We start from the raw sequence: 114,108 nt of genomic DNA, 5'->3' as shown, positions 1-114,108 counted from the left end.
AGGTCTGCGCCACCCAGGGCGCAGTAGTCACTGTTTCAAGTCGAACGTGACCTTCTCGGTCCCACCCGTGAACTTGAATGGCAGCTGAGCCACGTACTCGCCGATATCCATGCCTTCGCCCACCGACCACGACTTGTTGAGTACGCGTGGTGCAGCGTCGTTCGGTACCGCAAGCTGGCCTGGGTAGTACGTGAGTTGACTGCGCTTTCCGCCCAGCTCGGGACGTCCCATGTTTTCCGCATTCAGTCGCTCGACTGCCCGCCAGTCGAGCGGCAGCACGTGATGATTCGCAGCCTCTGCCCACCACATATCCTGCAGCTCGCGCAGCTTCTGAGGATTCTGGGGTTCGACTACTTCTATGGATTCAACGCGGGCGACATGAATCAGTGGAACCCGATCGTGTATGAGAACCGCAACTTGGTCCCGCCCTCCACCGATCGGCCATTGGCCCAGCGATCGAACGGCCCGGCGATGCTGGCTTCCCACGGCGGCGTGTTGTGGTCTTGCCGATCCACGCCGTCATGTAGCCGTTCTGTCGCAACACTTCGGCGACGGTGCCGGCGCTGCGCGGAATGATGCTGGTGTAGCCGTCGTAGCCGGTGGCGGTTTCGGAGATCACGCCGGTGGCGACGGAATGGTGATTGCGGCCAGTAAGCAATGCCGCGCGCGTGGGACTGCACAGGGCCGTGGTGTGAAAGCGATTGAAGCGTATGCCCTCAGCGGCCGGACGATCCATCGTCGGCGACGGTGTGCCGCCGCCGAAGGTGCTGTACTGGCCGAAGCCGGTATCGTCGATCAGGATCAGAACGACGTTCGGCGCACCTTTGGGTGCGTGCACCGGCTGAGGAAATTGCGGCGGATCAGAATCCAGATAAGTCCGTCCGACATTGCCGGGGAAATGGAAATCCGGCCGCGGCAGAACGATCGGAGTTCCTGCCGATTGCTTGTCCCCGGCGGCTGTTGGCGACTGGGCGCCGACGACTGGCACGAACCAAACCAGCGCCAGCAACAACGCTGAGAAAAGCCTTCGTCCACTCGATGCCCGCATACCGCACCCCATCGACACTCAGCTCGAGTGCCGCGAGTGTCCTACCCGCCGGATCGGATGAGCATTCGTAGTGGGGGCAGTCGTGGGGCGGGACATGACCGCGATGCCAAGTGGCGGCTTTGCTGTCTTCTGATCGGGTTTGGCGGGGATGGCTTCTACTCATTGCGACATGCGAAAGCGTCCGCCCCTGAGGGCCGGCGTTCCTCAAGAAATCGCGTCAGATCACTGATTCGAATTCCGTAGCGAGGCCGGATACTGCTTCTGCCGGCTATAAAAAAATCCGCATGGCTTGCAAGCGGTTTTTCGTCGAATTCATCGGTTGGCTCAGCGAAGCGATTGCGGGGTGATCGAAAGGCCATTTCCGTCTTCATGGCGTTCGTGCCACACGGTAACCACCAGACCTCATCGGGATAAGCGGGAAAGGCCAGTTCCCCGCGCGCATCCTCGCCGACTTCCACCCGATGGTACCTGGGCATGACAATCACGGTGCCATCCCAAAGGAGATGGATCAGATGCAGGGCGTCTTGCGAGGCGCGGGGGATCCCGTAATGACTGGTGCTCGCAACGGCGATGCTGGCAGGCAGTGGCGGGCCAAACAACTGCTGGACAACTTCTGCCTGCAGTTTGAATGGAGGCGGATCCATACAGATGACATCCGCTTCTTCACACTTAGGGAACTGCTGCAAATAGGCGCCCGATTTGAGCCGCACCACGACCACCACGTCCCTTGCCTTTGATTCGTCGAGTCTTGGATAGGGCTCCGGCAGTGATGCGCATGAAGCGATGAGTACGCATGCGACAACGTACAGGAGAGGGTGCGCTCTCATTCCTTTAGGCCCAACGCCATTGCTCACGCGCGTGCGTCTTCGCACGTCGCGTGCATGGACTTGATGGACCTTCTACGGTGCTGGGCCAACATCCATTCCGTCATATGAATTCAAACCCATCTTTGAGGCCAAGGCGTACAGCTCTTGATTCCTGACGTGAAGCGATTCGACGGTGTGAGTCTCAATCTTCTCAACATGTAGCCGCCATCGAGCAGAAGCCGCCGCATCCGATCTCTCGGAGATATCCACCACTCTGTACCCAATCGCCTCCAGCTGCTCACCAGCTTTGCGAAGGGGCTCTGGTGTCTGATTTATAAAGAAGTAACCCCATAACAGCGGCCCATCGATGTTCCACGGCGCATCTCGTCGCATGGAGTCAAACATGGATTGAAGCTGCGATTTGCTGATGGGCGGGGCTGCCAGAGCCGCGGATGTCGCGGCTACCAATACGAGGCTAACAAGTAGCGAAGCAGTCTTTGTCATGTCTTCTCTTCTGCGGTCCAACGTGCAGTAACCCCGTTGCCGCGTCTTCGCGGCGATCTCGCAGAACGGGTTGTTGGGCAGTTCCGCGCTATTGCGGCGTCAGGGATCGACCCTCGAATCCGGTCACTACGGAGCGACCAAAAACAAAGTGCGGCCCAAAGTAGGACGTGAGTCCAGTTGCAGAGACGTACGTGAAATCCTCGCCAGCAAGCATCCACATATGTCGACTGTGTTCGATACGCTCGACACGCTCTCTCGATAACCTAACAACCATCAGTCCGGGTCCAATTGGAGGATGGCGCCCACTAAGCCATCGCAAAGACATCACGAGGCTGTGCACGATCGTCAGAGCAGTGGAATGCCGATGATTAACGCACTTTTGCACTAATCGGAGCACGGTGCTCTTCTCTGCTGAAGACGGAACAACGCCAACACTGTTCAGAACGCATCCCCCGGGAAATTTCTCTGGAAATTGAGTCTTAACTTGAAATTCACGTAATGGCTCGGCGAGCCAGTTTCCGTTCTCGTGGTCTATGGCATTGTCAATAGTGACGATGCCTGGAGATAGGTCAGTTTCACCTCTCAAACGAAACATTCCCACTCCCTGAAATGCATGGCGCTTATAGCGTGGCTGGATTCGTAGACGACGGAAATCTGCCGTAGCTCTTTCCCGAATGCGCTCCGCCACCTGCGCCATATCTTCGTTCGGACCTTCGGCGATTACGCGAGCTAGCCAGTCGTCAGTTCGCGTCGTCCCGAGACTAGCAAGCCCCGTGTATGCAAATGACACGCGCCCATTCACGACTACGGCCTTATTTCTCTCGTCCTCAATGATTGCGTGCGGTGCTGCAAAGCTTGTTAGACGGCGGTCTGAGATCTGGAAGACTGTATCCTTCGTCAAGCATGCCAATACAAGCGTCATTATTCTGATGCCCAACGCTACTGTTCAGCCGGAGCCGCGTCTTCGCGGCGATCGGTTGCAACAGATTGTTGGGCCGGATCGAAGAGATTTGGGTTGCGGAACGCCTTGCATATGACGCCTTGGATCTCACTCTTTGCGCCCCACAACTCATTAATCTGAAACTTGCGATCGAAGATTGCCAGCGAGAGCGGCGCATCGATGCTCTCGTGCATATTTTCTGGCGCCGCCATCACCGCGACACATAGTCCGGTGATGTAAGAAGAAGGAAGATTCCACACTGAACCGATCTGAAGCGATCTGGAATCGTTGAACTGCAGGCGTGGATCAAGCTCCCCCTCATGAGAGATCGCCGTTCGACCGAACTTGTAGATGGCCTCAGGAAAGGAGACATCGTTCACGCGAATGTTTTGGAAGATGTTCCTTGTCGCAACCGCCGTGATCATCGCTTCTTCGTCTGCAACGAAGTTCCTAATCCGGTCGCCGACGCCTTGCTTGGGCCGCCTTCGTTTTGCGGTCTTGTCCAGCGCCGGGAAGAGATGGATAAGCGCCTGCTCGTAGTCACGCATCTGCAGATATGTGATGCATGACTTGAGTCGTCTGCTGACCGAGCTTGGCTTCGCCATTCTTATGCCCAACAGTTAATTAGACGGAATCCGGAATAACGATTTAGGCGGAATCCGTCTAAAAATTCGTGAATTCATTGCCAGAGTATGCCGTAAGTTGCTTATGCAACAAATAAAACGCCGAGACCGCGATCCTGATGGGCGTTGCAGAACGCAGGGCGAATAGGCGTTGTGCTCGCGAGGGTGCCGGTACCGGAGGGGTTCGGCCCTGCGTGTTCTTTCGGCAAGTGAGATCCTGGGGCACCTGGTGACAGCCATTGTCAGCGTCATGAGTGATCGTGTGGCATCTCCAAGGCCTGTTCGGGTCGACTCGAGCTCTCGCGCCAGTAGATTCCTGAGCCTCGATGAGGCTGCGCCCGATCCGGTTCGCTTCCCGCACCCGGATTCCATCGCGTGGCGACCGGCGAATCCGCAGTCGGGGTATCGGCGTATTGGTTTGATGGTTCTTGCGTGATCCAGCGTCTGCGCCGCATGCATCTCCAGAATCCCTGGATGCGAGTCGGCCAACACCCAGGAGGTTCGGGATGGAAACCTTCTTCAGCAATCTGTGGAGCGTGCTGGTCGGTGGATACAATCTGACCGCGAGCCACGGTTATCCAGGATGCGCGGTCGCATTCGGCGTCGGTCTCGCCATGGTGAAATACGCCGCCCGGCTGAATGGAACGCCTGAGCGTCTGCACGGCACGCTTCGCAACGGGACTTTCGATGTTCATTCGCGGACCGACGCAGTACCTGGAACGGGCAAGGGTCTGGGCGATTGGCTGATCGCACTTTTCTGCAATCTGGCAGGCGGTGCATTGCTGATGATCGCCGTTATCGCTGCAGTCAACGTGGCGATGTATGGACCGAATGCCCCGACGCGCGCTTTCGACGGGGCTGCAGGACGTGAGTTCGCCGCGCCTCGGGGAATGCCCATCGAGCCTGAGTGGGTGAAGCCGAGACCAGGCTCCGCAGAATCCGACTGTCGATCGCAGGAATCCTGTCCGGAGAGGGTCAACGCCCGCCCGACACATCGATGAACGTCCCCGTCGCGTACGACGCCTCATCCGACAGTAGCCACAGAATGGCATTCGCCACTTCGTCCGCCGTGCCGCCACGCTGCATCGGCACCGAGCCTTTCAGGCGTTCGATTCTCCCCGGCTCACCGCCGCTGGCGTGCATATCGGTGTCGATCAGGCCGGGACGCACGGCGTTTACGCGGATGCCCGCGTCGCCCACTTCCTTCGACAGCCCGATCGTGAAGGTATCGACAGCGCCTTTCGACGCGGCGTAGTCGACGTATTCATGCGGCGAGCCGAGTCGCGCCGCCATCGAAGACACATTGACGATGGCGCCGCCGCTGCCGCCGCGCTTCGTCGACATGCGCAGAACGGCTTCGCGGGCACACAGCATCGTGCCGAAAACATTGGTGGCGAAGACGCGCTGCAATCGTGCAGCCGACATCGAATCGACATCGGCCTGCGGTTCGAGGATGCCGGCGTTGTTCACGAGGGCACTGAGCGTGCCCAGTTCGTTATCGACGGTGCGGAACAGCCGAATGACGTCGGACTCCAGCGCGACATCCGCGGCCACGGCGATCGCACGTCCGCCTGACTGCTCTATCTCTGCAACCAGCGTGCGGGCCGCTTCCGCGCTGGATCGATAGTTCACACAAACTGCGTAACCGCGCTGTGCGGCCAGCCGAACGGTGGCGGCGCCAATGCCGCGGCTGGCGCCTGTGATGAGAATGACCCTGGTCATCAGAAGGCTCCGTTACAGCGATGAAACGCGATCTGGGGAAGCTCTGATTCATTCGTCATTCCCGCGCAGGCGGGAATTCATGTCTCTGATTCAGATGGATTCCCGCCTGCGCGGGAATGACGCATGCGGGCATTGATCAGACCTTCCCTGACTTGCTGTTTTTACCTGGATCCCGTTCTCCAACGGGACACGGTAAGGACTTGATCAGTCCTTACCTAGGTTTCTCTCGCCCACCCACGCGTGTCCCGCTGCAGCCGTTCCCGCGCAGCGAAGTATTCCGCTTCCAGTCGATCGACCAGTTCGCTCACCGTCGGCACGTCATGGATGGCGGCGACGCTCTGGCCGCTGCCCCAGATATCGCGCCAGGCTTTCGCTTTCTGTGCGCTGCCACTGCCGAAATTCATCGTGCTTTTGTCGGCCTGCGGCAATGCATCGGGATCGAGCCCGGCATTCACGATGCTGGATCGCAGGTAGTTGCCGTGCACGCCGGTGAACAGGTTGGTGTAGACGATCTCTTCGGCCGTGCTGTCGACGATCGCCTGCTTGTAGGCGTCCACGGCATTCGCCTCCTGGCTTGCGATGAAGCGCGTACCCATGTACGCAAAGTCGGCGCCCAATGCCTGCGCCGCCAGAATCCCCGCGCCGTTGGCGATTGCGCCCGACAGAATGATCGTGCCGTCGTAGAACTCGCGGACGGCGGTAAGCAGGGCGAAGGGCGATAGCGCGCCCGCATGTCCGCCGGCTCCGGCGCACACGAGAATCAATCCGTCGACGCCGGCCTGCAGCGCGCGCCTGGCGTGCTTGATGTTGGTGACGTCGTGATAAACGAGTCCACCATAGGAATGCGCGGCTTCGACGACGGCGTCCGGAGCCTGCAGGCTCGTGATCCAGAGGGGCACCTTGTGCCGTACGCACACTTCGATGTCATGAGCGAGCCGGTTGTTCGAGCTGTGAACGATCTGATTGACCGCGAACGGCGCGACCCGCCGGCCCGGGTGTTGCTGCTGGTACGCATCCAGTTCGGTACGGATGCGGGTCAGCCATTCATCCAGCACGGGCTCCGGTCGCGCATTCAAGGCGGGGAATGAGCCGACGATGCCGGCCTTGCATTGCTCGATGACCAGTTCGGGCGAGGACACGATGAACATCGGCGAACCGATGACGGGCAGGCGCAACTTGCTGCGCAGGGAATCGGCAATCGCCATGAAGCTACCTCGGGGTCTGGGACGCGCAAGGATAACGAAGCGCTACCTGTTTGCGCGCAACCTGTGACCACCCGCCAGAATCAGGCCGGCACCCTCAAGGTGTCCGGAGATGATCATCGGCGTGCGACATGCCTTGAAACCGCTGCTATTCCCCACGCTCGGTCACGTGGCGGGGCTTGCCTGCCGACCCATTTAGTGACATTTTGTCTGAGTTATTTAACGGGCTGGATGTCAGGGGCACCCGGCGGGTTCGTGAATCTGCATGGCGGAAAATAATGAAGCGGAAACAGATGCTTGTGGGTGCCATGACGCTTTTGACGCTGCCCTGGCTGGTGGCGCCGGCGTCGGGCGCTGAGGCGAAGCGGATGCAGTTCGGCAAACTCGACGACGGAACCGCGATCGAAGCCGTCGAGCTCTCGAACGGCAAAGTCTCGGCGAAGATCATCACGCTGGGGGCATCGGTCCAGTCGCTGACCGTCCCGGATCGCAACGGCAAGGCGGGAGATGTCGTGCTCGGCTATGCGACGCCGGCGGAGTATCTGGCCAAACCCCAGTACTTCGGCGCGACGGTCGGTCGCTACGCGAACCGGATCCGTGCCGGCAAGTTCTCTCTCGACGGCAAGTCCTACCAGCTCGCCACCAACGACGGACCGAATCATCTGCACGGCGGTGTGCGAGGCTTCGACAAGGTCGTGTGGAAAATCGATTCGGTGAAAAGCGGCTCACCGTCGAGCGTGGTGCTGAGTCACGTGAGTCCGGACGGCGACGGCGGCTATCCCGGCACGCTCAAGGTCACTGCGACCTACTCGTTGAACGACAAGAACGAACTGAGTGTCGAGTACCAGGCGACGACGGACAAACCGACGATCGTCAACATCACCAATCACAGCTATTTCAACCTTGCCGATGGCGGCGATATCCTCGGCCATCGCCTGACATTGCTTGCGGATGCCTACACGCCCGTCGATGCCACGCTGATTCCTACGGGCGAACGTCGCAAAGTCGCCGGTACGCCTTTCGATTTTCGCGAGCCGCATACCATCGGTGCGCGCGTACGCGATGGCAACGACGAGCAGATCCGTTTCGGTCGCGGTTACGACCACAACTACATTCTGCGCGGTGACGCTGGAACGCTGCGCCTTGCCGCGAAAGTGGAGGATCCGGCATCCGGTCGGGTCATGGAGTTGCTCGTCACGGCGCCGGCGGTGCAGTTCTACTCGGGAAATTTTCTCGATGGCACCAGCATCGGCAAGGCGGGTCGCATCTACCGTCAGGGCGATGCGCTGTGTCTCGAGCCGCAGGTATTTCCCGACGCGCCCAATCATCCGGATTTCCCGTCGGCGCGCCTGAATCCCGGTCAGACCTACACCAACACCATGGTGTTTCGTTTTTCTGTCGCAGGGAACTGACCCCCGGCGACCCACCGTTCACGATTCTCCTGAAGCCCGCAATGACAGCATCGAACTCGTCTCCCCCTGCCGGCCGTCGCTTGCGTTCGCGTGCGTGGTTCGACGATCCGTCCAATGCCGACATGACCGCGCTCTACCTGGAGCGCTACATGAATTTCGGCCTGACGTTGCAGGAGCTGCAGTCGGGCAAGCCGATCATCGGTATCGCCCAGACCGGCAGCGATCTGTCGCCGTGCAATCGTCATCACGTCGTGCTGGCCGAGCGCGTGCGCGAAGGCATCCGCGAAACCGGTGGTATCGCCGTCGAATTCCCCGTGCATCCGATCCAGGAAACCGGCAAGCGTCCGACCGCCGGTCTCGATCGCAACCTGGCGTATCTGGGCCTCGTCGAAGTGTTGTTCGGTTATCCACTCGACGGCGTGGTGCTCACCATCGGCTGCGACAAGACCACGCCTGCGTGCCTGATGGCCGCAGCGACGGTGAATATTCCGGCGATCGCGCTGTCGGTCGGACCGATGTTGAATGGCTGGTACAAGGGCGAACGCACCGGTTCGGGCACGATCGTCTGGCGCGCACGTGAGCTGCTCGCTGCGGGCAAGATCGACTACCAGGGCTTCATCAAGCTGGTCGCTTCCTCGGCGCCTTCGACCGGCTACTGCAACACGATGGGTACGGCGACCACGATGAACAGCCTGGCCGAGGCACTCGGCATGTCATTGCCTGGATCGGCAGCGATTCCTGCACCGTATCGCGATCGCCAGGAGTGCGCGTATCTGACCGGCAAACAGATCGTCGAAATGGTCGCGGCGGATCGCAAGCCATCGGACATCCTCACTCGCGACGCCTTCATCAATGCGGTTCGTGTGAACTCGGCCATCGGTGGATCGACCAACGCCCCGATTCATCTGAATGCGCTGGCGCGTCACATCGGCGTGGAGCTGTCGATCGATGACTGGCAGACGTTCGGGCGCGACATCCCGCTGCTGGTGAACCTGCAGCCGGCCGGCGAGTATCTCGGCGAAGACTACTATCGCGCCGGCGGTGTGCCTGCCATCGTGTCCGAACTCATGAAGCAGGGCCTGATCGCAGAGTCGGCGCTGACTGTGAACGGCAAGACCATCGGCGAGAACTGTCGCAACGCCAGCATCGAGGAAGAGGCGGTCATTCGGCCGTTCGACAAGCCGCTGAAGACAAATGCCGGCTTCACGGTGCTGCGCGGCAACCTGTTCGATTCCGCAATCATGAAAACCAGCGTGATCTCGCCGGAATTCCGCCAGCGGTATCTGTCGAATCCGCAGGATCCCGATGCCTTCGAAGGTCCGGCTGTCGTGTTCGATGGTCCGGAGGACTATCACAAGCGAATCGACGATCCCTCGCTCGGGATTACCGATGCAACCTTGCTGTTCATGCGAGGCACGGGCCCGATCGGCTATCCGGGCGCAGCAGAAGTCGTGAACATGCGCCCGCCGGTCTATCTGATCAATGCGGGCGTGCACCATCTGCCCTGCATTGGCGACGGACGTCAGTCCGGTACGTCGGGGTCGCCATCGATCCTCAATGCGTCTCCTGAAGCGGCTGTGGGCGGTGGCCTGGCGCTGTTGAAGACCGGAGATCGCGTGCGCATCGATCTGAAGCGCGGCGAAGCGAACATCCTCATCACCAAGGACGAACTCGACGCTCGTCGCAAGGCGCTCGACGCTGCCGGCGGATATCCGATTCCGCCGAGCCAGACCCCCTGGCAGGAGATTCAGCGCGCAACGATCGGCCAGGCCGAAACGGGCGCAGTGCTCGAGAACGCAACGAAGTACCAGAAAATCGCGCAGACGATCGGGGTGCCGAGGCACAACCACTGATCAATTCACAATTGATAGTTCACAATGAACAATTTGGAAGAGCTGAAGTCCGCGATGCACGGCGGTTTTTAATTGTGAATTGTCAGTTGTTCATTGTGAATTGATGATCATCGCCCCCCACATCCGCTGCCAGCTCGGCGAAGGCCTGTTGTGGTCGGCGCGCGAGAGCGCGGTGTACTGGGTCGATATCATCGGCCAGCGCGTTCATCGCTATTCGCTCGCCGATGGCGCTACGAAGTCATGGACGATGCCGCAGAAGACGGGCTGGCTGGTCGAGCGGCGTGCCAAACCGGGATTCATCGCAGGCATGCAGAGCGGCTTTGTCGAGCTGACGCTCGATCCGCTGATGATCCGTCCCATCGCCGATCCCGAGCCGCATCTGCCGGACAATCGCATGAACGATTGCTGTGTCGATCATCATGGGAATATCTGGGCCGGAACCATGGATGTGCCGATCGAGAAAGCAACCGGATCGCTATATAGGCTCGATTCTGCTCACCAGGTGACGAAGCACGACAGCGACTACCTGGTGACGAACGGCCCTGCGTTCAGTCCGGCGCGCGATTACATGTATCACAACGATACGGGCCGTGGTGTCGTGTATCGGTTCGACGTGGCCGTCGATGGCAGTATCGCCAACAAACGCGAGTTCATTCGCTTTCGCGAGGACTGGGGCGTTCCTGATGGCATGACGGTCGATGCCGAAGGATGCCTCTGGATTGCGCACTGGGGCGGAAGCTGTGTCAGCCGCTTCACACCGGATGGAGAGCGTCAACGCTGGATCACATTGCCGGCTTCGCAGATCACCAACTGCATGTTCGCCGGCGACCAACTCGATCGGCTGTTCGTGACGTCGGCGGCAGACGGCAAGCCGGATGAACCACTCGCAGGTTCACTGTTCGAAGTGGACAGCGGCGGAGTGACAGGGCTGGCGCCGAACCTGTTCGCCGGCTGACCTGTGGGTCCGGCTTGAGCCGGACAATCTTCGATTCTCAGATGTCCGACTACGATCAGAGGAAGTCCCGCGGGAAAGTCGGACCCACGCAAAAACCACTCAGACTGTGCTCGAGTCGGTGCCCACCGAAAGGTTCCCGGGCTCTTCACTCCACCGTCAGCACCACCACCGACTTCGGCGGCAGGGTCGCAACGATCTGATCGCCTTTACGTTGCGCCTTGAACTGCGTCGGCTGCAGCGTGTTCGGTCGATCGAAGGTGTTGTGCGCATCCATCGCTGCGGCCGTCAGCACGCGGCCAGATACGTTGCCCGTTTTTGCGCCTGCGATCTTTGTCGTCAGCGTCGCGCTGCGGTTCGGATCGACGTTGACCAGTGCGATATGCAGCTTGCCGTCCTTGCCCCTGGCTGCGGAGACATCCACTGCGGGAATCGACCAGCTGCCGTGCGCGTAGTCGGGAGTCCTGAATTCGGCAGGCAGGAACGTCGCGTCCTGGAACGGCAAGTACATCTCGAACACGTGATAGGTCGGCGTCAGCACCATCTTCTCTTTGTCGGTGAGAATCACTGCCTGGAGCACGTTCACCATCTGCGCGATCGCCGTCATCTGCACGCGATCCGCATGGCGATGGAAAATGTTCAGGGACAGTGCGGCAACGTGAGCATCGCGCAGCGTGTTCTGCTGCCACAGGAAGTGGGGATTGCGGCCGGGTTCCGGTTCGTACCATGTGCCCCATTCATCGACATACAGGCCGATGCGCTTGCCCGGATCGTATTTGTCCATGATGGCCGAATGCTTTGTCACCAGCTCGTCCATGCGCAGTGCGTTCGTCAGTGTCGATGCCCACTGGTCTTCACGAAAGCCGGTGGATTTGCCTTTGTCTGCCCAGCGGCCGGGGAATGTGTAGTAGTGCAGGGAGTACGCGTCCATGTCCTTGGCCGCCTGGGAGAGCATCACTTCCGTCCAGTGATAGTCAGCGACATTCGCGCCGCCCGCGACCTTGACCGGCTTGTTGTCCTGCGGTGCCCTGATGAAGGTCTGGAACTGGCGATACTGGTCCGCGAAATATTCCGCACGCATGTTGCCGCCACAGCCCCAGTTCTCGTTGCCGACACCGAAGTACGGCAGCCGCCAGGCTTTATCGCGCCCATTCTTGCGACGCAGTTCGGCGAGTGTCGACTTCGTGTCGGACGTGATGTACTCGACCCACTCCGACATTTCCTGCGGTGTGCCGGAGCCCACGTTGCCGGCGACGTATGCATCCGCGCCGATCAGTTCCGCGAAGTCGAGGAATTCGTGCGTCCCGAATGAATTGTCTTCCTCGACCCCGCCCCAGAGCGTATTGATCTTGACTGGTCGCTGGTCGCGCGGGCCGATCCCTTCGCGCCAGTGATACTCGTCGGCAAAACAGCCGCCGGGCCAGCGCACCACCGGCACCTTCAGCTTCTGCAATGCCGCAACAACATCGTTGCGATAACCGCGGGTGTTGGGAATGCTGGAATTCTCACCCACCCACACGCCCTCATAGATGCCGGCACCGAGATGCTCGGCGAACTGGCCGTAGATATTGCGGTTGATCTTCGCACCCGGCTGATCGGCGCGAATCGTCACCGCCACCTCCACTGGCTTCGCGCCCTGCGCCACAGCCTGCGCCCCCGCAAGCGATGCCATCGCCATCGCTGCAACCATCAGCGTTCTCAATTTCTTGTTCTCCAGGCAGAAGAGGTTTCACACGGAAGACACGATCGGCAGAGCAGAATCTCCACGGGGGTCACGGGGAAACACGGAGTAAGAATTCCTTCCGGCCCCGTGACACCCGTGTTCCCCGTGGAGATCCTGGTTCTGCAGTTATCCGCGTGAACCTCGGGATTTTCTTCATTCCACGAAAGGTTCGACGACCACGCGACGGCCGCGCATGAATGCATCGGCGACCAGCCGGAAGGGCGCGACGTCGACGTCGATCCGGCTCGAGTGCACGAGGTCTGCGAAACGCGCGTAGAGATTCGGGTATTCGCGATCGGGCGCTTCGATCAAGGGATCGTCGTTGAGGCGCAGGATCGAGCCGCCTTTCGACAGCGTGAGGCGACCGTCGTCAGTGTCGACGACGATGTCCCAGGTCTGCGGGCCGGTCTGCAGGAAATCGAGATCCATGCGGACATCGGCGCCGAATTCGTTCGTGAGCCGCAGCGTCGCAGCGACGGGCGCTTCGCAGTTGGCAGGGAATGCCAGTTCGGCGTCACGCAGCACCAGGCTGCCTGGCAGGATGCGAGTGATGATGGACATCGCATTGATGCCGGGATCGAACACACCGAGGCCGCCGGCTTTCCAGATCCAGGTCTGACCGGGATGCCACACGCGCACGTCTTCTTTCCATGTCACCTGCACGCTGCGGACGTTGCGGTTTGCAAGCCAACGACGCGCGGGTTCGACACCGGCCGCTTCACGCGAGTGCCAGGTTGCCTGCAGCGCGACGCTCTTGCGCTGCGCGAGATCCACCAACGCGCTGACTTCATTCAGTGTCGCGCCGGGCGGCTTTTCGAGCATGACGTGCTGGCCCTGTTCCAGCGCGAAGCGCGCGATGTCATAGCGGATCTGCGGTGGCGTGCAGATCGCCACGGCGTCCAGATCGGGCACGCCGGCCAGCAGCGCCTGCACGTCCGGGAAATTCTGCACACCGTCGAGTTTGTGATTCGGGCTGGCGGCGGCGACGAGTTCGAATGCCGGATTGCCCGTGATCGCCGGCACGTGCTGATCGCGTGCGATCTTGCCAACCCCGACCAGCGCAATCTTGATCTTGTTCATTGGGCGTCAGGACGGAACGGAAGAGAACCGGAGTCTCCACGGGGAGCACGGGGAACCACGGGGTCGGAGTCCAGAAAACTCAATTTCGGGCTTTGTCTTCACCCCGTGTTTCCCCGTGTCTCCCGTGGAGATCCTTGTCCGGTCTTAAAGCGCAGCCACTGCGACGGAAGGTACGGCGATTCGAGCGAGTGGATTGCGCAGCGCCAGCGCGAAGGGTGGGGCAGAGATTTCGAATACGTCGCCTTCCTCGGTCTTGACGCCATCCGCGAACGACAGGGTGGCGGTGCCGAAGAAATGTACGTGCACGTCGCCGGGGCGACGGAACAGCGCGTACTTGAAGTGATGATGTTCGAGGTTGGCGAGCGTGTGCGACATGTTTGCCTCGCCTGTCAGGAACGGTTTTTCCCAGATGGCCTTGCCGCTGCGCAGCAGGCGGCTGGTGCCGCGCACGTCCTGCGGCAGTTCGCCGGTGAGCAGTTCGGCGCCGAGCGCGGCGTGGCGCAGCTTCGAATGCGCCAGCCACAGATAGTTGCCGCGTTCGGTGACGTGATCGGAGAACTCGTTGGCGAGGCAGTAGCCGAGACGACGCGGATTGCCGCGATCGTCGATGAGATAGATGCCGGCGATCTCGGGTTCTTCGCTGCCGTCGAGTGCGAAAGCGGGCGAGGGCAGTGCGGCGCCGGTGCCGATGAGGTTTTCGCCGTTGCCCTTGTAGAACCATTCGGGTTGCACGCCGACCTGACCAGCGGCGGGTTTGCCGCCTTCCACGCCCATCAGGAACATGCGCATGGAATCCGTGACGTTTCCGGAGGCCGCGGCTTTGTGCATTTTGTCGCGGCCTTCGGCGGAGCCGAGATGCGTGAGGCCGGTGCCGGTCAGATACAGATGCGCGGGGTCGGGATGATCGATCGGCGCCAGCAGCCGGCCTTCGCGGTCGGCGGCGGCGAGATCGATGGTCTCGTCGCTCAGCCGTGCGGCGGCGAGCGCGTTCAGCATCGTCGATTTCCCGATGGCCTGACGGGCGAGGTCATAGATCGATGTGACCCCGTCGATGCGATGCGCGGTGCCGTTGTCGTCCACGGCGGCGACGCAGCGGGTGCCGGCGGCGGTTTTCAGTTGGACGAGTCGTAAGGTCATCGTGATGTCTGTCAGTCGATGGTGTACACGCCATCGATGCGACGCGGGCGCTTCGGTGCATTCGCCTGCAATGCAGCGGGCAGCAGCGCGTCCGGGAAATCCTGGTAACAGACCGGCCTCAGGAACCGTTCGATCGCAAGCGTGCCGACGGAAGTGCTGCGTCCGTCCGCAGTCGAGGGATAAGGACCGCCATGAACCATGGCGTGACAGACTTCCACGCCCGTCGGCCAGCCGTTGACGATGACGCGTCCGGCCTTGCGTTCCAGTGTCGGCAACAGGCGCTGCGCCATGGCGATGTCCTTGTCGGTGAGCAGCAATGTCGCGGTGAGCTGGCCTTCGAGATGGTCGAGCACACGCGCGAGCTGCGCGTCATCGGCACATCGCACGAGCAGGGAGGATGCGCCGAACACTTCGGCCATGACGTCCTCGTGCTTCAGCGCCTCCTCGGCGGCGATGGAGAACAGCGCGCCACGGCCGCGATTGATGCCCGGCTTGTCTTCGCCGCGGGCCAGCACGGTAACGCTGGCATGTTGCTCCAGTTGTTCGACGCCTTTGGCGTAGGCGCTGTGAATCCCGGCGGTCAGCATCACCTGCGGCACCGATCCCTGCAGCGCGGTACTGGCTGATGCGACGAAGCGGTCGAGCGCGGGACCTTCGACCGCAAGCACCAGGCCCGGGTTGGTGCAGAACTGACCTGCGCCCATCGTGAGCGAGCCCACGAATTCCGTGCCGAGCGCTTCAGCGCGCGTGTCCAGCGCATCCGGTAGCAGAACGACGGGATTGATGCTGCTCATTTCCGCGTAGACGGGAATCGGTTCCGGGCGCTCGCTGGCAATCTTCATGAGTGCGAGACCGCCGGCGCGTGAGCCGGTGAAGCCGACCGCCTTCACATGCCTATGCGCCACCAGCGCCGCGCCGAGCGCGCGCGAGTTGCCATTCAGCAGTGAGAATACGCCGGCTGGCAGGTTGCAGGCTTGCACGGCGGCAGTCACTGCGCTCGCGACCAGTTCGCTGGTGCCGGGATGCGCGGAATGACCTTTGACGATGACAGGGCAACCGGCAGCGAGCGCGGCCGCCGTATCGCCGCCGGCCACGGAGAAAGCGAGAGGGAAGTTGCTGGCGCCGAACACCACGACCGGACCGAGCGGAATCTTGCGCATGCGCAGATCGGAACGCGGCAGCGGCTTGCGATCGGGCAGCGCCGGATCGATGCGCAGGCCCATCCAGCCGCCGTAGCGCAGCTCGGCGGCGAACAGCCTGAGTTGATTGCAGGTGCGGGCGCGCTCGCCCGTCAGTCGGGCCAGCGGCAGACCGGATTCGGCATGAGCGCGCTCGAGCAGTTCGTCGCCCAGCGCCATGATCTGGTCCGCGGCAGTCTCGAGAAACTTCGCGCGCAGCTCGGGATCGAGTTCGCGATACACATGAAAGGCCGCCCAGGCCAGTTCGCACGCCTGTTCCACTTCCGTCTGGCCCGCGGCGCTGAACGCCGGCGACAGGGCCTGACCCGTGGCCGGGTTGAAAGCGGAAAAGGTCTCGGCCTTGCGCACGCGCGTGCCGCCGATCAGCAGTTCTCCGGAAATCGCCATCGCCATCCCTCCTGCTTGCGAGCGGCAGTTGCAGGCCGCACCATAACTCAGACAAGATACATGACCGGGCGTTGCCTGGTCGATAGGGGGAATGGGGAGCCGGCTGCGGGGATGCCTACGCGAAGGTCTGCCCGTCGCGAGCCGGCAAATGCGCTGGCCCAATGATTCGACAACAACGACAGGACGGCACATGACCGGTACCGCAGTTACATTCTCAGGCCTCGACTGGGTCGTGGTCGGCCTCTATTTCATCGCCAACACCGCGATCTGCGTGTGGTGTGCGCTGATGAAGGAGAAAAACACCGAGGATTACTTTCTCGCCAGTCGCAGCGCCGGCTGGATACTGATCGGTTCTTCCATCTTCGCGTCCAACATCGGCGCGGAGCATCTGATCGGTCTTGCCGGATCGGGTGCCGATTCAGGCGTGGCGTTCGCGCACTGGGAACTGCATTCGTACCTGGTGCTGGTCCTGGGCTGGGTGTTCGCGCCCTTCTATCTGCGCGCGAGGATCTTCACCACGCCGGAGTTCCTCGAGAAGCGTTACACGCCGGCGACCCGCACGGTGCTGTCGGTCATTTTCCTGGTCAGCTACGTCCTCACCAAGGCGTCGGTGACCATCTTCGCCGGCGCCTTCGCCATCCAGACCATCCTCGGCTACGACCAGGTGCAGGTGCCGCTGCTGGGCGAAGTGGACTTCTTCTGGTTCTCGGCATTCTCGCTGGTCATCATCACCGGCATCTTCGTGGTGCTGGGTGGCATGAAATCGGTGTTGTGGACCGAGGCCATGCACGTGCCGGTGCTGCTCGCGGGTTCGACGGTGCTGCTGTTCGTCGGTCTGAACCAGATCGGCGGCATGGACGCGCTGCGTGCCGCCAACCCGGAGACGATCCATCTGTGGCGGCCGTTGTCGACGACAGCGGAAACCCAGGGATTTCCCGGCTTCCTGTTCGATCCGAGCAGTACGCCGTGGCTGGGGGTGCTGCTGTGCTCGCCCATCATCGGCCTGTGGTACTGGTGCACGGACCAGTACATCGTGCAGCGGGTGCTGACGGGCAAGAGCCTGAAGGAGTCGCGTCGCGGCACCATCTTCGCCGCCTACCTCAAGCTCACACCGCTCTTCATCTTCCTGCTGCCGGGCATGATTGCCGTGGCGCTGTACAAGCAAGGCACGCCGGGATTCGAGTCCATTGGCGACAATCCGCAGGGTGCGTTTCCGGTGCTGGTCTCCAGCCTGTTGCCGGTCGGCCTGCGCGGGCTGGTGCTCGCGGGCATGCTGTCTGCTCTGATGAGCGCGCTCGCCTCGCTGTTCAACTCCACTGCGACACTGTTCACCGTCGACTTCTACAAGCGACTGCGTCCGCAGTCGTCGGAGAGGCATCTGGTGAACGTCGGGCGCCTCGCCACTGTGGGCGTCATCGTTCTGGGCATGCTGTGGATTCCCTTCCTGCAGGATCTGGGCAAGGGCCAGCTCTATACCTATCTGCAACTGGTGCAGTCGCTGCTCGCGCCGTCGATCGCGGCGGTGTTCATGCTCGGCATTTTCTCGAACGGCGTTACGCCGCAGTCCGGTCTGATCGGCATCGTCACGGGCTTCGTGCTGGGCATGCTGCGCCTGATTTTCCAGGCCATGCACGAGATGTACGGCATCGAATGGCCGGGTTTCGTCCAGACCCTCGTCGACATCAACTGGCTGTACTTCAGCTTCATGCTGTTCGTGTTCACCTGCGCGGTGATCTTCGCCGTCAGCAGGGTGACACCGAAGGCGTCGCCCGAGCAGATCGCCGGCATCACCTACAACACGGCGACCGCGCATCAGCTCGCGGAAGAGCGAGACAGCTACGGCTTCTGGGAAATCTTCCACACAGTGGTGATCGTGGGAATCATCGTGGCGATCTATATCTACTTCTGGTGAAGGGACGACGGGCTGCTGGCGACTGGCCAGCAGCCCGTCGCCAGTAACGCTGCGCTACTTCCCTGTCTTCTTCCGCTTGCTCACATTCGTCGTATCGAGGAAGGCGAGGTCGACGAGATTCATCATCGCCTTGTGTGCAGCGGCCGGATCCGATGCCTTGACGGCTTCGTACACTTTCCGATGATCCGGCATGGGATCGCGCGCGAGCGGGTTGTCGCGTTGCTTGAAGATGGTGGTCCAGGACACGGCGGCACCGACGCCGGTAGTGAGCGTCATGAGAAAGGCGTTGTCGCTCGCGCTCAGCAGCGCCGAGTGAAACTCCTGGTCGGCGAGCCGGCCGGCTTCGTCGGCCAGCGTGTATTTCGCCATGCCATCCAGGGCGCGTGACATCATTTCCAGGTGAGCGTTCGTGCGACGCTCCGCCGCGAGCGCTGCCGCCCCCGGCTCGATGATGCGGCGTAGTTCGAACAGGTTGCTCAGGAGCTTCTCGTCTGGCTCGAACTCGAAGATCCACGACAGCACGTCGGGATCGAGCAGGTGCCAGCGCTCGGGCTGACTGACCTTGGTGCCGACTTTCGGCCGCGATTCAACCAATCCCTTGGCGGCGAGGATGCGCATCGCTTCGCGATAGGCGCCGCGCGAGACGTGCAGGCGATCGCTCGCCGCAATCTCGCCATTCAGCAGCTCGCCGGGCTTGTAACGGCCCGACACGATGAGGATGCCCAGGTCGCGTGCGATCGATCCGTGCAGACGCAGCGATCTGCGGCGCACGCGCGCGTTTGATTTCGGCAAGGAGGACCGGATCGAAGGTGCTGCAGGCGCCGAATCGTTGGAGGATTTTTTCTTCCTTGGCATGGCTCGTTAATCTAATCGTGCATCTGATCACCGGCAACAGCGCGCTCCGGCGCTGCGTGCGTCACGGAAAGTCGCGAGAACTCCCGTGCGGCGCACATAATTGTCGGACAATATAACGGAGGATTCCAGCACTACGGTGGCGGGACACGTTCGCCTGATTGCAGTCGAACGACTTGTGGGCGCCTGATGTCGTGCAGCTCGGCGACGCGCGATTCTACATGTATTACGACTCGTGCAAGGGCGGCTCACCGCGCGTGGGATTTTCTACGGTCACCGCGCGGTCACCGTGGGACTTCCGTTGGTCGTTCCCAGACATCAGGATCGAAGATTGTCCGGCTAAAGCCGGGCCCACAGCCGGATGGCTCCGTCGCTCCTGCTCATGCCGTTCTTGTGGTCATGCCGATCTTGCTGTCGTCTGCGGTGCATCGAGCGTCGCTTTGATCGCAGCGCTACCCGCTTCCATCATCTGTCCGATCACGCCGGCAACATCGTCGGGCAGCAGATCGGCGATCCAGATCAGTCGGGAGTTATCCGGGCCTTCGGACAACACCTGAAACGAGCCGTTGTGATGCGTGGGCGATCCGTCGACCACCGAGTACACCAGTCGGCGCCTTTCGTCGTCGATCGTGATGATGCGTTCCTTTGCCACGAAGCCATTGGCGAACGTCACGACCCGCGTGTCGCCTGCAAGGCGACAATCCGTCACGAAGCCACGGGCCAGTCGCGTGTGGACAGCGTCGACCGCACGCAGGGCGGCCCACACGTCTTCCGCACCGCGCTGCAGTGGTATTTCACGGTGGATGGTGGCCATGAGTGCACGCTCCGCAGAGAGTTGGAATGGCAATGATCGCCTGACCGCACTCGCATCACTTGGAGAATCTTGCGCCGCCGCCGGATGCTCGACAAGAATCCCGCAGCACGAACAGCCACTCCGGAGCACCGTTCATGAGTCGTGAAACCGCGGGCACCCTGATGCGTCAGTTCGATCTTGCGTGGAAGCTCACGAGCTACCACCTCAAGACGCTGACGACCGACGAATGCCTGTGGCGCCCGGCCGCTGTCGGACTGCACGTGCATCCTGACGGGAACAGCTGGCGCGCCGATTGGCCGGAGCGCGAGGACTACGACATCGGTCCGGCCAGCATCGGCTGGATCACCTGGCACCTGGGCTTCTGGTGGTCGATGGTGTTGAACCACTCGAATGGCGATGGCTCGCTCACTCGCGAGGCCGTGATCTGGCCCGGCACCGCCGACGGCGTGCGTCAATGGCTGGGTGGATTACACGACGACTGGCAGGAGCTGCTGACGCAGCTTACGGATGAGGATCTGCGCGCGACTCAGCGCACACGCTGGCCCATGCGCGATCGTCCCTTCGGCGACGTCGTTGCGTGGGCCAACATCGAACTCAGCAAGAACGCCGCGGAGATCGGCTACGCGCGTTTTCTCTATGCGGTGCGTTGCACCGCCAATTCACAATGCACAATGGACAATTAACAATTGGATGCGGGAGGCGAGGGATCTTCGTCGCTCTTTGAAATTTGCCAAGAGGGAACGGAAGAGACTGAGCTCTTCCGTTCCGCTCTTCATTGTCAACTATCAATTATCAATTGTTAATTGGGCTTCCGGAACTTGAGCGTCATGCGGTCCGATTCGCCGATCGCATCGTACTTGGTGCGGTCGAAGTTCGGATCGTGTGCGTCAGGACCTTCGCTGTAGGGGCGTGTGCGTGAAACGGGCGGCAGTGTCCACACGCCGAAGGGATGATCGGCGGTGTCGGCCGGATTGGCGTTGATCTCGGATTTTTCCGTGAGCTCGAAGCCGGCGTTCTGCGCCAGCTTGATGACGTGTTCTTCCGTCACGTAGCCGCTGGGGGCTTTCGGATCCTGTTCGCCCGGCTTGGCGCGGTGCTGTTCGACCGCAAGGATGCCGCCCGGCTTCAGTGCGCCGTACAGGTCAGTGAGGTACTTTGCTTCGAGACCGCCGCCCATCCAGCCGTGCACCGAACGTGAAGTAAGAATGAAATCGAACGTGTCCGCGGGCAGGGCTGCCGACTTCGGCCCGAAGTTCACGAGCGTCACGGTTCCATAGACATCGGGTTTGGCGGCATACCGCGCTTCGAAATCCGCGCGCCCCTTGCGTGCACCTTCCGGCAGTTCCGGATTGCCGAGATCGGCCGCGGTTGCGTAGTACTTGCCGCCGGTCGCGTGTGCGTACGGCGCCAGGATCTCCGTCCACCAGCCGCTGCCGGGCTGTACTTCGAGAATGGTCATGCCGGGCTGCAAGCCCCAGAATTCCAGCGATTCCGCCGGATGACGGAAGCGATCGCGTGCCTTGTCTTCGGCGCTGCGCGTCTCCGAGTTGACTGCGACGACGATGGCGCTCTCGGCGCTGGCCGACGGTGCTGCGGCGACGACAGGGGGTTCGGAGTTCGAACAGGCGGCCAATGCGGCCAGGATCGCCAGTGGCGTGATGCGTGTCAGATTCATCTCGATACCTCATCTGCGGAAGGAGCGGAAAGCGACGCGCAGTTAGGCCGACATCGCAGCGCGTGTCAACGGATACGTGCCGTCGATGTACTCACTGCGCACCGTCGTAGTCGCGCATGTCCCACGATTGGATGATCTGGCGCGCCTGCTTTCCCGATGCAGTCAGTGCGGATTCCGGCCAGGGTCCTGTTGCGGGTGCGCCGGGCAGCAGTGCTGAAGCTCCTTCCTGTTTGTCGTTGAGTGCCCAGCAGTGGGACAGTCGATTCAGGCGCAGGAACTCCATCCAGCGCGCGGTTTCCGTTGTGGCGACCCGGCCGTCGCCGCGCGCACTCACGGTTCCCCATTCGGTGACGAAGAGCGCGATGCCGGAGTCGAGCGCGCGCTGTGCCCGTTCGCGCAGGCTGCGGCCATGGCTGCCCGCATAGAAATGCAGCGCGTACGCAATGTTGATGTGGTCGCGGATCGGATCGGCCGCGGCCTTGTCGACATCCTGGGACCAGGTCTGCGTGCCGACGACGATCAGATTATCCGGATCGATCGCACGGATCGCCGCGATCACGCGCAGTGCATAGGGGTTGATCGTGCTCGACCAGTCGGCGTCATCGAGCGGTTCGTTATAGATCTCATAGATTACATTCGGCGTGGCGCCATAGCGCTGCGCCATGCTTTCGAAGAAGCGTACCGCCGCCGCTTCATGGTCGTGGGCAAGGTGCGAATGCCAGTCGACGATGACGTACATGCCGTTCGCAATCGCCGCGTCTGCGACCGCGATGACCTTCGCCGTATTGCCGCCGGGATCGCCGACATAGCCGCCCGGCGCTTCTACACCCATCGCCGCGCGAATCACGGTCGCATTCCAGTCCCGCTGCACGAAGGCCACCGTGCCAGCGTTATAGAAGCGATCACCGCCCAGCCGTTGTTGCTCCAGAACAGGCTGGGACCCGCCAGCGCTACCGGCTGTCCGTCCTGGTTCACGATGCGTTGGCTTTCACCGCGAGCGCGCCGTGAGTGGCGACGGCAGTGGCCGCAACGGCTGCGACCATCGGCGCCTGCAGCAACAGCACGGTCAGGGGTGCGAGCCATCGATCCGCACATGCACGTCGTTGCGACATGGTCTCCCGTGACCTCCCTTAGGTTGCGAGTACCGTAGAGGCGCTGATCAGCGAAGGTCAATCCCAGTGTGCGCTTGCTGGTATTCCCCGATGGCATCCTGCGTACAGGGGTGCATGATCCGCCGTCCGATAATCGTTTCAGCGGAGAATCAGCTCATGGGTTTGCTCGATCAGGTCGTAGGCGCGGCGCTCGGCGGCGCGAAGGGTGGTGGTCTCAATGCGGGGTTGATGCAGCAGTTGCTCGGCATGCTCACCAAGCCTGGCGCGCTCGACAATCTCATGGGCGCGTTTCAGCAGCAGGGGTTGGGCAACGTCCTGCAATCGTGGCTGGGCACCGGCCAGAATCTGCCGATTTCCCCGTCGCAGGTGCAGCAGGTTTTCGGCGCCGACGCGATGACCGAGCTGGCCAAGGGTGCAGGCATCGGCGTACCGGAGACGGCGAGTGCGCTGTCGGCGTTGCTGCCGAAGGTGGTCGACAAGATCACGCCAGATGGCAAGGTCCCCTCTACCAGTGATCTCGGCGGCTTGCTGGCCTCGGTGGGCAAGTTTCTCGGCTGAACCATTCGGCATGCCCGACGGCCCGCAACCGCATGGCGCGGTGGCCGTCAGGTGTCGCCCTTCCTGTGCGGCCGTCAGCGCTGCATGTAGCGACTGATGTCCTGCAATCCGTCGACGTAACCGAACGTGCCGTGGTCACGGATTTCCGTGGCCGCGGCGATCAATCCGCTCATCGCTGCGCGATGTAACGATGTCGCGAGACTGATGCGCTTGACGCCCGCAGCTTCGAGTTCCGCCTTGCTGAAGGATTTGCCGGGGACGCCCACCATGAAATTCACCGGCTGCGACAGCGACACACACACGGTCTTCACTGCCGCAAGATCGGGCAGCAGCGGCGCGAACAGCACATCGGCACCCGCCTTTTCGTAGGCCTGCAAGCGGCGGATCGTATCGTCGAGATCCGGATTGCCGCGCAGAAAATTCTCGCAACGTGCCGTGAGCGTGAACGGGAAGGGCAGTGCGCGTGCCGCCTGGACTGCCGCTGCGACACGCTCTGCTGCAAGTCCGGCGTCGTAGATGGGCTTGTCCTTGCGACCGCTGGCATCTTCGATGGAGCCGCCCACCAATCCCGCTTCCGCGGCCAGCCGGATGGTTTTCGCAGCATCGTCCGGTGCGTCACCGAAACCTTTTTCCAGATCGCCGGACAGCGGCAGATCGGTGCCGGCCACGATCACACGGATCTGCGCGAGCGCTTCGTCACGCGTCACGTTGCCGTCGAGCCTGCCCAGCATGTTGGCGGAAGCGCCGCTCGAGGTCGCGAGCGCTTCGAATCCCAGCCCAGCCATGATGCGGGCCGAGCCGGCATCCCACACATTGGCGATGACGAAGGAGCCGGGGCGCTGATGCAGCGCCTGAAATGCGATTGCGCGTTCGTGCTGCGAAGTCGTCATGGGTCACCTCGGGATGCGTTGCCGTCAGCGAAGTCTGGCGCGAGTCGACGCTTCGATCTCGCCGTTTTCGGATCTCAACACCGGACCTGCGGCGCTGCAATGACGTGAAAGGTTATCGGCGAGGGTACTGACTCAGGCATCGCAGCGGCCCAGGCGAGGAAAACCGGAAGACCTCCACGGGGTGGCACGGGGCAGCAGAAGACTATAAGAATTCAATTCTTCCACCCCGTGTTTCCCCGTGGACAGTCTTTACAGATGCCGGGTTTCCGCCGGCGTCTGTTCCCAGCGGTTGTTGCGCCCGTCGAAATACCGGACGGGCGCGGCCAGCAACTCGTCGATATCCAGGTTGTCGAGTGCGGCAATGTTCACTGAAACATAGTGACCGCCGATCTCTTCGACGTAGCCGCGCCCGAAGGGCCGGATGCCGCAGCGCTTGCAGAACAGGTGGTGCGTCGTGCGTGAAGCGAACTGGTAGTCGCTCAGATCGGCCTCGCCCTCCAGCAGCCGGAAGGCATCCGGTTTGACGATGGCGCCCCAGTTGCGTGTCTTGGTGCAGATCGAGCAATTACACTTGCCCGTGCCGTTGTTCAGATCGATATCGGCCTCGAAGCGAACCTTGCCGCAGTGGCAGCTGCCCGTGTAGGTCTTGATCATGCGAATTCTCCCCGAACTTCATCCATTGCCGTGACGACGTTGTACTGGTCAACGCTGCCAATTCTTGTCTGGTTTGAACCGCGTGCGACCGGAACGCTGTCATGCCGCTGACCGCGGTGCTGGCGGTGCTGCTCGCCGCCGCAACCCATGCGACATGGAATCTGTACGCCAAGCGTGCGGCGGGATCGCGCCACTTCGTGTGGCTGTATTCAATGGGGTCAGTCCTTATCTATACGCCGATCGTGCTGTCGATCGTTCTTCTGGATCGGCCGCAGTTCGGACTGCGGCACTGGCTGGCATTGAGCGCTACCGCCGTGCTGCACCTGTGCTACTCGCTGATGCTGCAGGCGGGTTATCGCGCCTCGGATCTGTCGCTCGTCTATCCGCTCGCTCGTGGCTCCGGTCCGCTGCTGTCGTTCTTCGCCGCGGTGATCCTCCTGGGCGAGCACATCACGACGCTCTCGGTGCTGGGTGTGGTGCTGGTCGTGTCCGGCATCCTGCTGGTGTCCGGACTGCTGCTCGAACCGCACAAGGCGCCGCGAGCCGGCATTCTCTACGGACTGGGCACCGGTGCATTCATCGCGGCCTACACGATCAATGATGGCTGGGCGGTGAAGGTGCTGATGATCTCGCCCTTCATCGTCGATTACGTGGGCAATCTGTTTCGCGTCATGGTGCTGGCGCCGCGGGCCTGGACGGATCGCTCGCGGCTGCGGGAGGAAGTGCGTCTGTATCTAAAACCAGCGCTGGTCGTGAGCGTCCTCGGTCCACTCGGCTACATCCTGGTGCTCTATGCGATGCGCGTCGCGCCGATCAGCCACGTGGCGCCGATGCGGGAACTCGCCACGCTCATCGGTACGTGGTTCGGTGCGCGATTACTCAGGGAGAAGTCGGCGCCCCAACGGATCTTCGGCGCGGTATGCATCGTTGCCGGCGTCGTGAGCCTCGCGCTGGCGGATGCGCGTTGACGCTGTGCGGTCGTGCCGTGGCCCGTCGGTTTCTCCGCTTGAGCCCGGTCGCACTTGGTCAGGGGCTGTGGGCACTGGGCTGCTGGCCAGAATCGGCGCAGAGCGGCTGTCCTTCTCTGGCCAGCAGTCCAGTGCCAGCAGCCCTCCCTGCTAGATCTGAGCTCCCAGTGACAGCCCCGGTACGCGTTGCAGCTCACGCGAGATCTGTTCGCTGATGGACTGCAGCATGGCGACGCGTTCGCGCACCAGCTTGTTCTTGGTGATTTTCTTCGAATGGCTGGAGCTGTTCAGGGCCGCGACCACGCGACGCGCCTGATCGAAGACCGGTACGGCGACTGCCACAACGCCATACGCGAGTTCGTCTTCGACAGCGGAATAGCCCGTGCGTCGACACTCATCGATCAGCTTCATGAGTCTGGCGCGCTCCGTCACTGTGTGCTCGGTGAAGGCCGTGAACTCGGTTGCATCGAAGTACTGACGCAGTCGTTCCGCACTCAGCCCCGCGAGCAGCACACGACCCATCGAGGTCGGGTAGGCGGGAAAGCGGCTGCCGACATGGGCTTCGAGTCGCATCAGTGTGCGCACCGACGTGCGTGCGACATAGACGATCTCGTTGCCATCGAGCACGGTCAGTGCGGCCGAATCGCCGGTCTGACTCGCAAGGTCCTCGAGGTAGGTGCGCGTGAGCAGTTCGATGTTCATCGATTCGAGATAGGCGCTGCCGAGTTCGAGCACCTTCGGCCGCAGCAGGAAGTTTCTTCCCGACTGCATCACGTAACCGAGTTCGCTCAACGTCAGCAGGCAGCGCCGCGCCGTGGCCGCAGGCAGTCCCGCACGACTTGCGATTTCACTCAGCGTCAGCGACGGCGATTCCCGGGTGAAGGCGCGAATCACATCGAGTCCCTTCGCGAGTCCACCCATCGTTTCCCGGCGCGGCTGCGGTTCTTTGCGTTGTTTCATGCCAGCACTTTATTTCGCTATCCGAAAAAGAGGAACGCGCATCGCGCGCGTTCTTGACAGTCGCGCGCCGGTGGGAGGAGCATGTTCGTATAACGAATATAGTTTCGATATGCGAAAGCAGTCAAACGAGCCGATGACATGAAGATAGGTTCACAGGCACATAAGGCATCGGCGATTTCTGCGTCGAACGAGGACACCATCCTGGTCCGGGGTCGCGACCTGACTCGGGAGTTGATCGGGCAGATCACGTTCACCGATCACATCTGGTTGCTCGTGACCGCAGAACTGCCGACACCGGGCCAGCGGCGGATGCTCGATGCGACGCTGGTGGCGATTGCCGAGCACGGTCTCGTTCCCAGCGTGCAGGTGAGTCGCATGACTTTCGCGGCAGCGCCGGAATCGCTGCAGGGTGCGGTTGCCGCCGGTCTGCTCGGCTGCGGCTCCGTGATCCTCGGTGCCTCACAGGATGCGGGTCATCTGCTGCAGGAAGTCGTCACGCGAGCGAAAGGCATGGCGATGGCGTCTGCTGCGCTGGAAGTGGTGCGCGAGTATCGAAGTGCGCGCCGCCCGATTCCCGGTTACGGCCATCCGTTGCACAAGGACGGCGATCCACGTGCGTTACGTCTGTTTGCACTGGCGCGCGAAGTTGGCTGCGCCGGTGCATTCATCGATGCGGCGCTGGCTGTAGAGCGTGCGGTACCGGAGATCCTGCAGAAGCCGCTCGCCATGAACGTGTCCGTCGCGATCCCGGCAGTACTTCTCGATGCCGGTTTTCCGCTACTGGCGATGCGAGGCGTGCCGCTGCTGGCGCGCACGGCGAGTCTGATTGCGCACTTGCTGGAAGAACAGAGTCGACCGATCGGCTTCGTGCTGTCCCACGCGGGCGCCGCGGCGATCGATTACGACGGACCCACGCCCGCAGGCTTCGAAGCGCGTGACAAGTAGACCGGCCATGAAGTCCGTTCTCTCCGGCATTCGCATCGTCGAGCAAGGCACGTTCATTACGGGCCCGTGCGCCGGCATGATGCTGGCCGATCTCGGCGCCGATGTCGTGAAGGTCGAGAGTCCGACCGGCGATCCCTATCGCAGTTATCAGGGCGGTCAGTTCTCACCGCATTTCCAGGCGTACAACCGCAACAAGCGCAGCATCGCACTCGACATGAATGCGCAGCCGGACCGGGTGCTGTTCGATGACCTCGTGCGCAACGCGGACGTGTATATCCAGAACTTCCGTCCCGGTACGGCGGATCGTCTGGGGGCGGGCGTGCAGCGCCTGCAGGCGCTGAATTCGAAACTCATTTATTGCTCCATCAGCGGGTTCGGCTCGACGGGGCCCTACGCAGAGCGGCCGAGTTACGACTCCGTCGCGCAGGCATTGAGCGGCTTCCTCAGTGTCGTCGTCGATCCGGAGCGCCCGAGATTTCTGGGACCAGCGCTCGCCGACGCCATCACGGGAATCTATGCCGCCTATGGCGTGCTTGGTGCGCTGTTCGAACGTACGCGCACTGGTCGTGGCCGGCTGGTCGAAGTGTCGATGCTCGAGGCGATGGCGCATTTCGCCGTCGAGCCGTTCGCTGCCTTCTTCGCACTCAATCAGGCGCCGACATCACGCGATCGGCCCAGACTTGCGCAGGCCTACATCCTGCGGACCGCTGACGAAGGACTGATCGCCATCCATCTTTCATCGCTGGAGAAATTCTGGACCGGCCTTCTCACCGCTCTGCAGGCCCAGCACCTCGCTGCAGATCCCCGCTTCGCGACGCGACAGGCACGAATCGAGCATTACGAAGCACTCGGTGCTGAACTGGATGCGCTGTTCTCAGTGCAAACGAGTCAGCACTGGGCGATGCGCCTCGGCCAGAACGATGTGCCGTTTGCGCCGATCAATCGCATCGATGAAGTGATCGTCGATCCGCAAGTGCAGCACCTGGATCTGATCGTGCCAGTGGAGGGCGCGCATGGTGGCACTCGCGCCGTGCGTCCGGCTGTGCAGTTCGATGGTTGCAGGCAGGCGCATGTCACCACTGCGCCGTTGCTCGATGAGCATGGTGGAGTCATTCGTCAATCGCTCGCAGCGGGGTCCGACTGGCCAACGCTGGTCGAGGCAGAGGCTGAATAACAACGGAGGAGCACGATGCTGTTTCCAACGACGCTCGTCGGCAGCTATCCGCAACCGGACTGGCTGATCGATCGCGAGAAACTGGCGGGACGGTTTCCGCCGCGCGTGCGTGCGCGCGAACTGTGGCGGATACCGGAAGCCTGGCTGCCGCAGGCGCAGAACGATGCCACCGTTCTGGCGATCAAGGCGCAGGAGGATGCCGGCCTCGACATCGTCACTGACGGGGAAATCCGGCGCGAGAGTTATTCGAATCGCTTTGCCACCGCGCTCGACGGTGTCGATCTCGACAATCCGGGCAGTGCGCTCGATCGCAGCGGTCATCCGAATCCGGTGCCGCGTGTCGTCGGTGCCATCCGGCGCCGGCATGCGGTGCAGGTCGAAGACCTGCTGTTCCTCAAGCGCAATACCCGCAAGCGCGTGAAGGTCACTGTGCCGGGTCCTTTCACGATGGCACAGCAGGCGCAGATCGATTTCTACGGCGGCAGCCGCGAACTGGCGTCTCTGGATTACGCGGCTGCGGTCAACGAGGAAATCATCGATCTGTTCGCTCATGGCGCCGATGTCGTGCAGATCGATGAGCCGTACATGCAGGCGCGGCCGGAAGAAGCGCGCGCCTACGGTCTCAAGGCGCTGAATCGCGCATTGCGTGGCGTGACCGGGACGACTGCCGTGCATATCTGCTTCGGCTACGCCGCCATCATTCATGCACGGCCCGCCGGCTATTCATTCCTGCCGGAACTCGCACAGTGCAGTTGCGCGCAGGTGTCGATCGAGACCGCGCAGTCGAATCTGGATTGTTCGGTACTGCAAGGCCTGCGGGGCAAGAAGATCCTGCTGGGAGTCATCGATCTTTCCGACATGCAACCGGAGACACCGGAGCAGGTGGCCGCCCGCATTCGTCGTGCGCTGCCCTACGTCGATCCGCAGGACATCGTCGTCGCGCCCGATTGCGGCATGAAATACCTGCCGCGCGATGTGGCGGACGCGAAGTTACGGGCAATGGTCGATGGCGCACGAATCGTTCGTGCTGAACTCGAGGGGTAGACGGTCGAGGCGGATTTCACTCACGAAGAATGTCCATCAGGGGGATGATTCATGAGAACGAAGAACAGGCAGTACTTGCTGGCCGGCGCAACCGCGTTGTGGGGTGTCACGAGCATGCAAGCGATCGCGCAGGAGCCCGCGGGTATGCGGGGACTGGAGGAAGTCATCGTCACGGCGCGCAAGCGCGACGAGTCATCGCTCGATGTACCCGTCGCCGTGAACGTATTCACCGCGGCGGACATTCAGGCGGCAGGCATCGAACGGCCGCAGGATTTCATCGATCTCACGCCGAACATGACGCTGGTGCAGACCCAGAATCAGGGCACGTCGTTCGTGACCGTACGCGGCATCTCCCAGGCGCGTAACAGCGAACCCTCTGTGGCTGTCGTCATCGACGGCGTCGCGATGGCGAATCCCTCGCAGTTCAATCAGGAACTCGTCGACATCGAAAGCATTCAGGTGCTGAAAGGGCCGCAGGGTGGACTCTACGGCCGCAATGCCATCGGTGGCGCCATCCTGATCAACAGCAAGCAGCCCACGGACAAGTTCGAGGGCAGGGTATCCGCAGGCTACGACTCAGGTCCCGGTTACAAGGTCGGCGCGACATTCAGCGGGCCGATCAGTGAGACACTCAAATACCGGGTGACGGCGTCCTACCTGGATACCGACGGCTACACCGACAATTCGTTTCTCGGCGAAGAAGCCGATCCTTACAAGGACCTGTCGGCGCGCGCCCTGGTGCTGTGGGAACCGAACGACGACTTCAGGGCCGATCTGCGTTTCTACATGTCGGATGTGAGCACCCAGGCGCTCTACTTCAACATCACCGAAAGCGTGAACGACACGAGTCTGCCGGTGCGCGTGAACAATCGGGGCGTCGACGACCGCGACATGTATGGCGTATCGCTGAAGCTGGATTTTGACACTGCGATGGGCACGCTGACGTCGGTGACGGCTTACGACAAGCTGGAGGAAATGCTCACCGGCGATCAGTTCAACTTCCTGCCGATCCCGGAGTCGGTGCTGTTCCAGTTCTTCGGCTCCGATCAGGCGCAGCATCAGTTCCTCGATGTCGAAGCGGTCAGCCAGGAACTGCGACTGACCTCGCCGGCAGACAATCGCCTGCGCTGGATCGTGGGTGCGTATGCGATCGCGACTGATCGCTTCATCTCCACCGGCAATGTCTTCGATCTCGGTACCGGCGTGATTCCGGAAGTGCGTCGCACGCCGCTGCCGCTGTTCAATCCCCAGTTCACCTTCCTCGCCGATTCGCAGGACAACTTCGCCTGGGCCGTGTTCGGTGAACTGAGCTTCGATCTGAGCGACAGGATCGAAGCCTCGCTGGCATTGCGCTACGACGAGGATGAACGCGAGAACACCACCGAGACACCGCCCGAGTTCCTGCCAACCGAAAGCGGATTCACGGGGGAGGTTCGCAAGCACACCTGGGACGAGCTGCAGCCGAAAGTTACGTTGCGTTACAAGCCATCCGACGAGTCGACGTTCTATATCGGCTACAGTCGCGGCTTCCGCAGCGGCGGCTTCAACCAGACCGGTGTGGGTGCCGCCAACATCGCCGGCATCGACGACCTGTTCGACAAGGAAACCGCCGATACCTACGAGGCAGGCTGGAAGACGGAGCTGCTCGATCGGCGCCTCAAGGCGAATCTGAGCGTGTACTACACCAAGGCCAACGGCTCGTACTTCTTCGTCTTCGATCCGAATACGAGTACGCAGAACCTCGGCAATCTCGGCGATGTCGACTACAAGGGTGCGGAGCTGGAGCTGCAGGCCCGGATCGGTGACGGCTTCGATGCCTACCTGGGCGTCGGCTACACCGATAGCGAGATCAAGCAGTCGGATCGCGACCCGACCGATGTGGGCAAGCAGGCGCCGCTGGTGTCGGAATACAGTGTCAACGTCGGCTTGCAGTATCGGCGTAACTTGTCCGCGTTCGACAATGGCAGCTTCTTCGTGCGGGCGGATTACGACCTGACCGGACCGACCTGGTTCTACCCGGACAATTTCACCGAGCGTGACAAAGTGAGCCTCGTCAACCTGCGTGCGGGGATCGATACGGGGTCGTGGTCGTTCACGGCCTGGGCGAAGAATCTGACCGACGAGGAATACAACGCCGAGTGGTCGCCCGGTCCGCAGTTTTTCCCGAACCCTGGCTACACCAATAATTTCGTGTTCAAGGCTCTGCCGCGCCGTTGGGGTGTGGACGTGAGTTACCGTTTCTGAGGAGGAGTTACCCATGGCAACCGCACACAAGCTGCCGTCCCGGCTGCACCACACCGCGTACGTTTCGAAGAATCTGGAAGCGACCCGTCAGTTCTACGAGGATGTCATCGGACTACCGTTGATGGCGACGTGGTGCGAGTCGGATGAGTTGTTCGGTGCCGAACGTACCTACTGTCATCTGTTCTTCGGTCTCGGCGATGGTGGTGCACTCGCGTTCTTCCAGTTCGCGCGACCGGAGGATCAGGCCTTGTTCGGACCGCCGGTGCCGCCGTCGCCGTTTCGTCACATCGCGCTCAAGGTGGATGAGGAAGTGCAGGGGCAGATCGAAGAGCGACTGCGCAAGTCCGGCTTCACCGAGCCCCAGATGTATGTGCTGGAACACGGCTATTGTCGTTCCCTCTATGCCGTCGATCCCGATGGCATGATCGTCGAGTTCACGGTCGATCATCCGGATGTGGAGAAGATCAACGCCACCCGTCGGGCCGACGCGCATGCCGAGCTCAAGCGCTGGCTCGCCGGTGATCTGCGCTCGAACAACATGTTCCGCTGAAGGATCGCGCATGAAAGCCAGCACCGAACGGATTCTCGTCACTCATGTGGGTAGCCTGCCGCGTTCGCAGGACGTCGTGGACGTGCTGTTTGCGCGCGATCGGCACACTCCGCATGACGAGGCTGCGGCAGCACGGACGATTGCCGCCGCGGTCGCTGAGGCGGTACACAAGCAGGCGGAAGCCGGCGTCGATGTGGCCAGCGATGGCGAGATGAGCAAGATCAGCTACGCGACGTACATCAAGGATCGCCTGTCGGGTTTCGATGGCGATTCGCCGCGCCAGCCGGGACAGGACCTCGTGGACTTTCCGCGCATCCTGCAGCGCCTGGCGCAGACCGGTGCGACGGCTCAGTACACCCGCCCGCGATGCGTGGGTGAGATTCGTGTCCGCAACCTTGGGCCGGCTGAAACCGACATTGCGAACATGACGAGGGCCCTCGACGCGGCAAAGCCGGTCGAGGGATTCCTGAATGCCGCATCGCCCGGTGTGATCGCGCTGTTCCAGCCGAATGATTTCTATCCGACTCAGGATGATTATCTGAATGCCGTTGCCGAAGCGATGCGCGCCGAGTACGAGGCCATCACCCGCGCCGGCCTGCTGGTACAGATCGATGCGCCCGATCTTGCGATGGGTCGGCATACGATGTATCGCGATCGCAGCGTCGATGAGTTCCTCAAACGCGCCGCGCTGCACATCGAAGTGCTGAATCACGCCTTGCGCAATGTTCCCGCCGAACGGGTGCGGATGCATGTGTGCTGGGGGAACTACGAGGGACCGCATCATCACGATGTGCCGCTCGCGCAGTTGCTGCCGATCGTCCTGAAAGCGAAGGCGCAGGGGCTGCTGTTCGAGGGGGCCAATCCGCGGCACGCCCATGAATGGGCGGTGTTCCGCGATCAGAAGATTCCCGATGACCGGATCATGATTCCCGGCGTCATCAGCTCGACCACGAACTACATCGAACATCCGGATCTGGTGGCGGAGCGGATCGAGCGGTATGCGGATCTGGTGGGCCGCGAAAGGGTCATCGCCGGAAGCGATTGCGGCTTCGGCACCTTCGCAGGCTTTGGCCCGGTCGATCCGGATGTGGTCTGGCTCAAGTTGCGGTCGTTGTCGGAAGGCGCGCGACTGGCATCGCAGCGCCTGTGGAACAGGCGTTGAATCAGGCATCGCGGCCGTGCACGACTCTTTCTTTCGCCACGCCGGTGCGCGTCTGCGTTTTCGCGTCGAAGGTCATGGTCCAGCGCTGCTGTTGCTGCATGGCTGGGCCCTCGACCTCGACATGTGGCAACCACAGTTTGCGGGCTTGAGCGATCATTGTCGTCTGATCGCATTCGACCGGCGTGGCTTCGGTCTGTCCTCCGGCGAGCCTGATCTCGCGCAGGACGTCGAGGATGCTCGCGCGCTGCTGGATGAACTCCACGTCAGCTGCGCCACAGTAGTTGGTATGTCGCAGGGCGCACGCATCGCGCTCGCACTCGCCGGCACTCACCCGGGATACGTTGCGAATCTACTGCTGGATGGAGCGCCGGCGTTGCTGGCATTGAGTCGCGGGGTGCAGGAAGAAATTCCCATCGCGCAGTATCGGGCGCTCATTCGCGAACAAGGGATCGCTGCATTTCGTGAACAATGGCTGCTGCATCCGCTGATGCGTCTGCGAAATCCGGCGGCTGAGCAACTGCTTCACACCATTGTCGGCCGGTATCCGGCGCGCGATCTCGAACCGACAGCGGCGAAGCAGGCGGCGTTGTCGATCGATCTGGCACTGGTGACGCAACTGGTGTCGATCGTGAATGGCGAGTTCGATTCGCAGGCGCGCATCACAGCGGGCGACGAACTGGCGCATCTGCTGCCGCATACCTATAGAATGGCGTTGCCAGCCGCCGGCCACCTCGCGAATCTCGACAATCCGGCTGCCTACAATGAATTGTTGCTCGAGTGTGTCCGGTGTAACAATTCCGCTGGCTGTGCAGCCGTCGCGAAATAATCACCAGGAGATATGTGGATGACCAAGAAGAAAGTAGGCGTCATTGTCGGCAGTCTGCGCAGCGGCGCCTATACGCGGATGCTGTCACGTGCGCTGCCGGAACTTGCGCCGGAATTGCAGTTCAGCACGATCGAGATCGGTGATCTGCCGCATTACAACCAGGATCTGGAAACAGACAGTCCACCGTCGTCCTGGACCCGCTTTCGCCAACAGGTCATCGCATCGGATGCCATCCTGTTCATCACGCCGGAGTACAACCGAAGCATGCCGGGCGTTCTCAAGAACGCACTCGATGTCGGATCGCGACCATGGGGCAAGAGCGCATGGGCAGGCAAACCTGCCGCCGTCATCAGCATGTCGCCCGGCGCCCTGGGTGGTATGGCGGCGAACCATCACCTGCGACAGGTGCTGCTCGCCGTGAACCTGGCTGCGATGGCTCATCCGGAGGCCTACCTGCCGGCAGTGGCGGGTCTGTTCGACGAGAACGGTGCATTGCAGAACGCCGATACCCGCAAGTTCATGGGTGAATTTCTGCAGACCTTCGATGCCTGGATTGGCAAGGTGGTTTCAGCCGTGTAACCCTCGGTGATGATCTTTCGCGGACGCCTTGGCGACGCCCCGCGAACCCTCCCACCGTTGCTATTGCGTCGGTAATGCACGGCAGTCCTGCTGACATCGATATGCAATGTGTCGAAGCGCCGGGTGGTTTTCCGCACCAGAATGCAGCACTGCGTCGGCGGCGAGCGACCTTGCGGCGAATGCGGGTAAGCGCTATTACAGAACGCAGGTAGCATTGCCCCATCAACATCGACCCGGATCTTCGCCATGAGCCGTCATCCGTTCGAACTCAGCGCCCCCGTCACGGCTGTGGACCACCGGCTTGGTCCCGAACATGCGCCTGTGACGCTGGTCGAGTACGGGGATTTCGAATGTCCCAGCTGCAAGCAGGCGGCGCCGGCGGTCAAACTGCTGCTGGAGCGTTATCCCGAACGCGTGCAACTGATCTTCCGGCATTTCCCGCTCGAGGAAGTGCATCCGCATGCGCTGCACGCCGCCGAAGCGGCGGAGGCCGCGGGGGCACAGGGGAAATTCTGGGAAATGCACGATCTGCTGTTCGACAACCAGCGGCATCTGAAGCAACAGCAGCTGCACGGGTATGCAGAACGGCTGCAGCTCGACATGGCGCGCTACACCGCGGAAATGGACGATGAGATTTATCTGCAGCGCATTCGCGAACACCAGAAGAATGGTCATGACAGCGGCGTGCGCGGCACACCGGGCTTCTTCGTCAACGGCCGGATCCAGGACGTATCGTTCGGGATGAAAACGCTGTTCGACGCCGTCGACGCCTTACTGCGACGCTGAATTTTTCAGGGGCAGCTTATGAGCATTGCATCCGACATGAGCGCCGCCCGGCAGCTCTACGAGAGCCGTCGGCCCCAGATGTTCCCGAAGCTGTCGGCGGCGCAGATCGAACGGCTTGCAGTGTACGGCAAGCGCATCACCACCCGCGCCGGCGACGTCCTCATCGAGCCGGGCCAGCGCAACGTCGATCTCTTTGTCGTCCTCGAGGGGACACTGGACGCATCGCGTCCTGGAGCGGACGGGCAGATCACGACGCTTACCCCCGGTGAGTTCGCGGGCGAACTGAGCACACTGCGCGGCCTCAGCGGATTTGTTCGCATCAGTGTCATCGAGCCGGGGGAGGTTCTGCAGATCTCCGGCGACGATCTGCGCAACATCGTGCAGACCGATGCAGAGATCAGCGAGCTGTTCATGCGCGCCTTCATTCTGCGGCGCATGGGACTCATCGCCGGCGGCAGCGACGTGATGCTGATCGGCTCGCGGCATTCGGGCGATACGCTACGGCTGCGCGAATTCCTCACACGCAATAACTATCCGTTCACTGCTGTCGATCTCGAAAGCGATCCGGACGTCCAGGAACTGCTCGACCGGTTCCACGTGCGCGCGGACGAACTGCCGGTGGTGATCTGTCGCGGCGACAAGGTAATGCGCCGGCCGCGCAATCGCGAAATCGTCGAGTGCCTGGGGATGAATCCGCAGATCGATCTCGCGACGGTGCGCGATGTCATCGTGATCGGCGCGGGTCCGGCCGGACTGTCTGCTGCCGTGTATGCGGCCTCGGAAGGGCTCGATGTGCTGGTCGTGGAATCCATGGCACCTGGCGGACAGGCGGGTTCGAGTTCGCGCATCGAAAACTACCTGGGATTCCCCACCGGAATTTCCGGTCAGGCACTCGCGGGTCGCGCGCTGGTGCAGTCGCAGAAATTCGGGGCGTTCGTGCACGTTGCGTGGCAGGTCGTGAAACTGCATTGCGACCGCTGGCCCTACGGAATCGAGCTCTGTGACGGCCGCATCGTGCATGCACGCAGCGTCGTGGTCGCCTCCGGCGCACAGTACCGCAATCTGCCGCTCGACAATCTCCAGCGCTTCACCGGCCTCGGCGTCTACTACGCCGCCACCCACCTGGAAGCCAAGCTCTGCAAGGACGAGGACGTCATCATCGTCGGGGGCGGCAACTCGGCGGGACAGGCAGCCGTGTTTCTCGCAGGTTCCTGCCGTCACGTGCACATCGTCGTCCGGGCGGCTGGACTCGCCGAGAGCATGTCGCGCTACCTGATTCGCCGCATCGAAGAGAACCCGCACATCACACTGCACCCCCGTACCGAACTCACCGCGCTCGAAGGCGATGAACGACTGGAGCGCGTCAGCTGGTTCTGTCGCGAGACGGGCGAAGCGCTGACCGAGCCCGTTGGGCATGTGTTCCTGATGACGGGGGCGGTGCCGAATACGCAATGGCTGCAGCATTGCGTGCTCCTGGACGACAGGGGATTCGTGCGCACCGGTGCGGACCTGACGCATGACGAACTCGCCGGCAACCGGTGGTCGTTGCAGCGCGCGCCCTTTCTCTCCGAGACATCGCTGCCCGGTGTGTTTGCCGTGGGCGATGTGCGTTCGGGCAGCGTCAAACGCGTGGCATCGGCGGTGGGCGAAGGATCGATCTCCATTCAGTTCGTGCATCGCGTGCTGCCGGAACTGGAGGCGTTGCACACCCGGTCCGAACCGGCTGCCGTCGGGCAGGTGGCATGACGACGCGAGGCTTCAGTGGTCGCAGGCCGCCGCGCGATACGAGCGGTCGCGTGCCACCGGGTCAATCGGCAACCGATGGATTCCCGGTGTTGTCGGCGACGCCGACGCCTTACATCCCGATGGATCAATGGTCCTTCACGCTCAAGGTGGGACCGAAGCCCGTCATGACCTGGACGTGGGAGCAGTTCAACGCATTGCCGCAGACGCGGTTCACGCGCGACATTCACTGCGTTACCAAGTGGACCAAGCTCGCTACGGCCTGGGAGGGCGTGTCGATCGATGATCTGCTGGCGGCTGCAGGGCTTGCGCCGCCGACGCAGTACACGCTCGCTCACTCTTACGGCGGCTATTCCACGAACGTGCCGATCGAGGATCTGATCGACGGCAAGGCGTTGGTCGCGCTGCGATACGACGGCAAGCCCTTGCCGCCCGAACACGGCGGTCCGGCGCGACTGCTGGTTCCGCATCTGTATTTCTGGAAATCGGCGAAGTGGGTGAATGGCCTGCAGTTCACACGGCGCGATGAAGCGGGCTTCTGGGAGCTGCGCGGTTACCACATGTACGGGGATCCGTGGCGCGAACAGCGGTTTTCGGGAGACTGAAGACCAGAGTCAAAGATTCTCCACGTATGAAGCTGCTCTGGCAGAAGGCCACCATCACGGCGATCGTCCCGCGCACTGCGCGCGTGAAGAGCTTTTTCTTCAAGGTCCCGCAGCCGTCACCATTCGTTGCCGGCCAGCATGTCGATATCCGGCTTACCGCCGACGACGGGTATCAGGCGCAGCGCAGCTACTCGATCGCGTCGGCACCGGAATCGACCGGTGATCTCGAGCTGGTGATCGAGCGTCTCGACGATGGCGAGGTGTCGCCGTTCTTTCACGACATTGCTGCGGTCGGTGACGAGATCGAACTGCGTGGCCCGATTGGCGGCTATTTCGTCTGGAACGCGGCGCAGGGCGGGCCGATCATCCTGATCGGCGGCGGGTCGGGCATCGTGCCCCTGCTGAGCATGGTGCGGCATCGGGCAGCGCAACGATCCAGCGTGCCGGTCGCGCTGCTGGTGTCGGCTCGCACCTGGGACGACGTGATCCACCGCGATGAACTGCTGGCGCTGGCGCAGCGGCATGACGGCCTCCGCCTGATCCTGACGACCACGAGGGGACCGGCAATGCGCGAAGGCGATTATCAGCGTCGCATCGACGCGCCGATGATCACCGCCCTGCTGCAGGCGCTACCGGCGGCGCAGCAATGTTTCGTCTGCGGTTCCAATCCATTCGTCGAAGCCGCTGCGCAAAGCCTGATCGCCGCCGCGGTGAGTGCGGATGTGATCCGGACGGAAAGATATGGAGGATGAAATGAGCAGTGCACAGTTGATAGTGGATAGTTGACAGTGTCACTGCGGGATTTTCTCAACTATCAACTTTCCACTATCAACTATCAATTTCTATGACTTCCCATCCCCAGATCTGGCTCGCCGCCGGCGTACGTTCACCGTTCGCCAGGGTCGATGGCGCACTTGCCAAACTCGACGCCATCGCGCTGTCGACTCCCGTCGTCAGGCACATGATGGGGCAACTGAACGGCGCAGCGCCTCAGTTCGCCGTGTGGGGCGCGGTCGTGCCCAACCTCACCTGGAGCAACCTGGCGCGCGAAGTGATGATGGAGGCGGACGTGTCGCCGTCCGTCACCGCGTTCTCCACCATCATGGCCTGCTCGACCAGCATGATCGGCGTGATCGAAGCCGCGGGCATGCTTAATGACCGAAATCGCACCCTGGCGTTGGTCGGCGGTGTGGAAAGCATGAGCCGCGTGCAGCTCGGGCTGACGCAGCCGCTGTCGGACTGGCTGCGGCAGTTTCAGCGGGCGCGATCGCTGGGCCAGAAGGTGTCGCATCTGAGCGATCTGCGGCTCGGTGACATCGGTCTCTACATTCCGTCGGTCACCAATCGCGTGACCGGCAAGAGCATGGGCGAGCATACGGAGATCACGGCGAAGGAATGGCAGATCTCACGCGAGGAGCAGGATCGCCATGCGCTCGAGAGTCATCAGCGTGCGGTCGCTGGATGGGAGCGGGGATTCTTCGATGACCTCGTCATCCCGATCGGCGATGTACGACGTGACACGCTGCCGCGCAAGGAAACGTCGCTGGAGAAACTCGCCAGACTGCCGCCGGCCTTCGATCGCACCAGCGGCAAGGGCACCTTGTCCGCAGGGAATTCCTCGCCGCTCACCGATGGCGCCTCGAGCATCTGGGTGGCAACCGGGTCGGGGCTGGCGGCTCTTCCGGCGAGCGTGCCGCGCGCGAAACTGGTGGACTGGGAAATCGCGTCCATCGATTTTCGTCATGAAGGCCTGCTGATGGCGCCTGCCTTTGCGATTCCCAGACTGCTCGCACGACACGGCCTCACCTACGACGATATCCATCTGTGGGAGATTCACGAAGCCTTTGCGGCGCAGGTGCTGTTCCACATCAAGGCACTCGAGGACGCACAGTTCGTACGCGAGAAAGCGGGCGAGGAACCACGCTTCGGCCAGTTCCCGCGCGAACGCCTGAATCCCAACGGTGGCAGTGTTGCGCTCGGCCATCCCTTCGGCGCGACCGGCGCGCGGATACTGAGTCAGGCGGTGAAGGAACTGGCTGCGATGCCGGCAGGCAGTCGCGCCATCGTCAGCATTTGTGCAGACGGCGGGCAGGGCAGTGTCGCGTTGCTCGAGGTTTAGGCTGGGCTGCAAACGCTCAGGCGCCAGATCCACTGCTCGCATATTCTCTGTCGATGGAAGCGCTGATCCACATCATCCAGGTCTACGGTCTCTGGGTCGTCTTCTTCAGCGTGCTGCTGGATCAGGGTGGGCTGCCGACGCCGTCGTATGCGCCGATGATCCTCACCTCCGCGCTGGCCGTGGATGCGCAGCAGCCGCTGTGGCCGATCCTGCTCGTCGCGACCATCGCGGCGCTGCTGGCCGACATCGCCTGGTTTGCCGGCGGTCGCCGCATCGGTGCGCAGTTGCTGCGGCTCATGTGTCGTATTTCGCTGTCACCGGATTCCTGCGTTGGCACGACGCGGCGGATCTATGAGAAGTGGGGTGCGCCATCGCTCATCCTGGCGAAGTACATCCCTGGATTCGCCGCAGTGGCGACGACGTTGGCCGGGCAGGCCGGCACCCGCTGGCCACGCTTCCTCATTTACGATGGCATCGGCGCGCTCCTGTGGGCCTGCGGCGCCATTGTCCTAGGTGCAGTATTTCACGAAGCGGTCGGCGCACTGTTGCAGACGCTCGAAGACCTCGGGCACGTCGCGCTGCTGATACTGGTGCTCGCGGTCATGCTGTTCGTGGCCTGGAAGTGGTGGCAGCGACATCAGTTCCTGGCGCAGATTCGCATGGCGCGTATCTCCACGGATGAACTGCGTATGCTGTTGAGCGAGATGCCGACGACCGTGGTGCTGGACGCGCGCTCGGCAGCGAGCCGCCAGCAGACGGGCTGGATTCCCGGCAGCATCCACGTTCGGGACCTGTCCGAGCTGCGCGCCAATCCCGGCAATGAAATCGTCGTCTATTGCGATTGTCCCAACGACGCGTCCGCCGCAACGGTCGCGAAGGCACTCAAGGCTCGCGGTTTCAAACGCGTCCGTCCGCTTTCCGGAGGTCTGGACGCCTGGCGTGCGAGCGGATTGCCGGTCGATGTCGTCTGAGGCAGGGAAGCTCACGGAACTCGGAGGAATATCTCCACGGGGGTCACGGGGAACACGGGGTTCGGAGGTGGCAGGGCGAGACAGAGACAGTTGACTGTCTGTGAGGGGCTTACGTCTTAGCCCCGTGTCCCCGTGACCCCCGTGAAGATCCTTCTTCCGGCTCCGGCCTGTCGCGACTATTGTTCCAGCGGCACCCACAGCTCCAGCCCGCCATTGCCTGACTGCGGATCGAACGTTTCCGGATAGCGCTCAAAGAATGGCGCATCGGCGCAGTGGTGTCCGGACTGCGGCAGCCAGGAATTCCAGATGGCGTTCCAGGTATTGCGGATGGTCGAAATGTGTTCGGTGTGTGTGAACACGGCATAGCGGCGTTCGGGAATGCGCAGTGTCGTGAACCCCGGTGGCAATCCGGTGAATTCCCGGACCTCGACGGCGCAGAGATAGTCCATGTTGCCCGCTTCGTCGGTGTTGTAGACCACACCGTAGGCGACGTTGCCGACCTGTACCGATATGTGTCCGATGTACGCACCGAAGCGTTGCCAGAGGCCGGGGATCCCACCGCCGGAGGTTACGCAGTCGAAGTGCTGGTGCAGACCCGCGACCAGCAACAGCTTGCCGTCGACGAATCGTGGCGGCTCGAGTTCGACAGTTGTCATGGCATTCATGGTGAGCTGCTCCGTGATCGGGAGGTTGTCGATGTGGCGCTGGTTGCGAACTTCCTCCGGCGTCATGCCGAACTGTTCGCGAAACGCGCGGGTGAAAGCTTCGTGGGATCCGTAGCCCACCGACAGCGCCACCGTAAGGATGTCGGCGGCCCCGCCGGCGAGCTGGCCGGCGGCCTGTGTCAGACGGCGTCCGCGCACGTACTGCATGATCGATTGGCCTGTCGCTGCGCCGAAGGCCCGTAGCAAATGGAAGCGCGAGACGCCGGCACAGTCCGCGATGTCCTCGAGCGTGATGTCCTGCTCGTAGTGACTGTCGATGTACCACAGGGCCTTGGCGATCGGGTTCATGCGGCAGGGAGTCGTTGCAGTCGGTGGTTTCAGACAATGAGCGGTCAGTTCCGGCCAATCGCCGGTCAACGATGGACTGTGCGGCTTGCATGGATGCTTATATATCCCCCGACCGACGCGTATCGTTTGATCGAAATTGCTCCGAACTCCGTCCAAAAAAGTTTTCCGGCGGTGTGTCAAAAATTCCCTCCTTCGTTCGTCCTTGGCATAGGCGACACCGTCCGGCGTTTTGTGCTGGATGAAGCTGGTGGTGTCCGATCGCGCGCTGTGCGGGTTGAACTTCGTATCGATCGAGGTGGTCTGTCCTTGTTCTGGTATGAGTCTCGAGCTGCGAAATTCGGGCTACTCCTATGACTATGACTACACATTGTTCACGCATCGTCTGTCTGAGCACGGAGACCGCCGAAACGTTGTGTCTCCTCGGCGAGGGCCATCGCATCGTCGGCTTCTGCGGGTCTGCCGATCGCCTGCCGGAAGCGCAGCACAAAAAGCCACGCGTTTCCATTCATGGCGTCTCGCGCATCGATCGCATCTGTGCGCTCGAGCCGGAGCTGGTGCTGGGCTTCGGCGAAGCACACGGTGAAACATTGAGCGGCCTGGCCCAGCGCGGCGTAGCCGTGCATCTGTTCAACCAGGGATCGGTGCGCGGAATCCTCGACATGATCCGTGTCGTCGGCGCGATGGTGGGCCGGGAAGAAACGGCGGCGCATTTTGCCGGCTCGCTGGAATGGCGCGTCGAAGCGATCCGTAACCGCTCGGCCCATGAACGGCGTCCCGTCATCTACTTCGAGGAATGGGATCAGCCGTCGATCACCGCCAGCAGCTGGGTGTCGGAGCTGATTGCGATTGCCGGTGGCGTCGATTGCTTCGCGGACCTCTCGCGATACAGCCGCCCTGAAGGCCGTGTCATCGACGATCCCGACGAAGTGGTCCGCCGCGCGCCCGATATCATCATTGGCTCGTGGATCGGCAAGGCCCTGCATCGTGAAGTCATCGAGCAGCGCAGCGGCTGGGGAATGATTCCCGCGGTGCGCGATGGTGAGGTCCACGAAGTGCCAGCGTCATCGATCCTGCAGCCGGGACCGGCGGCCCTCACGGACGGTCTCGACGCATTGCATCGCATCGTCGAGCTGTGGCGCGAACGTCGGACCCGCATATTCCACACGCCGCTGGGGCCCGAGTCTGTGGAGGCGGCAGAGCACGTCGCCTGACTGGAATCACATATCCCGATAAATCTCCCGTCGATGCCCGATCTTGACAATCAGCACGATGAGTCTTCGATCTTCTATCTCATAGATGATGCGATAAGCACCCTGGCGGACACGGTAACGCTCCAGACCGGATAGCTTTTCACAACCGGAAGGCCTTGGATCATCGGCCAGCGTCCTGATGCGCTGCATGATTCGTTTCAGGTCCTTCGTCGGAAATTCCCGGAGATCCTTCGCGACGGATTTGCGGAACACGAGTTCATAGCTTGCCATGCGCCTTCAAATCCTTGAGAAGCGCTTCATAGGAAATTACAGGTTCGGCAACACGATCTTCAAAAGCCGAGAGGTCCTCTTCGTCCTCGCGCAATGCGGATCGCACTGCGTCGTTGACGATGTCTGATACGGATCGATGAGAATGCGCTGCTTTCAACCGGATCGCCTGATGCAGCGCCGGTTCAAAATAAATCGTGGCGCGTTTTGAAGTTTCGTCAGTCATTTGCTGTTCCTCGGTACGCCGTATCGTAAGCGATGAATCGCTATAACGTCAAAGCGTCTAAACGCCGGTCGCCCTGGATGAAGGTGCTCCGCGAGGCGATCGTCCGGGTTGCGATCAGGGTCGGACACTGCCAGGAAGAAACTGGAACCCGGCCCGTTCGAACGTGCCGCGCGCTGCCGCAGAGAAAAGAAAATCGACGAATGCCTTGCCTTGCGGTGATGCCGTCGCGGTGGCTGCAGCCGGATAGGTGATCGGAGCGTGCGACGATTCCGGAAACAGATCGACGAGGCGGACCTTCGGGTCGGCTTGGGCATCGGTCTGATAGACGATGCCGAACGGCACTTCGCCCCGGGCGACGAAGGCGAGTGCGGCCCGAACGTTCTCTGCGCGTACCAGTCGTGGCTCGATTTCCTTCCAGACCCCGAGCGTCGACAACGCCGCCTTGGCGTACTTGCCCACGGGAACGGAATCCGGATCGCCCGTAGCCAGGCGACGGTTGCGACCGAGAGCCGTGCGCAGCGCGAAGCCGGGTGCGATCTTCAACACGCCCTTGCTGTCCGCGGGCGCCACCAGCGCGAGCCGGTTCGCGACCACATCGCGACGTGAGCTGTTGTCGATGAGTTTGCGACCGGCGAGATAGTCCATCCATTCCTGATCGGCCGACATGAACACATCGACGCCGGCGCCGGATTCGATCTGCTTGGCGAGCGCAGAACTCGCGGCAAACGAGAACTTGACCGGCACACCGCTGGATTTCGTATAGGCGGCGCCGATCTCCTGCAGCACATCCGACAGGGATGCAGCGGCGAAGACGGTCAGTGCCGGCTTTTGAGGGGGGGCCGCGCCGGCGCTGACACCGGATAGCAACAACAGTGTTGCCAGTGCGCCCGTGAAGTATCGCCGCATGAAAAGCCTCTCCCGTATCGCCATGCACGATTGTGTATAGGGTCCCGGCACGTAAAGCCAGAGCCGGTTCACGTTAATAATGAATGGAGTGGCTGCATGGCCTCCCGCGGGACCTGCGGCTTTGCCATACTCGCGCCATGCGTCGGGTGTCTCGCCACTGGTTCTGGCTGGTACTGATTGCGTTCCTCGTGACGCGACTGGCCGACGTGCATCTGCATTTCTGCCTCGACGGCCAGGAACCCGCGTCGGCCGTGCACCTGACGAACGACGCCGTTCACAACGATGAGCACCACGCCGAGACCGATCATTCCGACCGCGATGTGAACGTGTTCGATGTGGTGTTGGTGAAGAAACTCGCCGATCCCACCGACGCGCTGCTTCTGGCCCTGGTAGCGACACTGCTCCTGTTGCTGTTGCCGCCTCGCCGCGAGCGTCCGCTGCGCAGGCCGACGGCTTCGCCGGTGCTGCGCTCCCTGTTGTTGTTGAAGCCGCCGCTGCGCGGCCCGCCCCGCTAAACCTCCGCTGAATCGTCGATCGATCGTGTCGCAGCCGCGCGCCCATGCGCGGCTGCGCGTCCTGGAGGTTCATCATGAATGTGTCATGGGTACGCGCCGCGAGCGCGTGCGTGGCGTGCTGGGCATTGTCGCTGCCCGCGGCCCAAGCGGAGTCGTTGACGTTGCGGGCTGCGGTGGCGCTGGTCGTCGAGGGCAATCCCGAACTTGCCGCGTTCGCGGAGTACTCGAACGCAGCGCGCGAGCAGGCGGGCGTGCAGTCGCTGGCCCCCAATCCCGTGATCGAGTTGCAGCTGGAGAATTTCGCCGGCAGCGGCGATTTGTCCGGGGTCTCCGCACTGGAGACCACGTTGCAGCTGTCGCGCGTCGTCGAGCTGGGCGGCAAGGCCCGTCTGCGGCAGCAGCTTGGAGAAGTACAGCTGCATCGACTGACGGCGGAGCAGCATGCGCGCAGGACCGATGTGCTGGCGGAGGTCGCACGGCGTTTTGTCCTCGTGCTTGCCAATCAGGAGCGGCTCGCAGCGAGGCAGCGTGCCGTGGTGCTGGCGGAAGAAGCGGCGCATGCCGTGCGGTCGCGTGTCGATGCCGGCGTCGCCTCGCCGGTGCAATCGAGTCGGGCGGCGATTGCGCTCGCCAGGGCGAACATTGCCAGGGAGCATGCCGAGCACGAACTGCTTGGTTCGCGGGTCGCGCTCGCCGTGCTGTGGAACGAGGAAACGCCGCAATTCTCGGCTGTCTCGGGAGCGCTGCTCAGGCTGGATGCGCACGAGTCCTTCGATACGTATCGGAAGCGCCTCGATGGCAATCCAGACCTGCTGACGTTTGCCTCGACGCATCGTGTCCTGGACGCCCGTGTGCAACTCGAAGAGGCGCAGCGACGCCCTTCGGTGACGTTCAATGTCGGCGTGCGGCGTATCGAGTTCGTTGACGCCGGCGCATTGGTGGCCGGTGTCGCTGTGCCATTCGGTACGCGAGGTCGTGTCGACGGCGAGTTGCGTTCGGTGCGGGCCGAGCGCGCAGCGCTCACGCTGACGGAACAGTCGCGCCGGCTGGAGCTGCACTCCACGCTGTTCAGTCTCTACCAGGAACTGTCCCACGCGCGGACGGAAGCCGATGTGCTGCGGGAAGGCATCCTGCCGCAGGCGCGACACATGCTGGAAACCACGCGAACCGGCTATCAGGCCGGGCGGTTTTCGTTCCCCGAACTCGCCGACGCTCAGGGCCAGCTGCTTGAAATCGAGCTGGAGGCCATCGATGCCGCCGCCAGATTCCACCTGCAATTGATCGAGATCGAGCGCCTGACCGGACAGTCCGTCGGTCGCCATGTGCAAGAGGTATCGCCATGAAGCGTTTTCTTCCAAGGCTGCTCGCGGTCATCCTGACGGGAGGCTGCGCGAGCCATGACGATCATGATCATGACGAAGGTGGGCACGATCACGGCGCTGCGGAGTATGAGCGTGGTCCGCACGGCGGCCGCGTGTTGCGCGATGGCGATTTTTCGCTGGAGTTGGCGATCTACGAGGCGGGCGTGCCGCCGGAGTTTCGGATCTGGTTGTACGACGACGGCAAGCTGCTGCCGCCGGCGATGAGCAGCGTGCGAGTCAGGCTCACACGTCTCGGCGGCGACACCACCGAGTTCAGTTTCCGACCCGACGGCGAGTTCCTGCGTGGTGATGGCATCGTTGCCGAACCGCATTCGTTCGATGTCGTCGTCAAGGCGCAGGTCGGCGCGCAGTCGCATGAGTGGTCCTTCAGTTCGTATGAGGGCAGGACGCAGATTGCAGCGAACACGGCGAAGGCGATGGGTGTCGTGCTGGTGTCGGCGGGGCCGGTCACGCTGCGGGAACAACTCACGTTGTCGGGCACGGTGCAGGCCGATCCCTCGCGCATCTCGCGCGTGCGAGCACGCTACGCCGGTGTGGTTCGCGAGATTGCCGCGCAGCCGTTCAGCCAGGTCACGCGCGGGGCGGTGCTGGCCCAGGTGCAGAGCAACGAGAGTCTGCAGAACTATCCGATCCTGGCGCCGATCACCGGCACCATCGTCGAACAGAACGCGCAGATCGGCGAGGCGACGGGAGATGCACCTCTGTTCACGATCGTCGACATCGCGCGTGTCTGGGTCGAACTGGATGTGTTCCAGCGCGAGCTGGGGCGCATCGAGGAGGGGCAGCGCGTCGAACTGACCGACCTCGATGGCACACCGGTAGGCAGCGGCAGGATCGCCCGCATCGCACCGCTTGCCGTCCACGGCAGCCAGAGCGTTCGCGCGCGTGTCGTCATCGACAATGCCGCGGGCAGTCTGCGGCCGGGGCAGTTCGTGAGTGGCGTCGTCACTGTCGCAGAAGTATCGGTGCCGCTGGCTGTCGAGCGCGCCGCGCTGCAACGCTTCCGCGATACCGATGTCGTGTTCGCCAATATCGGCGACATCTATGAAGTGCGCATGCTGGAGCTGGGGCGCGCGGATGTACGTCATGTCGAAGTGCTTGGCGGACTGGCGCCAGCGACGGCCTACGTGACCGGCAACAGCTACCTGATCAAGGCGGATATCGAGAAGTCGGGGGCGAGCCATGATCACTGAGTCGACCCTGCTGCATCGGATCGTCGACTTCTCGCTGCGCCAGCGCTGGCTCGTGCTTGCTGCGGTCGTCGCGATCGCGCTGCTCGGCCTCGTCAATTTCCAGCGTCTGCCGATCGATGCAGTGCCCGATATCACGAACGTCCAAGTGCAGATCAACACGGCGGCACCGGGGTACTCGCCGCTGGAAGCCGAACAGCGCGTGACCTTCACGGTCGAGACGGCGCTGGCGGGCCTGCCGGCGCTCGACTACACGCGTTCGTTGTCGCGTTACGGGTTGTCGCAGGTGACTGCGGTGTTCAAGGACGGCACCGACATTTATTTCGCACGACAGCTCGTCAGCGAGCGGCTCAATGAAGTCAGGTCGCGACTGCCGCCCGGAGTCGAGCCGACGCTGGGGCCGATCGCCACCGGGTTGGGCGAGATTTTCATGTACACGGTGACTGCCGCGCCAGGCAGCGGCCACACGCCGACCGATCTGCGCACGGTGCAGGACTGGATCATTCGCCCGCAGCTGCGGCAGACCGCTGGCGTCATCGAAGTGAATACGATTGGCGGTTACGAGAAGGCGTATGTCATCGCTCCCGACCCGCGCCGGCTCATGGCCTACGACCTGACGTTCGACGATATCGTTGCCGCCGTTGCCGGCAATAACGAGAACGTCGGCGCGGGGTATATCGAGCGCAACGGATCGCAGTACCTGATCCGCGCGCCGGGACAGATCACGAACATGGACGAGCTGCGCAACATCGTGCTGGCGCACCGCGAAGGCAGCGCCATCCGTCTCGCGCAGGTGGCCGACGTGCGATTGGGTCACGAGCTGCGGGCGGGCGCGGCCACTCAGGATGGCGCAGAAGTCGTTCTCGGCACGGTGTTCATGCTCGTGGGCGAGAACAGCCGCACCGTTGCCACGGCTGCTGCGGAGAAACTGGCGGCCATCGCGCCGTCGCTTCCCGAAGGTGTCATCGCGGAACCGCGCTACGACCGCACCGCGCTCGTCGATGCGACCATCAGGACGGTCACGAAGAATCTGGCCGAAGGCGCGCTGCTGGTGATTGCGGTGTTGTTCGCGTTACTGGGCAACATTCGCGCAGCGCTCGTCACGGCGGCGGTCATTCCCATCGCGATGCTGGCGACGATCACCGGCATGGTGGGCTCGCAGGTGTCCGGGAATCTCATGAGCCTCGGCGCGCTCGACTTCGGCCTCATCGTCGATGGCGCCGTGATCATCGTGGAGAACTGCCTGCGGCACCTCGGGCTGGCGCAGGAACGCGAGCAACGACTGCTCTCGCTGTCCGAGCGGCTCGCCGTCGTGCGACAGGCAACTGGCGAAGTGCTTAGGCCGAGCGTGTTCGGTGTCGTCGTCATCCTCGTCGTCTATCTGCCTGTGTTCGCCCTCACCGGTATCGAGGGCAAGATGTTTCATCCGATGGCGTTCACCGTCGTGCTGGCGCTGATCGTCGCGCTCCTGCTGTCGCTGACGTTCGTCCCGGCAGCGGTCGCGATCTTCGTGCGCGGGCGCATCGCGCATGGCGAGAATCGCATCATGCGGGCGTTGCGTTCGACGTACGAACCCTTGCTGGCGATGGCGCTGCGCGCACGCATCGTCACCGTTGTGACGGCAGCGGTGCTCGTTGCCCTTGCCCTCTTTGCCGCGACGCGCATGGGACGCGAGTTCATTCCGAATCTGGATGAAGGGGACGTCGCCCTGCATGCCATGCGCATACCCGGCACCAGCCTGACGCAGGCAGTCGAAATGCAACAGGCACTGGAGGCGCGGCTCGTCGGATTGCCGGAAGTGTCCCATGTGTTCGCCAAGATCGGCACGGCCGAAGTCGCCAACGATCCGATGCCGCCGTCCGTGGCGGATACGTTCGTCATCATGAAGCCGCGACGCGAGTGGCCGGATCCGGGTAAAGCAAAGGCCGTGCTGGTCGGCGAGCTCGAGGCGGCCGCCGCTGAGATTCCGGGCAGCAACTACGAATTCACGCAGCCGATCCAGATGCGCTTCAACGAACTGATCTCCGGCGTCAGGTCGGATGTGGCGGTGAAGGTCTACGGCGACGATCTCGAACAGCTCGCAGCGATCGGCGCACGCATCGAAGATGTTCTCGCGGGAATCGATGGCGCTGTGGGCGTCAAGGTGGAGCAGGTATCGGGTCTGCCGCTGCTTTCGATCGATCCCGACCGCGAACGCCTGGCGCGCTACGGCTTGTCGGTTGCAGATATTCAGCACGTCGTGCGCTCGGCATTGGGCGGCCATCATGCCGGCGTGCTGTTCGAGGGCGATCGGCGCTTCGGCATCCTGGTGCGGCTCGACGATTCCCTGCGCGCCGATCCTGCGATGCTCGCGCTGCTACCCGTCAAGCTGCCACTGCCATCGCGGGAAGTCGTCGGCGACGCCGATAAATTTGGGGCGACAAGCGCTCCGGAATTCGTGCCGCTCGGTGAGCTGGCGCGTATCGAAATCACACTCGGACCGAATCAGATCAGCCGCGAGAACGGCATGCGCCGGATCGTCGTCACGGCCAACGTGCGCGACCGCGATCTCGGATCGTTCGTGGACGAGGTTCGCCGCCAGATGGTCGCATCGGTGAAGTTGCCCGCCGGCTACTGGTTCGACTATGGCGGTACTTTCGAGCAACTCGAATCGGCGACGCGCCGCTTGTCGATCGTCGTGCCGCTGACGTTGCTGCTCGTGCTCGGTTTACTGTGCGCGGTCTTCAGCTCTGGCCGCGATGCGCTGGTGGTGTTCAGCGGGGTGCCACTCGCGCTGACCGGCGGTGTCCTGGCGTTGGTCATTCGAGGCATGCCGCTGTCGATCTCGGCCGGCGTCGGCTTCATCGCGTTGTCGGGCATCGCTGTGTTGAATGGTGTCGTGATGCTCTCGTTCATTCGCGATCTGCGTGCGCGCGGCGCCGCCTTGGATGAGGCGATCGTGCAGGGCGCGCTGACGCGACTGCGGCCGGTGCTCATGACGGCGCTCGTCGCGAGCCTCGGATTCGTGCCGATGGCGCTGAATGTGGGCACGGGTTCGGAGGTGCAGCGGCCACTCGCGACTGTCGTCATCGGCGGCATTGTGTCGTCCACGCTGCTGACGCTGCTGGTCCTGCCGGCGCTCTACCGTCTGATCCATGGCCGGCAGCGTGACCTTCCTGGAACTTCACTGGCGCCGCTTCCGCCCCTATGATCCGCGGGCGGGTCGCCGACTTCCCAACGACAATCTCCACCCGATGCCGATCCGCCACTGGAGGCACGATGACTTCGATATTCAATAGCCGCCTTTCGCGCCGCACGCTGGTTCAGGGCAGTCTCGCTGCCGGCGTCGCTCTGGCACTCGGCGGTCCGGCGTTTGCTGCGGACCTGCCGCTGATCACCAAGCCGATTCCCAAGACCGGTGAAAAACTGCCGGTGGTGGGACTGGGCACCAATGCGTACAGCGTCACTGCGCCCGAGGAGATCGCGGCGCGCAAGGAAGTGCTGCAGCACTTTCCACAACTGGGCGCAAAGCTGGTCGACACCGCGCGCGCTTATGGCGAGTCGGAAGTCGTGATCGGCAAACTGGTGAAGGAACTCGGTAATCGCGACAAGCTGTTCATCGCCACCAAGACGCTGATGCGTGGCGACATCAAGCCAGGCAATGGCGAGCTCGAGGAAACTTTCGCGCGACTGCAGGTCGACAAGATCGATCTGCTGCAGATTCACAATTTCAACGCCCTCGACGAACTGTTCCCGCGGCTGCAGGAATGGAAGCAGGCGGGCAAGGTTCGATACATCGGCGTGACCACCTCGATGAACGACCAGTATCCGCTGCTGATCAATGCGCTGAAGACTTTGCCGCTCGACTTCATCCAGGTGGATTATTCGATCGACAATCGCGGTGCCGGCGAGACGATCCTGCCGCTGGCGCAGGAAAAGGGCGCTGCCGTTCTGATCAACATGCCTTTCGGCGGTCGCCGTGAAGGCAACGTGCTGCCGAAAGTGTCAGGCAAGCCGCTGCCCGCCTGGGCTGCGGATATCGACGTCACGAGCTGGCCGCAGCTGCTGCTCAAGTACAACATTTCGCACCCGGCGGTCACTGCCGTGATTCCGGGCACGACGAAGCTTGCGCATCTGAAGGACAACCAGCTCGCGGCGCGTGGCCGCCTGCCTGACGCGGCGATGCGAAGGAAGATCGAGGAGCTTTGGGCCACGATCTGACGTCCCCTGCCTCTTGCCGCTCTCGCGATGCGGGGCGGCAAGAGATTCCCTTCACAAGAACCCGCCGTTCACTCCGCCGCAAGTGTTGCTGGCTTCGGAACGCTGCGCGCCACCTTCGTCAGAGCTGCAGTAGCAGGCTGTAACGTCATCCGCCTGGGTGGTTTCGACAAAATCACGTCAACTTGCCGATCCGTTCTGCGAACGGAAGAATGCCTGCAGCGTTGCGCATTTTCCGCGTTCGGCGGCCTGTTTCCTGCGTGCCGGCGCAATCGCGCGAAATAAGTGCGGTCACAAAGCGGTCTTGAATACGGTGACGCTACGTCACTGCCGCAGCACATTCAGCGTTCCGCTGGTCACAAAGCGATCACACAATCGCTCGTGCATTGCAGATAACAAGACGGCATTTGTTGCCGCACTACTGCGTACCTAGATTCCCGTCACATCGCTCCGCCGCGAAAACGCGACCGCAGCCTGGCTCGAAACTCATAACACTCAAGGGAATCCACATGCGTCCGCTTTCGACGACTGCTCTCGTTGCGCTTCTGGGCGCAACTGCTCCTGCCATTCATGCGCAGGATGTGAGTACTGCCGCTGCCGCCGCGGGAAGTGTCGCGGCGGACGGAGTGCTCGATACGATCGTGGTGCTGGGTACGGCACGTCAGGACACGACGGCGCTGACGAGCACCGCACCGGTGGATGTGATCACGCCAGAGCAGCTCAAGGAGACGGGCGCGGTCACCATCAACCAGGCGCTGTCCAGGCTGCATCCTTCGTTCAACTTTCCGCAGGGACAGAATGCGGTGAAGGGGCAGGGCGTGCGCGCGGCATCGCTGCGCGGCGTCGGTCCTGCGTACACGCTGATCCTGGTGAACGGCAAGCGTCGCAACGTGTCGGCGCAGCTCACTGGAACCGATCCCTGGCCGGCGGCGCAGGTCGTCGACATCAATGTCATTCCGGTGAGTTCAGTCGAACGCGTCGAAGTGCTGCGGGACGGCGCAGCAGCTCAGTACGGCTCGGATGCGATCGCGGGTGTGGTCAACATCGTGCTCAAGGACAACGCGTCCGGCGGCGATGTCGTCGCCAATGTCGGTGGGTACAGCGACGGCGGCGGCTTCACACGCTCCATCAATGGCTGGAGCGGCTTCGAGCTCGGCGAGCGTGGCTTCCTGAATGTCAGCGTGGACTACCTGAAGAACGACAACGTCGATCGCAGCGAAGCCGACTGGCGCCAGTTGTTCCCGAACGGCGATCCGCGCAACCAGACGTTCGACAAAAAATACGGCCAGTGGGGCCAGCAGGCCCGCGAGCATTTCAGCGCGCTCATCAACGCCGGCTACGAAATCAGCGACAGTCTCGCTGCGTATGGCTGGGTGAACTACGCACACAAGGAAGGCCTGAACTACGTCAATGCAGAGCGTGTCGTGAAAGGGGTCACCAGCAATCCGACAGTTGTCGACGGCACCCGCATCTCCGAGAACGCCGTGCTGCCGATCTATCCCGACATCTACCAGCCGTACTACAGCTACCAGGCCGAGGATCTGGCCGCCGTCGCCGGTCTGACGTACGAAACCGATGCGTTCGGCAAGCTCGACACGGCTGTCTCGTTCGGTCAGAACGAAACGGGTCGTCACGTCTACGACACGATCAATCCCAGCTACGGGCCGGACAGCCCGACCGACTTCGAACTCGGTTCCTACAAGAGCCGCACGACGTCGGTCACCTCCGATTACAGGCGCGACCTGGCAGCCGGTCCGCTCGAGTCGCTCGTCCTGTCGGCCGGTGCATTGTTGCGTCACGAGTACTGGGGCACGGGCGACCTCGGGGACCTGCGCGGTGTCGTGGGTGGCCCGCTTGCGGGGGCCACCATCGCGTCACTGTACGGTCCCGGTGGGATCTACGCACAGTACGCAGCGCAGTTCCCGGGCGTGAACTTTGTGACAGACACATCACGCGTGCCATCGACGGGTGCGTCCACTGCGGGCATTCGTGCAGAAGATGCCGGCTCGATCACGCGTGACGTCTTCGGCGGCTACCTGGGCTTCGATGCCGCCGTGACCGACAAACTCGACGTTGGCGTGACGGCACGCTACGAGGACTATTCCGATTTCGGTGGCACCAGCAACTATCGTCTGACTGCGCGCTACGAGTTCGTGCCGGCATTCGCATTGCGCGGTACGGTGAGCACGGGCTTCCATGCGCCGAGCCTCGCGCAGCTGGGTAGCCAGTCGAGCGGCTACACCAGCAACTGGAGCAACAGCGGCACGGGTGTGTTCGCGCCGGGCCGCACACGCGTGTTCCGTACGGCTGATCCGACCGCTGCCGCATTCGGCGCCCAGCCGCTCGATCCCGAAGAGTCGACGACTTATTCGGCGGGCGTGGTGATTCGTCCAGACAGCACCAGTTCGATCACCATCGATGCCTACAGCCTGCGCATCAAGGACGTCATCCATATCTCCGAGACATTGCAGGGCCCGACTGTCACCGCGGCGTTCAACGCCGCCGGTCTCACCGGGTACACGCAGGCGTCCTACTATCTGAACGCCTGGGACTCGAAGACCAATGGCGTCGATATCGTGGCGCGCAAGCAGTTCCAGTTCGACGACAGCAATCTCGCGCTGCTCGTGGCTGCCGGTTTTCTCGAAACGGAAGTCAGCAACGTGAATGCCGGAGTCACGGTGGGCGGCTCCCCGCTGGTCGCCATTCGCGATGCCAAGGTGCGCGATGCCGAGCGTGGCACACCGGAGAGCAAGATCATTCTCAATGGTCGTTACACCATCGGCCCGTGGTCTGCGGATGCGACTGTCACCCGCTACAGCGAGTACTGGTACAACGTGGGCGATGTCGCGGGCGTGGCGGCGGCCAACGGCAACATCGATCAGGAATTTTCGCCGGAAACCTACCTCGATCTCGGCTTCGGCTATCGCAGCGACGCCAGCTGGCGCGTCGATCTGCTGGTGCAGAACGTACTGAACGACTATCCCGACAAGTACGTGACCGGCAACCGGGCGAGCGGCATCAATCCGTACTCGTTCATTGCACCGAATGGTGCATCGGGCCGCTTCATCCAAGGCAGCTTCACCTACAGCTTCTGACGCTGTGCCCTGATGTCCTCGCAGCGGAGGAGGAGGCAGTGCCGGAGATCCCCCGAAGAGGGGAGGGAAGAAGTCGTCGTGCTTGTATGGGGCGACTGGCTTCCTTCTCTCTCCGCATGCATCGAGAACCAAAGCTGGAGATTCCCATGACGACACGACGACACTTCATTGGCAGTGCGCTCGCCGCGGCAACGCTGTTGCCTGCAACGCTGCGTTCGCCGCTCGCCTTCGGCGATTCACCCGTGGCCCCGCGTGCGCTGGTCGACTGGCACAGTCACTATGTGTCGCGCGCCGAGCTGAGGTACCTGGCGGCGCGAAAAACTGCACCTCGTCTGCTGACCGATGCGGATGGCACGACCAGGCTTGAAAACGTGACGACGGTTTCTGCGGCGGCAGGTGAGCCAGCCCATCTGTCGCAGTCCGATATCGCAGCGCGTCTCGCCAACCTCGATGCGCATGGCATCGGCAGACAGCTGCTGACGCAGACGGTCGCGATGGGTTTCGATGCGACGTTGCCAGTGGCAGATCTGCGGAAGCTGTATCGCGCGTATAACGACGAACTGGCGGGCGTCGTGGCACAACACAAGACCCGCTTCCTGGCCGTTGCCGCCCTGCCGTCTGCCGATCCGCAGTGGGCAGCGGAAGAACTGACGCGCGCGCATCGTGAGCTGGGCTTCATCGGCGGATCGCTGCCGCTGAACGCCTTCGCGACCCTCGAAGGTGCGCGCACGCTCGCGCCGTTGTTTGCCGCCGCGCAGAAGTACAGCAGTCACTTCTTCATTCACCGCGGACCGGCGAGCCAGCAGGTGCCAGGCCAGCCGCCGCTGCTGGTCCCAGGTGACACGGCCTATGCGCGCTGGAACCTGATCAACAACACACACCTCGCACAGGGTGCGATCACGCTGGGTCTGACGGACTTTCTCGATCCGTACCCCGACGTCAGCGTCGAGATCATCATGCTCGGGGGCTTCCTGCCGCACCTGATCGACACCATCGTTCCCGCCGCTCGCAGCAACGGAGTGAAGGACCCGCTGGCGAAGCTGCGGCGGATCTATCTCGACAGCGGTCCGTACTCCGTACGCAATTCCGAATGGGTGGCGCTCGCGGCCAGCAAGCTCGGCGCCGATCGCATTCTTTTCGGCACTGACTATGGCGTCGGCGGCGGAACACGCGGCGACGTTGGTCCGGCCTTGCAGACGCTCGACCGGGTGCTGACCGAGGACCAGCGCCGACTCATTTATTTCGATAACAGTCGCGCATTGCTGGCGGCGAAGGGCATCGCGTGAGCGCGAGCCATGCAAACGTCGTCGCACCGCAGTCGCTGCGCGGTTATGAAGCGGTCACGATCGCCGCAGATTCATTGCTTGCGAAGGCTTCAAGGTCACAGCGAAGTGACATAGCAGCGCAGCATTGCCAGATAACGAGCCAACGCTGGACAGTTCACGCCCGCCCGCAGAATCTGCGGCCCGCACCGGCCTCTGAATTGCGTCGCACTCGCCTGCGATGCCACCGATAACGCCGCGCGCCGAACGTCCCTGGAGAGAGTGATGAATTGGAGATTCGCAAATCGCGCCGCCCTGGCCGCCGTGCTGATGACGGCGACCGCGGTGCCCACGTGGGCGCACCATGCCTTTGCCGCAGAGTTCGATGCCGACAAGCCGATCGATCTGCAAGGCACCGTGACCAAGATCAAATGGGTCAATCCGCATAGCTGGTTGTACTTCGATGTCGCCGGCAAGGATGGCAAGGTGCAGAACTGGGGCGTCGAGTTCGGTGCGCCGAATCAACTGGCGAGAATCGGTCTGACCAAGGCGGACGTTGCGCCCGGCACCAGGGTTCACATCAAGGGTTACCTCGCGAAGAACGGCGGAGCGTTCGGTTATTCCCTGACCGTCACGCTGTCCGACGGCCGTACCTTCCAGACCGGCGGAGCCCAGGACGCACCGACCGCGAGAACGGCGGCTGCACGATGATGAAGAGGTTGTTGAGCGTACTCGTGATCGTGGCGCTCACGCCCGTGGCGAACGCCGCTGAAAAGATTCCGCGCCTGTCCAATGGCAAGCCGGATTTCTCCGGCATCTGGCAGACGACCAGCGCCGCGGACTACGACCTCGAACCGCATTCGGCACGCATTGACGCGCCGCCAGGCCCGGGCGTCGTCGAAGGCAACGTCATTCCGTACCTGCCCGAAGCACTGCAGCAGAAGCAGCAGAACTTCGCCGCACGCGATACCGATGACCCGCGCCTGAAGTGCTGGACGCTCGGCACGCCTCGCGGCATCTATTACCCGGAACCATTCCAGATCCTGCAGCGTGCCACTGACGTGACCGTCGTGTTCCAGTTCGGCCAGTCCGTACGCACGATTTTTACCAACGGCACGCTGCATCCCAAGGTCACCGACAACGAGTTCTATCTCGGCGACTCGCGCGGTCACTGGGAAGGCGACACGCTGGTCGTCGACGTCACTGATTTCAACGAAGACACCTGGCTGGACCGCGCCGGCAATTTCCATAGCGCGAAGCTGCACGTGGTCGAGCGCTGGAAGTTCCTCGACGCACACACCATCGAGTACCACGCCACGCTCGAGGATCCGGAAGTGTTCGCACGTCCGTGGACTCTGAGCGTGATCCTGCATCGGCATCGCGAGAAGAACTTCCAGCTGATCGAGAACTACTGCTTCACGCGCGACTTCGACAAGTACTACCCGGTGCCGGCGAAGGAATAGCGCGCGATGCCCGCGGCATGAGGCCCGGGCCGGACGATGAGATACATATATATGAGCAAGAGAATCCATTCCGGATGGGCGCTGTTGATCGCCGGCCTCGCGATCTGCACCGTGTCCCAGGCGCAGCAGGCGCCGGGCGGCAGCACCATTCAACGCGAGACGAAAATCATTCCGATTGAACCCGGTCGCTGGACGGGCAAGCGTCTCGAGGATGGTCAACCCGATGTGCAAGGGCATTGGTCGAACACGATCGCCAATCACAACAACTGGACCGATCCGCAGGGCGGCGTGCCTGGCGATCCGAATCCACGTGCGATCCCCAAGACGCAGCGCAGCGAGCGGGCGCCGAGCCGCGTGAGCGACCCGGCGGATGGCGAGGTGCCGTTCCAGCCCTGGGCGCGCGAAAAACAGCAGGAATTCCTGAAGTACTTTCACGATCCCATCAAACCTGAATACATCGAGCCGTTGGCGCGATGCGCACCGGCGGGTGTGCCGAAGTCATTCACCTGGCACGGTTTCGAGATCCGTCAGTATCCCGGCTACGTGCTGATCCTGTTCAACTCGGGCTGGCGAATCGTCCATCTCGATGGCAGGCCGCACCTGCCCGGGAACATCAAGCTGTGGAATGCGGACTCGCGCGGTCGCTGGGAAGGCAACACGCTCATCGTCGATGTGACGAACAACAACGCCAAGGCGCGCCTGGCGCGCACCGGCGAGTTCTTCAGCGACAACGTCCACATCGAAGAACGTTACGTTTTCGACGACGGCGGACAGCGCTTCAACTACGTCGCGACCATCACCGATCCCACCGTGTTCACGCGCCCTTGGACGGCGACGATTCCCCTGCGCCGCTATACCGAGAAGGACCAGATCGACGGCTGGAATTACGAAGTGGCCGAAGCAAACACCCCGGACGGCAGCCTGAAGCACGAGCGCTACGAGCGGATGTGCATCGAGAACAACGGACCGTTTGGCCAGGTGGCCATCGCGCCGTCGCGTAAGTGAGATAACGCATGACGACCCTGGTGGCATTTGCCGAAACCATCGAACAATGGCCGCTCGCCGTCGCCATCGCGGAATCGCGCTATGCGTTTCCGCTCATCGAAGGCGCGCATCTCATCGGCCTGTCCATCGCGGTGGGTCTGTTGTTCATTACCGACCTGCGATTGGCCGGAGTAGTGCTGAAACGTCTGCCGGCCATGCAGGTGCTGCATCAGCTGCGTCCCTGGGTGCTGGGCGGATTCGTCACCATTTTTATCACCGGTGGTCTGCTGTTTCTCGCCGGGGCATCGACGCTGGTTACCAGCGCCGTCTTCGCGTGGAAGCTCCTGTTCATCTTGCTCGCCGGTATCAACGCGGCGTACTTCGAATTCGTCATCGCCAAGAAGACGGAAATGCGCGATGGTCAGGCAGTGCTGCCGGCCGCGGCGAAGTTCGCCGCCATCGCATCCTTGAGTCTGTGGACGGTCGTGATCGTCTGCGGTCGTCTCATTCCCTATCTGTCCTGATACCAGTCCGCCATGTCCATCGCCGATATTCTCAACGTCATCCAGGACAGCCCGATTGCCCACGCAATCAGCAAGTCCGATCACATGGTCGCCGCCGGACTGCAGGTCGTGCACGTGCTTGGTTTCATCGCACTGCTCGCTGCGCTGGTGCTGATCAGCCTGCGACTGCTCAATCTCGTGTTCAGGAATCAGCCGATAGGCGAGGTGACGCGCGACGCCAATCGCATCTTCTACATCGGTCTGGTGCTGACGGTGCTCAGTGGCACGCTCATGTTCGTCGCGACACCAACGCTCTATTTCTACAAGTTCGCCTTTGAATTGAAGATGCTGCTGTTCGTCGCTGCGATCGTGCTGCAGTTCGCGCTGTTCCGCCGCGTGGCCGCCAGCGAGTCGCCGAACCCGGTGCTGGCGCGCACGACGGTCGGAGTATCGCTCGTCGTATGGTTCGGTATTGGTCTCGCCGGCCGCATGATCGGCTTCACCTGACTCGCCGTCATGAAGCCTGTCATTCTGATGGCGCTGGTCGCGCTGGCATCAATCACTGCCTGTTCTCGGCAGTCGCCTCCTGCGTCTTCGTCGGTATTCATCCCGACAGCCAGTATCCAGGAGATCATGAATGCGCAGGTCGATCCTGCCGCGGATCTGCTCTGGGAAGCAGTCAGCACCGAAGTAACCGCGGAAGGCACAGTCGAGCATCGCCCGCAGACGGATGCGGAATGGCTGGAGCTGCGTCATGCAGCCATTCGTCTGGTCGAGTCCGCGAATCTGTTGGCCGTGGATGGGCGACGTGTCGTGTCGGAAGGGCACACCCTCGAAGACGCGCACGTACCAGGAATCTCTTCGGGACAGGAAATCCAGAACGCCATCGATGCCGACCGGGACGCTTACCTGTCGCATGCGCGAGAATTGCATGGCGCCGCCGCGCTGATCCTGGGGGCAATCGATGCAAGGGACACCGATGCATTGGTGAAGGCCGGCGGCCAGCTCGATGAAGCCTGCGAGAGTTGTCATCTGAGATACTGGTATCCCAACGCGCCGCTGCCACCGGAACTTGCAGCCCAGCCCTAGGGGTCGTCCGACTCCGGGCACATGATGCTCCGCGATCAGGAAACAGCGATGTCGAAAGAATTTGTCGTGCCCGCCGCGGTGAGTTCGTGGTCCGGCCGCGAAGTGCAGCGACTGCGGACACTGGCCGATGCCTGCACCTCGGTGCGCGATATCGCGAAACTTCTGTGCCGCACCGAATCGGCCATTCGCAACCGGGCCGCTCACCATGGCATCTCGCTGCGCGGATTGATGGGCGCGGCGACGCCCGCATGACTCAAGGAATCTCTGATTAATCCGTCATTCCCGCGCAGGCGGCCCCGCGGGGTTTCCTTTGGTCAGAGTCCATCTGGTTGATTCGGATAGATTCCCCCCAAGGGCTTTCCTACGGTCACCGCCTGCGCCACGTGGGATTCCCGTTGGTCACGGGAATGACGAATCTGGAATTAATCAAACTTTCTTCAAGTGGCGCATTCCCGGCAGAGGTGCGATTCCGGATCATGGAAGATCACGGCGTGCAGCCAAAGCATCTGCTCATGAGTTGCACGATGACGCGGGACTGATTCGCGACCCGAAGCCAATCTTCTGGCAACATCGGCGCAGTTGCATGTAGAGCGAAGCGCAATGCGGGAGTCGAACCGTCTCATGGCAGATCCGTCCGCGATGACCTCGCCGTCAACGGCGACCGCGTCATGAACTGGCTCGCACACACACTGCTGTCCGAGCCGACCGTCGATTTCCAGCTCGGCAACCTGCTTGCAGACCTGGTCAGGGGCGAGGATCGCATCCTGATGAGTGCGGACTTCCAGCGCGGTGCGGCGTGCCACAAAGCCATCGACGCATTCACTGACTCGCATCCCGTCGTGCGTCGCGGTCGCGCGCGAGTGGGGGCTGAGTATCGTCGCTTCAGCGGCGTGCTGATCGATGTGTTCTACGACTACCTGCTCGCCAACCAGTGGCAGCACTACTCCTCGCAACCGCTACAGGAGTTCGTTCAGGGGTTCTACGCGGGCGCGCGAGTGACGACATTGCCGCTGCCCCCGGACGCCCGGATGACGCTCGATCGCATCGTCCGGTTCGACTTGCTGGCTTCGTATCGCGAGCTGGCGGGAGTGGAGCACGCGCTGCGGCGCATATCGACCTATCTCGAGAAGCGGTGGCGGCGGCCATTCTCCCTGCAGGACAGCGTTCCGCTACTGAGCGCGGAGGAGGCTGGCTTTGCGGCGGACTTTGCGGAATTCTTTCCGCAGCTGCAGGCGCACGTGGCGGAGTGGATGGAGAAAGAAGCGGCTGGTAACTAGCCAGAGAAGGACGCTGCTACGGATCTTCTCTCGCCTTCCGGCTGGCGGCCAGGGCCTGGTGGCTTCTTCAAACTTCCAGTCCGATCGACCGCATCAGTTCCACGCCATTGCTGCGCGTGACCACGCCGTCGCGCAGCGTGTAATCGAACTTCATCCGGCCATCGATCAGCTCATCCTGGAAATGCATGTTGCGCAGTCGCGCACTGCCGGCGGTGTCGATGTCGATGAGCGCCAGGTCGTGCGTGCTGATCAGCCCGATGGCGCCGCGGTCGAGAAACCCACGCAGTACGCCGGTGGCGCCGATGCGGCGGTCCTTTGAATTCGTTCCTTGCAGCAGCTCGTCCAGAAGGAACAGCAGTGGCAGCGGCTGGCGTGTCAGGTCGAGCAGTTGCCGCAGTCGCGTGATCTCCGCGTAGAAACGCGAGCTGCCCTCATGCAGCGAGTCGTTGACGCGAATGCTCGCGCCCACCTGCAGCGGCGTGAGTTCAAACGATGCAGCGCGTACTGGAGCGCCAGCCATCGCCAGGACAGCGTTGATGCCGATCGTGCGCATCAAGGTGCTCTTGCCGGACATGTTGGAACCGCTGATCAGGAGCACACGCGTGGGGTCCACGATGGCGACGTCATTGAGTACGCAGCGCGTTGCCGGCAGCAGCGGATGTCCGAGCTGCGATGCACGTACGCTCGCAGGACCATCGGTAAACTCCGGCAGCGAATCGTGCGGATGCTCGAAGCGGTACGTGGCGATGGAAAGCAGCGTGTCGACTTCGCCGATCGCTCCGAGCCACGTGCGAACGGCTTTGCCGTGATCGTTACGCCAGCGTTCCGCGGCCAGGGAGACATGCAGCGGATACAGCAGCGGCAGGCCGAGCAGCTGCATCAGCGGATTCCGGCGCGACTCGATCCATTGCACGATGGTGGCGAGCCGCGACATGGCGGCCGATGCGGCAACAGAGTGCGAGGAAAGTTGCTGCTTGAGTTCGCTCATGCGCGCCGACTGCACTGGTTCGCGCTCGATGCGTTCGATCAATCCCGCCAGCAGTTTCAGATCCTCGAAGGCCTGCTCGGTGCTCTGCATCGCCTGCTGCAGTTCCTTCTTGAACAGCCGGATGACGCCGCCCTCGGCGATCAGGACGAGCAGGAGCGCCGAAATGAGTCCCCAGCGATACCAGGCATAGGCGCCGGCGATGGCGAGCGCAGGCAGCACGAACGCCATCGGCAACAGCCAGCGCGGTGTCAGGCGATTCGGTGACTCGGCCCATTCGATCAATGCCTGCGGCTGCACTCCGACGGGGACGTCGGCACCGAGACCCGCGATGTCTTCGCGCAGATCGAGGCGGTCGAGCAGCTCCGTGGTCGCCTCCTGACGGGCGCGGACTTCCTGCAGTCCTGCAGGCGCGAGCAACCATCGAGCGAGACATTCCTCACCCATTCGGGTGCGGCCGGTGAACAGCAGTTCGAACAGGCTGCCATGACCGAACAGATCCAGGTCCGCCGCATACACATGATGCGGATCGTTGAATCGCTCGCCCTGCTGACCGGCACCCATCCAGCGGTCCTCCAGTCGCGCAATGCCGGCGCGATAGAACGTTACCGCCCGCTGCGACAGGATGGAACGCCGCCGGATGCGCCCATGCCAGGCTACCGCTGCAAGGAACGCCGCGACGGGTAACGACAGCCACCACAGCGAATGAGTGTCACGGCTCAACAGCCACCAGGCTGTGCCCATGGCGGCAAGGAACAGCACGATGCGCAGCGACCCCAGCCGATCCTGTGTGCGCTCGAACGCCGCGGTACGTTGCTCGTGTTGCTGCAGGCGGGCGCGATAGGTATCCAATGGGTTCAAGTCACGGACTCACGTCTTCAAGGGTTTCATTGGCCGGCTATGATCATAGCTTCGACGGCTGGGGAAAGAATGATGTCGAATCCCATGGCGCCCGGGCTGGCTTTTTTTACGGCTCGTCCACTGAAGGGCGTGAGTCGTGTCAGATCGCCCGATGGTATGACAAGGAGAATGTTGTGAGGTCCCGAAAGCAGAAGTCTCCCGCTCATTCATCCATCGCTGACTCGACGAAAGCAGTGGACGAGTTCATGTCGACTCTGGAGCACAAATCCAAAGACGAGATCCAGGCCATCCGAGACTGGATCCTGGGCGCCGATCCGAGTATCGCCGAAGGCATCAAATGGAACGCGCCCAGCTTTCGCACTACTGAGTACTTCGCAACGACTAACCTGCGGGAGAAGAGCGGCGTTGGCGTAATTCTTCACCTCGGCGCCAAGGTCAGAGACATTGCGCCCGATGGCCTGCGGATAGACGATCCCGAGAAGCTTCTGAAGTGGCTCGCCCGCGACCGGGCGACGATCGTGTTCAAAGACGCGGCCGATTTCGACGCCAGGAAAGCTTCTTTCTCGAACATCATTCGCTGCTGGATCACCTATGTCTGAGATTTGCCGGTAAGTCCCTGATCTCCTACGCCTTCAGACCAATTTTTCAGCACGCCTGACTCAGCTAACGTTCGGCACCCTCTCTCACATGTCAGAGTTTCCGCGACACGGAGGTCGCGGACTGGGGTGCCAGCCCATGAACACAGTCGAGTTCGACACCAGGTTGCGTCATCAACGCCGCTCGGAACGGCCTGCGCAGCCACAGCTTCAGGCGGTCGTGCCCTCACCCATCACCATTACGGTCCAATCGACCGATCAGGAATTGTGCGAAGCAATACGTGCGGCGGCCGGGAATCAGCATCCGGTATCGGTCGCGTCGTCGATGGATGAGGCCACGCAGCTGGCAGCGGATGGCAAGTGCGGCATCCTGATCACCGATCAGGCGCTGACGCAGCAGGCGCTGGTGCAGATCGGCAAGCAGATGCGGGTTTACGATCCGGCAGCCATCACCATTGCAGTGGGCAGCCGCGGCGACGACAACGCGCTCATCGGTCTGTTGTCGTCCGCCGTCGTCGAGCGCTTCATGCTCAAGCCGGTGACGCCAGCGCTGGCGCGGCTCGTGATCCGTTCTGCCGCCAGTGAATATCAGTCCCTCAAGTACCGCGCGCGCCGTGCAGCCACGGCGCCGCAACCCGGGCCGCATGACATGCAATCGGGGGACCCCGTCGTGGTCCCGATGCCGTCGGCACCCGCTGCGAAGAAACCGGAGGCGTCGATTTCGCCGCCAATGAAGGCGGCTGATCCTGCGCAGGAAGAGACCCGGGTGGCGCTGGCATCGGTTCTGGTCGAGCCGCGGGCTGCTGCGTCATTGGTATCGACAGCGCCATCACGTTTCGGTCCGTCATCGAGTGTCTGGCTGATTGCAGCGGCGGCTGCGGTCATCGTTGGTCTCGCGGTGTGGTGGACGATGCAGTCGCGGGTTCCCGATATCGATCCGCGCCAGGTGATCGCGACCAATCTGACCGCGGGTCGGCAGGCGATCGACGGTGGCCGCTATGTCGATCCACCGGAAAGCAGCGCCTTGCATTACTACAGCGTGGTGTTGTCGCTCGACCCCGCCAATGCCGATGCGCGGCGTGGGATGGAGACGGTTGCAGACCGGATGGTCGAGGACGTGAAGCTGGCCATCGTCGACGGGCGTCTGGCGGAGGCGGGGATCGGGCTCGAACGGCTGCGCCGGATCAGTCCTGACAATCGGCGGCTGGTAATGCTGGACAGCGAGCTTCGCCAGGAGCAGGCGAAGCAGATCGCACTTCTGCAGGCGCCACCGCCAGCCGTTGTCGAGCAGAAGCCGAAGCAGACGTCGAGCAAAGCGCCGCTCCGTGCAACGGTGCCGATGGCGGAGGAGAGCGCGGCGGTGACCGGGACGGCGTTCGTCAGTAACAGTGCCATGAAGAGTCCACTGGATATGGGACCGCCAGCGCCCGCATCTTTGGGTGAGCCGCCTGCGGCAATGCCTGCAGCAGTGTCGGGGTCCGGTGCAGCGATCGATCCGGGTAGCGTGCTGCCGTCAACCGCCATGGTGCCTGCTGCGGCAGCAGGTCTGGCAGCAGCTTCCGCGGGGAATTCGCATTCGGATTCGTCAGCAAGCCAGCCGGCGGCGAGCCAGTCAGCAGCGGGTGCCGGTCCGAAACTCGTGAAGATGGTGCAGCCGGATTTCCCGAAAGACGCGCGCGAACGCAATGTGCAGGGCTGGGTCGATCTGACGCTCGCGGTCACCGCTGCCGGCCAGGTGTCGAGTGCGCAAGTGACGTCGGCCGAGAATGGTCGCTTTTTCGAGCGCGCGGCGGTCGCTGCTGCGAAGCAATGGCGCTATGAGCCGCAGCCGCTTGCCGATCCGGCGACGATGCGACCTGTGCGAGTGCGCGTCAGCTTCAGGCTGCAGGACTAAATCCGCAAGAAAAGTTTCCACGGGGGGCACGGGGTAGACACGGGGTAGAAGAGAGAAGCACGACGCTGCCTTTCGTTTCGACCGGGTGCTCCCCGTGTCCTCCGTCGAGTTGATCCCTTCTTTCTCAGAGCCGCTGTTCCTTCCACTTGCCACGACGGAACAGCACTCCGCTCCACAGCGCCAGCACCGTGAAAGACACGGGCACGGCAATGAACACGCCGAGCGGACCGAGTCCGAAGGTCTCCGCCAGTACCCAGGCCAGCGGCACCTGTCCCAGCCAGAAGCAAAAGAAATTCAGTCGCGTCGGCGTCCGCGTATCGCCGGCGCCGTTGAATGCCGCTTCGAGGCACATGCCGGCTGCATACAGGGGAAAGGCGAGACTGACGATCCACAGCCCCTGCGTGCCATAGGCGATCACATCGGCGTCGGTGGTGAACATCCGCACCAGGCGGCCGGACAGCGCGATGAACAAAGCGCCGAGGATGGCAAGGAAGATCACGTTGTAGCGCGCCGCGATCCGGATAGCTTCTTCAGCGCGCTGCGGCTGCTGCGCACCGAGATTCTGACCGACCAGTGTTGCCCCGGCGTTCGCCAGACCCCACGCCGGCATCAAGGCAAACATCACGATGCGGATGGCGATCGTGAATCCGGCCAGCGCCGCGCTGCCGAACAGCGCCAGTATCTTGAACAGCCCGACCCAGCTGGTGGTGCTGATGAGCAGCTGCGCCACCCCGCTCCAGGCCGTATCGATGATCGTCTGCAGCGCACGAAGCTGCGGTTTCAGATGACGCGGCCGCACGCGCACGCGACTGTTGTGGCCGCTCAGGTGCCAGAGCTGGTACAGCACGCCGACGCCGCGGCCGATGTTGGTAGCGACGGCAGCACCGGTCACACCCATTTCCGGAAAAGGGCCCCAGCCGAAAATGAAGAAGGGGCCCAGCACGATGTTCAGGGCATTCGCCAGCCACAGGGTGCGCATCGCCAGCACCGCATCTCCCGCACCGCGAAAAATCGCGTTGATGAGGAAGATGAGAAACACCGTGATGTTGCCGCCGAGCATGATGCGGGCGAAGTCGCTGCCCATCGCGACGACGTTGTCGCTGGCGCCCATGAGGCGCAGCACGTCCGCTGCGTAAAACCCGAACGCGATGCCGATCGCCATCGATACGCCGGCCCCGAGCAGCAAAATCTGTCCCGCAGCGGCCGATGCCGCTTCCGGGTCCTTCTCGCCGATGCGCCGCGCGACGATAGCGGTGGCGGCGATCGAGATGCCGATGGCAACTGCATATATAAGAGACATGACCGATTCGGTCAGCCCGATCACTGCCACAGCATCGCGGCCCAGCCGCGAGACCCAGAAGACGTCGACCACGGCGAACAGCGACTCCATGACCATTTCCAGGACCATGGGCACGGCCAGCAACAGGACGGCGCGATTCGGCGACTCGGTCGTGTAGTCATATTGCTTGCCCTGGAGGGCAAGCCACACGATGCGCCAGAAACCGGCATCGGCGGACGTCGCGGGGGTGGATTCAGGCGAGAGGGCAGGCATAGGCGCGCGATTGTCCCGGAAAATATCCGCAGGGGGAGACGATCCTGCGATGCACAGGATCTGACGGAAGGAACCCAGATCGTCTGGGAGCGGTGTAGACGGGGTGCGGTCGCAAAGATTGCGCCGAATGCGACGAAACGAATGACTGTTGCTGCGAGTCGATCCGAACCAGCGATTGCGGCCGCCGCTTGTCCGCTCGCAACGACGTTGAGATGATCCGGCGTGCCATGTGCTATTCCGCAAACGTACTCCAGAGCCTCAATGACTATCTGCGCGAGCAGGGAGCGAGGCCCGACTATGCCCAGATCGAAGGGGTCTTCCGTCAGCGCGTCGCCGACCGGAACGTGAGAATCCCGCGCGGCTTCGAGCGCAACTTCGACGATCCAGTGAATGCGGAACAGCAGCGGATCCGGCTGCTGATCGACCAGCACCGACAGGCGCAGATCACCCGGTTCGAGCAGGAGGCGTTCGCGCAGAAGCGGCGGCTTGCCGATGCGCAGCGCAGGCTCCAGGTCAAGGAGACGAAGAGCGCACGCAATGAACAGCGCATCGCCACCGGCAAGATCGACGGCGCGCTGCAGAAATTGTCATTGCTGAAGGGCACGCAGCCACATCCCGAGGATGCCCGTATTTTTCCGCTGACCCACGGTCCCATCATCGTCAGGGAGAATGGCTGCAACATCGTCAGGCTGGCGCGTTATCACCTGCGGCAGCGGGGCGCAGCCGCCAGTGTCGATCGTCAGTTTCCCGGGTTGTACAACGCGCGCCGCGACAATCTGGAAAAATTCTGGCGTAACGAGTTCGGCCGTACGCATGCACTGATGGTGGTCGATTCATTCTTCGAGAACGTGGAGCGGGAAGGCCGCAACGTCGTCCTGCATTTCATACCGCGACCGGCGCAGCGGATGCTGGTCGCGTGCATGTTCGGCGAATGGCGCGATCCACGGGGCGACACGCTGCTGTCGTTTGCTGCCATCACCGATGAACCGCCCGCGGAAGTGCGCGCCGCGGGGCACGACCGCGTGATCGTCAATCTGCAGCTCGACAACGTCGAGCGGTGGCTCACGCCGAACGCGCGTCCGAAGCACGAACTGCAGGACATCCTCAGCGAGCGGCAAGCACCGTACTACGAACATCGGGTGGAAGCGGCGTAGTGGCGGGAGAGATCAACGTCGGCATGGCCCAGCTCGCTCAGATACTGCAACATCCGCCGCCCTGGATGTCACCGTACCTGACGCTGGCGCGGCGACTGTTGCAGGGCGGGGCGTCGCAATCGGTGGCCGGTACCCTGAATGCGGCAGCGGACAATGACGTGATCACGGTGCGCTTCGTCGACCAGGCGGACCTTCCGGCTGGCGAGGCGTACGAAGCGTTTATCGCTCGTACCTCCTGCGTTCCCACCCGCGATAATCCACACGATCTGTTCAACGGACTCATGTGGCTCGCCTGGCCCCGAACCAAGCGGCGATTGAATCTGCTGCAGGCTGAGCAATTGGCGCTGCGTGGATCGTCCGGACCGCGTGGCACGCTGCGCGACGCTCTTACTCTGTTCGATGAGAATGCCGCGATGCTGCAGGCTCCAGAGGAACTGGTGGACGCTCTGCGCCGGCGCGACTGGCATACGCTTTTCGTGACGCGGCGCGAACAGTGGCAGTCGGCGCGCCTGATGGTTTTCGGTCACGCCTTGATGGAGAAACTGCTGCAGCCGCGCAAGGCGATCACTGCGCATGTCTGGGTGGTCGGTCAGCTGACTGACGATGCGCTCACCGCGAGCCTCACGACGGAGCGGTTGCTCGCCAGACCATTTCTGCCGCTGCCGGTCCTCGGCATCCCCGGATGGTGGAGCGCCAACGAAGAGCCGGGCTTTTACGACGACGCGGCTGTTTTCAGGCCCGCGCGCTGAGGCAGGTCCGCGCCACCATTGCCCGGCCAGGCACTTCGCAGAGGAGTAGAGCCCTGCAAATTTGCAGAGCTGCGGGCACGTCTGGGCCGGCGGGGAGTGAGTAAGTAACGGAAGGACCGGCGAGGAGCGAGGCATGCCCGCCCCTCGCCGCAGGCGTCACGCCTTCTTGCGGAACTTGAGTGTCATGCGGTCGCTCTCGCCGATCGCTTCCATCTGCGCCTTCAGTTCGGCATTGCCCTGGCTGGTCGCGAGCGCGGGCGGCAGGCGCCAGACGAAGTCCTTTTCGGTGGGTTGGTCCTTCGGATTCGCATTGATTTCGCTGGATTCCACCAGTTCGAAGCCGCCCTTCTCGAAGGCGGCGATCACGGCTGATTGCTTCAGATAGCCGGCCTCGCCGATCGCCCACGCGTCCGAATTGGCTTCGGGCGCACGATGCGCGACTACGCCCACGATGCCGCCGGGCTTCAGGACTTTGTGCATGTCGGCGAGCGCCTGGGTGAGGTAGCCGCCTTTGCCTTCCAGGCGATTGAAGTGATGCAGCGCGCGGATCTCCAGCACGACATCGGCCGTGCCGGCCAGGTCATCGGGAACCGAGCCGTACTGGAACGCGGCGATCTGCGCATCGTCGGCACCGCGCTTTGCTGCCGCCTTCGCGACAAAGTCGGCAGGCCAGTTCGCCTTCTCCTTGGGATCGGGGGAGTAGTCGCCAAACTGCGTCCACATGTCAGCGGAGTAGTCCGCGGCGATGACCTTGCCGTCGGGACCCAGGTAGTCGAGCAGGATGCCCGTGTACCAGACATCGCCCGGCAGCGTGTCGACCACGGTCATGCCGGGCTCGACGCCGAAGAATGTCAGCGTCTCCTTGGGGTGCCGGTGCGGATAGCGCGCCTTGTCGGCATCCGGTTGTGCTGCGAGCACGGCGTCGAGTTTTTCGCTCGAGGTCGGCTGCGCCGTACTGGCTGCGGGCGGCGATTCGGTCGTTTGTGGCGGGGGTGTCTGTTTCGAGCAGGCAAAGAGAGCCAATGCGATGGTCGCAACGAGTATCTGCGTTCTCATGAAATCATCCCCTGTTGGTTGAATTCCCCTGAACTCCAAAAGCATGGCACCACCTGACTTCCATGCGCCAGAGTTTCAGCGGGGACGTGGGCGTATTGCGACGGGCGGTGGAGATCCGGCCCTTCGAGCGGCCCAGGACGGGCGGGGTGAGGTCAGCCAGCTCAGCACGAACGAGAGTCTTGTGCTCTCTCATGTGACCGTTGCGGGCGTCCGTGCCCGCAATGAATTCCTGTGATGTCTGCGACTACGCCCGCAACTGTTGATTGAAGAACGCGATCGTTCGTTGCCAGGCGAGTTTCGCGGCGGCTTCATCGTAGCGAGGCGTCGTGTCGTTGTTGAAGCCGTGCTGCGTGCCTGGATACAGGTGGGCTTCGTACTTGATGCCGGCGCTCTTCAATGCGGCTTCATAGGCGGGCCACGCGGCGTTGATGCGATCGTCCTTCTCGGCAAACTGGATCAGCAGGGGTGACTTGATCCTAGGCACGTCCTCGATGGCCGCACCACTGCCGTAGAACGGAACCGCGGCATTCAGATCCGGTACGCGCGTTGCGAGGAAGTTGGCGACCCCACCGCCGTAGCAGAAGCCGACTACACCGAGTTTGCCATTGCCCGCGGGCAGCTTTTTCAAGTAATCCGCAGTCGCGACGAAATCTTCGCGCGTCTTTGCCTGGTCGAGCTGGCCGAACAATTCGCGTGCCTTGTCCTCGTCGCCAGGATAGCCGCCGAGCGGGAAGAGGGCGTCGGGCGCTACCGCGATGAAATTATCGAGCGCCACACGGCGGGTGATGTCCTCGATGTGGGGATTGAGGCCGCGGTTCTCGTGAACGACGAGGACCACCGGCAGCTTGCCCTTCGCATCCGCGGGGCGTGCGCTATAGGCGCGAACTTTGCCGTAACCCGGCGCCGCAATCTCGATCCACTCCGTCTTGAGGCGCGCGTCGGTCGGCTCGACCTGCTGCGCGTGGGCGAACTGCGGACTCAGTGCTTCGAGCAGTCCGGCCGCGGTCAATCCGCCAATCGCAAACTTCGCGGCGCCGTCGAGAAAGCCGCGGCGGGAAATCTGCCCGTGCACGTACTTGTCGAAGAGGCCCAGAACTTCGGGTGGAAAATCGTTCGCTGTTTTTCTGGTCATGACGGTTCTCGAATGACTGGAGGGCGCGTCGAGATTAAGCGCCGTCCGTAGCCGAGTCACCCGTCATGACGGAATTCTTGTATGCCCGGGCGTGTGGTTTCGGCGGGTAACAGAAGCAAGGGAGGTACACAAAGGAGGGCGATCTCCATGTGTTGGGGTGGAGGTCAGCGGCTTCCCGCCAATTGCGCCTGATCCAGCGCGGTTTCCATCCAGCGGCGTACGCGGATGGCGTCGGCAGTCCGTGTGTACTTGCCGAAGGAATTCATCAGCACCATGACGATCGGGCGATCGTCGATGAACGTCTTCATGACCAGGCAACGGCCAGCCGCCTGCGTGTAACCCGTCTTCTGCACGCGGATGTCCCATTCGGGCTTGCGAACCAGGCCATTGGTGTTGCGGTACTCGACCGGATGACGGCCGACCATGAGGGTCTCGTCGGGATCGGTCGAATATTTTTCGATGAGCGGATTCTGCGAGGCTGCGATGACGAGCTTGCTCAGGTCTTCGGCGCTGGCGATGTTTCCGGCGGAGAGGCCGCTCGTGTCAGTGAAATGCGTGCGCTTCATGCCGAGCGCCTTGGCCTTCGCGTTCATGGCATCGAGGATCGCATCCGTCCCGCCAGGGTACGTACGGCCCAGCGCATGTGCTGCGTGATTCTCGGACGACATCAACGCGAGGTGGATGAGTTCGCCGCGCGTCAGTTCAGCGCCAAGGGTCAGTCGTGATGGCGCGCCTTTCTCGATATCGCGATCCGCCCTGGAGATAGTGATGATTTCTTCCAGCGGCAGATTGGCCTCCAGCACCACCAGCGAGGTCATGAGCTTGGTGATCGAGGCAATCGGCGCGGCGACATCGGCGTTGCGTGACAGCAGGATCGACGAATCGGATTCATCGATCACGAGCACGGCGCTGGAACGGATCTCCGGACCGCGACGACCGTCACCGGTCTTGAGCGAGGCGAAGGGCCTGGCGGCCTTCACTGGGCCTTTGGCTTTGGCCGTTGCCTTCGCCTTCGTTGACGCAGTCGATGAGGAAGGTTTGCTGGCCGCGGCTGGTTTGGCGGCGGACGGAGCGACCGAAGCGGACTTCGAAGCGGTCTGCTTTGTGGCTGTCGACGCAGTCGTGCCGGTACTGGCGTGAGCGGTGAAGGTTGCGAGGACGAGTGTGGCCAGTGCCGTTACTCCGACAGTCGATCGCATGTTCCGCTCTGAGTTTGAATAATGGGATCGCCGAAGTATGCCTGTCTTATGTACGGAAGTGATCAGATTTTCCCGGAATGCTCCAGGCACATCCCCTTCATCACGGACGTTGGTGAATGCAGTTCACACTCGTGGGCGTCGAAGCGTGACGCATTTCCGCGTCGTGCGCGTTTGACGCTCCAACGACGTTGCGAGCAGACTGCATTCGTATTCTTACCGGAGGTTTTCATGACCGCGTTTCAGTTGGCACAGATCAACATTGCGGCCATGAAAGAGCCGCTCGATTCGCCCGTCATGGCCGACTTCGTCGCCAATCTCGATCGCATCAATGAGCTGGCCGAGCAGTCGCCGGGATTCGTGTGGCGACTCAAGGGTGAGGGTAACGATGCGACCTCGCTGCGCCCCCTGGGCGACAACGTGATCGTGAACATGTCGGTGTGGAAAGGCATCGAGTCGCTGAATGCCTATGTGTACCGCTCGGCGCACACCGAGATCATGCGTCGGCGCCGCGAATGGTTCGACCGCATGTACGAGATGCACATGGCGTTATGGTGGGTTCACCGCGGACATCATCCGACCCTGGAGGAGGCGGTCGGCCGACTCGAACACCTGAGGCAGTATGGTCCGACCGGGTTCGTCTTCACCTTCAGGACCGCCTTTCCGCCTCCCGACGCAACCACACCGGTCGAGTCTTCGCTGGACAGCGATCAGTGCCCGGCGACATGACTTCCTTCATCAGAGAGGTCGCACTGGCGTCGTTCGCTCTGGTGCTGTGGGTTGGGGTTTCACAGGCTGCGTCGACCCTGCGGCTGGACTACGTCCATTCCGGCAATGCACTGGTCGAGAACTATGCCCTCGACCGTCTCGTGATCGAGCCGCAGCCGTGGCCGGGCAATCCGGCGCGACCGATCGATGCCACGAATCGCGGCGCCAACCTGTTCGAGGTCGTCGATCCGGCGGATGGCACCGTGCTGTATTCGCGCGGCTTCAGCACTGTCTTTGCGGAATGGCGCACGACCGAAGAGGCCCAGAAGCTGAGTCGCGCGTTCCAGGAATCGTTGCGCTTGCCGCTGCCGGAGAAGCCGGTCCGGGTGCGCGTGCTCTCGCGCGATGAGCGCAATGCGTTCTCGGTCGTGTGGAGCATCGACGTCGATCCGTCAGCGCCAGACATCGAGCGCAAGACCGGGCCGGCGCCGGCACAGCCCATCGCGATCCGTCACAACGGTCCATCCGAACGGAAAGTGGACCTGCTCATTCTGGGCGATGGCTACACGGCTGCCGAAGCTGGCAAGTTCACGGCGGACGCGAAACGTCTGAGCGATCGCCTGTTCGCAACCACGCCTTTCCGCGAGCGTGCCGACGACTTCAATGTCTGGGCATTGATGGTGGCGACACCGCAATCCGGTATTTCTCGGCCATCCACGGGCGCTTATCGCTGGTCGGCGCTCGGCACGCGCTACGACATCTTCGGCAGAGAGCGCTATGCGCTGACGCTCGACAATCGGGCCTTCCGCGATATCGCGCAGTTCGCGCCGTACGAGTTCGTCGAGATCCTGTTCAACAACGAGACCTATGGCGGTGGCGGCATCTTCGGCCAGTTCAGTACGGCCGCTGCCGGGAGCGAGTGGGCGGAGTACCTCTTCATTCACGAGTTCGGCCATCACTTTGCCGCGCTCGCCGATGAGTACTACACCTCGCCCGTCGCGTATCAGTCCGGCACGGCGCGTCCCGAACCCTGGGAGCCGAACGTGACTGCTCTGCACGATCCATCGCGCCTCAAATGGCTGGGCAAGGTGAAGCAGGGCACACCGCTGCCTACGCCCTGGCCGAAAGCAGAGTTCGAAAAGTATCAGCGCGCCTATCAGAAGGAACGCAGCCAGCTGCGTGCAGCCAACAAACCCGAATCAGAAATGAATGCGTTGTTCCGGCGCGAGCGTGACTTCACGGACAAGCTTCTGGCGAACAAAGAGTTCAGCGACCGCATTGGCGCTTTCGAAGGCGCGAACTACCAGGCGTCCGGTTATTACCGCTCGCAGATGCAATGCATCATGTTCAGTCGCACCGATCACTTCTGCGATGTGTGCGCGGATGCGATCGAGGCGATCATCGATCTGTACTCCAGGTAGTCGCGTGGTCGCTGCGAGCGGGCATGGATAGGTCCCAGGCTCTCACAGGCGCTTGCCCTGAGCGCAGGCCTCGATGAATTGCGAGAGGCGATTGCTGCGGGTTGCTGCCTGCTGGGCGCTCACCACCCACCAGATGAGCTTCTTCCTGTAGCCGGGTGGCAGAGCCTCGTAGAAGGTCCAGGCTGCTGAGCGCTTCTTGAACAGCCTGATTTCGGTCGGGCTGAATTCCGGGACAGTTGTCTGTTCATAGGAAGCAGTCATGGACCTGGCTTCAGTGCGCCTGGCAAATGCCGCCAGGCCCGCCGGCTTCATGCGGCCTGCAGCCTCCAGTTCGGTGGCGCGCCTGATGTTGATTGCGCTCCAGTGCGAGCCGGGCTTTCGCGGCGTAAACCGGACCGTGTAGCGCTCCGCATCGATTCGATGGCGAACACCATCGATCCAGCCGACACAGAGCGCTTCATCTACGGCTTCCGGCCACGTGATGCTCGGTGTTCCGGAACTGGTCTTCATGAAGCCGGCGTGGAGAACCCTGGCGCTCGCTGCGTTTCCGGTGAACCACTTCCGCAGTGCCTTGGTGTCTTCGAAGTACGTCGGTTCAGCAGGCACGCCGGTCCTCTCTACTTGTCTGTTTGCTTCCAGTTCGACGTCGGATGATCGCCTCGCAGCGACGGTCAGGGAATGGATGATTCGTCTGCAATGCTATTGGCAATGTGAATGATTCGTATTTAGAATCGCAGTCAATCGGTCTGGGAGGCCTCGAAAAGGTCTCCGGATCTGGCCCGCTGTGTCTCGCGCAGGATGAGATTCGCACAGCCGGGTGCTGGCATTGACTCAATTAACCAAGGCAAACAATTCCGATCATGAGCATTCCGACCAAGCGATCCAGGGTTCCTGCCAGTCTCCGTTCGACCAGGGGCACCCTGGCGCCAGCCATCAGGGCCACTCTGTCCACGGGCATCACCGGTCTGATGCTGGTACCGGCGCTGGCGTTCTCGGCTGAGACGCCCGCGACCAGCGAAAACGCTCGTCAGTTGCCAATGATCAAGGTGGAAGACACGGCGATCGATCCGAACCCCAACGCTGAGCTCGGCGTGCCCTACAAGGCCAGGACCTCGGGCGACGAGCGCCACACCCGTCCGCTGGCAGAAACGCCGCAGACGATTTCGGTGCTGACCAAGGCAGCGATCGACGATTCCGGTTACACCGATCTGCGCCAGATCCTCGATGCACAGCCAGGCATCACCGTTGGTACTGGCGAGAATGGCAACGCGTTCGGCGATCGTTACATCATTCGCGGTCAGGAAGCGCGCAGCGACGTGTTCGTCGATGGCTTGCGTGATCCCGGCATGACGACGCGCGAGAGCTTCGCCATCGAGCAGCTCGAAATTTCCAAGGGCCCGAACTCGAGCTTCTCCGGCCGCGGTACCTCGGGCGGCTCAGTCAATGCAATCACGAAGCAGGCCGCGACCGGCCTGAACTTCGGCAAGCTCAGCACCGGCTTCGGCACGGACGACTACATGCGGCTCACTCTCGATGTGAACCAGGCATTCGGCGATCACCTGGCCGTGCGTGGCAATGCGCTGTACTCATATGAAGAAGTGCCGGACCGCGGTCCGACAGATCGCCGTCGCAAGGGTCTGGCGTTGTCCGGCCTGTACACGTCGACCGACAAGCTCGATGTCGTGGTCGACTACTACGGCCTGCGCGCCGCTGACAATCCGGATCTCGGCGGTTATCTCACTGGTACCGTGCCGAATCGTGTGCCGGCCAAAAATGTCCCGGTCTATGCGCAACAGCCGGACTTCCAGGATTCCGATGTCGATACCGGGACGGCGCGTATCACCTATCGCTTTGCTCCGGCGCTGCGCCTGACCAACCTGACGCGCCTTGGCAACGCGGACAACGGCTACGTGGTGACGGGTGCACGTGGTGCGACCACGGCCGCCAACAACCCCGGCGGTGTGTACGACACCGTGACGCTCAGCACCCACCATGGCTGGCAGCAGGTCGACTACTTCGCCAATCAGAGCAACCTGTTCTGGGACACGGAGCTGTTCGGCAAGTCACATGCTCTCGTCTTCGGCCTCGAGTACACCGATCACAGCGTGCTGAATGGCGTGTATTCCATTGCCAACTCGGGACAGAACTGCATTTCGGGTAACAGCACGACGCTCAATGCGTGGTGCGTCGTCGCTCCCAACGGTGCGCCGATCAATGGCATCAACACCGTGATGAACCGCCAGATCACCAGGGGCACCTGGGATACCGACTGGAACGTCAAGACGACCTCCGCCTCCATCCTGGATACGTTCGATCTGAACGACACCTGGAGCCTGTTCCTCGGTGTGCGTGCGGATCACTTCGATTTCGACATGACGACGCAGAACGCCAATACGCTGGCGCAGGCGAACTACGAGTATTCCGACACACTCATCAACGGTCACCTGGGCGTGACATACAAGCTCGACAATGGCGGTATGTTCTACGCCAGCATCGCCACGGCGAGCGATATCAACGGTGGAGAATCCGACGTTGGCACGAGCAGCGGCTACGGTGGTGTGGTGGTCCACGACGGCAACGTGGCGGGTGCCGATCCTGAAAGCTCGGTCAACCTCGAGCTCGGCACCAAGTGGAACATCTTCGACGAGAAACTGCTGCTGACGGCGGCCGTCTTCCAGTCGACGAAGTCGGATGTGATGGAAGGCGCCAACTACGATTCAGTGGGCACGTTCAATACCGGCAAGAGCCGCATCCGCGGCGTCGAGTTCGGCGTGAGCGGTGAGTTGCTCGAGAATCTGACTGCACAGGCCGGCGTCACGTTCATGGATAGCGAGGTGCTCGAATCGGCGACCCCGGCGAACGTCGGCAAGACGCTGAGCAATTTTGCGGACAACTCCGCGTCGGCGCAGTTGCGATACGAGATCACGGAAGACTTCGCCCTCGGCGTCGCCGTCAAGTACGTCAGCGAGCAGTTCGGCGGCCAGCCGGATACGGCGGCAGCCTTCAATGCGGAGGGGCAGTACAGCCAGCCGATCCCGGATTACACGGTCGGCGATGTGTTCGCGTCCTTCCGCGTGACCGAGGCTCTGGATGTCCGTCTCAACATCAACAACGTCACGGATGAGGACTACTATCTCGCCGTCTATCGTTCAGGCTCGTTCCTGTACAAGGGCGATGCACGGACGGTGCGGTTGACCTTCAACTATGCGCTGTGATGTCTGACCTGCATTGATTCTTCGGTAAAGAGCGAAGCCGGGGTAACCCGGCTTCTGCTTGTCGTATGAGCCACCGCCAATCCCCGTCGCCAGTTCTCAGTTCGATTCCCGCCGAGGTGCGTTGTGCGCGGGACTATGAGGTACTGGCGCGACGCTTCATCGCCGAACCCGCTTACGAATATATCGCCGGCGGCAGCGGTGAGGGCATCACGCTCGCAGCCAATTTCGCCGCGTCTGCCTCGTTGACGGTGTGCCCGCGATTGCTGCGTGATGTCACCGCAGGGCATACGCGACTCAGCCTGGCAGGCCGTGGATTTTCCCATCCCATTCTGCTGGCGCCGGTGGCATTCCAGGCACTGGTACATCCGGGGGCAGAGGTCGAAACCGCGCGTGCCGCAGCGGCGACCGACAGTTGCATCGTGAGCAGCACGCTCTCGTCATGCACGCTCGAAGAAATTGCACGGGCGGCCGGCTCGAACAAATGGTTCCAGCTGTATTTTCAAGCGCAGCGCGACGTCACGGCTGACCTGCTGCGGCGTGCCCAGGTGGCGGGCTACGGTGCCATCGTCGCGACGCTCGACGCGCCGATCCAGGTGCCTAGCCTGCGATCACAGCGCGCTGGATTTCAGATGCCCGACCACTGCGTGGCCGCGAATCTTAGTGAGTACGCACCGGCGGAACCGGTCAGGCCCGAGCCGGGCTTGAGCCGGATCTTCCAGGGGCTGATGCGCTCGGCGCCGACATGGCGTGACGTCGACTGGCTGCTGGCACAAACCTCGCTGCCGGTGTGGGTCAAGGGTGTACTGCATCCGCAGGATGCGCTCGACCTGAAAGCACGCGGTGTCGCCGGTCTGATCGTGTCGAACCACGGCGGCCGCGCACTGGATGGCGCGCCAGCAAGTCTGCATGCGCTGCCGCAGATACGCGCCGCGGTGGGCGACGACTTGCCAGTGTTGTTCGACAGCGGCATCCGTTCCGGGACCGATATCTTCAAGGCCCTGGCGTTGGGCGCCGATGCTGTGCTGATCGGCCGTCTGCAAATGTACGCGCTGAGCGTGGCCGGCGCGCTTGGGGTTGCTCACATGATCAAGCTGCTGCGCGAAGAACTGGAAATATGCATGGCGTTGGCAGGCTGCACCACACTTGCCGACATTTGTCAGGCCACGGTCCTGCCGCAAAACACGACCATCGGAACGAGCAATGCTGATCGCCATTGAGAAGGTGCTGGACAAGGACGAGGTGCGGCAATTCCGCGCGCGTCTCGATGCGGCCGACTGGCAGGACGGTGCGAAGAGCGCAGGCTCGCTGGCGCGCGCGCAGAAGCGCAACCTGCAGATCGACGAAAAATCCGAGATTGCCAGCAGTCTGGGCAATCACATCCTGCGCAGGATCGGCACTCACCCGCTGTTCATTTCTGCCGCACTGCCCTGCAAGATCTATCCGCCGCGTTTCAATCGTTACACCGATGGCGGCACGTATGGTGCGCACATCGACGGCTCCGTGATGCGAGTGCCGGGCACCAACACCACATTGCGCAGCGATCTGTCGGCGACGTTGTTTCTGTCCGAGCCGGAGGAATACGACGGTGGTGAGCTGGAGGTGGAGGGTGCCTTCGGCGCGCAATCGGCGAAGCTGGAAGCCGGCGACCTGTTGCTTTATCCCGCGAGCAGCCTGCATCGGGTCACTCCCGTGACGCGCGGAGCGCGCGTGGCTTCGTTTTTCTGGATCGAAAGCCTGGTGCGAGACGATGGCGAGCGGACCTTGCTGTTCGATCTGGATCAGGCCATTCAGGCGCTCACGCGCAAGGTGACGGCCGCCGATCCTGACCTGCTCAAATTGACCGGCGTGTATCACAACATGCTGCGCCGCTGGGCCATCACTTGATGGCGTTGGAAGTGTCGACTGCTCCGCTGGCGTATACCTCGCGGCACGCGTTTTCCTATGTGAGCGCGCGGGGTATGCCGTCGCGTCAGCGCGCGCTGGTCGGGCTGCTCATCGTTGCGGTGCACGCGGCAGTCTTCGGCGGATTGCTGACGGAGCGTGTCGAGGAATCTCCTGCGGTTGAACAGCAGCCGATGATGGTAAGTTTCGTCGCCTCGCAGCCAGAGCCTCAGCCCGAGCCTCCCGCGGCGGTAGTAAAACCACCCGAGCCGCCACCGCCCGTGCCGGTGTTGATGTCGACGCCGAAGCCCACGCCGGCTGCCATCGTGACGCCGCCCGCGCCGGAAGAGATCGTCGAGCAGGCACTGCCGGAGCCGCCGCAGGCCGCCGCGTCAACCGCGGGGCCACCGCAGGAAACGCTGACGCCACCGGATTACCTGGCTGCCTATCTGAACAATCCTGGCCCGCAATATCCGCTGACGTCCAGGCGCCGGCGTGAAGAAGGTGTGGTGATGCTCAAGGTGCTCGTCAGCGCCGGCGGCGTCGCCGAACAGGTACTGGTCGACAGCAGCAGTGGCTTCGCCGACCTCGACAATGCGGCTGCCGACATCGTGAAGAAGCGCTGGCGTTTCGTGCCGGCCAAAGAAGGCGACCTCGCCGTTGCGGCGTGGGTCACCGTACCTGTTTCGTTTTCGCTGAAGAAGAGTTGAGAGTCATTCGATGGATGCTTCCCCGAACATCAGTCTGAGTAATTTCATCGGGCAGGCGGATGCCGTCGCCACGATCATTCTGGTGCTGATGGCACTCGCCTCGATTGCCAGCTGGTACCTGATCCTGACCAAGACCATCACCCATGTCCGCGCGCGCAAACGCACCGCGCAGTTTCTCGATTTCTTCTGGAACGCGCCGTCGCTCAATACGGTTGAGCGGCATCTGGGAGAAAAGCATCCCAACGAACCGTTCTCACATCTCGCGTATCACGGTATCGCTGCCAGCCGTCATCACGAGCGCCATGGCATCAACCGGCTCAATGAGGCGGGCACGTCGGGTGATTTCGTCACGCGCACGTTGCGCAAGACGATCGATGAAGAAACCGCGAACATGGAATCGGGACTGACGATTCTTGCCTCGATCGGCTCGACGGCGCCGTTCGTCGGACTGCTCGGCACGGTCTGGGGCATCTACCACGCGCTGGTCGCGATCGGTGTTTCCGGGGCCGGAACGCTCGACAAGGTGGCGGGCCCGGTCGGTGAGGCGCTGATCATGACGGCGATCGGTCTGGCCGTCGCAATTCCAGCGGTGCTCGGCTACAACTTCATCGTGCGCAGCAACCGCGTCACGCTCGCACAACTGGATGCCTTTGCCCACGACCTGTACGCCTTCCTCGCGACCGGCGCCAAGATCGAGGCGCAGCCCGTCGCCACCGGTGCAACACCGCTGAAGACGGCGAGGAGCTGACATGGCATTCGGTAGTTTCGGATCGGGCAGCAAGAGCACCCCGATGGCGGAGATCAACGTGATTCCGCTGGTGGACATCATGCTGGTGCTGCTGGTGATCTTCATCATCACTGCGCCACTACTCACGGACGCGGTGAAGATCGATCTGCCGAAGGCGTCGAGCACGCCGAATGAATCCAAGGCGGACAACGTGCAGTTCGCGATCAACAGCGCAGGGCAGCTGTACTGGAACGGCGAGCCGATCGACCACGATCAGATGCTGCAGCGTTTCGCCAACGCCGCGCAGCAGGAGCCGACGCCGGAGCTTCATCTGCGCGTCGATCGCGATGCGCGTTACGAGGTGCTGGCCGATGTGATGAGCGAGGCCAGCAAGGCGGGTCTCGCGAAAGTCGGATTCATCACGGATCCGTCAGGCAAGGTGCTGGCCGGACCGGTGGTACCGACCGGCGGCGAGCGCTGAGCGAGTTCAGTCTGCAGCAGGAGTCGACCGCGCGCCTGTCGGCCCTGCGACTGAAGGAGGCTGTGCCGGAAATCACCCGGAGAGGTGATGAGGACAGGAAGAGGGTCTTGGCGAGACCTTCCGTAAGGGGAGCCCGACCCCTGACCGGGATCGGGCCAAGACGGATCACGCCACCCGCGCGAACCTGCCGCTCTGGTAGTCGGCGAACGCCTGGCGGATTTCCGCCTCGCTGTTCATGACGAACGGTCCGTAGCCGACGATCGGTTCGTCGATCGGCTCGCCCGTAAGCACCAGCAGCACCGCGTCGTCATCGGCATGAATCGCGACATCGCGGCCTTCGCGACTGAGGAGCAGCATTTCTGCGGTGCCCGCCGACTGCGCGCCATTGACGGTCACGCGGCCGTCGAGCACCACCAGCATGGCGGTATGACCTTCGGGAAGATCGAGCGCGAAATCCGCGTTGCGGGTGATGCGCAGATCCCAGACGTTGATCGGCGTGAACGTCCTGGCCGGGCCTTTCGTGCCCAGCAGTTCGCCAGCAATGATCCGCGCCTTGCCGGCATGTTCCGGCAGATCGATGACCGGAATGTCGGCCGCCACGATTCCCTGATAGCCGCCGGGCGTCATCTTGTCCTTGGCAGGCAGGTTGACCCACAGCTGCACCATCTTGAAAGGACCACCGGCCTTCGCGAAGGCGGGCGAGTGATATTCCTCGTGCAGGATGCCGCCACCGGCCGTCATCCATTGCACATCGCCGCGACCGATCACGCCGCCATTGCCGGCGGAATCCTTATGCTCGACCTCGCCGTCATAGACGATGGTCACGGTCTCGAAGCCGCGGTGCGGATGCTCGCCGACGCCGCGTCGCTGCGTGGTCGGCTCGAACGTGTGCGGACCGGCGTAGTCGAGCAGCAGGAACGGGCTGATGTGCGGGCCGAGGTCGTTGTAAGAGAAGAGCGAGCGGACGGGGAAACCGTCGCCCACCCAGTGGCCCTGGTTGTTGCCGTAACGGCCGAGGATCGTCTTGCTCATGGTTCTCTCCGGTGAGGATCGCCCTGCTGAGGGCGGCTGGTCGTGGAAACATAAATAGCATCGGGACGAGCCTGGTAAAAGGTTGCGATATCCGACGCAGCGTCCTATAAGAAGGACGATGCAGGATCTCAACGATCTCTACTACTTCGTCCAGGTGGTGGACCACGGCGGCTTCGCGCCCGCCGCGCGAGCGCTTGGGCTGCAGAAATCCAGGCTCAGCCGCCGGATCCTGGCGCTGGAGGAACGCCTCGGCGTTCGACTTCTCAACCGCTCATCGCGCCGGTTTTCGGTGACCGAGATCGGGCGGGAGTACTACGAACGCTGCGTCGCCATGCTGGTCGAGGCCGACGCTGCCGAGCAGGTGATCGCCGAAGTCCAGGCAGAGCCGCGCGGCGTCATCCGGGTGAGTTGTCCGATTGCATTGCTGGGCTTTCAGTTTGGCGCCCTGATCGCAAAGTTCATGGCGGAGAACCCGGCAGTCGACGTGCATCTCGAAGCCACCAACCGCAAGGTCGATGTGCTGGCCGAGGGATTCGATATCGCCATCCGTGTGCGGTTTCCGCCGCTCGAGTCGACCGACCTGGTGATGCGCAAGCTCGACACGAGCACACAGTGCCTGGTGGCGAGTCCTGCACTCGTCAATGTCACGTTGCGGTCGCCTGCCGATCTGCACGGCCTGCCGAGCCTTGACCTGGGCCCACCGCAGGGCAATCACCAATGGCAACTCGAAGCCGTCGATGGCAGGACCGCAACGGTTCCCCATCGGCCACGTCTGGTGACCGACGACCTGGCTGCCTTGCGTGAGGCTGCACTTGCCAGCGTAGGCATCGCGCAACTGCCAACGATCATGATCGGGCGCGATGTCGAAGCGGGACATCTCGTGCATGTGCTACCGGACTGGCGCCCCCGCGCGGGAATCGTCCACGCCGTCTTTCCGTCACGACGCGGGTTGCTACCGTCAGTGCGTGCGTTGCTGGATTTTCTCGCGAGCGAGTGCGCTGCTCAACGGCAGCGTGCAGCCGATACGCTGGGCGGGCACGACGGCTGACGGAGCCGCGGAATTGTTGCTGTCACAACGACGCTCGTTGCTCGAAAGGCGGCTCGACCGTTTTGCCGCCCTACGTTGAATCCATCGAAAGGAAGAAGGACAGGAAATGAGCGAACACACATTCATGAGGCACGGCGCCCTCTCCATAACGCGGCAGATCAATGCGCCCCGGGCCCTGGTCTACGATGCCTGGACGAACATCGAACATCGAAAGCACTGGTTCGTCGGGCCGGCCTGGACCGAAATAAAAAGAAGCGTGGACCTGCGAATAAACGGACAGGAAATCGCACATGGCCGGTTTGCAGACGGCACCGAAACCATCTACACAGCGGTTTCACCTGATCGAGCCGAATGTGCGTCTGATCTATGCGTTCGACATGCACGTGGCGGGGAAGCTGTTTTCAGTGTCGCTTGCGGCCGTCGAATTCGAGGACAAGTCGGCCACGACCGAACTGACCTACACGGAACAGGCATTCTTTTTCGGGCCAGACTACGGCGCCGACTCCCGGACAGAAGGTACGAACGGACTGTTGAATCAGTTCGCGTCGTACAGCGAAACCATTCGCTGAGCGCAGGAGGAATGCTCTTGTGGGTTCGACTTCAGTCGAACGTTCTTTGTCTTGCAGCCTGTCGCTGAAGCCGGACCCACAGGGGATGTGGTCTGCTGGGGGTAGAAGGCGATGGGCGCGGGCGGCCTCGAGGCCGCCCTTTCCTTGCCGTTTCCTATTGCGATTCGATTCACCCGAAAGGTTGTACTACGCGACCGTGCGCAGTTTCACCGCCGGGAAATCCACCGGCACCTGCAACGCCACGTTGATGTAGTTGGTGAACAGGTTCAGGGCTACGTGAGCAATGATCTCGACAATTTCCTCGTCGTTGAAACCGGCGGCACGCACGGCGTCGACATCGGCATCGTCGATGTGTGCACGGTTCTCGACGATCTTCAGTGCGAACGACAGGGCAGCTGCCGTGCGCGCATCGTCGCTGCGACCTTCCTGGGCAGCTGAGATTTCCTGCGGCGTGGCGCCGGCCTTGCGCGCCAGTGCCGTATGCGCTGCGAGGCAGTATTCGCATTCATTGCGATCGGCGATCGCGACAGCGAGTTGCTCGCCGAGTTTCGCCGGCAGAGCTCCCTTGCCTAGGGCGCCGAACGTGCCGAACAGACTCTTGAGTGCCGCGGGTGAATGGGCGACGGCGCGAAACATGGCGGGCGTGGCGCCGAAGGCCTGCTGAATCTGGTCCAGCACCAGCTTGCGTTCGCCGCTGGCAGTGCTGGTATCGATGAGTGGGATGCGTGACATGAGCATTCTCCTTCAGGTCTTGCAGAACCGGCACCGCCGGGATGCATCACACGATAGCGTTGGTTCCCGGACCCAAAGTCACAGGGAGTACGTTAAAGTTGATCTATAGTCCGATGGGTGGATCCGGAGGGTCATGCCATGACTGAAAGCGTCGATCGTCTCGATGCGCTTCTGCAGCGCTTTTCCGTCACGGCGCGAATGTTTCATGCCGGCGCGCTGTGCGGCATCACCGAGTATCCGGCGACTCCCGATGTCGGGCAGCTGCATCTGATTCGTCGTGGTCCGGTGCAGGCGCAACACGGTTCGCGCAGGCGCGAAGACATCGAGGTCCCGAGCGTCGTGTTCTACCCGCGGCCGCTGCGCCACAAGTTCATCACTGACAAGCGCAGCGGCGCTGATCTTGCGTGTGCGCACGTGCTGTTCAACGCCGCAGCCATCAACCCGATCGCCCAGGCGCTGCCCGCGGTGGTGGTCATGCCGCTGACGGACATCGACGGCGCCGATTCGTTGCTGGAGGGATTGTTCCGCGAGGCCTTCACGCAGCAATGCGGGCGACGACACATCGTCAACCGGCTGTTCGAAGTCGTGCTGATCCTGATCGTGCGCACGCTGATGAATCGCGGCGACGTCGCTCACGGCATGCTCGCCGGCATGTCGCATCCGCGCCTGGCGAGGGCGCTGATCGCCATGCACGAAGCGCCGGGATCGAACTGGACGCTCGATGAGCTGGCGAATCGCGCCGGCATGTCGCGCAGCCATTTCGCGGCGACCTTCCACGACGTCGTGCGTACGCCGCCCGGTGACTACCTGCTGCATTACCGGATCAGCGTGGTGCAGGACCTGCTGCGACGAGGCGAATCGCTGAAGAACATCGCCGGAGCGGTGGGTTATGGCAGCACGGCTGCACTGTCGCGGGCGTTCAGCGGCGTAGCGGGTAAATCGCCGCGCGAGTGGCGTGCGGCGCTGGAAGCGTCATGAGCAAGTCTTTCGGGTAACAGCTGGCAAAGGACAATCAGTGGACCCGCTGCGGATTTGTGTGGCCGGTCGTCCACGCGTCCTGACTGTCGCGTTGCCAGGTGCAGGAACTGTGGCTTTCCTGGACCCGACATTGGGTGTGCAATGCGCATCCATGTATTGCGGAGTGGTCGACATGCTGGTTCAGCGGCTCGCTGCTTTTTCCGATGACAGCCGTGGCGGCAATCCTGCTGGCGTCGTGATCGCGGAGACACTTCCCGGTGCCGCGACCATGCAGCAGATCGCACGCGACGTGGGTTTCTCGGAAACGGCTTTTGCAGCACCTCAGGGCGATCGCTGGCGCGTCCGCTACTTCTCTCCGGAAATGGAAGTGCCTTTCTGCGGTCACGCAACCTTGGCGCTGGGCGCGGCGCTGGCGCAGCGCTCTGGCGATGGCGTCTTTGTGCTCACATTGAATCAGGGAGACATCACTGTCGAGGGACGACGCGGTGCAGGGCTGTACTCCGCCGCGCTGCAATCGCTGCCGACGCGCAGCTCACCGGTGTCTGCGGATAGTCTTGCCGAGGCACTCGGGATCTTTGGGCTGACGACTGCAGACATCGATGAACGGATTCCTCCCGCCCGCATGCATGCCGGTGCGGATCATCTCGTGCTGATGCTGCGCAGTCGCGCAGCGGTTGCCGCCATGCACTATGACTTCGCCCGTGCCCAGGAACTCATGCGGCGTGAGAACTGGGTGACGATCCTGGTCGGCTATGCCGGGTCGCTGCAGCTCTTTCATACCCGCAACGCATTCGCTTTCGGCGGCGTGTACGAGGATCCGGCGACAGGTGCTGCCACGGCCGCGCTGGCCGGGTATCTGCGGGAGCTTGGCTGGCCGCACGCGGGACGCATCCAGATCCATCAGGGCGATGACATGGGCTCGCCGTCGCGTCTGACCGCGGAAATTTCGCCGACTGCCGGCTCTTCCATTCGCATCTCGGGAACGGTGCGCGAGCTGCCGGGCTGACCCTCGCCACGGCGAGGCCGGTCTGCCATTCGAACGTCCGCCAGGGGATCTGCACGATGAACGACGCCTACCGCATCACGACTGATCGCAGCCTCATGGATGGCGCGGCCATCCATGCCTTCCTGACGCGCAGTTACTGGTCGTCGGGCATTCCGCGCTCGATCGTCGAAAGAGCGATGGCCAATTCGCTGTGCTTCGGCCTGTTGCATGGATCGGTGCAAGTTGGCTTCGCGCGTGTCATCACCGACAAGGCGACGTTCGCGTATCTCGCCGATGTCTACGTGCTGGAAGAACATCGTGGCAAGGGACTGTCGAAGCGCCTGATGGACGCAGTGTTCAGCCATCAGGATCTGCAGGGACTGCGTCGGTTCATGCTGGCGACGCGCGATGCGCACGGTCTGTATCGCCAGTTCGGATTCAGCGAGTTGACGCATCCCGAGCACCTGATGGCGGTCATGCGACCTGACATTTACAAGTCCGGGTGATGATGTTTCTCCGGTTCTTCTGTGGGTCCCGGTTTCCCTCGTGGAATTGCCTGTCGGCCATCGCCGGACTTCCGGAAAATGCGGGTGTTCGACTCAAGCCGAGCCCAACAGGAAGAGCCTCGAATCGCTTGAGGAGCCTCTGATTTATTCCCCGTTCGCCTCCCTTCGACAGGCTCCGGCCGATCGGATGAGGAAGCCGTTTCGATTCTTCTGCGTTCGTGCTTAGCCAGGTCGAAGCACTCCCGCTCTTGCGCTCGTCCATGGAATCTCGGCACGAACGGAATAAATCAGACCTTCCTTGACCAGGTGCCATTGGCTTTAGCCGGACGTTACGCACTTGCAGTGCTTCGCCGCCGTTCGACTCAGGTCGAACCCACGAAAGTCCGGGTCAGGCACCCCTGTATCGTTCGTGAGAGGTCATTAGAATCCAGTCATGACCACCCAAGAACTTCCGAAGACCTTCATCTCCGCCGAGTCGCTGTTGCGCGATTCGCTCGAACTCGGGCTGCAGATCGTCCGCAGCGGGTTCAAGCCTTCCTTCCTGGTCGGTATCTGGCGCGGTGGAGCGCCCGTCGGCATCTGCGTGCAGGAGGTGCTCGAATACAACGGCATCGAGTGCGATCACATTTCGATCCGCACCTCGTCCTATACCGGTATCGACCAGCAATCCAGGACGGTGCGCGTGCACGCGATCGATTACCTGGTATCGCAGCTGACCTTCGAAGACAGCCTGCTGCTGATCGACGATGTCTTCGACTCGGGCCGCAGTCTCGAAGCGGTGGTTGCCGATCTGCAGCGCCGCTGCAAGCGCAACCTGCCCGAGCACATTCGCATCGCAACGGTCTACTACAAGCCCGCGCGCAACCGCAGTTCGCTGCTACCGGATTACTACGTTCGTTCGACGGACCAGTGGCTGGTGTTCCCGCATGAGCTGCAGGGGCTGACGCGCGAAGAGATCCTCGAACACAAGCCGGTCGATGACAGTTTCTTCGACGTGCGGTCGGGGAAGTAGGCCAGGAGAGGAGAATGGCCGCAAAAAGGCACAGAAGGCGCAAGGGTCGGAGGGTCGACTTCGTTTTTCCTTGGTGAATTTTTTGCGGCCATTCTCCGCGCGCTCCTGCCGCCCGGCTTACCTCCGGCACGCACCTGTGCCATTCTCCGGCCACTAAATTCTTCGGGGAGCCTGTCGCGTGAGTGAACTGGTCAAATCTCTGGACGGCCTGATCTGGAGTCAGCCGCTGATCTACCTCTGCCTGGGGGCCGGCCTGTACTTCTCGATCCGCACTCGCTTCATGCAGGTGCGTGGCTTCTTCGAAATGCTCCGTCTGACAGCAGGCGGCAAGAAATCAGACGCGGGCGTGTCGTCGTTCCAGTCGCTCGCCATGTCGCTGTCCGGCCGCATCGGCGTGGGCAATATCGCCGGCATCGCCACGGCCATCGCTGCGGGCGGACCCGGCGCGATCTTCTGGATGTGGGCAATGGCGCTGCTTGGCGCTTCGACCTCCTACATCGAATGTACGCTGGCGCAGATCTACAAACAGAAAGACGACCACGGCCAGTATCGCGGCGGACCGGCCTACTACATCGAGAAGGGCATGGGACAGCGCTGGTACGCCGTCATCTTTGCCATCTCCACCATTATCGGCACGGGTCTGCTGCTGCCCACGGTGCAGTCGTTCGAGATCGCAAGCAGCGTCATGACGGCGTGGAGCATTCCCGCATGGATGACTGGACTCGCCGTGGTCATCGCGCTGGGCGTGATCATCGTGGGCGGCGTCCGCCGCATCGCGAGCTTCGCCGAGATCGTCGTGCCCTTCATGGCCTTCGGCTACATGGTCATCGCCATCGTGGTCATGGTGATCAACTCGGACCAGATTCCCGCAATGTTCGCGCTGATCATGGATAACGCCTTCAACCCCAATGCGGCATTCGGCGGCATTCTCGGGCTTGCCATCCAGTGGGGTGTGAAGCGCGGCATCTACGCAAACGAAGCCGGCCAGGGTACCGGCCCGCACGCTGCCGCTGCCGCAGAAGTCTCGCATCCCGCCAAGCAAGGCTACGTGCAGGCGTTTTCGATCTACTTCGATACGGCCATCGTCTGCACCTCCACGGCGTTCATGATCCTTTCGACCGGCAAGTACAACGTCATCAACCCGAATACGGGTGCCGTGCTGGTGGAGAATCTGCCGCGGGTGACCGATGCGACTGGTGCGCTCGTGCCGGCGCCAGCAGGCTCCGGCTACACGCAGGCCGCGATCGAGTCGGTGTTCTCGGGATTCGGCGCGAGCTTCGTCGCGATCGCCATCCTGTTCTTCGCCTTCACGACCATCGTCGCGTACTACTACATGGCGGAGACGAACCTCGAGTACATCGCGCGCAACAAGGCACCCGATTGGTCGATCAAACTGCTGAAGCTCGCGATCATGGCGTCGGTCGGCTTCGGAGCCGTATGGAGTTCAGAGGGAGTCTGGGCACTCGGCAGCGTGGGCGTCGGCATCATGGCCTGGCTCAACATCATCGCGATCCTGATCATCCAGAAGCCGGCGCTGCTGGCGTTGACCGACTACGAGGCGCAGAAAAAGGCGGGTCTCGATCCGACATTCGATCCCGACAAGCTGGGGATTGCCAACGCGGATCTATGGAAGGAGATCGGCAAAGGCCGACGCATTTCTGCCGCGGTGGTTGGGGATGTGAAGCCGGAGGCGGCGGGCTAGCTCATTAGCGGCTAACCGGCTAACTGGCCAACTGGCCAGAAAAAGTATTTCTGGTTAGCCGGCGAATTGGCTACCCAGCCGGAAGAGAGCGCTCTTGCTCTGGCCGGCTTGCCAGTTGGCCGGTTGGCCGGTTAGCCCAACTGCGCGTTGGCCAGCCGGCTAACCGGCCAACTGGCCAGAAAAAATCTCTCAGGTTCGCTAGCCATTGGCTACCCAGCCAGAAGAGCGCGCTCTTGCTCTGGCCGGTTAGCCGGTTGGCCGGTTAGCCATTCGTGATGGCGTCGAAGCCGGTCCCGTGGACTGTCGCTCGTGCCAGCGAACGGCTTCCAGGCCGGCAACGCACAGCAGTCCCCACGAAGCCGCCGACAGGTATCCCGCGAGGACGTCGCTCAGATAGTGAACCTGCAGCAGCACACGGCTGAATCCGACGAACACGATGAGCGCGACAGCCACGATGGCGATCGGCAGATGCCAGGAGCGCCTGGTGTGACGAATCAATACGTAGGCAAGCAGTCCGTAAACCAGCATGGCGCCGGCGGCGTGTCCGCTCGGAAAACTCCAGCCATCGGCCACGACCACCCCGTGATCGTGAATGGGGCGGACGCGTTCGAAGATCGATTTGAGCAGGCGGTTGAGCAGTGCACCCGCGGCCGTCGCAATCGCCCAGGTCAGCGCCAGCAGCACGCGGCGTTTGATCAGCAGGATCAGCGCGACGAGCGTGCCGAGACCGATGAGAAATGCGGCATCCCCCAGATGCGTGATCAGCGCAGTCGCGCCGAGTATTTCGGTCGACAGATGCCGCGACAATGCCGTGGCCAGCGCCGCGTCGAATCGTGCGAAGTCTTCATCGACGCCGATGTCGTCGGCCAGTTCGAAGAATGCAGCGAGAGCGCCCAGGGCCACGACGAAACTGCCGAGCGCATAGAGACCGAGATAGCGCGCTGCAGTCAGTGTGTGGGTGAGCAGCAAGCCAAGTCCCGGCACACGACGCAATTGCTGCGCGAATGAACTGGCGCGAAACGCATCCCAGCCCCGACTCGCGTACTGCCAGAGACTGGCGCCGAATCGTTCGACCAGTCGCCACAGCACGAACGTCAGCAAGAGCATGATTGTCGCCATGGCACTGAGAGCGGCGATGGCATGTCGGGCAAGGAAATCGGCGGTGAGTTCCATGATGAGTCCGATCAGCTCGCGGCTTCGGACGCTTTGGCGCCAGCATTGATCATGAATCGCAGGCCGTCGTAGTACGTGTGTGTGAGGAGAGTGCCGTTGCGTAGATGCCGCTGGTTGACCAGGATCGGCCGCCGTCATGCGTGAATGATTCGGACATGGCGAGGAGACTAAGTAATGGCCGTTCCGGCTGTCCAGCGAAATGGGCCGGGGTCGTACCGACCTTCCGATCGCCTATGGTGTCGGTTCGGCACTGCTTCAGTCGTCTTCATCACCGAAGATCACAACCCCCGGTTCAGAAAATCGTTCCGCATTTCTGGTACAACAAGGCCGGTGTGCGCTGGCAGATCACTCCGACCGTCCTCATCGACATGATGGCGGACGAGGATCCGGCGAGGGCCAACCACGTGAAGTTCGATATCGCGAAGTCAGAGACTGCGTATTGCGGAGGATGATGCATGCGGTTGGTTACGGGCCTCGTCGCTGTTTTCATCATCGTACCGGTGCTCGCGCAGACGCCGGTACAGCCGACCAATCGCACCGAGGCAACGGCCATCATTGCCGAGGCACGACGGATCGTGACGCCGAATGGTGTCGAACGACTGGAGAAGGTTCGCATCGGTGGCATCGACCAGTGGGTCTCGGTTCGGGGCACTGATCGTCGCAACCCGGTGCTCGTCCACATCCATGGCGGACCCGGCTATGTCTCCATCCCCATGAGCTGGTGGTTCAGTCGCGGTTGGGAGGAATACTTCACCGTAGTCCAATGGGATCAGCGTGCTGCAGGCAAAACGCATCTGCTCACCGATCCTGCGACGGTCGCACCCACGATCACGATGGATCGCATGCTGGCCGACGCGGAGGAGCTGATTGGCTGGACGCGGCGCGAGTTCGGCAAGGAGAAAGTATTTGTCCTGGGCCATTCATGGGGCAGCTATCTCGGCCTCGAACTGGCGAAGCGTCATCCGGACTGGATGCATGCGTACATCGGTGTTGGGCAGCTTGCCGACGGTCCGGAGAGCGAACGTCGCGGCTGGCGGTTTGCGATGGATGCGGCGACGCGTGCTGCTGACCAGGACGCGATCCGCGAACTCGAAGCCATCGCGCCCTATGCGGCACCCGGCAAGCAGATCCCTCTCAAAGATCTCTATACGCAACGCAAGTGGCTTGGCGAGTACGGCGGCGTGATGGCCTATCGCAACGGCAACACGGCCGAAAGCTATCTTGCCCGTCTCTCGCCTGACTACACCGATGCGGAGATCGGGCACGTCTGGGAAGGAAATACTTTTGTTGCACCGTATCTGCTGTCGACCGTCGTCGGTCTCGACCTGAGCGCAACGAGGAAACTCGACTGCCCGTTGATTTTGTTCCTGGGTCGTCACGACATGAATGTGGATTCGGCGGTGGCAGCGGAGTGGTTCGAGAAAGTCGAGGCGCCACGCAAACAGCTGGTGTGGTTCGAACACTCCGCGCACCTGCCCATGACCGAGGAGCCTGGGAAGTTCCTGCTCTCGCTGGTGACGATTGCGAGGCCGATGGCGGAGCGGGCAGACGACTAGGGCGTCCGTGGGATTCCCTGCCGGCACTTACTTGATTGAACCGATGTTGACGATGCGATCTGCGTGGCGCGCCACCATTTCCGGCAATACGGCGCGCGTCATGCGCAACGTTCGTCGTGAAGTCGAGATCGATGTCCGACTGCCAGAACCTCGAACTCGCGCGATGACAAACCGCATGCGAATCGCGCTATAGAGCGCTGCCTCATCTCAGAACTGAACTTCGATGCTGAGCTTGAGGGTGCGAGCGGCCGTATTTCCGTTGAGGCCCGCGAGCAATCCAAAGCCGACGGTCAGGCTCATCCCGTCTATGTCGGCGGAGGATCCAAGCGCTGATGCTGGAGTCGCTTGGCGCTCGGGTTGCGCACCGTCGAACGCGTGAGTGTAGTAAACGACGGCTCCCGCGCGGTGCTGGTCAAAGTCCCCGAACCGCTGTGCCGAGTCGGATGGATGCCCGCTGGATCCGAGCCGCTCCACTGTCCCGTATCCCTCGATCGCCCACGACCAGCTTTCGGAGAAGTCATAGCCGATCTGTGCCGCATAGGCGAAGTCCCACTTGTCGTCGACGCTTTCAGTTTCTTCCGTATCGCCGCCGAATGAATGCACGAGCAGGGGAATGGCGGCAGCGAACCAGCGACCGGAGCGGAATTCCATGATGGTGCCCAGACTGACATGGTTAGCTTCCTCCTGATTCACGGGCCCCTCGACTTCCGCGACGAAGCCCACGGCTGCGCCATCGCCGTTTCGCGGCAGGACAATCGCGATGACTTCGGCGCCGATCTCGGCAAGCTTCAGCTCATCGAAGTCGTTCGCTTGCTCGATCGAGACCGGCTCGTCGAACCGCTCTTTCTCGAACTCGATGCCAATGCGTGTCTTGACGAAGTGCGTCAACCCGATTTCCAGCTCGAGCGCATAGCGCTCGCGAGTGACCGAGTTCTCATCGGTCAGGAAACCGTTCGTGTCGTCGTCTTCGATGCGGCGTGCTGGCTGGTTCCACGACCATGCGTTCTGACTCTGAAACTCCAGGCTGCCGGGAGCGCTTTCCAGTGTCTTGAGCTCGAATTGGCCGATGAATGGTTCCGCTGCGGCGGAGCCCGCAAATGCGCAGGCGAGGATCACCGCGATGAACTCGAAAGCAGAGAGGGGCAATGACCACACAGGGTGCTTCTGTCGAGGCGGGATCACATGATCAACCTGGGCTTCATGCACACCACCAGCGCTTTGACTGACAGGTGGGTCGCTCGAGAAGCATAACCCAGCCAAGTGTGTCTGATTTCGCCCGGAATCCCTGGCCGAAGCGATCGGTCAGTGCCTGTCACACGCAAGCCTCCGTCCGCATCACACCGTCAGGCCTTGACGGACCACTGCAGCGAGCACACAACCTGCAAGCACGATGAGCACGGGCAGGCGCGTTGCGATCAGCAGGCCGAAGCCGGTCAGCGCGATGACGACATCCCATCCATCGTGCACGGACATCTTCCAGACGGGATCGTACAGTGCAGCCGCGAGCAGTCCGACGACCGACGCATTGATACCGGCAATCGCTCGAGCTGCCTTCTCGCCGCTTGCGATGCTGCGCCAGAGCGGCAACGCTCCTGCCACCAGCAGCAGACCTGGCAGAAAGATGGCGATCAGACTGACGAGCGCACCGACTGCACCGCCCGCGCCATGAATACGGGCGCCGAGAAAAGCGGCAAACGCGAACATGGGTCCGGGAACTGCCTGTGCAGCACCATACCCGGCCAGAAATTCCTCCGGATCTACCCACCCCGGGCTGACGATACCTTCCTGCAGTAACGGCAGTACGACATGCCCGCCGCCAAAAACCAGCGCTCCAGCGCGGCAAAACGCTGCGGCAACGGACAGCAGCGGTGATGCAGTGGCGGGCAACAAGAGCGCTATCGCGAGCACGGCAGCGAAGAGCGCCAGCAGCACTGCGCCGGTGCGTACACCGTAGGCAACGTTGAAACTTACTGTTTCATGCACTCTGCCGTTTCGACACAGCAGCACCCCAGCTATCGCTCCCGCAGTAACTACGATGATCTGCACGACGGCTGTGCTGCTCACGATGCAGGCGATACCCGCGACGAGCGCAATGCAGCGGCGTGACAAATCGGGCGTCAGGCGCTGCGCCATGGTGACTACACCGTGCGCAACGACCGCGACCGCGAGGAGCTTGAGACCATGGAGCGCCGCCTGACCATAGGGTTGCTCCAACAGGGGTATCAGGCGGGCAAACGCGAGCAGCAGCACCACAGAGGGCAATGTGAACGCCAGGAATGCGACGATCGCACCGGCCCAGCCTGCGCGCAGCAGACCCAGTGAAAAGCCCAGCTGGCTGCTTCCCGGGCCGGGTAGAAACTGACACAAGGCGATGAGCTGCGCGTAATGAGCTTCATCGATCCAGCGCCGTCGTACGACGATCTCACGATGAAAATAGCCAAGGTGCGCAATCGGCCCGCCGAAGGACGTCAGTCCCAGCTTGAGGAATGCCGCGCAGACCTCGAACACTGAACCGCGCGTCGGATCAGGCATGGATCTGTCTGCATCGGTCGTTTCTGCACCCGGCGTCAAGCGTTGTCCCCATCAGGACGCCGCCGCAGCCGGCGCCTGCTCGCCAAAGTGTACTGCCCCCAACTGCTGTCCGGAGTATCCAGGTGGGAGGCACCTGGCGAAACAGGCCGTGCCGGACATGAATAGCGGTCTGGCACGCGGTTGGAAAAGCTCGCGAGCTGTCGGACCTTGTCGATCTGGCCCGTCCTTGGGCCAGTACGCCGCGAGGAGTTATGCGTGAGAGAGCTGATCCTGAAGATGGCCATGTCGGTCGACGGCTTCGTGAGTGACCTGGACGGCCGAAACACATGGATGTTCGGCGCCGATCAAGAAGCGAAGGCGTGGGGCGTGGAGTACATATGGAACGCGAGCCTGCACATCATGGGCAGCCGCTCCTTCCAGGTCATGGCGCCCTTCTGGCCGACCTCGACCATGGAGTTCGCGCCGCCGATGAACCAGATCCCCAAGGCAGTCTTTTCCAAACAGGGACCGGCGATTCTGAAAGCGGCGGCCGCGACCAAGGGGCTCCCCGGCGCGGAAAGCTGGGCGAAGGCCTATGTGGCGAGCGGTGACCTGGCAGAGGAAATTGCGACATTGAAAGCACAGGAGGGCAAGCCGATCATCGCGCACGGCGGGGTCAGCTTCGCCCGCAGTCTCGTCGCACAGGGACTGGTCGACCAGTTCGCCCTGGTGGTGGCCCCCGTGGCGCTGGGCAAAGGCCTGCCGCTGTTCTGCGAGCTCGCCGCGCCAACGCCTCTCAAATTGATGAGTTCGACGGCCTTTCCAGGCGGCGCGGTGGCGCAGATTTATCGACCGGTGTGATCTCGTCGCTGAAAGTTCGGTTGCCGGCAATCAGCACGCGTCGATCAGCTCGTCGGTGGCTGACCCGTGAAAACCGCCAACTGAGCATCGAAAGCACGCTTGTACGCAGGACGCGCTTCGCCGCGGGCGACATACGCGCAGAGGTTTGAATATTTTTCCAGTCCACCCGATGCAGGCGCTCTGCGCAGCACTGTCACCATCAATAAGTCACCCGCGCTGAACTCACCGTCGAGCCAGTCGGCATCACCGAGTCGACTGGAAAGTTCGCCCAGCCGCACACGGACGCGATCATCAAGGAAGCGCAAGCGCTCCTCGTGCCAGCTTTTGTCTCGCTCCAGGAGCATCGCCATACTGCGCTCGACGATCGGCGGCTCGACCGTGTTGAGCGCCGCAAACATCCAGGCGATCGCGCGCGCTCGGGCATTCACCTCGTCTGGCAGCAGCCCCGCATGATGCTCCGCGATGTGTAATACGATCGCCCCCGACTCGAAGAGCGTGAGATCGCCGTCTTCGTAAGTCGGAATCTGACCGAATGGATGCAGCCTGCGATGCGCGGATTCCTTCATTTCACTGAATGAAACGAGTCGAACGTCGTAAGGCTGGCCCACCTCTTCGAGTGCCCAGCGAACGCGCATGTCTCGCGCCATGCCTCTGCCGCGATCGGGCGATCGTTCAAACGCGGTGATGGTGGGGGGCATTGGGACGCTCCTGGTGATTGCGCAACGCTATCGTGTGTCACATGGATTGCGAAAGCCTTGCGGCGTGTAGAGCCTGCATAGTGCGCTTTCTCGAATCCAGGAAGGCTCTGATCAACTCCCCGTTCACCCTAACTGATGTGCTTCGACGCGCTCAGCACGAACGGAGAAAACGCAACGTGCTTGTTCTTGTGGGGGCGGCGCGCATCCTCGCTTGCAACGGACCATTGAATCCCCGCATGACCGGAGTTGATCAGACCTTCTCTAAATCCTCTGATCCCGTGCAGCGGCTTCGCCTGGTCGCGGCTACCGAGCAACCTCAGCGCGAACGGACAGGGACAAGTTCGTTCGGACACCACACCAGCCTCCCAAGGACGATCGAGCCCGACTGGAGCCGACACATGGCCGGGCGGCAGAGTAGTCTCGTACTGAGGTTCGCTTCTGCACGGAAGGAGAAAGCGTACGACGCTCGCTGTCAGGCTCAGCCGGGAACTGACTGTCGGTTCCTGTGTTGCTGGTTCGTCCTCGTTCCGTCGGTTCGCTCAACCGAGAAATGATTGGAGACAGACAATGGCCAGAAACGTGATTTGCCTTTGGTATGACGGGACGGCAGAAGAAGCTGCCAGGTTCTACGCCGAGACTTTTCCGGACAGCGCCGTGACGGCGGTACACCGTGCCCCCGGCGATTATCCGGATGGCAAGCAGGGGCAGGTGCTCACGGTCGAATTCACGGTGGTGGGCGTGCCCTGCCTCGGCCTGAATGGCGGCCCGATGTTCAAGCACAGCGAAGCCTTTTCGTTTCAGATCCTCACCGAAGATCAGGCCGAGACCGATCGCTATTGGAATGCCATCGTCGGCAATGGCGGCGCCGAGAGCGCATGCGGATGGTGCAAGGACAAATGGGGCCTGTCATGGCAGATCACTCCGCGCGTACTGGTGGAAGCATTCACCGATCCTGATCAAGCGGCCGCGAAGCGCGCGTTCGAGGCGATGATGACGATGGGGAAGATCGACATCGCCACGATCGAAGCCGCACGACGTGGAGCGGCTCGGGCCTAGAGCGCTGTCGGCCTGGGCCGCAAGAGCCTGACTTCCTTCGGGATCGTCACCGGACGAATATTCTCGCCTTCCGCCTTCCAGACACAGGGACACTTCACCGAAGATCCTTCGGGATGCAGTCCCGGGCTGCTCAGCTCGTCGAGCTTGACCTTCATTCGAGTCAGGACACGGTGGAGCTTCGTGACGTTGCGCGGGCCGCCGTTGTACACGCGACTGGAAGGATGCCGAGCACGGCGGGGTTGGCTGGATACGCGAGGCGAATGTCCTTCCGCATCTGTGCCCGTGGGAAGTTGTGCGCCGGGCCGCTGCTTCGCTGCTTTCCCGGCAAAGCGTAGGCGTGTCCGGCTGGAGAAGGGGTGAAGCAGCGACCCGGCGCCGAGGGTCGGCGCTTGATGTGGGTGCCGGACTGTCGCGTATTAGGCTTTCGATGCCTTGGTCAGCCGACGATCTGGGTGATCGCCTGCTTGAGCGCCTGCTGATCGCGCTGGGAGAGTCCCCCGAGTGTTCTGATGATGAGTACCTTTCGAGGGTAGCGATGACCGGCTTGATGGCGGAGGGCTTGAGCAGTTCAGCCGCCTGCCAGTCTTGCACGATCACTTCGCCGAACGCGCCGCTGCCGCGCACCTGGCTGGTGACGGCCATTAAGATCACATCGCGCCGCTCGCGGTGTGGTAGGCGGCACTTGAGACGATGACGCCAGGCCGCTGCTTGCTGGCGGACTGGTCGGTAAAGGGGAAGGGAACCAGGACCACATCGCCGAACTGAAAGGCCATAACGGGTCTCGTTGCGTGGAAGATCAGCGCATCAGAGCAAGATCAGGCGGTGGGCTGTTCGAACGTCCTTACAGCCGATCGTAGTCGGCGTCGTCGGAGTTATCCCAGACGGCCTTGAAAGCCGGCTCGTAGGCCTGCGCGGCGATATGCGTGAGGCGCTGTTCGTCCTCGCGGCTCTTCAGAAAATCCACAAAGTCCTCGACCTCCGCGCGCCGCTGCGGCGGCAAGGCTTTGAGTTTCTCGATCAGTACTTGGTCGTTACGCGCGTTCATGGCGCTCACCTGCTTTGGACCTGGAGGCGGCAGCGTATCAGTGGTTCGCCTGATTCGACACCCCTTCGAGCATGTCCATGACGACCTTCTGCTTGGTCTTGGGTACAGATGTAATCGCTCGATCTGCTGCTGCAGCTTCGGGGGTAGGGCCGCGCTTGCCGCGGCCGCGCCCCCTCACTCAAACAAACTCACGATGCTCTGGTACTTCTCGATGTACCACCGGTTCTCGTTGTTGTATTTCGGGATCGTCACCGGGCGGACAGTCTCGCCTTCCGCTTTCCAGACACAGGGACACTTCACCGAAGATCCTTCGGGATGCACTCCCGGGCTGCTCAGTTCGTCGAGCTTGACCTTCATTCGGGTCAGGACACGGTGGAGCTTCGTGACGTTGCGCGGGCCGCCGTTGTACGCGGCGACCGGAAAGATGCCCAGCACGGCCGGGTTGGTGAGATACGCGAGGCGGATGTCTGCCCGCATCTGCGCCAGCTCGATATCCAGCAGGCAGACTGCCGCCTTCATGGCGTTCAGCATGTTCGTCGCGCCGCGCTCGAAGTTCGGGTCGAGCTTTGCGCGCGGACAGCGTCTGACCACGAACGCGTAGGTGCCGTTGCCCCTGCGGTTGGTGAATTGCATCGGCCCGATCGCATTCGCGCTCGAGACGCTGTAGCGATACGCCTCCTCCTGCTTGAGCCCGTACTGGCTCAGTACCTCGTCGAAGGCGAGCCCCTGCTTCTGCACGTAGTCGGTGTCATCGGTCTGCTCGATGACCGCAAGCGTCGTGATGACCTGGAGAGGAATGGAATCGGCGAGCAGCTTTCCCGGAAAGGCCGCACTCGGCACCTGCGCGAGACGCAGCTCCTCGATCGCCTGGCGCGCCGTAGCGACCAGAAACTCCTTGCCGCCGCTGACGAAGCCCGGGTCGAAGGTGTCTTCGGTGAAGGGCAGGTAGACGATCGGTTTCGCGGTTTGCGCGACGGCGCGCCAGTGCCTGCGCTTGATCAGGTTGTTGTCGAACACAGGGAATTTGCGGCCGTAGACCTTCAGGGGATTCCCGTCCTGGGAGAACGCGAACATCAGCCGCTCGGCACCGGTGCCCTTCACGTGCCGCGCCTGGATGTCGGGCGTGAGGTTGCGAAAGGGCAGGGGCTTCCGACCGGGCTTCCAGGTGATCGGCGGGCGCGGGAGCTCGATCCGGGCGACAGACCACTCCTGCTCCACGTCGTTCCACAGCGCGAAGGCGACGGGACGGCCGCGGAGAACCGGATTCTTGCCCTTTCCGGTGAAGACATATTCGAGCTCGACGTCACGCAGCAATGTCTGCGCTTCGGCGACGAGATCGTGGATCACCTCGTGATGACGACCCTGGACGATGACTACTTCGGGACCCTCGGTTTGCTCCGACTCGGCAACGGCCAGAGGAACCTCGCCTTCTTCCTGCTTTGAATCTTCTTTCGCGACGAGAGCCTCTGCCTCCGTCGGGGCTGGCTCGATCGCCTGAGGGATGCCTTCAGCATCGATCAGCATCGGCTCATTTTCTTCAGGAGCGCCCCCTGTCGTCGCACATCCAGCACAGATCAGGGATACCAGCAGAAAGGTCAGCGCAATTGTTTTCATCGTACTCATCTTCTGCATGATCTTTCGGTGTGGTCAAGCATTAGATCGACCTGCACACGAGCGGATACAGCGCAGCTTTGTGCCGGGCTGGTGGTTCGGGGTGGCTCGCGTCCATGCGGATCCGATGCGCTGGATTCCTGATTCCCGGATTCTCGTTCGGTTTGCGACTGATCCGTGCTTTGGATGCAGGGCGGTGGCATTGCCATGCATGTTGAAGATGCTCGACCGCGCTTTTGACGGATTCGAACTCGTGGGGCACTGAACCAGGCGACTCACTGCCCGGCTGGGAACGCGTCACGCCTGTTGTCTGAGGCGAAGTGCGTTGGTGATCACCGATACTGAAGACAGGCTCATGGCGAACGCCGCAATGAGAGGACTCAGGAGGGAGCCTGTCAGCGGATAGAGCAGGCCAGCGGCGATCGGTATCCCGAGGGCGTTGTAGCCGAATGCAAAGAACAGGTTCTGCCGGATATTTCGTACCGTAGCGCGGCTAAGCTGCCGCGCGCGAACGATACCGCGCAGATCGCCCTTCACGAGCGTGACCTGCGCACTCTCCATTGCAATGTCGGTTCCCGTTCCCATGGCAATGCCGACGTCAGCCCTGGCGAGCGCGGGCGCATCGTTGATACCGTCACCGGCCATGGCAACCCGCGCACCCTGGGACTGCAGGCGCGCAATCACATCCGCCTTGTCCTGAGGCTGAACTTCCGCGATGACTTCGTCGATCGGCAAAGCGGCAGCGACGGCGCGTGCGGTCGCCGCGTTGTCGCCTGTGAGCATGATGAGTTTCAAGCCATCCTCCTTGAGGGCTCGCAACGCGGTCGGCGTGGTCTCCTTTATCGGATCACCCACAGCAATGGCGCCAGCCAATTTCCCATCCGCACTGAGGAAGAACACGGTACGGCCTTGACGGCGTAACTGCTCCACTTCGTGAGCGATCGACCCGGTACTCACATTCGCCGATGTCATCAGGGCAGTATTGCCCAGCGCGAGTGCCTGTCCTTCCGACTCGCCCCGGACGCCCTGTCCCGTTACAGAGATGAAATTTGTAACTGCCGCCGGCCGGACGCCACGCGACTCGGCGCCGGCGACCACTGCGCGAGCCAGAGGATGCTCGCTCGTTCGATCCAGGCCCGCAGCCCAACTGAGAACCTGTTCATCGGAGAACCCGGTGACCGTGATCACTCGGTCGAACGCGGGACGGCCCACAGTGATCGTGCCTGTCTTGTCGAGAACGAGCGTGTCCACGTCACGGAGATTCTCGATCGCCTGGGCGTCCCGGAAGAGAACACCAAGCTGCGCGCCGCGTCCGCTTGCGACCATGATGGAAATGGGCGTAGCCAGACCCAGCGCACACGGACACGCGATGATGAGCACCGCCACCGCATTTACGATCGCGTAGGCGAGGCGAGGCTCGGGTCCGACGAACCACCAGGCCACGAACGTCAGGACGGCAATGAAGATGACCGACGGCACGAACCAGGCCGCGACTTTGTCCGCCAGTCGCTGCAGTGGGGCCCGCGAACGCTGGGCTTGTGCAGCCAGCGAAACGATCTGCGACAGAAGGCTATCCGCGCCGACTCGCTCGGCAACGATGACAAGCGTGCCCGTCTGGTTGATCGTTGCGCCGACGATCCGATCGCCTGCCGACTTGTCCACCGGCATTGGCTCGCCGGTCAACATCGATTCGTCCACGCTCGAATGGCCGTCGAGCACCCGACCATCAACAGGTATCTTCTCGCCAGGCCGAACCCTCAGCTGATCGCCGGCATGGACCTCTGCAAGCGGCACGTCCTCTTCGGTGCCGTCAGCTTTTACGCGCCGCGCGGTCTTGGCCGCGAGCCCAAGTAATTGCCGGATCGCCGCACTTGTCCGCCCGCGCGCGCGCAGTTCCAACCACTCACCGAGCAGCACGAGGGCGACGATCGCACTAGCCACCTCGAAGTACACACCAACCATGCCATGTGCATCGCGCATGTCGCTTGGAAATGCCTGCGGCGCTGCCGAAGCAACAATGCTGTAGGAGAAGGCAACAAGCACACCCAGGCCGATGAGCGTGTACATGTTCGGCGAGCGATTGACGACTCCCATCCAGCCGCGACGGTAATAGTCCAACGCCGCCCAAAGCACTACCGGTGCCGACAGCAACAGCTCCGCACCGCGCAGGACGCGCGCAACTGTTTCGGAAAGATGCAGGTCCAGCAAGTGCGGCAGCATCGCAATGCCAACCACCGGCAGCGCAAACGCGAGCGCGATCCAGAACTTCGCCCGAACCTTACGGATTTCGCCGTCGTCCTCCTCCTCGGCCGGCACCTCAGGCTCGAGGGCCATGCCGCAGATCGGACAATTGCCCGGACCGACCTGACGCACTTGCGGGTGCATCGGGCAGGTGTAAATGGTTCCGGGAGAGACGTCTGTATCCGGTTGGCGCGATGGCGCGGCGACATGACCAACGTGATCGTCACGATGTGTCGCGTACTTCGGCGGATCTGCTGCAAACTTCGCGCGGCAGCCAGCCGAGCAGAAGACGTACAGCTGCCCCTCGTGGGTAACCGAGTGTGGCGAATCGTTGCCCACCCGCATTCCGCAAACCGGGTCTATCGAGTTCTTCAGATCTACACCTGGATCTCTCGTGTCCGGAGCGGCGCTATCGGCAGTGTTCCTCTTTGTGCCGCAGCACGTGCGTATCTCGGTGACGCGATGCTGTTCAGAATGCACGTGTGGTCCATCGGTATGCGCGGACTTCGTCGAGCAACAGGAATCGCCCTGCTGTTCCGCGTCAGAATTCGCCTGAGCGTGAGTATCGTGATGGTGCTTCATGGAAGTTCATTCCGGGGACGGAAGGCGGCCAAGGTCGTCCAGGATCGGGCAGTCAGGACGATGATCGCCATGACAGTGCGCGGCGAGATCTGCAAGCGCCGCTCGCATCGATTGCAGCTCTTCGATCTTGCTATCCAGTTCCGCAACGTGCTTGAGCGCAAGGCGCTTCACTTCCTTGCTGGCTCGTTGCTCGTTTTGCCACAGGCCCAGAAGCGTGCCGATCTCATCGATGGAGAAGCCCAGCCGCCGGGCCCGGCGGATGAAACGCAGCTTGTGGATGTCGCCGGCCGTGTAGACCCGGTAGTCGCCCGCAGTCCGGGCAGCCTTCGGGATCAGCTTCAACGATTCGTAGTGGCGAATCATCTTCGCGGTCACGCCCGATAGTTCGGCCGCGCGTCCGATGCTGTAGTACCCACGCTCTCTGGCGTCGGCGAGTTCCGCCACGGCCCTGGCACACATACTGTCCTCGCAGTCTCCAGAACTTGAGACGGATCGATCATGAACCTTCCCCCAGTGGCAAGGTCAAGCCTCGCACCCGACCCCCGGGTCATCGTCCCTTGGCAGCCCTGGAGGACCAGTGGATGTGCACTACTTTCCAGCTTCCTGAGAACTTCCTGAGTACCAGTGTCTCCGTACTGACCAGCGCTACCGGCTTGCCGTCGCTACTGCCAGTCAGAGTCGCTGTGCTGGCTACCCATGCGAGATCGCCAGAGCTATCACCAGTCTGCTGCTCGAGCTTGTAGGTCATCCCTTTCATGAACTTCAGATCTGCGGGCAGATGGTGGTCGGCATACTCCTGCAGTGATTGCTCGACGTTGCCTGCCTCCATGATCAGCACTTTGGAATCGAGGAGGCCTTCAACCCGGGCGGCGTCGCCGACTGACAGCGCATCGTGCAGTGCCTGCGCCGTACTCACTGGTCCATTGTCTGTCGCCGTATGCGTGTGCTTGCTACCGTCGGCATGGACGTGCGGTGTCTCGTCTGCCGCCACACTCAGTGCGCCTGATGCGACGACCAATGCGCCGAGAAGCACAACCGCGAGCAGCGTGATAGTGACAATCGACAACGTGCCTCTCATGTTCTTCTCCTGGGCCATAGCAGTAAGCCAGCAACGATCCGCTGTATCGCAGAAGAGCTAGGTACACTTTCATAGCCTACCTCGATTCGATTGCCTCCGAATGCCGGGTAGTTACACGAGCGATGCCGCGTCCTGCGCTGAACGGGTAGCTGGCAAAACCAATTGACTCCTCCAATACTGACGAGCAGTGTCCCAGGCTGATGCTGAGGAAGATCCAATGGCCATAAGCGATTCGCAACCAGCATGCGTGCCGGGGAGCACGTACACCGCATGTCGCATACAGTCATGTCACTCGACATGTCGCAAACTCTGAACGCCGCCTGTCAGGGCGCATGACTTCCATGCAGCCAACCGCGCGCGGGCGTATCCATTGTTGGGAGGGCGGTAGCTTGTGGATCGGCGAGGCGGGCGGGAGTGCCCGGTTTCACGACCATCACGCGCTGCAGATCAGTCTCGCCTTCAGCGGCACGATTCGCTTCAGGACGCGTCAGCACGACTGGCGATCGTTCTCGGCGGCATTCGTCCCTCCGCATTTGTCGCATGCATTCGAAGGCGCGGCGCAGTTTACCGCGCAGGTCTTCATCGAACCGGAGACGCTCGAAGGCCGTGCGCTCCTCACGCGCTTTGCCAGGGACACAATCGTGGAATTGCCCGTCGATGAGGTCGCACTGCATGCGAACGAGCTACGCACTCTCGGGCTGCAAGAGGCGAGTGCCTCTGCACTGCAGAGCGCGGCCCGCCAATTCGTCGATGGGCTCGGCGGCGGTGCGCAACGGCCGTCCGTGGTCGATATGCGGATCGAGCGGACGATTCGCTCGCTGTGGCAGAGCGATCAACCCGTAGCCTTGGGCGAAGCGGCTGCGAAGGTCGCGCTGTCTCCGGGTCGGTTTCGGCATCTCTTCGTCGAACAGACCGGCCAGAGCTTTCGCAGCTACCAGCTCTGGATGCGTCTGCAACGGGCGATCGAGATCATCAGCAGCGGTGCAGCCGCGACCGACGCGGCCCACTCGGCGGGATTCTCTGACGCCGCGCACCTCACCCGAACCTTTCGCAAGATGATGGGCATTGCACCCACCTCCGTAACGATCGACTGATGCCCACCCATCCGGCGCGCCGCATGAACGGTGCGGCCGCACCACGCAGCCGCACCTGTATCAGCTCAGCATGAGCAATTCGTGCAGCGGGATGGATTTTCGCGGCACGCATCGCCACATTGACACGCTGAGCTTTTCGACTGCGCCGGCGCCTGTGTCTGCGCGTTCGCCCGGCAGCCGCAGCTGCAGCCCGGGTTGCAATTGGCACAGCGGCAAAAGGTCGTGTTCGAGTCGCTCATGTCTGCTCTCCTGGTCGTGATTGAATCGCCGGTTGGCGAGACACAGACTAGGGGTGAGCGCCTCGAGAGGCTTGAATGAAAGGGCTGACTTTGAGTCAAGCGGCCAGCGTCAACCGCAGCAAGTTCCGCATCGTATCCGCGTCAAAATTCTGCAGCCGGTTACGGCGACTCATTCCCTGCGCGCCTGCGGTCACATGTCCCGCCTGAGTTCCCAGCCATCGCGCGTCATCGTCAGAACCGTTCCTTCCGGTATCAGGCTGGCGGTCGGCAGTTCCTCTTCATCGATCTGATCGGCCGGCAGCCGCAGCGACGGATCGAGCGTGCCGAACAGGCTGACGTTCGGATCGAACGCGGCCCAGTCGACGTTCACTCGCGAAATGACGCCCGATGACAACGCCTGTTTGGCGGCGCTGAGGCTGTCGCTGTTGACCGCAACGCGGCCGTTCGCGAGCGGCACGATCGTTTCGCTGCCGCCCAGGAGCGTTTCCGGCGAGAACGTGCTGGACAGATCGAACAGCAATGCACCCGTGGTGCCGGTGTAGCCCTTGAGCAGCAGCGAGGCGGACGAACCCGAATAGTTGATGCTCGGCGTCGTCGTCTGGATGCCATTCACTGCCGGCACGATCAGATACACGCTGCGGCCTGCGCCGGTCGGCGTGGTGATCGTGATGGGAGCATTCAGTGTTCCGATCTCACCCTTGGTTCCGGCGAGACCACCGGCGCGGATTTCCACCAGCGATCCGCTGAGATTGTCGATGCCGGAAGCAGGGGCGAGCGTGCTGTAGACGCTGTCCGCTGCAATGACCAGCGCGCGGCCCGTGCCTGCATCCAGGGTCTCGAGCGAGACCGTGCCGCTGTTGGCCACGTAGGAGATGTTGCCGTTGCCGGACAGCGTGCTCGCGCCGGCCTGCATGAGGATGCTCTCGGCGAAGATTTCGATGTCGCTGCCGCCGCTGGTGATGCCGGCCGCCTGAGTCAGGGCGCCGGTCGTCACGATGCTGACGACGCCCGTTGCGTTGATGGAGTTCAACCGGAGTGCGCCGAGGTCGTTGATGTAGATGCCGCCGGCAGTGGCGGTGGCGGTCAGATTGTCGACGGCGAGGTTGAGTGCCTGGTCCGGTCCACCGATGGCGCGTGCGCTCAGCGTCGCGTCTCGTGCAGTCAGGCTGGTGTCGTCGCCGTCGGTGATCGTGCCGTTGTTCGCGGTAACGGTGACAGTGCCGCCGCTCGCATTGATCGTGCCGAGCGACACGTTGCCGGTGTCGCTGATGATCGAGACCGAGCTCGATGTGATCGTGCCGACGTTCAGATCGTTGACGGTGCGCAGGGTCACCGAGCCAGTGCCCGTATCGAGACCGGGCAATGCGAGCGCATTGCCGGAGATCAGGTTGACCACGCCATTGTTCGATTCGATGCCGCCGGTCACGGTGATCGAGCCGGTGCCGCCGGACGTGAGTGTCACGGTGCCGCCCTGCGTGACGAGCGTCTGCACGGTCATGTTGCCGTTGCCGCCCGTGCGGATGTCCACGATGTTGCCAGTGCCGGAGGAACGAACCTCGGCAAGCGCAACGTCGTCCTGTTCGGCGACGAAAATCCCGCCCGCAGTGGCGATGGTGGTCAGCGAGCTCACCGCCGTGTCGATGCGATTGTCTGCCGCACCGATGCGTGTGGCGCTCAGACGGATATCCGTGCCGCTGATACGTGTCGCATCGTTGCCGTCATCCGTCAGTGCGCCGCCGGCCGTGAGGACGATGTCCGTCCCGGAAACGGAATTGACCTGCAGGTCGTCAGCTTCGTTGATGAAGACACCGCCCGCAGCCGTGGCATTCAGCAGCCCGACCTGTGTGTCGATGGCCGCTCCCGGTGCGCCGATCGAGGCACCGGTCAATGTCAGTCCGCCGCCGCTGATGCGCGTCGCGCTGTCGCCGTCATCCATGATCGCTCCTTCGGCGCGGATGACGATACTGTTGCCAGCGCCGGCCGCGCTCAGTGCTGCGAGCTGCAAGTCACCGGATTCACCGACATAGATGCCGCCAGCCGATGCGCTTGCCGACAGTCGGTCGGTGGTCGTATCGATCTCGCCGCCGACGCTCGCGGCGCCAATCGATGTGCCAGAGAGATTCAGCGACTGCGCGGTCACGCGGGTGGCGTTGTCGCCGTCGTCCGTGATCGCGCCCGTCGCATTGATGACGGCGGTGGCCGCATCGATGCTGCGAAGCTGCAGGGCATTGACGGCGTTGACGTAGACATCGCCGTTGACGGTGGCGTTCAGCGAACCGATCTCGACGCCGAGTGTATTGGCCTGCGAGCCGATGCTGGCGGCGGAGAGCGTCGCGGACTGTGCGATCAGATGTGTCGCTGCGTCGTTCGCATCCATGATGACGCCGCCATTCGCGGCCGTCAGCGTTGCAGTGCCTGCCGATTGAGCCGTGCCGGCCAGCGTGATGTTGCCGGTAATGGAACCTGCGGTGCCTGCGACGAGTGTGAGCGGTCCATTGGCGCGCAGCGTCGAGGCGACAGTGATGTTGCCGGTCGGTGCGATCACATCGATCGCGCCCGCTGCGGCGTTGCCGCTGATCTGCAGATCGCCCGAGTGCGATAGATACACTGATCCCGCACCTGCATTTACCGTGACCGAGCTTGCGACGGTATCGATCCGGCCGCTGCCGACGCCGTCGGCTTCACCGATGCCAGCGCTGGCGTCGAGCAGGATGGCTCCGCCTGCGCTCACTCGCGTCGTGGTGCCTGCGTCGCCATCGTCGCGGAGGTGCGCGCCGCGAATGATGAGGTTGTTGGCTGCGTTCACCGTGCCGAGTACGAGATCGCCGGAATTCTGAACCGTGAAGCTTGCGCCGCCGCCGACGGATGCGTCGATCCGGCCGGCGCTCGTGTTGAGCGTGACATCCCCGCCCTGCGAGCCGGAGTCGAAGACCAGGTGGCCGGCGCTCAGATTGAACGTGCGATCGGTGCGTGCGATATCGGCGCCGCCGCGCAGGTAGAACGTCGTGAGCGGTCCCGAGATGAGATCCGCCTGCGCACCCGGAACGTTCAGAATGCCGTCGGCGCTGAAACCGATCTCGCTGAAGCCTGTAATCGCCGAGTTGGATGCCGTCAGCGACAGGTCGCCTGCCGACTGAATCAGCAAGCGTCCCGAACCGCCGGCGCGAATGGCGCTGGCCGCTGCAGTGGGTGCGCTGCCGCTGGGCAGCCCCAGATTGACCTGGCCGTTTACGCTGGTGACGCGCGCTGCGAGTGACCCGCCGTTGGTGTTGACGGCGATGGCCGTTCCCTGACGGGTGAGCAGGTCGGTGACGGTGCCAATGTTGTTGAGCGCGACCAGTTCTACACCGGCGTTGCTCGTCACCGTGGCGGGCGCAACATCGACGGTGTCGTCCACGATAGAGCCGGCACTGGCTTCGAGTCGCACGGGTCCCGTGCCGGAAATCTGGCGCAGATTCATGTCGCCCGTGCCCTGGGTAATGGAGACGCCGCCAGCGCTCGTGGCACTGACCGAGCCGAACTGGTTCGCCCCCGTAAGCACGATGTTGCTGCCGACATTCAGCGTGCGGAAGTCGGCGTCGCCTGCGACCGTGAGTGCGCCTGTCTGGATCAAGGCGCCGCCCGCGGTGATGTTGAGATCGCCGGAGATACTCAGGCCCTGCAGTGCGAGGTTGCTCGCCGCTGCGAGCGAGACATTGTCGAGAGTGCCCGCGCTGGTGAGGCCTACTCCGCCACCGAAGGCATTGGCTGTATTCGTCAGCAGGATCGACTGAGCATCGGCAGCTGTGAAGGTCGAGTTGCCTGCGACGTTCAGTGCGCCCGATTGCGAGACTGTGCCGGTGCTGGAGGTGACTGCGAGATTGCCGCTGATCGTGCTCGCATGCAGATCGACAGAGCCGGCGCTGCCCAGAGAAACGTTGCTGCCACTCACTGCGATTCCGCCGCCGAATGCGTTCGCAGCGTCGTTCAGAGTAACGTTCTGGCCGGTTGCAGCAATCGTAGTCGCACCACTGACGGTCACCGTGCCCGATTGCGTGACTGCACCGCCAGCAGTGATGGAAAGCGTATTCGCGTCGAATGTGTGCAATGAGATCCCAGCCCCCGAGTTCAGTGTTGCCGTTCCAGCAGTCACATCGATGGCGCCTGCCTGGGTGATGGCGCCCGTCGAGTTCACGGTCAGATCGTTGTCGAGAGTGCTGGCGAGCAATGTGGTTGCGACCGAACTGGTCAGCGATGCATTGGCTGCGGTCACCGCAACACTGCCGAGGGCATTGGCCGCGTTGGTCAGCGTTACGTTCTGACCGACGGCGTTGAATGTCGAAGTGCCGGCGACACCGAGCGCTCCCGATTGAGTGATCGAACCTGTCGAGTTGACCGTGAGCCCATTGCTCACGGTGCTGCCCGCCAGATTGGTGGCGAGAGAGTTGGTCAGCGTCGCATTCGCTGCGTTGATGCCGACACTTCCGGTAAACGCGTTGGTAACGCTGTCCAGCGTGACGGTCTGGCCGGTCGCGTTGATCGTCGTGCTACCGGTCACCGTCAGTGCGTTGCTCTGCGTGACCGCACCGCCGGCATTGACGGTCAGCGTATCGCTGTTGATCGTGTTCAACGCGACACCTGCGTCGGAAGTCAGCGTGGTGCTGCCGCCGGCCACGTTAAGTGCGCCTGTCTGGCTGATCGCACCGGTGGAATCCACGGTGAGGCTGGTGGCGAGTGTGCTCGCTGCGAGCGTGGTGGTGCCCGAGTTAGCCAGCGACGCGCTCGCTGCCGTGATGGCGATTGCGCCGTCGAAGGCGTTGTCTGCGTTGGTCAGCGTGACGTTCTGGCCAGTCGCGTTGATCGTCGTGGCGCCGGAGATGTTCAACGCACCTGCCTGCGTCACGGCGCCTGCCGCATTCACGGTCAACGCATCTGCAGTGGTGGTGTTGAGCGCCATACCCGCGCTGGACGTCAGGATCGCGGTGCCGCCGACCGCCAGAGCGCCGGACAGAGTGAGGCTGGCGCCGACCGCAGTCAGATCGCCGCTGATCGTCATGGCCTGCAGGTCGAGCGCGCTGGAGTTCGTGATGGCGACGTCCTGCAGCGTGCCGCTGCGGGCGGCAAAACCGACCGTGCCGGTGAAGGCATTGTCCGTGTCGTCGAGTGCAATGGACTCGCCGCCGTTCGCAGTGAAGCTTGAATTGCCACCGATGATCAGCGCGCCCGATTGGGAAATCGATGCGGCGTTGATGGTGAGATCGCCGTTCAGGGTCAGTGCGTCGATCGTCAGCGCGCTGGAGTCGCGCACCGACACGTTGGCCAGATTGCCGCCGCTGCCGGCGAAGGTGACGACTCCGGTGAAGTCGTTCCCGGCATTGGTGAGGGCAATCGACTGGCCCGTGGCGGCAGTGAACGCGGCAGTGCCGCCGATCGTCAGCGCGCCCGATTGTGTGATTGAGCCGGCGGTGGCGGTCAGATCACCGTCGATGCTCAGTGCCTGCAGGTCGAGGGCATTGGAGTCGCGCACCGTGACGTTGTCGAGATTGCCGCCATCGCCGACGAAGCTCACCGCGCCGCTGAACGTATTGGCCTGCCCGAGTGCAATGGACTGGCCGGCATCGGCGGTGAACGTCGAGTTGCCAGCGACGGTCAGCGCGCCCGTTTGCGAGATACCACCAGTCATCGCGGTGAGATCGAGATCGCCGCCAACTGTGAGCGCCTGCGCAACGATACTGGCGCCAGCGGCGGAGAGATCACCTGTGATCGTCATCGCCTGCAGCGTCAGCGCGTTGGAATCGCGGACGGTGACATTGCCGAGGCTGCCGCCGCTGCCGACGAAGCTCACGGTGCCGGTGAATGTGTTGGCTTCGCCGAGCGTGATGGACTGGCTTACGTTAGCGGTGAATGTCGAATTGCCGGTGACGTTCAATGCACCCATTTGCGAGATGTCATTGCTGCTTACGGTGAGGTTCAGGTTGCCGCCCACGGCGATGGCTCCCGTCGTCAGGCCTGCGGCCGTGGCCGTCAGATCGCCGCCGATGCTCATCGCCTGCAGCGTCAATGCCGTCGTGTCGCGCACCGTGACGTCGTCGAGATTGCCGCCATCGCCGATGAAGCTCACCGAACCAGTGAAGGTGTTGGCCTCACCGAGTGTGATCGACTCACCAGCGTCGGCAGTGAACGTAGAACTTCCGGTGACGTTCATCGCCGCCGTCTGCGAAATGCCACCGGTCGTGGCGGTGAGATCCAGATCCCCACCGACGGTCAGCGCCTGCGCATCGATGCTGGTGGCGGTCGCCGACAGATCGCCAGTGATCGAAAGAGCCTGGAGCGTCAGTGCCGTGGTATTGGTCACAGCGACATTGGCAAGCGCGCCGCCGTTGCCGACGAAACTCACGGCGCCGCCGGAGGAATTGCCGGCGTTGTTCAGCGTGACAGAGCTGCCCACTGCGGCGGTGAAGGTCGACGCGCCGCCGATGGCCAGTGCGCCCGACTGAGTGATACTTCCCGAGGTCGCAGTGACATCGAGTGCACCGCCGGCAGTGCTGGCGCCGAGATTGGTCGTGAGGGAATTGCGCAGCGTGACGTTCTGCAAGGTACCCGGGCCGTTGGACCCGAAGCTCACGGCGCCCTGCAATGCATTGCCGGAGTTGTCGAGTACGAGGTTGGTGCCCTGATTCCCCCGGAAGGTCGACGTTTGCGCGACCGACAAGGCGCCTGACTGCGTCAGTGTTGCGGCGGTCGCGACGAGATCACCCGTGATCGTGAGCGTCTGCAGATCCAGGTTCGTCGTATCACGAACGGTCACGTCATCGAGGTTGCCGCCGCTGCCGACGAAGCTCACGGTGCCGTTGAACGTGTTGGCTTCGCCCAGCACGATCGACTGGCCGACGCCTGCAGTGAACGTCGAGTTGCCAGTGACGTTCAGTGCACCGGTCTGGGAGATATCGCCGCTGCTCGCGGTGAGATTCAGGGCCCCACCCACAGTGAGTGCTTCCGCGGTGATGCCCGCGGCCGTTGCAGTCAGGTTGCCTGCAACGCTCAGCGGCCGCAGGGTCAATGCCGTCGTGTCGCGGACGGTGACGTTGTTCAGAGTGCCGCCATCGCCGACGAAAGCGACTGCGCCCGTGAACGTGTTGGCCTGGCCGAGAGTGATCGATTGACCCGCGTCGGCCGTGAACGTGGAGTTGC

Annotated in this window: 102 protein-coding genes and 2 pseudogenes; 62 read left to right on the top strand and 42 right to left on the bottom strand. The window is 62.4% G+C overall.

What is annotated here, in order from left to right; translation table 11 throughout:
* Positions 1-27: 27 nt before the first annotated feature.
* The 5 genes and pseudogenes from VIZ63_RS19790 to VIZ63_RS19775 form a co-directional block, all read right to left on the bottom strand.
* Entirely contained in the window at positions 28-309 is a 282-nt protein-coding gene (locus tag VIZ63_RS19790) for a hypothetical protein (protein WP_331611475.1), read from the bottom strand.
* Positions 310-386: 77 nt separating this feature from the next.
* Positions 387-925: pseudogene (locus VIZ63_RS25465) on the bottom strand (sulfatase-like hydrolase/transferase); the annotation flags it as partial.
* 278 nt (positions 926-1,203) lie between these two features.
* On the bottom strand, positions 1,204-1,761 hold the full coding sequence (locus VIZ63_RS19780) for a hypothetical protein (protein ID WP_331611472.1): 558 nt from the start codon (positions 1,759-1,761) through the stop codon (positions 1,204-1,206).
* A 186-nt stretch (positions 1,762-1,947) separates the two neighbouring features.
* Positions 1,948-2,259, bottom strand: a complete 312-nt coding sequence (locus tag VIZ63_RS25460; protein WP_349261232.1) for a ribonuclease E inhibitor RraB — start codon at positions 2,257-2,259, stop codon at positions 1,948-1,950.
* A 1,038-nt stretch (positions 2,260-3,297) separates the two neighbouring features.
* Positions 3,298-3,903, bottom strand: a complete 606-nt coding sequence (locus VIZ63_RS19775) for a hypothetical protein (protein WP_331611471.1) — start codon at positions 3,901-3,903, stop codon at positions 3,298-3,300.
* A gap of 524 nt (positions 3,904-4,427) precedes the next feature.
* Here VIZ63_RS19775 and VIZ63_RS19770 point away from each other — a divergent pair.
* Positions 4,428-4,922, top strand: a complete 495-nt coding sequence (locus VIZ63_RS19770; RefSeq protein WP_331611470.1) for a hypothetical protein — start codon at positions 4,428-4,430, stop codon at positions 4,920-4,922.
* Here VIZ63_RS19770 and VIZ63_RS19765 read toward each other — a convergent pair.
* On the bottom strand, positions 4,897-5,643 hold the full coding sequence (locus VIZ63_RS19765; protein WP_331611469.1) for an SDR family oxidoreductase: 747 nt from the start codon (positions 5,641-5,643) through the stop codon (positions 4,897-4,899). The genes VIZ63_RS19770 and VIZ63_RS19765 overlap by 26 nt on opposite strands.
* 215 nt (positions 5,644-5,858) lie before the next feature.
* A complete protein-coding gene (locus tag VIZ63_RS19760) occupies positions 5,859-6,848 on the bottom strand; it encodes a nitronate monooxygenase family protein (RefSeq protein WP_331611468.1) in 990 nt (329 codons plus the stop codon).
* A gap of 305 nt (positions 6,849-7,153) precedes the next feature.
* Between VIZ63_RS19760 and VIZ63_RS19755 the strand changes: the two genes are divergently transcribed.
* From VIZ63_RS19755 to VIZ63_RS19745, 3 genes are all read left to right on the top strand, one after another.
* Positions 7,154-8,257: an aldose epimerase family protein gene (locus VIZ63_RS19755; RefSeq protein ID WP_331611467.1), complete on the top strand. Its 1,104-nt coding sequence runs from the start codon at positions 7,154-7,156 to the stop codon at positions 8,255-8,257.
* Between the two features lie 41 nt (positions 8,258-8,298).
* Entirely contained in the window at positions 8,299-10,110 is a 1,812-nt protein-coding gene (locus tag VIZ63_RS19750) for an IlvD/Edd family dehydratase (RefSeq protein WP_331611466.1), read from the top strand.
* A 103-nt stretch (positions 10,111-10,213) separates the two neighbouring features.
* On the top strand, positions 10,214-11,065 hold the full coding sequence (locus tag VIZ63_RS19745) for an SMP-30/gluconolactonase/LRE family protein (RefSeq protein ID WP_331611465.1): 852 nt from the start codon (positions 10,214-10,216) through the stop codon (positions 11,063-11,065).
* Between the two features lie 145 nt (positions 11,066-11,210).
* On the opposite strand, the gene VIZ63_RS19740 is transcribed toward VIZ63_RS19745, so the two are convergent.
* The 4 genes from VIZ63_RS19740 to VIZ63_RS19725 all read right to left on the bottom strand — a co-directional run bounded on the left by VIZ63_RS19740 (position 11,211) and on the right by VIZ63_RS19725 (position 16,588).
* Entirely contained in the window at positions 11,211-12,734 is a 1,524-nt protein-coding gene (locus VIZ63_RS19740; protein WP_349261231.1) for an alpha-N-arabinofuranosidase, read from the bottom strand.
* 204 nt (positions 12,735-12,938) lie between these two features.
* Positions 12,939-13,865 (bottom strand): Gfo/Idh/MocA family oxidoreductase, encoded by a 927-nt coding sequence (locus VIZ63_RS19735; protein WP_331611463.1) that lies wholly within the window; start codon positions 13,863-13,865, stop codon positions 12,939-12,941.
* Positions 13,866-14,009: 144 nt separating this feature from the next.
* Positions 14,010-15,002 (bottom strand): AraD1 family protein, encoded by a 993-nt coding sequence (araD1, locus tag VIZ63_RS19730; protein ID WP_331611461.1) that lies wholly within the window; start codon positions 15,000-15,002, stop codon positions 14,010-14,012.
* 11 nt (positions 15,003-15,013) lie between these two features.
* Positions 15,014-16,588 carry an aldehyde dehydrogenase (NADP(+)) gene (locus VIZ63_RS19725; protein WP_331611460.1) on the bottom strand — a complete coding sequence of 525 codons (1,575 nt, stop codon included), beginning with the start codon at positions 16,586-16,588 and terminating at the stop codon, positions 15,014-15,016.
* 190 nt (positions 16,589-16,778) lie between these two features.
* Between VIZ63_RS19725 and VIZ63_RS19720 the strand changes: the two genes are divergently transcribed.
* Positions 16,779-18,500, top strand: coding sequence for a sodium:solute symporter (locus VIZ63_RS19720; protein ID WP_331611459.1), 1,722 nt, complete (start codon positions 16,779-16,781; stop codon positions 18,498-18,500).
* Positions 18,501-18,554: 54 nt separating this feature from the next.
* Here the strand turns inward: VIZ63_RS19720 and VIZ63_RS19715 are convergent, their stop codons facing one another.
* Together VIZ63_RS19715 and VIZ63_RS19710 are read right to left on the bottom strand one after the other, a co-directional pair.
* On the bottom strand, positions 18,555-19,355 hold the full coding sequence (locus VIZ63_RS19715; RefSeq protein WP_414703818.1) for a FadR/GntR family transcriptional regulator: 801 nt from the start codon (positions 19,353-19,355) through the stop codon (positions 18,555-18,557).
* A 394-nt stretch (positions 19,356-19,749) separates the two neighbouring features.
* The gene (locus tag VIZ63_RS19710) at positions 19,750-20,166 is read right to left on the bottom strand and encodes an SRPBCC family protein (RefSeq protein ID WP_331611456.1); all 417 of its coding nucleotides are present in this window, start codon (positions 20,164-20,166) and stop codon (positions 19,750-19,752) included.
* Between the two features lie 134 nt (positions 20,167-20,300).
* On the opposite strand from VIZ63_RS19710, the gene VIZ63_RS19705 reads away from it, so the two are divergent.
* Positions 20,301-20,849: a DinB family protein gene (locus VIZ63_RS19705; protein WP_331611455.1), complete on the top strand. Its 549-nt coding sequence runs from the start codon at positions 20,301-20,303 to the stop codon at positions 20,847-20,849.
* A gap of 116 nt (positions 20,850-20,965) precedes the next feature.
* Here VIZ63_RS19705 and VIZ63_RS19700 read toward each other — a convergent pair whose 3' ends face one another.
* From VIZ63_RS19700 to VIZ63_RS19690, 3 genes are all read right to left on the bottom strand, one after another.
* Positions 20,966-21,841, bottom strand: coding sequence for a hypothetical protein (locus VIZ63_RS19700; protein ID WP_331611454.1), 876 nt, complete (start codon positions 21,839-21,841; stop codon positions 20,966-20,968).
* A gap of 91 nt (positions 21,842-21,932) precedes the next feature.
* A complete protein-coding gene (locus tag VIZ63_RS19695) occupies positions 21,933-22,712 on the bottom strand; it encodes a glycoside hydrolase family 5 protein (RefSeq protein ID WP_349261230.1) in 780 nt (259 codons plus the stop codon).
* Between the two features lie 100 nt (positions 22,713-22,812).
* Positions 22,813-22,953, bottom strand: coding sequence for a hypothetical protein (locus tag VIZ63_RS19690; protein ID WP_331611452.1), 141 nt, complete (start codon positions 22,951-22,953; stop codon positions 22,813-22,815).
* 156 nt (positions 22,954-23,109) lie between these two features.
* On the opposite strand from VIZ63_RS19690, the gene VIZ63_RS19685 reads away from it, so the two are divergent.
* The gene (locus VIZ63_RS19685; protein ID WP_331611451.1) at positions 23,110-23,511 is read left to right on the top strand and encodes a YidB family protein; all 402 of its coding nucleotides are present in this window, start codon (positions 23,110-23,112) and stop codon (positions 23,509-23,511) included.
* 74 nt (positions 23,512-23,585) lie between these two features.
* On the opposite strand, the gene VIZ63_RS19680 is transcribed toward VIZ63_RS19685, so the two are convergent.
* Both VIZ63_RS19680 and VIZ63_RS19675 read right to left on the bottom strand, forming a co-directional pair.
* Positions 23,586-24,401 carry an isocitrate lyase/phosphoenolpyruvate mutase family protein gene (locus tag VIZ63_RS19680; protein WP_331611450.1) on the bottom strand — a complete coding sequence of 272 codons (816 nt, stop codon included), beginning with the start codon at positions 24,399-24,401 and terminating at the stop codon, positions 23,586-23,588.
* A gap of 249 nt (positions 24,402-24,650) precedes the next feature.
* A complete protein-coding gene (locus VIZ63_RS19675; RefSeq protein WP_331611449.1) occupies positions 24,651-25,055 on the bottom strand; it encodes a GFA family protein in 405 nt (134 codons plus the stop codon).
* 101 nt (positions 25,056-25,156) lie between these two features.
* Here VIZ63_RS19675 and VIZ63_RS19670 point away from each other — a divergent pair, with 101 nt between their 5' ends.
* The gene (locus VIZ63_RS19670; protein WP_331611448.1) at positions 25,157-26,023 is read left to right on the top strand and encodes a DMT family transporter; all 867 of its coding nucleotides are present in this window, start codon (positions 25,157-25,159) and stop codon (positions 26,021-26,023) included.
* A 150-nt stretch (positions 26,024-26,173) separates the two neighbouring features.
* Here the strand turns inward: VIZ63_RS19670 and VIZ63_RS19665 are convergent, their stop codons facing one another.
* Positions 26,174-26,983, bottom strand: a complete 810-nt coding sequence (locus VIZ63_RS19665; protein ID WP_331611447.1) for an IclR family transcriptional regulator domain-containing protein — start codon at positions 26,981-26,983, stop codon at positions 26,174-26,176.
* 138 nt (positions 26,984-27,121) lie between these two features.
* On the opposite strand from VIZ63_RS19665, the gene VIZ63_RS19660 reads away from it, so the two are divergent.
* From VIZ63_RS19660 to VIZ63_RS19595, 14 genes are all read left to right on the top strand, one after another.
* Positions 27,122-27,928 (top strand): citryl-CoA lyase, encoded by an 807-nt coding sequence (locus tag VIZ63_RS19660; protein WP_331611446.1) that lies wholly within the window; start codon positions 27,122-27,124, stop codon positions 27,926-27,928.
* Between the two features lie 7 nt (positions 27,929-27,935).
* Positions 27,936-29,102 carry a CoA transferase gene (locus VIZ63_RS19655; RefSeq protein WP_331611445.1) on the top strand — a complete coding sequence of 389 codons (1,167 nt, stop codon included), beginning with the start codon at positions 27,936-27,938 and terminating at the stop codon, positions 29,100-29,102.
* Positions 29,103-29,117: 15 nt separating this feature from the next.
* Positions 29,118-30,146: a uroporphyrinogen decarboxylase family protein gene (locus tag VIZ63_RS19650; RefSeq protein ID WP_331611444.1), complete on the top strand. Its 1,029-nt coding sequence runs from the start codon at positions 29,118-29,120 to the stop codon at positions 30,144-30,146.
* 51 nt (positions 30,147-30,197) lie between these two features.
* A complete protein-coding gene (locus VIZ63_RS19645; RefSeq protein ID WP_331611443.1) occupies positions 30,198-32,390 on the top strand; it encodes a TonB-dependent receptor in 2,193 nt (730 codons plus the stop codon).
* Positions 32,391-32,403: 13 nt separating this feature from the next.
* Positions 32,404-32,940 (top strand): VOC family protein, encoded by a 537-nt coding sequence (locus tag VIZ63_RS19640; protein ID WP_331611442.1) that lies wholly within the window; start codon positions 32,404-32,406, stop codon positions 32,938-32,940.
* Between the two features lie 10 nt (positions 32,941-32,950).
* The gene (locus VIZ63_RS19635; RefSeq protein ID WP_331611441.1) at positions 32,951-34,102 is read left to right on the top strand and encodes a cobalamin-independent methionine synthase II family protein; all 1,152 of its coding nucleotides are present in this window, start codon (positions 32,951-32,953) and stop codon (positions 34,100-34,102) included.
* 16 nt (positions 34,103-34,118) lie between these two features.
* The gene (locus VIZ63_RS19630) at positions 34,119-34,928 is read left to right on the top strand and encodes an alpha/beta hydrolase (protein ID WP_331611440.1); all 810 of its coding nucleotides are present in this window, start codon (positions 34,119-34,121) and stop codon (positions 34,926-34,928) included.
* Positions 34,929-34,946: 18 nt separating this feature from the next.
* On the top strand, positions 34,947-35,507 hold the full coding sequence (locus tag VIZ63_RS19625) for an NAD(P)H-dependent oxidoreductase (RefSeq protein ID WP_331611438.1): 561 nt from the start codon (positions 34,947-34,949) through the stop codon (positions 35,505-35,507).
* 246 nt (positions 35,508-35,753) lie between these two features.
* A complete protein-coding gene (locus tag VIZ63_RS19620; RefSeq protein WP_331611437.1) occupies positions 35,754-36,293 on the top strand; it encodes a DsbA family protein in 540 nt (179 codons plus the stop codon).
* Positions 36,294-36,311: 18 nt separating this feature from the next.
* Complete coding sequence (locus tag VIZ63_RS19615) at positions 36,312-38,039, top strand: FAD-dependent oxidoreductase (protein WP_331611436.1); 1,728 nt, start codon at positions 36,312-36,314, stop codon at positions 38,037-38,039.
* Positions 38,036-38,641, top strand: a complete 606-nt coding sequence (locus VIZ63_RS19610) for a sulfite oxidase-like oxidoreductase (RefSeq protein WP_331611435.1) — start codon at positions 38,036-38,038, stop codon at positions 38,639-38,641. The genes VIZ63_RS19615 and VIZ63_RS19610 overlap by 4 nt, the downstream gene beginning before the upstream one ends.
* Positions 38,642-38,667: 26 nt before the next feature.
* Positions 38,668-39,393, top strand: coding sequence for an FAD-binding oxidoreductase (locus tag VIZ63_RS19605; protein WP_331611434.1), 726 nt, complete (start codon positions 38,668-38,670; stop codon positions 39,391-39,393).
* A gap of 86 nt (positions 39,394-39,479) precedes the next feature.
* The gene (locus tag VIZ63_RS19600) at positions 39,480-40,760 is read left to right on the top strand and encodes an acetyl-CoA C-acyltransferase (RefSeq protein WP_414703819.1); all 1,281 of its coding nucleotides are present in this window, start codon (positions 39,480-39,482) and stop codon (positions 40,758-40,760) included.
* Between the two features lie 53 nt (positions 40,761-40,813).
* Entirely contained in the window at positions 40,814-41,731 is a 918-nt protein-coding gene (locus tag VIZ63_RS19595; protein ID WP_331611432.1) for a rhodanese-like domain-containing protein, read from the top strand.
* Positions 41,732-41,907: 176 nt separating this feature from the next.
* Here the strand turns inward: VIZ63_RS19595 and VIZ63_RS19590 are convergent, their stop codons facing one another.
* Entirely contained in the window at positions 41,908-42,744 is an 837-nt protein-coding gene (locus VIZ63_RS19590; protein ID WP_331611431.1) for an AraC family transcriptional regulator, read from the bottom strand.
* A 356-nt stretch (positions 42,745-43,100) separates the two neighbouring features.
* Between VIZ63_RS19590 and VIZ63_RS19585 the strand changes: the two genes are divergently transcribed.
* Complete coding sequence (locus tag VIZ63_RS19585; protein WP_331611430.1) at positions 43,101-43,955, top strand: ABC transporter substrate-binding protein; 855 nt, start codon at positions 43,101-43,103, stop codon at positions 43,953-43,955.
* Positions 43,956-43,961: 6 nt separating this feature from the next.
* Here the strand turns inward: VIZ63_RS19585 and VIZ63_RS19580 are convergent, their stop codons facing one another.
* The 3 genes from VIZ63_RS19580 to modA form a co-directional block, all read right to left on the bottom strand.
* A complete protein-coding gene (locus VIZ63_RS19580) occupies positions 43,962-44,225 on the bottom strand; it encodes a type II toxin-antitoxin system RelE/ParE family toxin (RefSeq protein ID WP_331611429.1) in 264 nt (87 codons plus the stop codon).
* Complete coding sequence (locus VIZ63_RS19575) at positions 44,212-44,448, bottom strand: hypothetical protein (RefSeq protein WP_331611428.1); 237 nt, start codon at positions 44,446-44,448, stop codon at positions 44,212-44,214. Before VIZ63_RS19575 ends, VIZ63_RS19580 begins: the two co-directional genes overlap by 14 nt.
* A gap of 114 nt (positions 44,449-44,562) precedes the next feature.
* Positions 44,563-45,354, bottom strand: coding sequence for a molybdate ABC transporter substrate-binding protein (gene modA / locus VIZ63_RS19570; protein ID WP_331611427.1), 792 nt, complete (start codon positions 45,352-45,354; stop codon positions 44,563-44,565).
* A gap of 137 nt (positions 45,355-45,491) precedes the next feature.
* Between modA and VIZ63_RS19565 the strand changes: the two genes are divergently transcribed.
* The 15 genes from VIZ63_RS19565 to VIZ63_RS19495 all read left to right on the top strand — a co-directional run bounded on the left by VIZ63_RS19565 (position 45,492) and on the right by VIZ63_RS19495 (position 62,311).
* A complete protein-coding gene (locus tag VIZ63_RS19565) occupies positions 45,492-45,869 on the top strand; it encodes a hypothetical protein (protein WP_331611426.1) in 378 nt (125 codons plus the stop codon).
* A gap of 74 nt (positions 45,870-45,943) precedes the next feature.
* On the top strand, positions 45,944-47,212 hold the full coding sequence (locus VIZ63_RS19560) for a TolC family protein (RefSeq protein WP_331611424.1): 1,269 nt from the start codon (positions 45,944-45,946) through the stop codon (positions 47,210-47,212).
* A complete protein-coding gene (locus VIZ63_RS19555; RefSeq protein WP_331611423.1) occupies positions 47,209-48,444 on the top strand; it encodes an efflux RND transporter periplasmic adaptor subunit in 1,236 nt (411 codons plus the stop codon). The genes VIZ63_RS19560 and VIZ63_RS19555 overlap by 4 nt, the downstream gene beginning before the upstream one ends.
* Positions 48,434-51,631 (top strand): CusA/CzcA family heavy metal efflux RND transporter, encoded by a 3,198-nt coding sequence (locus tag VIZ63_RS19550; RefSeq protein ID WP_331611422.1) that lies wholly within the window; start codon positions 48,434-48,436, stop codon positions 51,629-51,631. Before VIZ63_RS19555 ends, VIZ63_RS19550 begins: the two co-directional genes overlap by 11 nt.
* Positions 51,632-51,699: 68 nt before the next feature.
* Positions 51,700-52,641 carry an aldo/keto reductase gene (locus tag VIZ63_RS19545; protein ID WP_331611421.1) on the top strand — a complete coding sequence of 314 codons (942 nt, stop codon included), beginning with the start codon at positions 51,700-51,702 and terminating at the stop codon, positions 52,639-52,641.
* A gap of 506 nt (positions 52,642-53,147) precedes the next feature.
* Positions 53,148-55,733: a TonB-dependent receptor plug domain-containing protein gene (locus VIZ63_RS19540; protein WP_331611419.1), complete on the top strand. Its 2,586-nt coding sequence runs from the start codon at positions 53,148-53,150 to the stop codon at positions 55,731-55,733.
* 146 nt (positions 55,734-55,879) lie between these two features.
* Positions 55,880-57,019: an amidohydrolase family protein gene (locus VIZ63_RS19535; protein ID WP_331611417.1), complete on the top strand. Its 1,140-nt coding sequence runs from the start codon at positions 55,880-55,882 to the stop codon at positions 57,017-57,019.
* A gap of 261 nt (positions 57,020-57,280) precedes the next feature.
* The gene (locus VIZ63_RS19530) at positions 57,281-57,706 is read left to right on the top strand and encodes a DUF6152 family protein (protein ID WP_331611416.1); all 426 of its coding nucleotides are present in this window, start codon (positions 57,281-57,283) and stop codon (positions 57,704-57,706) included.
* Complete coding sequence (locus VIZ63_RS19525) at positions 57,703-58,458, top strand: hypothetical protein (RefSeq protein ID WP_331611415.1); 756 nt, start codon at positions 57,703-57,705, stop codon at positions 58,456-58,458. The genes VIZ63_RS19530 and VIZ63_RS19525 overlap by 4 nt, the downstream gene beginning before the upstream one ends.
* Before the next feature lie 51 nt (positions 58,459-58,509).
* Positions 58,510-59,463: a hypothetical protein gene (locus VIZ63_RS19520; RefSeq protein ID WP_331611414.1), complete on the top strand. Its 954-nt coding sequence runs from the start codon at positions 58,510-58,512 to the stop codon at positions 59,461-59,463.
* Between the two features lie 8 nt (positions 59,464-59,471).
* Positions 59,472-59,966, top strand: a complete 495-nt coding sequence (locus tag VIZ63_RS19515; protein WP_331611413.1) for a DUF6644 family protein — start codon at positions 59,472-59,474, stop codon at positions 59,964-59,966.
* A gap of 12 nt (positions 59,967-59,978) precedes the next feature.
* Entirely contained in the window at positions 59,979-60,452 is a 474-nt protein-coding gene (locus tag VIZ63_RS19510; RefSeq protein WP_331611412.1) for a DUF6644 family protein, read from the top strand.
* Between the two features lie 9 nt (positions 60,453-60,461).
* Complete coding sequence (locus VIZ63_RS19505) at positions 60,462-61,034, top strand: hypothetical protein (protein ID WP_331611411.1); 573 nt, start codon at positions 60,462-60,464, stop codon at positions 61,032-61,034.
* Positions 61,035-61,082: 48 nt separating this feature from the next.
* Positions 61,083-61,286 carry a hypothetical protein gene (locus VIZ63_RS19500; RefSeq protein ID WP_331611409.1) on the top strand — a complete coding sequence of 68 codons (204 nt, stop codon included), beginning with the start codon at positions 61,083-61,085 and terminating at the stop codon, positions 61,284-61,286.
* 416 nt (positions 61,287-61,702) lie between these two features.
* Complete coding sequence (locus VIZ63_RS19495) at positions 61,703-62,311, top strand: ACP phosphodiesterase (RefSeq protein WP_331611408.1); 609 nt, start codon at positions 61,703-61,705, stop codon at positions 62,309-62,311.
* Between the two features lie 67 nt (positions 62,312-62,378).
* On the opposite strand, the gene VIZ63_RS19490 is transcribed toward VIZ63_RS19495, so the two are convergent.
* On the bottom strand, positions 62,379-64,157 hold the full coding sequence (locus VIZ63_RS19490) for a MutS-related protein (protein ID WP_331611407.1): 1,779 nt from the start codon (positions 64,155-64,157) through the stop codon (positions 62,379-62,381).
* 245 nt (positions 64,158-64,402) lie between these two features.
* Here VIZ63_RS19490 and VIZ63_RS19485 point away from each other — a divergent pair, with 245 nt between their 5' ends.
* Together VIZ63_RS19485 and VIZ63_RS19480 are read left to right on the top strand one after the other, a co-directional pair.
* Entirely contained in the window at positions 64,403-64,756 is a 354-nt protein-coding gene (locus tag VIZ63_RS19485) for a DUF1801 domain-containing protein (RefSeq protein ID WP_331611406.1), read from the top strand.
* Positions 64,757-64,892: 136 nt separating this feature from the next.
* Positions 64,893-66,647 (top strand): energy transducer TonB, encoded by a 1,755-nt coding sequence (locus tag VIZ63_RS19480; RefSeq protein ID WP_331611405.1) that lies wholly within the window; start codon positions 64,893-64,895, stop codon positions 66,645-66,647.
* Between the two features lie 124 nt (positions 66,648-66,771).
* On the opposite strand, the gene VIZ63_RS19475 is transcribed toward VIZ63_RS19480, so the two are convergent.
* Positions 66,772-68,199 carry an MATE family efflux transporter gene (locus VIZ63_RS19475; protein WP_331611404.1) on the bottom strand — a complete coding sequence of 476 codons (1,428 nt, stop codon included), beginning with the start codon at positions 68,197-68,199 and terminating at the stop codon, positions 66,772-66,774.
* Positions 68,200-68,426: 227 nt separating this feature from the next.
* On the opposite strand from VIZ63_RS19475, the gene VIZ63_RS19470 reads away from it, so the two are divergent.
* Positions 68,427-69,353: an SOS response-associated peptidase family protein gene (locus VIZ63_RS19470; RefSeq protein WP_331611403.1), complete on the top strand. Its 927-nt coding sequence runs from the start codon at positions 68,427-68,429 to the stop codon at positions 69,351-69,353.
* Between the two features lie 23 nt (positions 69,354-69,376).
* A complete protein-coding gene (locus tag VIZ63_RS19465; protein ID WP_331611402.1) occupies positions 69,377-70,102 on the top strand; it encodes a DUF3025 domain-containing protein in 726 nt (241 codons plus the stop codon).
* 156 nt (positions 70,103-70,258) lie between these two features.
* Here the strand turns inward: VIZ63_RS19465 and VIZ63_RS19460 are convergent, their stop codons facing one another.
* The 3 genes from VIZ63_RS19460 to pbpG all read right to left on the bottom strand — a co-directional run bounded on the left by VIZ63_RS19460 (position 70,259) and on the right by pbpG (position 73,489).
* A complete protein-coding gene (locus VIZ63_RS19460) occupies positions 70,259-71,158 on the bottom strand; it encodes a hypothetical protein (protein ID WP_331611401.1) in 900 nt (299 codons plus the stop codon).
* A 244-nt stretch (positions 71,159-71,402) separates the two neighbouring features.
* Positions 71,403-72,290 (bottom strand): dienelactone hydrolase family protein, encoded by an 888-nt coding sequence (locus tag VIZ63_RS19455; protein WP_331611400.1) that lies wholly within the window; start codon positions 72,288-72,290, stop codon positions 71,403-71,405.
* 164 nt (positions 72,291-72,454) lie between these two features.
* The gene (gene pbpG, locus VIZ63_RS19450) at positions 72,455-73,489 is read right to left on the bottom strand and encodes a D-alanyl-D-alanine endopeptidase (RefSeq protein ID WP_331611399.1); all 1,035 of its coding nucleotides are present in this window, start codon (positions 73,487-73,489) and stop codon (positions 72,455-72,457) included.
* A 228-nt stretch (positions 73,490-73,717) separates the two neighbouring features.
* Between pbpG and VIZ63_RS19445 the strand changes: the two genes are divergently transcribed.
* Together VIZ63_RS19445 and VIZ63_RS19440 are read left to right on the top strand one after the other, a co-directional pair.
* Entirely contained in the window at positions 73,718-74,215 is a 498-nt protein-coding gene (locus VIZ63_RS19445; RefSeq protein WP_331611398.1) for a DUF3291 domain-containing protein, read from the top strand.
* On the top strand, positions 74,212-75,615 hold the full coding sequence (locus tag VIZ63_RS19440; RefSeq protein ID WP_331611397.1) for a M64 family metallopeptidase: 1,404 nt from the start codon (positions 74,212-74,214) through the stop codon (positions 75,613-75,615). The genes VIZ63_RS19445 and VIZ63_RS19440 overlap by 4 nt, the downstream gene beginning before the upstream one ends.
* 42 nt (positions 75,616-75,657) lie before the next feature.
* On the opposite strand, the gene VIZ63_RS19435 is transcribed toward VIZ63_RS19440, so the two are convergent.
* On the bottom strand, positions 75,658-76,221 hold the full coding sequence (locus VIZ63_RS19435; protein WP_331611395.1) for a YdeI/OmpD-associated family protein: 564 nt from the start codon (positions 76,219-76,221) through the stop codon (positions 75,658-75,660).
* A 254-nt stretch (positions 76,222-76,475) separates the two neighbouring features.
* On the opposite strand from VIZ63_RS19435, the gene VIZ63_RS19430 reads away from it, so the two are divergent.
* From VIZ63_RS19430 to VIZ63_RS19405, 6 genes are all read left to right on the top strand, one after another.
* Positions 76,476-78,830, top strand: a complete 2,355-nt coding sequence (locus tag VIZ63_RS19430) for a TonB-dependent receptor (protein ID WP_331611394.1) — start codon at positions 76,476-76,478, stop codon at positions 78,828-78,830.
* Positions 78,831-78,895: 65 nt separating this feature from the next.
* A complete protein-coding gene (locus tag VIZ63_RS19425; RefSeq protein ID WP_331611392.1) occupies positions 78,896-80,047 on the top strand; it encodes an alpha-hydroxy acid oxidase in 1,152 nt (383 codons plus the stop codon).
* A complete protein-coding gene (locus VIZ63_RS19420; RefSeq protein WP_331611391.1) occupies positions 80,031-80,714 on the top strand; it encodes a Fe2+-dependent dioxygenase in 684 nt (227 codons plus the stop codon). The genes VIZ63_RS19425 and VIZ63_RS19420 overlap by 17 nt, the downstream gene beginning before the upstream one ends.
* Before the next feature lie 11 nt (positions 80,715-80,725).
* Complete coding sequence (locus VIZ63_RS19415) at positions 80,726-81,421, top strand: TonB family protein (protein ID WP_331611515.1); 696 nt, start codon at positions 80,726-80,728, stop codon at positions 81,419-81,421.
* 10 nt (positions 81,422-81,431) lie between these two features.
* Positions 81,432-82,169, top strand: coding sequence for a MotA/TolQ/ExbB proton channel family protein (locus tag VIZ63_RS19410; protein WP_331611390.1), 738 nt, complete (start codon positions 81,432-81,434; stop codon positions 82,167-82,169).
* 1 nt (position 82,170) lies between these two features.
* Entirely contained in the window at positions 82,171-82,629 is a 459-nt protein-coding gene (locus tag VIZ63_RS19405) for a biopolymer transporter ExbD (protein ID WP_331611389.1), read from the top strand.
* Between the two features lie 165 nt (positions 82,630-82,794).
* On the opposite strand, the gene VIZ63_RS19400 is transcribed toward VIZ63_RS19405, so the two are convergent.
* Entirely contained in the window at positions 82,795-83,661 is an 867-nt protein-coding gene (locus VIZ63_RS19400) for a pirin family protein (RefSeq protein ID WP_331611388.1), read from the bottom strand.
* Positions 83,662-83,779: 118 nt separating this feature from the next.
* On the opposite strand from VIZ63_RS19400, the gene VIZ63_RS19395 reads away from it, so the two are divergent.
* From VIZ63_RS19395 to VIZ63_RS19390, 3 genes and pseudogenes are all read left to right on the top strand, one after another.
* A complete protein-coding gene (locus VIZ63_RS19395) occupies positions 83,780-84,709 on the top strand; it encodes a LysR substrate-binding domain-containing protein (protein ID WP_331611387.1) in 930 nt (309 codons plus the stop codon).
* Between the two features lie 106 nt (positions 84,710-84,815).
* Positions 84,816-84,977, top strand: a pseudogene (locus tag VIZ63_RS25695) (polyketide cyclase); the annotation flags it as partial.
* 22 nt (positions 84,978-84,999) lie between these two features.
* Positions 85,000-85,278 carry a hypothetical protein gene (locus VIZ63_RS19390; RefSeq protein ID WP_331611386.1) on the top strand — a complete coding sequence of 93 codons (279 nt, stop codon included), beginning with the start codon at positions 85,000-85,002 and terminating at the stop codon, positions 85,276-85,278.
* 186 nt (positions 85,279-85,464) lie between these two features.
* On the opposite strand, the gene VIZ63_RS19385 is transcribed toward VIZ63_RS19390, so the two are convergent.
* Positions 85,465-86,010 (bottom strand): peroxidase-related enzyme, encoded by a 546-nt coding sequence (locus VIZ63_RS19385; protein ID WP_331611385.1) that lies wholly within the window; start codon positions 86,008-86,010, stop codon positions 85,465-85,467.
* A gap of 138 nt (positions 86,011-86,148) precedes the next feature.
* Here VIZ63_RS19385 and VIZ63_RS19380 point away from each other — a divergent pair, with 138 nt between their 5' ends.
* From VIZ63_RS19380 to VIZ63_RS19360, 5 genes are all read left to right on the top strand, one after another.
* Positions 86,149-86,988, top strand: coding sequence for an AraC family transcriptional regulator (locus VIZ63_RS19380; RefSeq protein ID WP_331611384.1), 840 nt, complete (start codon positions 86,149-86,151; stop codon positions 86,986-86,988).
* Positions 86,989-87,160: 172 nt separating this feature from the next.
* Positions 87,161-87,994, top strand: coding sequence for a PhzF family phenazine biosynthesis protein (locus VIZ63_RS19375; RefSeq protein WP_331611383.1), 834 nt, complete (start codon positions 87,161-87,163; stop codon positions 87,992-87,994).
* Positions 87,995-88,050: 56 nt separating this feature from the next.
* Positions 88,051-88,479: a GNAT family N-acetyltransferase gene (locus VIZ63_RS19370; RefSeq protein ID WP_331611382.1), complete on the top strand. Its 429-nt coding sequence runs from the start codon at positions 88,051-88,053 to the stop codon at positions 88,477-88,479.
* 433 nt (positions 88,480-88,912) lie between these two features.
* A complete protein-coding gene (locus VIZ63_RS19365) occupies positions 88,913-89,491 on the top strand; it encodes a phosphoribosyltransferase (RefSeq protein ID WP_331611381.1) in 579 nt (192 codons plus the stop codon).
* 178 nt (positions 89,492-89,669) lie between these two features.
* On the top strand, positions 89,670-91,193 hold the full coding sequence (locus tag VIZ63_RS19360) for an alanine/glycine:cation symporter family protein (RefSeq protein ID WP_331611380.1): 1,524 nt from the start codon (positions 89,670-89,672) through the stop codon (positions 91,191-91,193).
* Between the two features lie 246 nt (positions 91,194-91,439).
* Here VIZ63_RS19360 and VIZ63_RS19355 read toward each other — a convergent pair whose 3' ends face one another.
* Complete coding sequence (locus tag VIZ63_RS19355) at positions 91,440-92,366, bottom strand: phosphatase PAP2 family protein (RefSeq protein ID WP_331611379.1); 927 nt, start codon at positions 92,364-92,366, stop codon at positions 91,440-91,442.
* Between the two features lie 455 nt (positions 92,367-92,821).
* On the opposite strand from VIZ63_RS19355, the gene VIZ63_RS19350 reads away from it, so the two are divergent.
* The gene (locus VIZ63_RS19350; protein WP_331611378.1) at positions 92,822-93,922 is read left to right on the top strand and encodes an alpha/beta hydrolase; all 1,101 of its coding nucleotides are present in this window, start codon (positions 92,822-92,824) and stop codon (positions 93,920-93,922) included.
* 207 nt (positions 93,923-94,129) lie between these two features.
* On the opposite strand, the gene VIZ63_RS19345 is transcribed toward VIZ63_RS19350, so the two are convergent.
* Complete coding sequence (locus tag VIZ63_RS19345; RefSeq protein WP_331611377.1) at positions 94,130-95,068, bottom strand: hypothetical protein; 939 nt, start codon at positions 95,066-95,068, stop codon at positions 94,130-94,132.
* A 189-nt stretch (positions 95,069-95,257) separates the two neighbouring features.
* The gene (gene chrA, locus VIZ63_RS19340; protein ID WP_331611376.1) at positions 95,258-96,454 is read right to left on the bottom strand and encodes a chromate efflux transporter; all 1,197 of its coding nucleotides are present in this window, start codon (positions 96,452-96,454) and stop codon (positions 95,258-95,260) included.
* A 255-nt stretch (positions 96,455-96,709) separates the two neighbouring features.
* On the opposite strand from chrA, the gene VIZ63_RS19335 reads away from it, so the two are divergent.
* Positions 96,710-97,294 (top strand): dihydrofolate reductase family protein, encoded by a 585-nt coding sequence (locus tag VIZ63_RS19335; protein ID WP_331611374.1) that lies wholly within the window; start codon positions 96,710-96,712, stop codon positions 97,292-97,294.
* Between the two features lie 44 nt (positions 97,295-97,338).
* Here the strand turns inward: VIZ63_RS19335 and VIZ63_RS19330 are convergent, their stop codons facing one another.
* The gene (locus VIZ63_RS19330) at positions 97,339-97,992 is read right to left on the bottom strand and encodes a glutathione S-transferase family protein (protein WP_331611373.1); all 654 of its coding nucleotides are present in this window, start codon (positions 97,990-97,992) and stop codon (positions 97,339-97,341) included.
* Positions 97,993-98,559: 567 nt separating this feature from the next.
* Here VIZ63_RS19330 and VIZ63_RS19325 point away from each other — a divergent pair.
* Positions 98,560-99,048, top strand: coding sequence for a VOC family protein (locus VIZ63_RS19325; RefSeq protein WP_331611372.1), 489 nt, complete (start codon positions 98,560-98,562; stop codon positions 99,046-99,048).
* Positions 99,049-99,695: 647 nt separating this feature from the next.
* Here the strand turns inward: VIZ63_RS19325 and VIZ63_RS19320 are convergent.
* The 6 genes from VIZ63_RS19320 to VIZ63_RS19295 form a co-directional block, all read right to left on the bottom strand.
* Positions 99,696-99,821 carry a hypothetical protein gene (locus VIZ63_RS19320; RefSeq protein WP_331611370.1) on the bottom strand — a complete coding sequence of 42 codons (126 nt, stop codon included), beginning with the start codon at positions 99,819-99,821 and terminating at the stop codon, positions 99,696-99,698.
* A 68-nt stretch (positions 99,822-99,889) separates the two neighbouring features.
* Entirely contained in the window at positions 99,890-100,093 is a 204-nt protein-coding gene (locus tag VIZ63_RS19315) for a hypothetical protein (protein WP_331611369.1), read from the bottom strand.
* A gap of 174 nt (positions 100,094-100,267) precedes the next feature.
* Positions 100,268-101,617, bottom strand: a complete 1,350-nt coding sequence (locus VIZ63_RS19310) for a lytic transglycosylase domain-containing protein (protein ID WP_331611367.1) — start codon at positions 101,615-101,617, stop codon at positions 100,268-100,270.
* Positions 101,618-102,001: 384 nt separating this feature from the next.
* Positions 102,002-104,527, bottom strand: coding sequence for a heavy metal translocating P-type ATPase (locus tag VIZ63_RS19305; protein WP_331611366.1), 2,526 nt, complete (start codon positions 104,525-104,527; stop codon positions 102,002-102,004).
* 6 nt (positions 104,528-104,533) lie between these two features.
* Positions 104,534-104,986: a Cu(I)-responsive transcriptional regulator gene (gene cueR, locus VIZ63_RS19300; protein WP_331611365.1), complete on the bottom strand. Its 453-nt coding sequence runs from the start codon at positions 104,984-104,986 to the stop codon at positions 104,534-104,536.
* Positions 104,987-105,074: 88 nt separating this feature from the next.
* Positions 105,075-105,605 (bottom strand): YybH family protein, encoded by a 531-nt coding sequence (locus tag VIZ63_RS19295; RefSeq protein WP_331611364.1) that lies wholly within the window; start codon positions 105,603-105,605, stop codon positions 105,075-105,077.
* Positions 105,606-105,994: 389 nt separating this feature from the next.
* Here VIZ63_RS19295 and VIZ63_RS19290 point away from each other — a divergent pair, with 389 nt between their 5' ends.
* A complete protein-coding gene (locus VIZ63_RS19290) occupies positions 105,995-106,699 on the top strand; it encodes an AraC family transcriptional regulator (protein ID WP_331611363.1) in 705 nt (234 codons plus the stop codon).
* A 429-nt stretch (positions 106,700-107,128) separates the two neighbouring features.
* Here VIZ63_RS19290 and VIZ63_RS19285 read toward each other — a convergent pair.
* A partial coding sequence (locus VIZ63_RS19285) for a hypothetical protein (RefSeq protein WP_331611362.1) occupies positions 107,129-114,108 on the bottom strand: 6,980 nt, incomplete at its 5' end.

The sequence above is a fragment of the Povalibacter sp. genome (assembly GCF_036520495.1).
In the GTDB taxonomy this organism is placed as follows: Bacteria; Pseudomonadota; Gammaproteobacteria; order Steroidobacterales; family Steroidobacteraceae; genus Steroidobacter.
This window is presented reverse-complemented; position numbering and strand designations above follow the sequence as displayed.

What these genes read in the sequence shown, in the direction of transcription:
- VIZ63_RS19790 (WP_331611475.1), bottom strand. Translation starts at nt 309, where the DNA reads ATGTGGTGGGCAGAGGCTGCGAATCATCACGTGCTGCCGCTCGACTGG.
- VIZ63_RS25460 (WP_349261232.1), bottom strand. Translation starts at nt 2,259, where the DNA reads ATGTTTGACTCCATGCGACGAGATGCGCCGTGGAACATCGATGGGCCG.
- VIZ63_RS19775 (WP_331611471.1), bottom strand. Translation starts at nt 3,903, where the DNA reads ATGGCGAAGCCAAGCTCGGTCAGCAGACGACTCAAGTCATGCATCACA.
- VIZ63_RS19770 (WP_331611470.1), top strand. Translation starts at nt 4,428, where the DNA reads ATGGAAACCTTCTTCAGCAATCTGTGGAGCGTGCTGGTCGGTGGATAC.
- VIZ63_RS19765 (WP_331611469.1), bottom strand. Translation starts at nt 5,643, where the DNA reads ATGACCAGGGTCATTCTCATCACAGGCGCCAGCCGCGGCATTGGCGCC.
- VIZ63_RS19760 (WP_331611468.1), bottom strand. Translation starts at nt 6,848, where the DNA reads ATGGCGATTGCCGATTCCCTGCGCAGCAAGTTGCGCCTGCCCGTCATC.
- VIZ63_RS19755 (WP_331611467.1), top strand. Translation starts at nt 7,154, where the DNA reads ATGACGCTTTTGACGCTGCCCTGGCTGGTGGCGCCGGCGTCGGGCGCT.
- VIZ63_RS19750 (WP_331611466.1), top strand. Translation starts at nt 8,299, where the DNA reads ATGACAGCATCGAACTCGTCTCCCCCTGCCGGCCGTCGCTTGCGTTCG.
- VIZ63_RS19745 (WP_331611465.1), top strand. Translation starts at nt 10,214, where the DNA reads ATGATCATCGCCCCCCACATCCGCTGCCAGCTCGGCGAAGGCCTGTTG.
- VIZ63_RS19740 (WP_349261231.1), bottom strand. Translation starts at nt 12,734, where the DNA reads ATGGCATCGCTTGCGGGGGCGCAGGCTGTGGCGCAGGGCGCGAAGCCA.
- VIZ63_RS19735 (WP_331611463.1), bottom strand. Translation starts at nt 13,865, where the DNA reads ATGAACAAGATCAAGATTGCGCTGGTCGGGGTTGGCAAGATCGCACGC.
- araD1 (WP_331611461.1), bottom strand. Translation starts at nt 15,002, where the DNA reads ATGACCTTACGACTCGTCCAACTGAAAACCGCCGCCGGCACCCGCTGC.
- VIZ63_RS19725 (WP_331611460.1), bottom strand. Translation starts at nt 16,588, where the DNA reads ATGGCGATTTCCGGAGAACTGCTGATCGGCGGCACGCGCGTGCGCAAG.
- VIZ63_RS19720 (WP_331611459.1), top strand. Translation starts at nt 16,779, where the DNA reads ATGACCGGTACCGCAGTTACATTCTCAGGCCTCGACTGGGTCGTGGTC.
- VIZ63_RS19715 (WP_414703818.1), bottom strand. Translation starts at nt 19,355, where the DNA reads ATGCCAAGGAAGAAAAAATCCTCCAACGATTCGGCGCCTGCAGCACCT.
- VIZ63_RS19710 (WP_331611456.1), bottom strand. Translation starts at nt 20,166, where the DNA reads ATGGCCACCATCCACCGTGAAATACCACTGCAGCGCGGTGCGGAAGAC.
- VIZ63_RS19705 (WP_331611455.1), top strand. Translation starts at nt 20,301, where the DNA reads ATGAGTCGTGAAACCGCGGGCACCCTGATGCGTCAGTTCGATCTTGCG.
- VIZ63_RS19700 (WP_331611454.1), bottom strand. Translation starts at nt 21,841, where the DNA reads ATGAATCTGACACGCATCACGCCACTGGCGATCCTGGCCGCATTGGCC.
- VIZ63_RS19690 (WP_331611452.1), bottom strand. Translation starts at nt 22,953, where the DNA reads ATGTCGCAACGACGTGCATGTGCGGATCGATGGCTCGCACCCCTGACC.
- VIZ63_RS19685 (WP_331611451.1), top strand. Translation starts at nt 23,110, where the DNA reads ATGGGTTTGCTCGATCAGGTCGTAGGCGCGGCGCTCGGCGGCGCGAAG.
- VIZ63_RS19680 (WP_331611450.1), bottom strand. Translation starts at nt 24,401, where the DNA reads ATGACGACTTCGCAGCACGAACGCGCAATCGCATTTCAGGCGCTGCAT.
- VIZ63_RS19675 (WP_331611449.1), bottom strand. Translation starts at nt 25,055, where the DNA reads ATGATCAAGACCTACACGGGCAGCTGCCACTGCGGCAAGGTTCGCTTC.
- VIZ63_RS19670 (WP_331611448.1), top strand. Translation starts at nt 25,157, where the DNA reads ATGCCGCTGACCGCGGTGCTGGCGGTGCTGCTCGCCGCCGCAACCCAT.
- VIZ63_RS19665 (WP_331611447.1), bottom strand. Translation starts at nt 26,983, where the DNA reads ATGAAACAACGCAAAGAACCGCAGCCGCGCCGGGAAACGATGGGTGGA.
- VIZ63_RS19660 (WP_331611446.1), top strand. Translation starts at nt 27,122, where the DNA reads ATGAAGATAGGTTCACAGGCACATAAGGCATCGGCGATTTCTGCGTCG.
- VIZ63_RS19655 (WP_331611445.1), top strand. Translation starts at nt 27,936, where the DNA reads ATGAAGTCCGTTCTCTCCGGCATTCGCATCGTCGAGCAAGGCACGTTC.
- VIZ63_RS19650 (WP_331611444.1), top strand. Translation starts at nt 29,118, where the DNA reads ATGCTGTTTCCAACGACGCTCGTCGGCAGCTATCCGCAACCGGACTGG.
- VIZ63_RS19645 (WP_331611443.1), top strand. Translation starts at nt 30,198, where the DNA reads ATGAGAACGAAGAACAGGCAGTACTTGCTGGCCGGCGCAACCGCGTTG.
- VIZ63_RS19640 (WP_331611442.1), top strand. Translation starts at nt 32,404, where the DNA reads ATGGCAACCGCACACAAGCTGCCGTCCCGGCTGCACCACACCGCGTAC.
- VIZ63_RS19635 (WP_331611441.1), top strand. Translation starts at nt 32,951, where the DNA reads ATGAAAGCCAGCACCGAACGGATTCTCGTCACTCATGTGGGTAGCCTG.
- VIZ63_RS19625 (WP_331611438.1), top strand. Translation starts at nt 34,947, where the DNA reads ATGACCAAGAAGAAAGTAGGCGTCATTGTCGGCAGTCTGCGCAGCGGC.
- VIZ63_RS19620 (WP_331611437.1), top strand. Translation starts at nt 35,754, where the DNA reads ATGAGCCGTCATCCGTTCGAACTCAGCGCCCCCGTCACGGCTGTGGAC.
- VIZ63_RS19615 (WP_331611436.1), top strand. Translation starts at nt 36,312, where the DNA reads ATGAGCATTGCATCCGACATGAGCGCCGCCCGGCAGCTCTACGAGAGC.
- VIZ63_RS19610 (WP_331611435.1), top strand. Translation starts at nt 38,036, where the DNA reads ATGACGACGCGAGGCTTCAGTGGTCGCAGGCCGCCGCGCGATACGAGC.
- VIZ63_RS19605 (WP_331611434.1), top strand. Translation starts at nt 38,668, where the DNA reads ATGAAGCTGCTCTGGCAGAAGGCCACCATCACGGCGATCGTCCCGCGC.
- VIZ63_RS19595 (WP_331611432.1), top strand. Translation starts at nt 40,814, where the DNA reads ATGGAAGCGCTGATCCACATCATCCAGGTCTACGGTCTCTGGGTCGTC.
- VIZ63_RS19590 (WP_331611431.1), bottom strand. Translation starts at nt 42,744, where the DNA reads ATGAACCCGATCGCCAAGGCCCTGTGGTACATCGACAGTCACTACGAG.
- VIZ63_RS19585 (WP_331611430.1), top strand. Translation starts at nt 43,101, where the DNA reads ATGACTACACATTGTTCACGCATCGTCTGTCTGAGCACGGAGACCGCC.
- VIZ63_RS19580 (WP_331611429.1), bottom strand. Translation starts at nt 44,225, where the DNA reads ATGGCAAGCTATGAACTCGTGTTCCGCAAATCCGTCGCGAAGGATCTC.
- VIZ63_RS19575 (WP_331611428.1), bottom strand. Translation starts at nt 44,448, where the DNA reads ATGACTGACGAAACTTCAAAACGCGCCACGATTTATTTTGAACCGGCG.
- modA (WP_331611427.1), bottom strand. Translation starts at nt 45,354, where the DNA reads ATGCGGCGATACTTCACGGGCGCACTGGCAACACTGTTGTTGCTATCC.
- VIZ63_RS19565 (WP_331611426.1), top strand. Translation starts at nt 45,492, where the DNA reads ATGCGTCGGGTGTCTCGCCACTGGTTCTGGCTGGTACTGATTGCGTTC.
- VIZ63_RS19560 (WP_331611424.1), top strand. Translation starts at nt 45,944, where the DNA reads ATGAATGTGTCATGGGTACGCGCCGCGAGCGCGTGCGTGGCGTGCTGG.
- VIZ63_RS19555 (WP_331611423.1), top strand. Translation starts at nt 47,209, where the DNA reads ATGAAGCGTTTTCTTCCAAGGCTGCTCGCGGTCATCCTGACGGGAGGC.
- VIZ63_RS19550 (WP_331611422.1), top strand. Translation starts at nt 48,434, where the DNA reads ATGATCACTGAGTCGACCCTGCTGCATCGGATCGTCGACTTCTCGCTG.
- VIZ63_RS19545 (WP_331611421.1), top strand. Translation starts at nt 51,700, where the DNA reads ATGACTTCGATATTCAATAGCCGCCTTTCGCGCCGCACGCTGGTTCAG.
- VIZ63_RS19540 (WP_331611419.1), top strand. Translation starts at nt 53,148, where the DNA reads ATGCGTCCGCTTTCGACGACTGCTCTCGTTGCGCTTCTGGGCGCAACT.
- VIZ63_RS19535 (WP_331611417.1), top strand. Translation starts at nt 55,880, where the DNA reads ATGACGACACGACGACACTTCATTGGCAGTGCGCTCGCCGCGGCAACG.
- VIZ63_RS19530 (WP_331611416.1), top strand. Translation starts at nt 57,281, where the DNA reads ATGAATTGGAGATTCGCAAATCGCGCCGCCCTGGCCGCCGTGCTGATG.
- VIZ63_RS19525 (WP_331611415.1), top strand. Translation starts at nt 57,703, where the DNA reads ATGATGAAGAGGTTGTTGAGCGTACTCGTGATCGTGGCGCTCACGCCC.
- VIZ63_RS19520 (WP_331611414.1), top strand. Translation starts at nt 58,510, where the DNA reads ATGAGCAAGAGAATCCATTCCGGATGGGCGCTGTTGATCGCCGGCCTC.
- VIZ63_RS19515 (WP_331611413.1), top strand. Translation starts at nt 59,472, where the DNA reads ATGACGACCCTGGTGGCATTTGCCGAAACCATCGAACAATGGCCGCTC.
- VIZ63_RS19510 (WP_331611412.1), top strand. Translation starts at nt 59,979, where the DNA reads ATGTCCATCGCCGATATTCTCAACGTCATCCAGGACAGCCCGATTGCC.
- VIZ63_RS19505 (WP_331611411.1), top strand. Translation starts at nt 60,462, where the DNA reads ATGAAGCCTGTCATTCTGATGGCGCTGGTCGCGCTGGCATCAATCACT.
- VIZ63_RS19500 (WP_331611409.1), top strand. Translation starts at nt 61,083, where the DNA reads ATGTCGAAAGAATTTGTCGTGCCCGCCGCGGTGAGTTCGTGGTCCGGC.
- VIZ63_RS19495 (WP_331611408.1), top strand. Translation starts at nt 61,703, where the DNA reads ATGAACTGGCTCGCACACACACTGCTGTCCGAGCCGACCGTCGATTTC.
- VIZ63_RS19485 (WP_331611406.1), top strand. Translation starts at nt 64,403, where the DNA reads ATGTCGACTCTGGAGCACAAATCCAAAGACGAGATCCAGGCCATCCGA.
- VIZ63_RS19480 (WP_331611405.1), top strand. Translation starts at nt 64,893, where the DNA reads ATGAACACAGTCGAGTTCGACACCAGGTTGCGTCATCAACGCCGCTCG.
- VIZ63_RS19475 (WP_331611404.1), bottom strand. Translation starts at nt 68,199, where the DNA reads ATGCCTGCCCTCTCGCCTGAATCCACCCCCGCGACGTCCGCCGATGCC.
- VIZ63_RS19470 (WP_331611403.1), top strand. Translation starts at nt 68,427, where the DNA reads ATGTGCTATTCCGCAAACGTACTCCAGAGCCTCAATGACTATCTGCGC.
- VIZ63_RS19465 (WP_331611402.1), top strand. Translation starts at nt 69,377, where the DNA reads ATGGCCCAGCTCGCTCAGATACTGCAACATCCGCCGCCCTGGATGTCA.
- VIZ63_RS19460 (WP_331611401.1), bottom strand. Translation starts at nt 71,158, where the DNA reads ATGAGAACGCAGATACTCGTTGCGACCATCGCATTGGCTCTCTTTGCC.
- VIZ63_RS19455 (WP_331611400.1), bottom strand. Translation starts at nt 72,290, where the DNA reads ATGACCAGAAAAACAGCGAACGATTTTCCACCCGAAGTTCTGGGCCTC.
- pbpG (WP_331611399.1), bottom strand. Translation starts at nt 73,489, where the DNA reads ATGCGATCGACTGTCGGAGTAACGGCACTGGCCACACTCGTCCTCGCA.
- VIZ63_RS19445 (WP_331611398.1), top strand. Translation starts at nt 73,718, where the DNA reads ATGACCGCGTTTCAGTTGGCACAGATCAACATTGCGGCCATGAAAGAG.
- VIZ63_RS19440 (WP_331611397.1), top strand. Translation starts at nt 74,212, where the DNA reads ATGACTTCCTTCATCAGAGAGGTCGCACTGGCGTCGTTCGCTCTGGTG.
- VIZ63_RS19430 (WP_331611394.1), top strand. Translation starts at nt 76,476, where the DNA reads ATGAGCATTCCGACCAAGCGATCCAGGGTTCCTGCCAGTCTCCGTTCG.
- VIZ63_RS19425 (WP_331611392.1), top strand. Translation starts at nt 78,896, where the DNA reads ATGAGCCACCGCCAATCCCCGTCGCCAGTTCTCAGTTCGATTCCCGCC.
- VIZ63_RS19420 (WP_331611391.1), top strand. Translation starts at nt 80,031, where the DNA reads ATGCTGATCGCCATTGAGAAGGTGCTGGACAAGGACGAGGTGCGGCAA.
- VIZ63_RS19410 (WP_331611390.1), top strand. Translation starts at nt 81,432, where the DNA reads ATGGATGCTTCCCCGAACATCAGTCTGAGTAATTTCATCGGGCAGGCG.
- VIZ63_RS19405 (WP_331611389.1), top strand. Translation starts at nt 82,171, where the DNA reads ATGGCATTCGGTAGTTTCGGATCGGGCAGCAAGAGCACCCCGATGGCG.
- VIZ63_RS19400 (WP_331611388.1), bottom strand. Translation starts at nt 83,661, where the DNA reads ATGAGCAAGACGATCCTCGGCCGTTACGGCAACAACCAGGGCCACTGG.
- VIZ63_RS19395 (WP_331611387.1), top strand. Translation starts at nt 83,780, where the DNA reads ATGCAGGATCTCAACGATCTCTACTACTTCGTCCAGGTGGTGGACCAC.
- VIZ63_RS19390 (WP_331611386.1), top strand. Translation starts at nt 85,000, where the DNA reads ATGGCCGGTTTGCAGACGGCACCGAAACCATCTACACAGCGGTTTCAC.
- VIZ63_RS19385 (WP_331611385.1), bottom strand. Translation starts at nt 86,010, where the DNA reads ATGTCACGCATCCCACTCATCGATACCAGCACTGCCAGCGGCGAACGC.
- VIZ63_RS19380 (WP_331611384.1), top strand. Translation starts at nt 86,149, where the DNA reads ATGACTGAAAGCGTCGATCGTCTCGATGCGCTTCTGCAGCGCTTTTCC.
- VIZ63_RS19375 (WP_331611383.1), top strand. Translation starts at nt 87,161, where the DNA reads ATGCTGGTTCAGCGGCTCGCTGCTTTTTCCGATGACAGCCGTGGCGGC.
- VIZ63_RS19370 (WP_331611382.1), top strand. Translation starts at nt 88,051, where the DNA reads ATGAACGACGCCTACCGCATCACGACTGATCGCAGCCTCATGGATGGC.
- VIZ63_RS19365 (WP_331611381.1), top strand. Translation starts at nt 88,913, where the DNA reads ATGACCACCCAAGAACTTCCGAAGACCTTCATCTCCGCCGAGTCGCTG.
- VIZ63_RS19355 (WP_331611379.1), bottom strand. Translation starts at nt 92,366, where the DNA reads ATGGAACTCACCGCCGATTTCCTTGCCCGACATGCCATCGCCGCTCTC.
- VIZ63_RS19350 (WP_331611378.1), top strand. Translation starts at nt 92,822, where the DNA reads ATGCGGTTGGTTACGGGCCTCGTCGCTGTTTTCATCATCGTACCGGTG.
- chrA (WP_331611376.1), bottom strand. Translation starts at nt 96,454, where the DNA reads ATGCCTGATCCGACGCGCGGTTCAGTGTTCGAGGTCTGCGCGGCATTC.
- VIZ63_RS19330 (WP_331611373.1), bottom strand. Translation starts at nt 97,992, where the DNA reads ATGCCCCCCACCATCACCGCGTTTGAACGATCGCCCGATCGCGGCAGA.
- VIZ63_RS19325 (WP_331611372.1), top strand. Translation starts at nt 98,560, where the DNA reads ATGGCCAGAAACGTGATTTGCCTTTGGTATGACGGGACGGCAGAAGAA.
- VIZ63_RS19320 (WP_331611370.1), bottom strand. Translation starts at nt 99,821, where the DNA reads ATGGCCTTTCAGTTCGGCGATGTGGTCCTGGTTCCCTTCCCCTTTACC.
- VIZ63_RS19315 (WP_331611369.1), bottom strand. Translation starts at nt 100,093, where the DNA reads ATGAACGCGCGTAACGACCAAGTACTGATCGAGAAACTCAAAGCCTTG.
- VIZ63_RS19310 (WP_331611367.1), bottom strand. Translation starts at nt 101,617, where the DNA reads ATGCTGATCGATGCTGAAGGCATCCCTCAGGCGATCGAGCCAGCCCCG.
- VIZ63_RS19305 (WP_331611366.1), bottom strand. Translation starts at nt 104,527, where the DNA reads ATGAAGCACCATCACGATACTCACGCTCAGGCGAATTCTGACGCGGAA.
- cueR (WP_331611365.1), bottom strand. Translation starts at nt 104,986, where the DNA reads ATGTGTGCCAGGGCCGTGGCGGAACTCGCCGACGCCAGAGAGCGTGGG.
- VIZ63_RS19295 (WP_331611364.1), bottom strand. Translation starts at nt 105,605, where the DNA reads ATGAGAGGCACGTTGTCGATTGTCACTATCACGCTGCTCGCGGTTGTG.